111 protein-coding genes (2 of these 111 running past the window's edge) are annotated in these 115,343 nt (G+C 33.5%); 44 read left to right on the forward strand and 67 right to left on the reverse strand.

What is annotated here, in order from left to right; translation table 11 throughout:
• Positions 1-745, reverse strand: the 5' portion of a protein-coding gene (rlmD, locus tag HYN56_RS13695; RefSeq protein ID WP_109192695.1) for a 23S rRNA (uracil(1939)-C(5))-methyltransferase RlmD. 668 nt of this gene lie to the left of the window's left edge; 745 of the gene's 1,413 nt are visible here — the first part of the coding sequence; its start codon is at positions 743-745; the stop codon falls past the left edge of the window.
• Between the two features lie 161 nt (positions 746-906).
• Between rlmD and HYN56_RS13700 the strand changes: the two genes are divergently transcribed.
• On the forward strand, positions 907-1,956 hold the full coding sequence (locus HYN56_RS13700; protein ID WP_109192696.1) for a sensor histidine kinase: 1,050 nt from the start codon (positions 907-909) through the stop codon (positions 1,954-1,956).
• A gap of 46 nt (positions 1,957-2,002) precedes the next feature.
• On the opposite strand, the gene HYN56_RS13705 is transcribed toward HYN56_RS13700, so the two are convergent.
• The 4 genes from HYN56_RS13705 to epsC form a co-directional block, all read right to left on the reverse strand.
• Entirely contained in the window at positions 2,003-2,404 is a 402-nt protein-coding gene (locus HYN56_RS13705; protein ID WP_146194594.1) for a hypothetical protein, read from the reverse strand.
• Between the two features lie 89 nt (positions 2,405-2,493).
• Positions 2,494-3,480, reverse strand: a complete 987-nt coding sequence (locus HYN56_RS13710) for an aldo/keto reductase (protein WP_109192698.1) — start codon at positions 3,478-3,480, stop codon at positions 2,494-2,496.
• 141 nt (positions 3,481-3,621) lie between these two features.
• Entirely contained in the window at positions 3,622-4,509 is an 888-nt protein-coding gene (cysM, locus tag HYN56_RS13715) for a cysteine synthase CysM (RefSeq protein WP_109192699.1), read from the reverse strand.
• Position 4,510: 1 nt separating this feature from the next.
• A complete protein-coding gene (gene epsC, locus HYN56_RS13720; protein WP_109194801.1) occupies positions 4,511-5,302 on the reverse strand; it encodes a serine O-acetyltransferase EpsC in 792 nt (263 codons plus the stop codon).
• A 190-nt stretch (positions 5,303-5,492) separates the two neighbouring features.
• Between epsC and HYN56_RS13725 the strand changes: the two genes are divergently transcribed.
• Positions 5,493-6,194, forward strand: a complete 702-nt coding sequence (locus tag HYN56_RS13725) for a DUF1003 domain-containing protein (protein ID WP_109192700.1) — start codon at positions 5,493-5,495, stop codon at positions 6,192-6,194.
• Positions 6,195-6,378: 184 nt separating this feature from the next.
• Here HYN56_RS13725 and HYN56_RS13730 read toward each other — a convergent pair whose 3' ends face one another.
• Positions 6,379-6,663: a DUF2752 domain-containing protein gene (locus tag HYN56_RS13730; RefSeq protein ID WP_109192701.1), complete on the reverse strand. Its 285-nt coding sequence runs from the start codon at positions 6,661-6,663 to the stop codon at positions 6,379-6,381.
• Between the two features lie 106 nt (positions 6,664-6,769).
• On the opposite strand from HYN56_RS13730, the gene HYN56_RS25070 reads away from it, so the two are divergent.
• Both HYN56_RS25070 and HYN56_RS13740 read left to right on the forward strand, forming a co-directional pair.
• A complete protein-coding gene (locus tag HYN56_RS25070) occupies positions 6,770-6,943 on the forward strand; it encodes a hypothetical protein (protein WP_167398313.1) in 174 nt (57 codons plus the stop codon).
• 1 nt (position 6,944) lies between these two features.
• Positions 6,945-7,496, forward strand: coding sequence for a Smr/MutS family protein (locus HYN56_RS13740; protein ID WP_109192703.1), 552 nt, complete (start codon positions 6,945-6,947; stop codon positions 7,494-7,496).
• Between the two features lie 145 nt (positions 7,497-7,641).
• On the opposite strand, the gene HYN56_RS13745 is transcribed toward HYN56_RS13740, so the two are convergent.
• A complete protein-coding gene (locus tag HYN56_RS13745; protein WP_109192704.1) occupies positions 7,642-8,646 on the reverse strand; it encodes a hypothetical protein in 1,005 nt (334 codons plus the stop codon).
• 87 nt (positions 8,647-8,733) lie between these two features.
• Here HYN56_RS13745 and HYN56_RS13750 point away from each other — a divergent pair, with 87 nt between their 5' ends.
• Positions 8,734-9,858 (forward strand): cysteine desulfurase family protein, encoded by a 1,125-nt coding sequence (locus HYN56_RS13750; RefSeq protein ID WP_109192705.1) that lies wholly within the window; start codon positions 8,734-8,736, stop codon positions 9,856-9,858.
• A 235-nt stretch (positions 9,859-10,093) separates the two neighbouring features.
• Here the strand turns inward: HYN56_RS13750 and HYN56_RS13755 are convergent, their stop codons facing one another.
• Positions 10,094-10,654: an L-threonylcarbamoyladenylate synthase gene (locus tag HYN56_RS13755; protein ID WP_109192706.1), complete on the reverse strand. Its 561-nt coding sequence runs from the start codon at positions 10,652-10,654 to the stop codon at positions 10,094-10,096.
• Between the two features lie 179 nt (positions 10,655-10,833).
• Here HYN56_RS13755 and HYN56_RS13760 point away from each other — a divergent pair, with 179 nt between their 5' ends.
• Entirely contained in the window at positions 10,834-11,619 is a 786-nt protein-coding gene (locus HYN56_RS13760; protein ID WP_109192707.1) for a DUF5672 family protein, read from the forward strand.
• On the opposite strand, the gene HYN56_RS13765 is transcribed toward HYN56_RS13760, so the two are convergent.
• Positions 11,576-12,715, reverse strand: coding sequence for a glycosyltransferase family 4 protein (locus HYN56_RS13765; protein WP_109192708.1), 1,140 nt, complete (start codon positions 12,713-12,715; stop codon positions 11,576-11,578). The genes HYN56_RS13760 and HYN56_RS13765 overlap by 44 nt on opposite strands.
• A 125-nt stretch (positions 12,716-12,840) precedes the next feature.
• Here HYN56_RS13765 and HYN56_RS13770 point away from each other — a divergent pair, with 125 nt between their 5' ends.
• Entirely contained in the window at positions 12,841-13,611 is a 771-nt protein-coding gene (locus tag HYN56_RS13770) for a Kdo domain containing protein (RefSeq protein WP_109192709.1), read from the forward strand.
• A 1-nt stretch (position 13,612) separates the two neighbouring features.
• On the opposite strand, the gene HYN56_RS13775 is transcribed toward HYN56_RS13770, so the two are convergent.
• The 3 genes from HYN56_RS13775 to HYN56_RS13785 all read right to left on the reverse strand — a co-directional run bounded on the left by HYN56_RS13775 (position 13,613) and on the right by HYN56_RS13785 (position 16,395).
• Positions 13,613-14,386 carry a glycosyltransferase family 2 protein gene (locus HYN56_RS13775; protein ID WP_109192710.1) on the reverse strand — a complete coding sequence of 258 codons (774 nt, stop codon included), beginning with the start codon at positions 14,384-14,386 and terminating at the stop codon, positions 13,613-13,615.
• A 5-nt stretch (positions 14,387-14,391) separates the two neighbouring features.
• Positions 14,392-15,459: a glycosyltransferase family 9 protein gene (locus HYN56_RS13780; RefSeq protein ID WP_109192711.1), complete on the reverse strand. Its 1,068-nt coding sequence runs from the start codon at positions 15,457-15,459 to the stop codon at positions 14,392-14,394.
• Positions 15,460-15,579: 120 nt separating this feature from the next.
• Positions 15,580-16,395 carry a 2,3,4,5-tetrahydropyridine-2,6-dicarboxylate N-succinyltransferase gene (locus HYN56_RS13785; RefSeq protein WP_091491210.1) on the reverse strand — a complete coding sequence of 272 codons (816 nt, stop codon included), beginning with the start codon at positions 16,393-16,395 and terminating at the stop codon, positions 15,580-15,582.
• A 299-nt stretch (positions 16,396-16,694) separates the two neighbouring features.
• Here HYN56_RS13785 and HYN56_RS13790 point away from each other — a divergent pair, with 299 nt between their 5' ends.
• Complete coding sequence (locus HYN56_RS13790; protein WP_109192712.1) at positions 16,695-17,321, forward strand: PAS domain-containing protein; 627 nt, start codon at positions 16,695-16,697, stop codon at positions 17,319-17,321.
• A gap of 78 nt (positions 17,322-17,399) precedes the next feature.
• Here the strand turns inward: HYN56_RS13790 and HYN56_RS13795 are convergent, their stop codons facing one another.
• A complete protein-coding gene (locus HYN56_RS13795) occupies positions 17,400-19,268 on the reverse strand; it encodes an LTA synthase family protein (protein ID WP_109192713.1) in 1,869 nt (622 codons plus the stop codon).
• Between the two features lie 252 nt (positions 19,269-19,520).
• Between HYN56_RS13795 and ruvX the strand changes: the two genes are divergently transcribed.
• Positions 19,521-19,934, forward strand: a complete 414-nt coding sequence (ruvX, locus tag HYN56_RS13800) for a Holliday junction resolvase RuvX (RefSeq protein ID WP_109194802.1) — start codon at positions 19,521-19,523, stop codon at positions 19,932-19,934.
• A 125-nt stretch (positions 19,935-20,059) separates the two neighbouring features.
• Positions 20,060-21,553 (forward strand): malate:quinone oxidoreductase, encoded by a 1,494-nt coding sequence (locus HYN56_RS13805; RefSeq protein WP_109192714.1) that lies wholly within the window; start codon positions 20,060-20,062, stop codon positions 21,551-21,553.
• A 41-nt stretch (positions 21,554-21,594) separates the two neighbouring features.
• On the opposite strand, the gene HYN56_RS13810 is transcribed toward HYN56_RS13805, so the two are convergent.
• On the reverse strand, positions 21,595-23,817 hold the full coding sequence (locus tag HYN56_RS13810; RefSeq protein ID WP_109192715.1) for an FUSC family protein: 2,223 nt from the start codon (positions 23,815-23,817) through the stop codon (positions 21,595-21,597).
• A 201-nt stretch (positions 23,818-24,018) separates the two neighbouring features.
• On the opposite strand from HYN56_RS13810, the gene def reads away from it, so the two are divergent.
• From def to mazG, 3 genes are all read left to right on the forward strand, one after another.
• Positions 24,019-24,609: a peptide deformylase gene (gene def / locus HYN56_RS13815; protein WP_109192716.1), complete on the forward strand. Its 591-nt coding sequence runs from the start codon at positions 24,019-24,021 to the stop codon at positions 24,607-24,609.
• Positions 24,610-24,670: 61 nt separating this feature from the next.
• A complete protein-coding gene (locus tag HYN56_RS13820) occupies positions 24,671-25,156 on the forward strand; it encodes a DUF5606 family protein (protein WP_109192717.1) in 486 nt (161 codons plus the stop codon).
• A gap of 100 nt (positions 25,157-25,256) precedes the next feature.
• Positions 25,257-26,027: a nucleoside triphosphate pyrophosphohydrolase gene (gene mazG, locus HYN56_RS13825; protein WP_109194803.1), complete on the forward strand. Its 771-nt coding sequence runs from the start codon at positions 25,257-25,259 to the stop codon at positions 26,025-26,027.
• Here the strand turns inward: mazG and HYN56_RS13830 are convergent.
• On the reverse strand, positions 26,024-26,707 hold the full coding sequence (locus HYN56_RS13830) for a Crp/Fnr family transcriptional regulator (RefSeq protein ID WP_091491198.1): 684 nt from the start codon (positions 26,705-26,707) through the stop codon (positions 26,024-26,026). The genes mazG and HYN56_RS13830 overlap by 4 nt on opposite strands.
• Positions 26,708-26,910: 203 nt before the next feature.
• Between HYN56_RS13830 and HYN56_RS13835 the strand changes: the two genes are divergently transcribed.
• The 8 genes from HYN56_RS13835 (at position 26,911) to HYN56_RS13870 (ending at position 35,652) form a co-directional block, all read left to right on the forward strand.
• Positions 26,911-29,298, forward strand: coding sequence for a heavy metal translocating P-type ATPase (locus HYN56_RS13835; RefSeq protein ID WP_109192718.1), 2,388 nt, complete (start codon positions 26,911-26,913; stop codon positions 29,296-29,298).
• 114 nt (positions 29,299-29,412) lie between these two features.
• Positions 29,413-29,604 carry a cbb3-type cytochrome oxidase assembly protein CcoS gene (ccoS, locus tag HYN56_RS13840; RefSeq protein WP_091491194.1) on the forward strand — a complete coding sequence of 64 codons (192 nt, stop codon included), beginning with the start codon at positions 29,413-29,415 and terminating at the stop codon, positions 29,602-29,604.
• Between the two features lie 2 nt (positions 29,605-29,606).
• Positions 29,607-31,790, forward strand: coding sequence for a cytochrome-c oxidase, cbb3-type subunit I (ccoN, locus tag HYN56_RS13845; RefSeq protein WP_109192719.1), 2,184 nt, complete (start codon positions 29,607-29,609; stop codon positions 31,788-31,790).
• 7 nt (positions 31,791-31,797) lie between these two features.
• Positions 31,798-31,992, forward strand: coding sequence for a CcoQ/FixQ family Cbb3-type cytochrome c oxidase assembly chaperone (locus tag HYN56_RS13850; protein WP_091491191.1), 195 nt, complete (start codon positions 31,798-31,800; stop codon positions 31,990-31,992).
• Between the two features lie 2 nt (positions 31,993-31,994).
• A complete protein-coding gene (locus HYN56_RS13855) occupies positions 31,995-32,936 on the forward strand; it encodes a cbb3-type cytochrome c oxidase N-terminal domain-containing protein (RefSeq protein ID WP_109192720.1) in 942 nt (313 codons plus the stop codon).
• Positions 32,937-32,952: 16 nt separating this feature from the next.
• Positions 32,953-34,371, forward strand: a complete 1,419-nt coding sequence (gene ccoG, locus HYN56_RS13860) for a cytochrome c oxidase accessory protein CcoG (RefSeq protein WP_109192721.1) — start codon at positions 32,953-32,955, stop codon at positions 34,369-34,371.
• A gap of 12 nt (positions 34,372-34,383) precedes the next feature.
• Positions 34,384-34,833, forward strand: coding sequence for a FixH family protein (locus HYN56_RS13865; protein ID WP_109192722.1), 450 nt, complete (start codon positions 34,384-34,386; stop codon positions 34,831-34,833).
• A gap of 117 nt (positions 34,834-34,950) precedes the next feature.
• Positions 34,951-35,652: a sulfite exporter TauE/SafE family protein gene (locus HYN56_RS13870; protein WP_109192723.1), complete on the forward strand. Its 702-nt coding sequence runs from the start codon at positions 34,951-34,953 to the stop codon at positions 35,650-35,652.
• Positions 35,653-35,708: 56 nt separating this feature from the next.
• On the opposite strand, the gene HYN56_RS13875 is transcribed toward HYN56_RS13870, so the two are convergent.
• From HYN56_RS13875 to HYN56_RS13905, 7 genes are all read right to left on the reverse strand, one after another.
• Entirely contained in the window at positions 35,709-36,047 is a 339-nt protein-coding gene (locus HYN56_RS13875) for a HepT-like ribonuclease domain-containing protein (protein WP_109192724.1), read from the reverse strand.
• On the reverse strand, positions 36,040-36,336 hold the full coding sequence (locus HYN56_RS13880) for a nucleotidyltransferase family protein (RefSeq protein WP_109192725.1): 297 nt from the start codon (positions 36,334-36,336) through the stop codon (positions 36,040-36,042). Before HYN56_RS13880 ends, HYN56_RS13875 begins: the two co-directional genes overlap by 8 nt.
• An 85-nt stretch (positions 36,337-36,421) precedes the next feature.
• Positions 36,422-37,786: an oxygen-independent coproporphyrinogen III oxidase gene (gene hemN / locus HYN56_RS13885; RefSeq protein ID WP_109192726.1), complete on the reverse strand. Its 1,365-nt coding sequence runs from the start codon at positions 37,784-37,786 to the stop codon at positions 36,422-36,424.
• Between the two features lie 121 nt (positions 37,787-37,907).
• The gene (locus tag HYN56_RS13890) at positions 37,908-38,384 is read right to left on the reverse strand and encodes a hypothetical protein (RefSeq protein WP_109192727.1); all 477 of its coding nucleotides are present in this window, start codon (positions 38,382-38,384) and stop codon (positions 37,908-37,910) included.
• A gap of 96 nt (positions 38,385-38,480) precedes the next feature.
• On the reverse strand, positions 38,481-38,828 hold the full coding sequence (locus HYN56_RS13895; protein ID WP_109192728.1) for a hypothetical protein: 348 nt from the start codon (positions 38,826-38,828) through the stop codon (positions 38,481-38,483).
• A 109-nt stretch (positions 38,829-38,937) separates the two neighbouring features.
• The gene (locus HYN56_RS13900; RefSeq protein WP_109192729.1) at positions 38,938-39,360 is read right to left on the reverse strand and encodes a DoxX family protein; all 423 of its coding nucleotides are present in this window, start codon (positions 39,358-39,360) and stop codon (positions 38,938-38,940) included.
• A 122-nt stretch (positions 39,361-39,482) separates the two neighbouring features.
• A complete protein-coding gene (locus HYN56_RS13905) occupies positions 39,483-41,111 on the reverse strand; it encodes an acyl-CoA carboxylase subunit beta (protein ID WP_109192730.1) in 1,629 nt (542 codons plus the stop codon).
• Positions 41,112-41,298: 187 nt separating this feature from the next.
• On the opposite strand from HYN56_RS13905, the gene HYN56_RS13910 reads away from it, so the two are divergent.
• The 4 genes from HYN56_RS13910 to HYN56_RS13925 all read left to right on the forward strand — a co-directional run bounded on the left by HYN56_RS13910 (position 41,299) and on the right by HYN56_RS13925 (position 42,942).
• The gene (locus HYN56_RS13910) at positions 41,299-41,889 is read left to right on the forward strand and encodes a TetR/AcrR family transcriptional regulator (RefSeq protein WP_109192731.1); all 591 of its coding nucleotides are present in this window, start codon (positions 41,299-41,301) and stop codon (positions 41,887-41,889) included.
• Between the two features lie 69 nt (positions 41,890-41,958).
• Positions 41,959-42,417 carry a hypothetical protein gene (locus HYN56_RS13915; RefSeq protein WP_109192732.1) on the forward strand — a complete coding sequence of 153 codons (459 nt, stop codon included), beginning with the start codon at positions 41,959-41,961 and terminating at the stop codon, positions 42,415-42,417.
• 2 nt (positions 42,418-42,419) lie between these two features.
• Positions 42,420-42,728: a DUF3817 domain-containing protein gene (locus HYN56_RS13920; RefSeq protein ID WP_109192733.1), complete on the forward strand. Its 309-nt coding sequence runs from the start codon at positions 42,420-42,422 to the stop codon at positions 42,726-42,728.
• A 7-nt stretch (positions 42,729-42,735) separates the two neighbouring features.
• Positions 42,736-42,942 (forward strand): hypothetical protein, encoded by a 207-nt coding sequence (locus HYN56_RS13925; RefSeq protein WP_109192734.1) that lies wholly within the window; start codon positions 42,736-42,738, stop codon positions 42,940-42,942.
• 50 nt (positions 42,943-42,992) lie between these two features.
• On the opposite strand, the gene lpxD is transcribed toward HYN56_RS13925, so the two are convergent.
• From lpxD to prfB, 3 genes are all read right to left on the reverse strand, one after another.
• Entirely contained in the window at positions 42,993-43,991 is a 999-nt protein-coding gene (lpxD, locus tag HYN56_RS13930; protein ID WP_109192735.1) for a UDP-3-O-(3-hydroxymyristoyl)glucosamine N-acyltransferase, read from the reverse strand.
• 329 nt (positions 43,992-44,320) lie between these two features.
• A complete protein-coding gene (gene msrB / locus HYN56_RS13935) occupies positions 44,321-44,767 on the reverse strand; it encodes a peptide-methionine (R)-S-oxide reductase MsrB (RefSeq protein ID WP_109192736.1) in 447 nt (148 codons plus the stop codon).
• 63 nt (positions 44,768-44,830) lie between these two features.
• Positions 44,831-45,929 (reverse strand): peptide chain release factor 2 gene (gene prfB / locus HYN56_RS13940; RefSeq protein WP_109192737.1). Its coding sequence is split into 2 segments (ribosomal slippage): positions 44,831-45,865 and positions 45,867-45,929, totalling 1,098 coding nucleotides; the frame shifts between segments, so codons are not numbered across the junction.
• Positions 45,930-46,080: 151 nt separating this feature from the next.
• On the opposite strand from prfB, the gene HYN56_RS13945 reads away from it, so the two are divergent.
• Positions 46,081-47,100 (forward strand): threonine aldolase family protein, encoded by a 1,020-nt coding sequence (locus HYN56_RS13945; RefSeq protein ID WP_109192738.1) that lies wholly within the window; start codon positions 46,081-46,083, stop codon positions 47,098-47,100.
• Positions 47,101-47,228: 128 nt separating this feature from the next.
• Here the strand turns inward: HYN56_RS13945 and HYN56_RS13950 are convergent, their stop codons facing one another.
• Entirely contained in the window at positions 47,229-47,549 is a 321-nt protein-coding gene (locus HYN56_RS13950; RefSeq protein WP_091491161.1) for a YbaB/EbfC family nucleoid-associated protein, read from the reverse strand.
• A gap of 70 nt (positions 47,550-47,619) precedes the next feature.
• On the opposite strand from HYN56_RS13950, the gene HYN56_RS13955 reads away from it, so the two are divergent.
• From HYN56_RS13955 to HYN56_RS13965, 3 genes are all read left to right on the forward strand, one after another.
• The gene (locus tag HYN56_RS13955; RefSeq protein ID WP_109192739.1) at positions 47,620-49,755 is read left to right on the forward strand and encodes a S9 family peptidase; all 2,136 of its coding nucleotides are present in this window, start codon (positions 47,620-47,622) and stop codon (positions 49,753-49,755) included.
• 70 nt (positions 49,756-49,825) lie between these two features.
• Complete coding sequence (locus HYN56_RS13960) at positions 49,826-50,866, forward strand: PLP-dependent cysteine synthase family protein (RefSeq protein ID WP_109194804.1); 1,041 nt, start codon at positions 49,826-49,828, stop codon at positions 50,864-50,866.
• Between the two features lie 326 nt (positions 50,867-51,192).
• Positions 51,193-52,110: a LamG-like jellyroll fold domain-containing protein gene (locus tag HYN56_RS13965; RefSeq protein WP_109192740.1), complete on the forward strand. Its 918-nt coding sequence runs from the start codon at positions 51,193-51,195 to the stop codon at positions 52,108-52,110.
• Positions 52,111-52,217: 107 nt separating this feature from the next.
• On the opposite strand, the gene HYN56_RS13970 is transcribed toward HYN56_RS13965, so the two are convergent.
• On the reverse strand, positions 52,218-52,421 hold the full coding sequence (locus HYN56_RS13970; RefSeq protein ID WP_109192741.1) for a hypothetical protein: 204 nt from the start codon (positions 52,419-52,421) through the stop codon (positions 52,218-52,220).
• Between the two features lie 279 nt (positions 52,422-52,700).
• On the opposite strand from HYN56_RS13970, the gene HYN56_RS13975 reads away from it, so the two are divergent.
• Positions 52,701-53,597 (forward strand): LamG domain-containing protein, encoded by an 897-nt coding sequence (locus HYN56_RS13975; protein ID WP_167398314.1) that lies wholly within the window; start codon positions 52,701-52,703, stop codon positions 53,595-53,597.
• Positions 53,598-53,871: 274 nt separating this feature from the next.
• Here HYN56_RS13975 and HYN56_RS13980 read toward each other — a convergent pair whose 3' ends face one another.
• The 10 genes from HYN56_RS13980 to gcvT all read right to left on the reverse strand — a co-directional run bounded on the left by HYN56_RS13980 (position 53,872) and on the right by gcvT (position 63,622).
• A complete protein-coding gene (locus HYN56_RS13980; protein ID WP_109192743.1) occupies positions 53,872-54,273 on the reverse strand; it encodes a hypothetical protein in 402 nt (133 codons plus the stop codon).
• A 125-nt stretch (positions 54,274-54,398) separates the two neighbouring features.
• On the reverse strand, positions 54,399-55,103 hold the full coding sequence (locus tag HYN56_RS13985; protein WP_109192744.1) for a hypothetical protein: 705 nt from the start codon (positions 55,101-55,103) through the stop codon (positions 54,399-54,401).
• Between the two features lie 20 nt (positions 55,104-55,123).
• The gene (locus HYN56_RS13990; RefSeq protein ID WP_109192745.1) at positions 55,124-55,840 is read right to left on the reverse strand and encodes a hypothetical protein; all 717 of its coding nucleotides are present in this window, start codon (positions 55,838-55,840) and stop codon (positions 55,124-55,126) included.
• A gap of 179 nt (positions 55,841-56,019) precedes the next feature.
• The gene (locus tag HYN56_RS13995) at positions 56,020-57,093 is read right to left on the reverse strand and encodes a hypothetical protein (RefSeq protein WP_109192746.1); all 1,074 of its coding nucleotides are present in this window, start codon (positions 57,091-57,093) and stop codon (positions 56,020-56,022) included.
• 110 nt (positions 57,094-57,203) lie between these two features.
• Positions 57,204-57,899: a hypothetical protein gene (locus HYN56_RS14000; RefSeq protein ID WP_109192747.1), complete on the reverse strand. Its 696-nt coding sequence runs from the start codon at positions 57,897-57,899 to the stop codon at positions 57,204-57,206.
• A gap of 42 nt (positions 57,900-57,941) precedes the next feature.
• The gene (locus tag HYN56_RS14005; protein WP_109192748.1) at positions 57,942-58,487 is read right to left on the reverse strand and encodes a hypothetical protein; all 546 of its coding nucleotides are present in this window, start codon (positions 58,485-58,487) and stop codon (positions 57,942-57,944) included.
• A gap of 277 nt (positions 58,488-58,764) precedes the next feature.
• Positions 58,765-59,175 carry a hypothetical protein gene (locus tag HYN56_RS14010; RefSeq protein WP_109192749.1) on the reverse strand — a complete coding sequence of 137 codons (411 nt, stop codon included), beginning with the start codon at positions 59,173-59,175 and terminating at the stop codon, positions 58,765-58,767.
• A gap of 135 nt (positions 59,176-59,310) precedes the next feature.
• On the reverse strand, positions 59,311-60,024 hold the full coding sequence (locus HYN56_RS14015; RefSeq protein WP_026729302.1) for a YebC/PmpR family DNA-binding transcriptional regulator: 714 nt from the start codon (positions 60,022-60,024) through the stop codon (positions 59,311-59,313).
• 283 nt (positions 60,025-60,307) lie between these two features.
• Complete coding sequence (locus HYN56_RS14020; RefSeq protein ID WP_109194805.1) at positions 60,308-62,344, reverse strand: S41 family peptidase; 2,037 nt, start codon at positions 62,342-62,344, stop codon at positions 60,308-60,310.
• 195 nt (positions 62,345-62,539) lie between these two features.
• A complete protein-coding gene (gene gcvT / locus HYN56_RS14025; protein ID WP_109192750.1) occupies positions 62,540-63,622 on the reverse strand; it encodes a glycine cleavage system aminomethyltransferase GcvT in 1,083 nt (360 codons plus the stop codon).
• Between the two features lie 453 nt (positions 63,623-64,075).
• Between gcvT and HYN56_RS14030 the strand changes: the two genes are divergently transcribed.
• From HYN56_RS14030 to HYN56_RS14040, 3 genes are all read left to right on the forward strand, one after another.
• Complete coding sequence (locus HYN56_RS14030) at positions 64,076-64,924, forward strand: NAD(P)H-hydrate dehydratase (protein ID WP_109192751.1); 849 nt, start codon at positions 64,076-64,078, stop codon at positions 64,922-64,924.
• Between the two features lie 326 nt (positions 64,925-65,250).
• Positions 65,251-66,033: a HipA family kinase gene (locus HYN56_RS14035; RefSeq protein WP_109192752.1), complete on the forward strand. Its 783-nt coding sequence runs from the start codon at positions 65,251-65,253 to the stop codon at positions 66,031-66,033.
• Positions 66,023-66,406: a DUF3037 domain-containing protein gene (locus HYN56_RS14040; RefSeq protein WP_109192753.1), complete on the forward strand. Its 384-nt coding sequence runs from the start codon at positions 66,023-66,025 to the stop codon at positions 66,404-66,406. The genes HYN56_RS14035 and HYN56_RS14040 overlap by 11 nt, the downstream gene beginning before the upstream one ends.
• A gap of 206 nt (positions 66,407-66,612) precedes the next feature.
• Here HYN56_RS14040 and HYN56_RS14045 read toward each other — a convergent pair whose 3' ends face one another.
• Complete coding sequence (locus HYN56_RS14045; RefSeq protein WP_109192754.1) at positions 66,613-67,731, reverse strand: pectate lyase family protein; 1,119 nt, start codon at positions 67,729-67,731, stop codon at positions 66,613-66,615.
• 237 nt (positions 67,732-67,968) lie between these two features.
• Here HYN56_RS14045 and HYN56_RS14050 point away from each other — a divergent pair, with 237 nt between their 5' ends.
• Positions 67,969-68,541, forward strand: a complete 573-nt coding sequence (locus tag HYN56_RS14050) for a Crp/Fnr family transcriptional regulator (protein ID WP_109192755.1) — start codon at positions 67,969-67,971, stop codon at positions 68,539-68,541.
• Between the two features lie 445 nt (positions 68,542-68,986).
• Here HYN56_RS14050 and HYN56_RS14055 read toward each other — a convergent pair whose 3' ends face one another.
• Positions 68,987-69,493 carry a GNAT family N-acetyltransferase gene (locus HYN56_RS14055; RefSeq protein ID WP_109192756.1) on the reverse strand — a complete coding sequence of 169 codons (507 nt, stop codon included), beginning with the start codon at positions 69,491-69,493 and terminating at the stop codon, positions 68,987-68,989.
• A 515-nt stretch (positions 69,494-70,008) separates the two neighbouring features.
• Here HYN56_RS14055 and HYN56_RS14060 point away from each other — a divergent pair.
• On the forward strand, positions 70,009-70,779 hold the full coding sequence (locus HYN56_RS14060) for a hypothetical protein (protein ID WP_109192757.1): 771 nt from the start codon (positions 70,009-70,011) through the stop codon (positions 70,777-70,779).
• Positions 70,780-70,828: 49 nt separating this feature from the next.
• Here HYN56_RS14060 and HYN56_RS14065 read toward each other — a convergent pair whose 3' ends face one another.
• A complete protein-coding gene (locus HYN56_RS14065; protein WP_109192758.1) occupies positions 70,829-71,356 on the reverse strand; it encodes a hypothetical protein in 528 nt (175 codons plus the stop codon).
• 20 nt (positions 71,357-71,376) lie between these two features.
• Positions 71,377-71,856, reverse strand: a complete 480-nt coding sequence (locus HYN56_RS14070) for a hypothetical protein (RefSeq protein WP_109192759.1) — start codon at positions 71,854-71,856, stop codon at positions 71,377-71,379.
• Positions 71,857-72,281: 425 nt separating this feature from the next.
• Between HYN56_RS14070 and HYN56_RS14075 the strand changes: the two genes are divergently transcribed.
• The gene (locus tag HYN56_RS14075; protein ID WP_109192760.1) at positions 72,282-72,686 is read left to right on the forward strand and encodes a helix-turn-helix domain-containing protein; all 405 of its coding nucleotides are present in this window, start codon (positions 72,282-72,284) and stop codon (positions 72,684-72,686) included.
• A gap of 157 nt (positions 72,687-72,843) precedes the next feature.
• On the opposite strand, the gene HYN56_RS14080 is transcribed toward HYN56_RS14075, so the two are convergent.
• From HYN56_RS14080 to thrA, 5 genes are all read right to left on the reverse strand, one after another.
• The gene (locus HYN56_RS14080; RefSeq protein ID WP_109192761.1) at positions 72,844-73,734 is read right to left on the reverse strand and encodes a coiled-coil domain-containing protein; all 891 of its coding nucleotides are present in this window, start codon (positions 73,732-73,734) and stop codon (positions 72,844-72,846) included.
• Positions 73,735-74,167: 433 nt separating this feature from the next.
• Positions 74,168-74,950, reverse strand: a complete 783-nt coding sequence (locus HYN56_RS14085; protein WP_109192762.1) for an abortive infection family protein — start codon at positions 74,948-74,950, stop codon at positions 74,168-74,170.
• 173 nt (positions 74,951-75,123) lie between these two features.
• Positions 75,124-76,413, reverse strand: a complete 1,290-nt coding sequence (thrC, locus tag HYN56_RS14090; protein WP_109192763.1) for a threonine synthase — start codon at positions 76,411-76,413, stop codon at positions 75,124-75,126.
• Between the two features lie 346 nt (positions 76,414-76,759).
• A complete protein-coding gene (locus HYN56_RS14095) occupies positions 76,760-77,683 on the reverse strand; it encodes a homoserine kinase (protein ID WP_109194806.1) in 924 nt (307 codons plus the stop codon).
• A gap of 126 nt (positions 77,684-77,809) precedes the next feature.
• Entirely contained in the window at positions 77,810-80,257 is a 2,448-nt protein-coding gene (gene thrA / locus HYN56_RS14100; protein ID WP_109192764.1) for a bifunctional aspartate kinase/homoserine dehydrogenase I, read from the reverse strand.
• Between the two features lie 562 nt (positions 80,258-80,819).
• Here thrA and hutH point away from each other — a divergent pair.
• Genes hutH through HYN56_RS14115 form a run of 3 tightly spaced genes read left to right on the forward strand, consistent with a single transcriptional unit; the run spans position 80,820 to position 84,401 of the window.
• Positions 80,820-82,334 (forward strand): histidine ammonia-lyase, encoded by a 1,515-nt coding sequence (hutH, locus tag HYN56_RS14105; RefSeq protein ID WP_109192765.1) that lies wholly within the window; start codon positions 80,820-80,822, stop codon positions 82,332-82,334.
• Between the two features lie 48 nt (positions 82,335-82,382).
• Entirely contained in the window at positions 82,383-83,027 is a 645-nt protein-coding gene (locus HYN56_RS14110) for a DUF47 domain-containing protein (protein ID WP_008462731.1), read from the forward strand.
• A gap of 30 nt (positions 83,028-83,057) precedes the next feature.
• Positions 83,058-84,401 (forward strand): inorganic phosphate transporter, encoded by a 1,344-nt coding sequence (locus HYN56_RS14115; protein ID WP_109192766.1) that lies wholly within the window; start codon positions 83,058-83,060, stop codon positions 84,399-84,401.
• A gap of 95 nt (positions 84,402-84,496) precedes the next feature.
• Here HYN56_RS14115 and HYN56_RS14120 read toward each other — a convergent pair whose 3' ends face one another.
• From HYN56_RS14120 to HYN56_RS14130, 3 genes are all read right to left on the reverse strand, one after another.
• The gene (locus tag HYN56_RS14120; RefSeq protein WP_109194807.1) at positions 84,497-85,015 is read right to left on the reverse strand and encodes a DUF421 domain-containing protein; all 519 of its coding nucleotides are present in this window, start codon (positions 85,013-85,015) and stop codon (positions 84,497-84,499) included.
• Positions 85,016-85,128: 113 nt separating this feature from the next.
• The gene (rimK, locus tag HYN56_RS14125) at positions 85,129-86,496 is read right to left on the reverse strand and encodes a 30S ribosomal protein S6--L-glutamate ligase (protein WP_109192767.1); all 1,368 of its coding nucleotides are present in this window, start codon (positions 86,494-86,496) and stop codon (positions 85,129-85,131) included.
• Between the two features lie 348 nt (positions 86,497-86,844).
• Positions 86,845-89,391, reverse strand: coding sequence for an ATP-dependent Clp protease ATP-binding subunit (locus HYN56_RS14130; RefSeq protein WP_109192768.1), 2,547 nt, complete (start codon positions 89,389-89,391; stop codon positions 86,845-86,847).
• 257 nt (positions 89,392-89,648) lie between these two features.
• Here HYN56_RS14130 and gyrA point away from each other — a divergent pair, with 257 nt between their 5' ends.
• The gene (gene gyrA / locus HYN56_RS14135) at positions 89,649-92,288 is read left to right on the forward strand and encodes a DNA gyrase subunit A (protein WP_109192769.1); all 2,640 of its coding nucleotides are present in this window, start codon (positions 89,649-89,651) and stop codon (positions 92,286-92,288) included.
• 44 nt (positions 92,289-92,332) lie between these two features.
• Positions 92,333-93,601: a tetratricopeptide repeat protein gene (locus tag HYN56_RS14140; RefSeq protein WP_109192770.1), complete on the forward strand. Its 1,269-nt coding sequence runs from the start codon at positions 92,333-92,335 to the stop codon at positions 93,599-93,601.
• Positions 93,602-93,669: 68 nt separating this feature from the next.
• On the opposite strand, the gene HYN56_RS14145 is transcribed toward HYN56_RS14140, so the two are convergent.
• The 7 genes from HYN56_RS14145 to HYN56_RS14175 all read right to left on the reverse strand — a co-directional run bounded on the left by HYN56_RS14145 (position 93,670) and on the right by HYN56_RS14175 (position 102,893).
• The gene (locus HYN56_RS14145; protein ID WP_109192771.1) at positions 93,670-94,089 is read right to left on the reverse strand and encodes an OsmC family protein; all 420 of its coding nucleotides are present in this window, start codon (positions 94,087-94,089) and stop codon (positions 93,670-93,672) included.
• A 363-nt stretch (positions 94,090-94,452) separates the two neighbouring features.
• The gene (locus HYN56_RS14150) at positions 94,453-96,432 is read right to left on the reverse strand and encodes a DUF349 domain-containing protein (RefSeq protein WP_109192772.1); all 1,980 of its coding nucleotides are present in this window, start codon (positions 96,430-96,432) and stop codon (positions 94,453-94,455) included.
• Positions 96,433-96,682: 250 nt separating this feature from the next.
• Positions 96,683-97,429 carry a lipid A phosphoethanolamine transferase gene (locus HYN56_RS14155; RefSeq protein ID WP_109194808.1) on the reverse strand — a complete coding sequence of 249 codons (747 nt, stop codon included), beginning with the start codon at positions 97,427-97,429 and terminating at the stop codon, positions 96,683-96,685.
• A 66-nt stretch (positions 97,430-97,495) separates the two neighbouring features.
• Entirely contained in the window at positions 97,496-98,248 is a 753-nt protein-coding gene (locus tag HYN56_RS14160) for a shikimate dehydrogenase family protein (protein ID WP_109192773.1), read from the reverse strand.
• 2 nt (positions 98,249-98,250) lie between these two features.
• Positions 98,251-99,645 carry a tetratricopeptide repeat protein gene (locus HYN56_RS14165; RefSeq protein ID WP_091491100.1) on the reverse strand — a complete coding sequence of 465 codons (1,395 nt, stop codon included), beginning with the start codon at positions 99,643-99,645 and terminating at the stop codon, positions 98,251-98,253.
• Between the two features lie 262 nt (positions 99,646-99,907).
• The gene (locus HYN56_RS14170) at positions 99,908-101,101 is read right to left on the reverse strand and encodes an aspartate aminotransferase family protein (RefSeq protein ID WP_109192774.1); all 1,194 of its coding nucleotides are present in this window, start codon (positions 101,099-101,101) and stop codon (positions 99,908-99,910) included.
• Between the two features lie 112 nt (positions 101,102-101,213).
• The gene (locus HYN56_RS14175) at positions 101,214-102,893 is read right to left on the reverse strand and encodes an OstA-like protein (RefSeq protein WP_109192775.1); all 1,680 of its coding nucleotides are present in this window, start codon (positions 102,891-102,893) and stop codon (positions 101,214-101,216) included.
• A gap of 288 nt (positions 102,894-103,181) precedes the next feature.
• Between HYN56_RS14175 and HYN56_RS14180 the strand changes: the two genes are divergently transcribed.
• The gene (locus HYN56_RS14180; RefSeq protein ID WP_109192776.1) at positions 103,182-105,050 is read left to right on the forward strand and encodes an alpha-amylase family protein; all 1,869 of its coding nucleotides are present in this window, start codon (positions 103,182-103,184) and stop codon (positions 105,048-105,050) included.
• 63 nt (positions 105,051-105,113) lie between these two features.
• On the opposite strand, the gene HYN56_RS14185 is transcribed toward HYN56_RS14180, so the two are convergent.
• From HYN56_RS14185 to rsfS, 8 genes are all read right to left on the reverse strand, one after another.
• Positions 105,114-106,172, reverse strand: coding sequence for a glycoside hydrolase family 130 protein (locus HYN56_RS14185; RefSeq protein WP_109192777.1), 1,059 nt, complete (start codon positions 106,170-106,172; stop codon positions 105,114-105,116).
• Between the two features lie 72 nt (positions 106,173-106,244).
• Positions 106,245-107,024 carry a superoxide dismutase gene (locus HYN56_RS14190; protein ID WP_109192778.1) on the reverse strand — a complete coding sequence of 260 codons (780 nt, stop codon included), beginning with the start codon at positions 107,022-107,024 and terminating at the stop codon, positions 106,245-106,247.
• An 8-nt stretch (positions 107,025-107,032) separates the two neighbouring features.
• Positions 107,033-107,302, reverse strand: a complete 270-nt coding sequence (locus HYN56_RS14195; protein WP_109192779.1) for an acyl-CoA-binding protein — start codon at positions 107,300-107,302, stop codon at positions 107,033-107,035.
• Positions 107,303-107,956, reverse strand: a complete 654-nt coding sequence (locus HYN56_RS14200) for a phosphatidylserine decarboxylase family protein (RefSeq protein WP_109192780.1) — start codon at positions 107,954-107,956, stop codon at positions 107,303-107,305. It abuts the gene before it with no gap.
• Positions 107,946-108,836 carry a phosphatidate cytidylyltransferase gene (locus HYN56_RS14205; RefSeq protein ID WP_109192781.1) on the reverse strand — a complete coding sequence of 297 codons (891 nt, stop codon included), beginning with the start codon at positions 108,834-108,836 and terminating at the stop codon, positions 107,946-107,948. Before HYN56_RS14205 ends, HYN56_RS14200 begins: the two co-directional genes overlap by 11 nt.
• 1 nt (position 108,837) lies before the next feature.
• Entirely contained in the window at positions 108,838-109,443 is a 606-nt protein-coding gene (locus HYN56_RS14210) for a lactate utilization protein B/C (RefSeq protein WP_109192782.1), read from the reverse strand.
• A 116-nt stretch (positions 109,444-109,559) separates the two neighbouring features.
• A complete protein-coding gene (ftsH, locus tag HYN56_RS14215) occupies positions 109,560-111,485 on the reverse strand; it encodes an ATP-dependent zinc metalloprotease FtsH (protein WP_109192783.1) in 1,926 nt (641 codons plus the stop codon).
• Positions 111,486-111,500: 15 nt separating this feature from the next.
• Complete coding sequence (gene rsfS / locus HYN56_RS14220; protein ID WP_007809313.1) at positions 111,501-111,872, reverse strand: ribosome silencing factor; 372 nt, start codon at positions 111,870-111,872, stop codon at positions 111,501-111,503.
• 94 nt (positions 111,873-111,966) lie between these two features.
• Here rsfS and HYN56_RS14225 point away from each other — a divergent pair, with 94 nt between their 5' ends.
• On the forward strand, positions 111,967-112,695 hold the full coding sequence (locus tag HYN56_RS14225) for a biotin--[acetyl-CoA-carboxylase] ligase (RefSeq protein ID WP_109192784.1): 729 nt from the start codon (positions 111,967-111,969) through the stop codon (positions 112,693-112,695).
• A 273-nt stretch (positions 112,696-112,968) separates the two neighbouring features.
• On the opposite strand, the gene HYN56_RS14230 is transcribed toward HYN56_RS14225, so the two are convergent.
• Together HYN56_RS14230 and pyrE are read right to left on the reverse strand one after the other, a co-directional pair.
• Complete coding sequence (locus tag HYN56_RS14230; protein WP_109192785.1) at positions 112,969-113,361, reverse strand: orotate phosphoribosyltransferase; 393 nt, start codon at positions 113,359-113,361, stop codon at positions 112,969-112,971.
• Positions 113,362-113,535: 174 nt separating this feature from the next.
• Complete coding sequence (gene pyrE / locus HYN56_RS14235) at positions 113,536-114,180, reverse strand: orotate phosphoribosyltransferase (protein ID WP_071637185.1); 645 nt, start codon at positions 114,178-114,180, stop codon at positions 113,536-113,538.
• Between the two features lie 7 nt (positions 114,181-114,187).
• Here pyrE and HYN56_RS14240 point away from each other — a divergent pair, with 7 nt between their 5' ends.
• On the forward strand, positions 114,188-114,826 hold the full coding sequence (locus tag HYN56_RS14240; protein ID WP_109192786.1) for an NUDIX hydrolase: 639 nt from the start codon (positions 114,188-114,190) through the stop codon (positions 114,824-114,826).
• Positions 114,827-115,042: 216 nt separating this feature from the next.
• On the opposite strand, the gene HYN56_RS14245 is transcribed toward HYN56_RS14240, so the two are convergent.
• A protein-coding gene (locus HYN56_RS14245) for a DUF6882 domain-containing protein (protein ID WP_109192787.1) crosses the window boundary here: on the reverse strand, positions 115,043-115,343 show its 3' end. The gene runs 443 nt beyond the window's last position; the window shows 301 of its 744 coding nt (coding positions 444-744); its start codon lies beyond the right edge, outside the window; the stop codon is at positions 115,043-115,045.

Here is a 115,343-nt window from a genome sequence, read left to right on the forward strand (position 1 = left end):
GTAAATGATTCAGGATTAGTTCTCTGTTTTCTTTGTCGTCTTCAAAGAACTGAATTAAAACCATAATTTCTCCTGTAGAAACAGTACGAATCATTACAGTTCTTAATAATCCGGAATGTTCTCTAGGATTAAAAAAAGCTAAATTATGCTCGTTTGCAAAAGCACGTATTTCATTACGAATTGCATTTGAAGGGTCTTCCTGTAAATGACATTTGTTGATGTCAAGAATTTTGTCCCACATTTTTGGAATATGAAATCCTAAAGCATTTCTGTTTCCTAAATCTTCAGTGCTTCCAATTTCTTTTTCGGTTAGCCATCGGCTGTTTGAAAAAGAGAATTCCATTTTATTTCTATAGAAAAACTGTTTCTCAGAACCCAAAATATCTTCGAATTCAGGAAGTTCAATTTTTCCTATTCTTTGTAAATGATTTTTAACTTCGTTTTGTTTGAATGCCAGCTGCTGGCTGTATTTCATATTTTGCCATTTGCAACCACCACATACACCAAAATGTTCACAAATAGGATCTACTCTGTAATCTGATAATTCATGAAACTTTACGGCTTTACCTTCGTAATAGGCTTTTCTTTTTTTGAATGTTTGTACGTCAACCACATCTCCAGGCACTACATTCGGAATAAAGATAACTTTTCCGTCTGGTGCTTTGGCTACCGAAACTCCTTTTGCACCAGCATCAAGAACCTGAATCTGATGAAAGACAACTTTGTCTGTATTTTTTCTTCCCATAGCGCAAAAATAAGCCTTTGAAAACTTTTACAAATTTAATTTTAAAAAATTTTTAGAAATTCATCGAAAAATTAGTTTAATAGCAGATAAACATTAATTTTGTTTTGTAAGAAAACCCAATAAAATTACAAGTTTAACCTACTATTTACTGTTACCTTTTCATGAAGTTGTACCACAAGCTCTCACAGATCAGCTTTCTTAAAAAAAGTTATGCTTTTAAGTTCCTTTTTGTTGCTTTTATCGGTATTCATATTCCTTTAATTGGTATTTTATTTTTTGTATTGTATTTTAAGCACAGTATTTCACCTACCTCTATTTTGGTATTCTCGTTAATCATGACTTTGCTGGCTACAGGAATAACGCTTTTGGTTTTAAACAAATTGATTACACCTATAAAAAAAGCGTCAAAAGCATTGGATGATTATCGAAGTTCAAGAAAAATGTCTGTTCTGCCAACAGAGTATACAGACGAAGCAGGATTGCTTTTGTGCAATATTCAGGAATCCATTTATGAAGCGGAAAGTTTTATCAACGAAAAACAGGATTTGGTTTATATGCTTTCGCATGATTTGAAAAATTTTGCAGGAAATCCGCAAGGACTGGCTAAATTGATTATAAGCGAAAACCCTTCTGAATCTGTTACAAATCTGGCAGAATTAATCTGTGAATCGACTAATCTGCAGTTCAGATATATTGAGAACTTTATTAAACTGCTGAAAGAGCAGGATGAAGTAGTCAAAATAAATCCGGAAATTAAAACGGTTCTCTTTCCTAATATTCTTCCATTTATCAATGAACAGGTCGAACAGCGTTTGTTTGATAAAAATATAAAGCTGAATTTGATGCTTGAATGTGTTGAAGCGAAACTTAAAATTGACGAAGGTCTACTGATTCAGGTTTTGGTTAATTTAATCAGCAACGCTGTAAAATTCTCTTATTTCGACAGTGAAATTAAAGTCCGAATTTATTCTGAAGATTCTAAATTGATTTTAACGGTAAAAGACAACGGAATCGGTTTTGATAAACACCAAATCGAAGAATTATTTAAGAAATTCACCAAAATGAGCCGATTGGGAACCGCAAATGAAGGTTCAACCGGAATTGGTTTGTATTTGTGCAAAAAAATCATAGAACGTAACAAAGGCCGACTGACCGCATCAAGTGACGGTAAAAATAGAGGTGCCGAGTTCAGAATTGAATTTGATATTTAAGAAAAAAGGTTACTAAGATTTTAAAATCTCAGTAACCTTAATATTTTTATTGCGGTTTAGTATTGCCGTAGATTAAAGTTGGTTTTTCATCTACACACTTTATACCTGTTGGTGGAGGCATCATAACACAATCTGATGTATAATAAACTCCCCATTTTGCATCAAACTTTCCTTGAGCTTCACGGTATTGGTCAATTTTTTTTCGAAAAATATCTGCATCAACTGCTTTGTTATAGATCATATATCCTGAGCAGTTTGATGGAGAGTATTTCATAAACGACCATTCGTCTGGATTAGTACAGGATTTTGAGTTAACTTGAGAATAATCAATAATTTCCTGATACATTTTATCAAGTCTGGCTTGTTCTTCTTCACGTGTACTTTCATCTTTACTGCAAGAGATAGTCGTCATGCAGATTGCAAGCAGAAAAAAGGATAATTTTTTCATAATTTATGGTTTATTGGTTAGTATTTTATAACTAGATACAATAAACCATAAATGGTTGCGTGTTTATGAAAGAAAAAACTTAGAAATAATTACCAAAGCTGATGAACAGCAGGTTTTATAAGGTCATTATAAATTTTATTCATTTCCGAAATCTGTTCTGTAGTCAATTTAGGAGCATCATAAACCGATAAATTCGATAAAACATGATTTACTTTTGAAGCGCCCGGAATAATACAGCTTACTTCGTTAAAACTTAAAATCCACTGTAGTGCAATGGGGGCAAGATTTTCTGTCCCCGGAAACAATGCTTTTAATGCTTCAACGGCTTTTAAACCTAAATCATAATCAATTCCGGAGAAAGTTTCCCCTTTGTCAAAAGCTTCTCCATTACGATTGAAATTACGGTGATCCTGAGGGTCAAAAGTTGTTTTTTCACTAAAAGTGCCCGTTAAAAGTCCGCTTGCTAATGGAACTCTGGCAATAATTCCGATATCTTTCTTTTTAGCTTCAGAGAAAAACAACTCAGAAGGACGCTGACGGAAAAGATTGAAGATAATCTGAACCGTTGTTACATTCGAATATTCAATTGCTTTTAAAGCTTCTTCTACTTTTTCAACACTAACTCCCAGATTTTGTATTTTTCCGTGTTCTTTTAATCGGTCAAAAAGTTCAAATATTTCCGGACGATAATATACTTCTGTCGGCGGACAGTGTAGCTGAATTAAATCCAACGTTTCTAAGCCGGTTCTTTTTAAACTGTCTTCGACAAATTTCTGAAGTACTTTCGGTGTATAACCTTCATTTAGGTGCGGGTTGATCTGGCGTCCGCATTTTGTAGCAACATAAATACGTTCTGATCGGGAACGCACCACACGTCCAACAGCAGTTTCGCTTAATCCGTTTTCGTAAACATCGGCAGTATCAATAAAGTTTACGCCATTGTCTATGGCAGTATTCAAAAGCTCGTCAGCCGTTTTATCATCAAAACCTGATCCCCATTTTCCTCCAACCTGCCAGGTGCCAAGAGAGATTTCAGAGATATTAAAGTTTGTTTTTCCTAGTTTTCTGTAGTTCATTTTTTTCTTTTTAGTTACAAAGGTTCAAAGCGACAAAGTAACAAAGTGACAAAGGTTTTCTGTAAAAGCACGACAGCGCGTCTTTTATGAGGCGTTTTTTTAAACTTTGTAACTTTGTGCCTTTGTAACTTTGTACCTTTTTTAATCAAATAAATCCGAAGACAAGTAACGATCACCTCTGTCGCAGATAACAGCAACTACAACTCCTGATTCTAGTTTTTCGGCAATTTTTAGGGCTACGGCAACAGAACCTCCACTGCTCATTCCTGCAAAAACCCCTTCTTCAAGGGCTAATCTTTTAGTCATAGCGCGTGCTTCTTCTTCGCTTACATCTACAACCGTATCTACTTTAGAAGCATCAAAAATTTTCGGAAGATATTCTTGTGGCCATTTACGAATTCCCGGGATTTGTGAACCGTCGCTTGGCTGTGCGCCTACAATTTGAATATTTGGATTCTTTTCTTTTAGGTAAGTCGAAGTTCCAATAATAGTTCCTGTAGTTCCCATTGCCGATACAAAGTGAGTTACAGTTCCCTCAGTGTCATTCCATATTTCCGGGCCAGTTGTTTTGTAATGAGCTTTCCAGTTGTCATCATTAGCAAACTGATTTAGCATTAAATAACCACCTTGAGCCACTTTTTTATCCGCATAATCACGTGAGCCAATAATTCCTTCGCTGGCAGGTGTCAAAATTACCGTAGCGCCATAAGCACGCATAGTCTGAGTACGTTCTTTTGTTGAGTCTTCGGGTAAAACCAATTCGATTTCAATTCCAAATAATTGGGCAATCATGGCAAGAGCAATTCCGGTATTACCACTGGTTGCTTCAATTAATTTATCTCCTTTTTTGATTTCGCCTCTTTCTAAAGCAGCAGCAATCATATTGTATGCAGCTCTGTCTTTTACGCTTCCTCCAGGATTGTTTCCTTCAAGTTTAAGTAAAAGTTTTACATTTTTATTTTTAACCAAATTGACGGTTTCCATCAAAGGAGTATTTCCAATTAGGTTTAATAATTTCTGTGGACCCATTTTATTTTTTTTCTTTTATTTTAACTTCAGTTGTAGTGGTGTTTAAGACAATAGAGTCTTCAGGAATAGATTTAGTGACCCATGCATTTCCTCCAACAACACTATTCTTTCCAATTACAGTTTCGCCTCCCAAAATGGTGGCATTAGCATAAATACAAACATTAGCTTCAACTGTTGGGTGTCTTTTTGCATTTTTCATTTCTTTACTTACGCTTAATGCTCCCAGTGTAACACCCTGATAGATTTTTACGTGTTTTTTAATTACAGTTGTTTCGCCAATTACAATTCCTGTAGCGTGATCAATAAAGAATGGCGAAGCGATGTCGGCACCGGCATGAATATCTGTTCCTGTGATTCTGTGTGCATATTCGCTCATCAGTCGGGAGAAAAGAAGTAAGTCCAAATGGTACAATTCGTGACTTAATCTGTAAATCGCAATGGCATAAAAGCCAGGATATCCCAAATAAACTTCATCAATACTGTTTGAAGCAGGGTCATTTTCTAAAATATATTCGGCATCCTGATTCAACTTCTCCAAAACTCCGGGAAGTTTTTCCAGAAATCGATCCCAAATCGATTCGCATAGATTTTCCGGTTTTTTGCACGCCAAAACAGCAATTTCCTTAAAGCGAAACTCAAGTTCATCAATACTGTCTTCTAAGGCGGCATTAGAATCAAAAAGAGTGTAGAAAAGCTTTTCTGTAAAGTCTTCTGTCTTGGTTTTAATGCCGTAATTAATATGTGAATGGCTCTTTAAAGCCCTTATATTTTGTATGATAGTGTCTTTTGTCACAATGGTAAAAATGAATGAATAATTTTGGAACGTTAAAAGTAAGGCGTTTTTTGGAAATAAAGTCACGATTTAACCAAAGAAATTTTCTTTAGAAAGGCTCATTTGTGATAAAAAAGGAATTAGAAACAGTTCTTTTTTATGTAATTCTTAAGAAGTTAATTACGTAAATTAGCTTTCAAAACAAATTGAAATGAAAAACAGCCAGACATTTAAAAGTGCGATTTCAGGGCTTTCTTTTGCAGAGAATGAGAAGGTATGCGGTAAATCTATTCATGATCCTATTTTAGGTTTAATTAAAAAGGAATTTCCGGATTTTAATGATGACGATTGTATTGCGGTAAACGAATTAAATCTGTATCGTCAAAAATATATATCAAATTATCTTTCAACGGAAATTAGTGAACTTTCGGCAATGGAGAAAAATGTTATTTCTTCATTAAAAGAAGATAAATCCATTGTAAGTATTGTAGAAGATGAAGAAGAAACCCGAAACTTAGGACAAAGAGTGGCTGATAAAGTAGCTGATTTTGGTGGAAGCTGGACCTTTATAATTTCATTTGTCATTTTTATAACCATCTGGATTGGTTCCAATGTTTTCATCTTTTTGAATAAAGGGTTTGATCCTTATCCATTTATTCTCCTAAATTTAATTCTGTCCTGTGTGGCCGCTTTACAGGCTCCTGTAATTATGATGAGTCAAAACCGTCAGGAAGAAAAAGACCGAAATCGCGCTAAAAAAGATTATATGATTAATTTAAAATCGGAATTAGAAATCAGAATGATTCACGATAAAATTGATCATTTAATTATGCATCAGCAACAGGAATTAATCGAAATTCAGAAAGTGCAAATCGAAATGATGAATGATATTTTGGATCAGATTAAGAAATAAATGTTGTTTAAATTTTAAAATTCCAAGTCTCAAATTCCAAATTCCAACATTCCGAAAAAAAGCGTCAGCTTTTTTTTGGTTAAAATCTAAAATCTAAAATCTAAAATCTAAAATCTAAAATCTAAAATCTAAAATCTAAAATCTAAAATCTAAAATCTAAAATCTAAAATCTAAAATCTAAAATCTAAAAATAAAAGTGTTTGAAGTAATATCCGCCAATCATAAAAACAAGATTTACGAGTGCCATTTGCCAGAATAACTTTTTATATTTTTTTGATTTGTTGAAAAGATGAAATGCACCAAAAGCAAAAAGCAAAAGACAGGAATAAATTGCCGGATACATTTTGAAAGCCGCTAAAAATTCTCCCTGAAAAAGTAAGAATAATGATCGCTGAAAACCACAGCCGAGACACTCAAAACCGAAGAAGGTTTTAAAGAGACAAGGAATCATGTATTTCTCAAGAGTCATAGCAGATCTTTTTGCAATTTTACTAAAAAAATATGAGAAAGGTTTGAAGAAGAGTAGAAGTACTACTCTAAAGTTTTATATTTTTGAAATCTTAAAAATTGAATTAATGAAAGCTTTTAAAATAATAATAATGATTCTTGCGATTTCGGTGGCATTTTATGAGCAGGCTTCAGAAGAAAAAAATATCTATATCACGATTGTTGCAATTGTAGTTTTCATGATCGGAATGATGCAGCTGAGTGCCAAAACACCAAGTAAAAATAACGATAAAGAAGAGTAAGATGCTGGTAAAAGGAGATAAGGTTTCTGTACTGGATGAAGCCATAAACGGAACTGTTGTTTCGGTCAAAAATAAAGAAGTTTTAATAGAAACAGAAGACGGATTCATGATGACATTTTTAGTCAACGAGTTGCTTAAAATTCAGGAATCCAGTGATTTAATGAATTCTATTAAAAGAGTTGATTTAGATGAAGCTTCAAGAGATAAAATTGAACCTAAACCAAGAAGTTTTGTCAAAGAAAAGAAGGATAAACGTGATGTTGGTGTTCCGGAATTTGATTTGCATATTGAAAAACTGGTTCCTAATAAACGAGGAATGTCTAATTATGATATTCTGACATTACAGACAGAAACAGCAAAAAGACATATCGAATTTGCGATTCGAAATCGCATTCCAAAAATCGTTTTCATCCATGGTGTTGGTGAAGGAATTTTAAAAGCCGAACTGGATTTTTTATTAGGGCGTTATGACGGAATCGATTTTCAGGATGCCAATTATCAGAAATATGGTCTGGGAGCAACCGAAGTTTATTTTAGACAAAACAATAAATAAAGTAAAGTTACACCATCTTAAAAAGGTCATTTTTAAGCATAAAAAAACGTCTGTTTTCGAAGCTGATTTTAATACTAAATCAAATGAAAAACAGACGCTTTTTTTGTAAGAATTTAAAAGAAGCCTTTCTTATAAAAAATCTTGCTTATTGAGCAATTTCTAATCTTCCTAAATTGAAAGTTGTTGGAAGTTTAAAACTACTTTTGCCTTTAAGCATAGTTACATTTTTTAAAGTGATTTCGTGGAAATAATTACCTGCAACCAATGTAGTGGTTACTTCTATTATACCGCTAGTACCATCAACACCATCCTGTCCGGACCAGTCTTCTGCAATCGATGGATTTGTTGGGGTAGTAGCGCTGCAAAAATAGTCTGCGCTAAAAGAACCTGTATCTTTTCCTACGCTTCTGTAATATACTTTGTTTACAATTGCGTTATTTTTGGTTGCACCTATCAATCCGGTTCTGGGTTGTCCGGCAGGAGTAACTTCATTTTTTATTAAATCACTGTCAATATTGTCAATCGAAATATAAAAGGAAGCACTGTAATTGTATACTCTGTTTAAATTATTATTGGTACATCTACCAGCAATTTCAGTATTAAAAGCCAAACTGGCAGGAACGTCCATTGTGGTACTAATTGTCCCAAACGGGTAAGTCGGATAAGTCTGTGGTTTTGAATTGGAAATATCAAAAGTAATGTTTGTAAAGCTAATGTTGTGATTGTAACCGGTAAGTTTTGTACTTCCGTCAGTTGCCGGAACCTGTTCTTTTTGTGTAGTTGTAATTGTAATTTTTCCCGAAGTAGCAATCCATTCATCTACCACTTTTGGTTTGCTGGGAGGGATGATTCCGCATATGTTATCTGATACTACTGCACCGTCATAAGATCTGTATATAGCACGATAAGCTCCATTTCCTCCGGTAGGAATATCATAGTCATAAGTTCCCGGTTCGCTTTTTAAGCCGGCACCTTCTGGCATTTGAAGTAAGAAAGCTTCCTGAGACTTTAATTTATACATTAAGTTGGGGTTATCAGTACAGCTTGTAGGCTCTACAGTGCTAAAGTCAATTTCCTGAACAGTTAAGTCTCCATCATCACATCCATTCAGTAAAAAAGCAAATAATATAAGGGAAGCGTATTTTTTCATTGTAAAATTTATTTGCGTCAAAAATAGTGAAAAAAATGGCAATTGATATTTAAGATTTGACAATTCATATTTCTTAACTTTGTACCAATGAAAAAAGTATATCTAGATAATGCCTCCACTACGGCAATGCGTCCCGAAGTAATTCAGGAAATGACCAAAGTTATGTTGGAGGATTTTGGTAACCCATCGTCTACCCACAGTTTTGGACGTAATGCTAAAACAATATTAGAACTTTCAAGAAAGAGTATTGCGAAGCATTTAAATTGTAGTGCTCAGGAAATTATTTTTACTTCCGGAGGAACTGAAGCAGATAACTGGATTCTGCGTTCTGCAGTTGAAGATTTAAAAGTAGAAAGAATTATCACTTCAAAAATTGAGCATCACGCTGTTTTGCATACCGTTTGGGCGCTTAAAGAAGAATATAATATAGAGGTTGAGTATGTAAATGTAAATCCGGACGGAAGTTTGGATTTAACACATTTATCCAATTTATTGTCTGATGAGAAAAAGACATTGGTAAGTTTAATGCATGTTAATAATGAAACGGGTACTATTTTAGATTTAGACAGAGTTGGACTTATTTGTAAGCAGTATAATGCTTTATTTCATTCTGATACTGTTCAGTCTGTTGGGAAAACTGAAATTGATTTGCAAAAAACTCCTGTTGACTTTATTCTGGCTAGCGCACATAAATTTCACGGCCCAAAAGGAATTGGATTCGCTTTTGTTAGAAAAAATTTAGGTCTACAACCGTTGCTTTTTGGAGGTGAACAGGAAAAAGGACTTCGTGCAGGAACTGAAGCAGTACATCAAATCGCCGGAATGGCAAAAGCTTTGTCTATTTCGTATGAAAAATTAGAGGAAGAAAGAGCTTATATTTCGGATATAAAAAAGTATTTTATTGAGCAGTTAGAAATTCATTTTCCGGATTTTAGAATTAACGGAAAAAAAGAGGATTTCTATAATATCATCAACATTATTTTGCCTTTTTCATCAGACAAAACCTCAATGCTTTTGTTTAGTCTGGATATGAAAGGAATAGCGGTTTCAAGAGGAAGTGCTTGTCAGTCGGGAAGTATTAAACCTTCTCATGTTTTAAACGAAATGCTTTCAGAAGCCGATTTAAAACTGCCAAATCTCCGAATTTCGTTCAGTCATTATAATACCAAAGAAGATATTGACTGGCTTATTGAGAGTTTGAAAACGGTCTAAGTATCTAAGATACTAAGGTTCTAAGTTTTTTTTAACCGCAGAGTGCACAAAGAATTACGCAAAGGGCGCTAAGTTTTTTTCAGTGCCATTAAAATAAAAAAGTTCGCAAAGTTTTTTTGATAAAACTTTGCGAACTTTTTTAAAATTTATTTAAATTCTCTATAAAATCTTCTTTGCTTACTCTGCATAATTCTTTGTGTACTTTGCGGTAAAAACTATACTCAACCAAAAAAAGCTATTTACGGATTACTTTTACCTGCGAATCATTGGTTAATTTGATAATAGTAGATGATTTTCCGTTGATTTTATCCTGATTTAATTTCACTACATAATCAACTCCGTTTATAATTTCCGGACTAATATCTTTAAAGCTTTGAGGTGTTGGTTGTCCTGAAATATTAGCAGAAGTCGAAACCAAAGGCTTTTTCATTCTTTCCATCAATTTGTAACAGAAAGGTTCTTTTACCAAACGAACGCCCAAAGATCTGTCTGCCGCAATAATGTTTGATGCAACATTTCTAGCATCATCCAAAATTAAAGTCGTTGGTTTTTCAGATAAATCAATAATCTGCCAGGCAACTTCTGGTATGTTTTTAAAAACATTGTACATCATTTTCTCGCTGTTCATTAAAACAATCATACTTTGCGTTTCTGCACGTTGCTTTAATTTATAGATTTTTGCAACGGCTTCGGCATTGGTAGCATCGCATCCAATTCCCCAAACGGTATCTGTCGGGTACAGAATAATTCCGCCTTCTTTGATGACTTCGTATGCGTTTATTATTTCTTCATTCATTGTAAAAAGGAATATAATTGTTCTGCAAAAATAATCTTTATAGTTGGTAAAAAATGTAAATTTAATTTACAATAATCTGCTTTTTGTAATTTATAAGATTATTTTTGTGGCATAAGTAAACAATATAAGGAAAATACCAGAATTGTTTTTCTATAGACAGATTAATCTTAAAATACCACATGAACAAAGAAATAGTGAAAGTAATCATTCCGGTTTACAAGGAATATTTTGGAGAACTTGAAGAAAAATCGTTTTTACAATGTTGTAAAATTTTAAAAGATTATGAAATTGTAATTGTACACCCGGAAGGTTTAAACTGTTCTTATCTTTCGGATAAATGCGAGAGCTTAACTTTTAAAAGTTTTTCTAAACATTATTTCGCAACTATAAATGGGTACAATGAGTTGTTATTGTCACCGGTTTTTTACGAAAGCTTTTTAGATTCTGAATACATTTTAATTTATCAGTTAGATGCCTTTGTATTTAGAGATGATTTATTAAAATGGTGTCAAAAAGGATACGATTATATTGGCGCACCATGGATTGCTACTTCTACAGATTCTTTTGGTATGAATATATTCAATAAAGTGGCAAGATTATTTCGTTCTAAAAAGAAAAATGAGCGTGAGCAGACTTTCTTTAAAGTAGGGAATGGAGGTTTTTCACTACGTAAAATAGCTAGTCATTATACCATTTCAAAAGAGCAGCAGAGCTTTATTTCTGAGGTTTTAAATGCAAAAGAAAAGAAAATCTATGCAATAGAAGATGTGTTCTGGTCTTTGAAAGCTATTGAATTTAATCCTGATTTTAAAATTCCGGACTATAAAGAAGCTGTTTTCTTTGCTATAGACAGAAAACCAAACTTAGCAATGAAATTAACGAATAATGAACTTCCATTTGGTTGTCATGCGATTAACAAACCTAAAGTGATTGATTTTTGGAAACCAATAATTGATCAGTATTAAGAATGTTTTTATAAAAAGTATAATAGTTTTTTCGCATTATATTGAGACTATGATTTTCCTTAACTAATTTATAGGAGTTACTTTTTAGTGTTTCTTGTAAGGTTGGGTTTGAAAGTACTTCGATAGCTCTGTCAGACAACGTTTCTGAGTCTTTTAGTGATGCCAAAAATCCTGTTTTTCCATCTGTAATAACTTCCGGAATACCTCCTGCTTTGGTTGATATAACGGGAATATTACAAGCAAAAGCTTCGTAAATTGTTAAAGGTAGTCCTTCAGTTATTGAAGTTGACAGGAATAAATCAAACTCAGGTAATAAATCAATTGTATTTCTAAAACCAGTGAAAAAAAGATCTTTTTCTAATTCATTTGAAATGGCATAATTGATTAAGTCGGTCTTCAAAGGTCCGTCTCCAATGATTATGAATTTTATTGGATTTGAAGTTTTGTTTTTAGCTTTAATCTTTTTTGCAGTATCAATAAAAGTATAAATATCCTTTTGATTGGTAAGTCCGGCAATGTTACCTACTATTTTGGTTTCAGGAGAAAAATTAAATTCTTTATGTAACAGATTTTGGTTTGTCTTTTTCGAAAATTGATCTACATCGATGGCATCATATATTGTTAGTAATCGATTTTTGTCTGAGATGATTTTGTCAAAAATAGATTCAACAGCTTTAGATACACAAATAATTTTATGAATCCTTGGATGTGAATATTTGTATCTATTCAAAAATTTGTCTTTGATTTTATTATTTCTTTTTCTGCTAAGAACCAATAAAATTGATTTGTCTAAAAATTTTAAAGCGATTAAAGCAGCATTTAAAGCTGAAGAATCATGAATGTGTAATATGTTTATAGATTCTTGATTACAAATTTTGACAATAGCACGAGCAAGATTAAATAATTTAAATTTGTTCTTATTGTATGTAAATAGATTGGCTTGATCATTTTTGCAAATTGAAGCTAAAACTGCGTCTTCCGGACATAATATATATTGCTTTACATTTTTTTCATCTTTCAGAAGTTTATATACAGTATACATTTGTGCATCGCCACCTCTTAGTTCAGTGATAGATGTGACATTTAATATTTTCATTTCTTAAATTTAATTACACTGCAAAAATATAAGAAAAATACTATATCAAGAATAAATATGATGTTTTTATTATTGTATGAAAGCATTTAGTTATTTTTGAACTCTAAAAAATACAGATCTTTATTATGCCATTAAGAATTAGCGGAAAATTTGAGCAAGACCAGAATTATGTAGAGGAAATCATAAGTAATTTTAGTTCTTCAGGTGAGCTTTTTGGAAATGGAGACCGTAATAAAATTAAATTATTTGATTTGAATGGAAAAACCATTAATATCAAATCATTTAAGATTCCGAATATTGTAAATAAAATTGCTTACAAGTATTTTAGAAAATCAAAAGCAAGACGTTCTTTTGAATATGCTACAATTCTTTTAGAAAAAGGAATTGGAACACCTGAACCAATTGCATTTTTAGAAAACTTCAATTTTATTGGATTAAGAGACAGTTATTATGTGAGTGAACATTTAGTAACCGAATTGACGTATAGAGAATTAGTTGAGATTCCTGATTATCCCGATCATGATGCTATTTTGCGCCAGTTTACTGCTTTTTGTTTTGAGCTTCATGAAAAAGGTGTAGAATTCTTAGATCATTCACCTGGAAATACACTTATAAAAAAAATAGCTGAAAATAAATATGATTTCTTTTTGGTTGATCTAAACCGAATGAATTTTCATGATAATATGAGTTTTGAACAGCGAATGAATAATTTTAGCCGTTTAACGCCTAAGAAAGAAATGCTTGCTGTTATGAGTAACGAATATTCTAAATTCTATAAAGAGAAAAGTGAAACTGAAATTTTTGAAAAAATGTGGCAGGCAACTACAGATTTTCAGGAAAGTTTTGCAAAGAAAAAGAGACTCAAAAAGAAACTTAAATTCTGGAAAAAAGCCTAAATTATAGAATTCGGTTCTTGATTTTTTTTAGTTCTTTAAAACGTTCAAAAACACTCAGGGCATTAAGGTAACAAATTATTATCCCTTTTTTACCATCAAGAAAACCAAGGCGAATAACGTATTGGTGTACAAATTGATATAGAGGACGGATATAAAAATGAAAAAAGTTAGGATTAGTATCTTTTGCTAATTCTTCCTGTGCTTTTAATTTTCCGTAAAAAAACATTTTTTGTTTATAATCATCAAACGTGGAGTAGGAAAAGTGAATTAATTTATTTTTTAATTTTCCTGTTTCTCCATTTATAATTAGTTTTTCATGAACGATTTTTTCATGATTATAAAAGGCATTTTCTTTTTTAAACAGTCGAATAATTTTGTCAGTCTGCCAACCGCTAAAACGCAATCTTTTGTGGTTAAACATAAAAATACGGTTCATAAAGAAAGCTACAATTTTACTATCCTGATTGATGACCAATTCGATTTCTTTTTTCAGTTCGGGAGTCAGTCTTTCATCGGCATCAATAAAAAGAATCCATGAATTTGAAGCGAGGCTTAATGCGAAATTACGTTGAGCGGCAAAATTTTCAAAAGTATGCTGGACAGCTTTAACGTTTTTGAAAGAAGAAGCAATCTCAAAAGTCTGATCAGAACTAAAAGAATCTACAACAATAATTTCATTGGCAAATGAAAGATTTTCCAAAACAGAATGAATGTTTTGTTCCTCATTATGTGTAATGATTAAAGCCGTTAGAAGTTGTTTTTCTGATGAAATCATGCAGACTAATTAAAAGCGTTTTGTTTTAAAAATGATTTGATTCGATTTTCAAAAAACTCAGGAGAGAATTTTTGATACAAATCTAAAGACTCCTTTTTGAGCATTTTTTCTGTTTTGTTTTCAAATAGTTCCGGTTTGTAATCTTTAAGATGTACAGAAAGATGATGAATTCCGTCTTCAAATGTGGCCCATATTTTCTTTTCAATCCATGGAGAAAAAATAATAAAAGAAGGTTTGTCTAATGCTTTAGCCATGTTTATTGCCCCGCCGTCATTTCCGATAATGGCATCACATTGATTTACCAAACCGATAAAAGATCTTAAATCTCCACCTAATAAATCAAAATAAATTTTGTTTTGAGTTGAAGGTTTACAAGCGTTATAAACGGTTTTAGCTTCTTCTAGTTGTTTTGGAAAATAGTTAAATAAGATATTTACATCGGCGTTATCTGCGACGTAATCGACAACTTTAGACATAAATTCTAAAGGATATGTTTTTAGTTTTTCACTTCCCAAAAGACTGATCATGATTGTTTTTCTATCTTTTCTTACCTGATGTTTGTCAAATAAAGCTAAGGCTTCCTGATTCTCTTTTTCAGAAACAAATAATTTAGGAATTGGATTAATTTCTGTCTGAAGATGTAGTGGTTCTAATAAAGAAATTCTTCTCTCAATTGCAAGTCCGAGATTGGTTTTTGGAAAGGGTTCAAATGGAACATTATCGGTATACAAGAAAGTTCTGCCAGGTTTTTTATATGAAATTTTTCTTTTGGCATTACTCAGCAAGACCAAAACCCAGCTTTCTAATTTTGAATAAGCATCAATTAAGATATCGTAATTTTCTTTTCGAAGTTGCAGTCCCAATTTTAAAAGCTCTTTTTTACTATTTCGATGTTTTTCCTCAAATAAAATGATATTGTCAATACTTGAATTTCCTTCTAAAACCGGAGTTGTGGATGCATAAACCAAATAATCGATCTGAGCATCGGGATAAGTAGTTTTAAGGTTGTTGCAAATAATACTGCTGACTAAAACATCGCCAATCATTTTTTGCTGAATTACAAGTATCTTCATTTAAAATCGTGTGTTGTATTAATGGACTACAAATTGAAGCAAAAAAAATCCAAATTCCAATCATTTTACAGAAAGGAATTTGGATTTTTAAAAATTGAAAATTTCTATTACTAATCTCTGTTAAACTGCAACATCGTATTCGCGAAGTGCATTGTTTAAAGAAGTTTTTAAATCTGTAGAAGGTTTACGCGTACCAATGATTAAAGCACAAGGAACCTGATATTCTCCGGCAGCGAATTTTTTAGTATAACTTCCGGGAATAACTACCGAACGTGCAGGAACGAAACCTTTCATTTCTACTGGCTCATCACCTGTAACATCAATAATTTTGGTAGATGCAGTTAAACATACGTTAGCGCCAAGAACAGCTTCTTTACCAACATGAACCCCTTCAACAACGATACAACGAGATCCAATGAAAGCACCGTCTTCGATAATTACGGGAGCAGCTTGTAATGGCTCCAAAACACCACCAATACCAACACCACCACTTAAGTGAACGTTTTTACCAATTTGTGCACAGCTTCCAACAGTAGCCCAGGTATCTACCATAGTTCCTTCGTCAACATAAGCACCAATGTTTACATAACTTGGCATTAAAATAACACCACTGGAAATGTAAGCGCCATAACGAGCAACAGCATTTGGAACTACACGAATTCCTTTTGCAGCATAATCTCTTTTTAGTAACATTTTATCGTGATATTCGAAAATACCAGATTCCCATGTTTCCATTTTTTGAATTGGGAAATACATTACAACTGCTTTCTTAACCCATTCGTTTACCTGCCATTTGTCACCAACTGGTTCAGCAACACGTAATTTTCCTGCGTCTACCAATTCGATAACTTCTCTAATGGCATCTGTTGTTGTAGTTTCTTGTAATAAAGCTCTATTTTCCCAAGCTTGTTCGATTATAGTCTGTAAAGAATTCATACGTTTAAATTTTTGGCAAAGATAACGTATTTGTAGAAATGCAAAAAAGCAAAACGACTCGAAAATGTTACAGACTTAACTTTTTGTTTCTTATTTGTAAAGTCTGTAAAGTTTTAGAATTTCGATTTTGGGATTTGGAATTTGGATTTTGGAATTTGGAATTTTCTTTTAAACTACCACTAAAAGTTTTTTTTATGTCAAAATATGACAAAAATCAGATTTTCTATTTTTTCTTCTCTCTAATTTCGCATCATTGAAAAACATTCCATTCAATACATTAATCATATAAGCAGTAAAATATGAATCAAGAAAATCAACTTCAGAACAGAGTCATAATTGACAAAGAGGTAACCTGGGATAAAACTCAGGTCATTATGAGTAAAACAAACGCATTTGGTATAATAGAGTATGCCAACGAAGTATTTGTAGACGTTTGTGGTTATGAAGATTACGAATTAATGGGGCAGCCGCATAATATTATACGTCATCCGGATATGCCAAAAGTTATTTTTAAAGTGCTTTGGGAAAATCTGAAGCAGGGAAAAAATTTTCATGCGATTGTAAAAAATCTGGCGAAATCAGGAAGGTATTATTGGGTAATTACCGACTTTGAAATTGCAAGAGATGAAAATGATGTGATCGTAAATTATTTTGGTCGCAGACAGGCTGTGCCGCAAGAAGTAATTGCAATGCATATTGAACCCTTGTATAAAAAGTTATTGCAAATTGAAGCAGCAAGCGGAGTTGAATTCAGTGAAAAATACCTGATCGGATTTTTGGAAGAAAAGAAGAGAAGTTATGTTGAATATATTAAGGAGCTGATTTACGAACACGAAAAAGCGCAGTCTAAATTTGCGAATTATGTGGAGGAAGAGGATGTAGAAGAAGAGCATAGAGGCTTTTTTAGCCGATTGTTTGGAAGATAAATTTGAGTTATTTTTTAGGTTTGAATATTTGGATAAAGTCCGTTCTGATTTTTTCAGGGCGGATTTTTTTTATGGAATCTAAAGAGTAAGCTGATTATTTGTAACTCTGTCATTAAAAGACTGTATGTAAGCTTTTATAAATTTCTCGGCTTCTTTAACTTTTGCCGGATTTTGACTCATTAGATTGTTTTTTAATAAAGTATCTTTTTTCCAATTATAGAAACCAATAGTTTGGTTGTTTGCAAATACCAAATAAAAATCGTCATTGATATAATGATAAGTGCCTCCAAGATAATAGACTACAAAATTATCTTTTGATTTATAACTTTTTCCAAAACTCACCATTTCTGTTTTTATGTTCAGGTAATCCAGTATACTTGGCATAATATCAATCTGCTGGAAATTTTTATCACTAAGGCCAGTGAGTTTTGGATTTGACGGGTCAAAAAATAATATTGGAATCCTGAATTTTCCAATGTTTGTTTGATCAGATTCTCTGTCTCCTTCAGCTGAAGTGTGATCTGCTGAAATAACAAAAAGTGTATTATTATACCATTGTTGTTTTTTTGCAGTTTTAAAAAATTTCATTAGTGAATAATCGGTGTAGGCAATGCTTTCCTGTATTCGAGTGGTTCCTTTAGGAAATTTTCCAATGTACTTTTTAGGAATTGTATAAGGATTGTGAGAAGAAATAGTGAATAAAGAGCTAAAAAATGGCTGTTTGAAAGAAGAAAGTCTCGAGGAGTAAAATTGTAAAAATTCTTCATCAAAAATGCCCCATTTTCCATCAAAAGAATCAGGACCCTGATATTGGTCTTTGCCAAAATATTGGTCAAAACCGGCAACTTTTGCATATTGATCAAAATTCTGACTTCCGTTAAATGCACCATGAAAAAAAGAGGTATTATAGCCTTCTTTCTTTAGAATTTTTGGAAGCCCGTTTATTTTGTTTAAAGAATAACTTGAAGAGATAAACGAATTATTCATTAAACTTGGTATGCTGGAAAGTATAGACGGAACTGCATCTATGGAGACTTTTCCGTTGGCAAATCCGTTTTTAAAATAATATGATTTTGTAATAAGGGAGTCTAAAAAAGGAGTTTGTCCACGTCCAATGTTTTCATTTCCAAAACTCTCCAAAATTAAAACAACAACATTTTTTTTAGTTGGCATTTCAGTGGGGTTTAATGAAATGAGAGGGTTGTAAATTGATTTTAATTCTGTAGCATTATAATATTTGGTGTAATCGAGATCATTTTTTTGTGCTAAGGTTTTTAGGATTGTAAAAGGTGTGTTTAAAACCAGCCCCGTGTTTGTTAGTGCGCTATATTTTATTCCATCAACAATTCGGATTGGTTTTTTTTGAAGACCTCCACGACCTAATATTAATAAACAAGCTAAAATAATTGTAAAAAGAAGATATTTTTTCGAATAGTCTTTTGTTGTTAATTTTTTACGAAATGAATTGTTGCTGAAGTCAGGAATAATTTTCCAAAATAGAATACTAAGGATTATGAAAATAAGTGCGATATACCAAAACTCCTGTAAAAAAGAGGGAATAAGTCCCAGAATTTCATTTCTCATTCCTTTTGCGGTAATCATGGCAAAAGTGCTTCTTCTGCCTGTAAATCGGTAATAAATGATATCGATAAAATTAGTTGCAATAAATAGTAGGTTGATACTGAAAAAACTAATTTTCAGGATACGCTGATAAGTATTATTGTATTTGAAATTACCGGGGATTAAATGTGCGATTAAAAAAATAATGTTGATATAACTAACTGCAGCAAAATCGAATATCAAACCACCTATAAAAGTATCTAAGGTAAAAGAACCTAGTAATTTGGAATTTATAAAATAAAATAAAAACCGGCTCAATTGATAAATTAAAATAATGAGCAGATATCTTTTAAAAAACAGGGAAACATTTTTTTTGAAGTTATTCATCTTAATTATATACTTTTCGGCAGTCTTTTGTTTCTTAATGCGAAAAAAAGAGAGCAGTAAAAATTTGCGCAAAAGAAGCGAAGTCTAATTTTGCCAAGTCCCTCTAAAAGTTTTTTTTACAGCATAATAAGTTTTTTTTAAGAGGCCAGAAGATAAGAGGGGAATAAGATATTGCAATGTAAACAAGGTATATGTCTTCAAAATAATATGACATCTGAGTATTTTGAAGTAAATTTGCTAAAAACTCAAAACATGCCAAGAATACTCTCTATAGACTACGGACAAAAACGTACCGGAATTGCAGTAACAGACGAAATGCAAATTATAGCATCAGGTTTGACTACTATTCCGACACATACTTTGACAGACTTTTTAAAAGATTATTTTTCAAAAGAAAATGTAGAAGCAGTATTAATCGGCGAACCTAAGCAAATGAACGGACAGCCTTCAGGAAGTGCTTCTGTAATTAATGGATTTGCAAAGCATTTTTCGAATGTTTTTCCGGATATGAAAGTAATTAGGGTAGATGAGCGTTTTACATCCAAAATGGCATTTCAGACCATGATCGACAGCGGGTTAAGTAAAAAACAGCGTCAGAACAAAGGTTTGATTGACGAAATTTCGGCTACAATTTTGCTTCAGGATTATCTTTCTTCAAAAAAATAACACTCTTCGTCGTATTTTTTATTTATAATTTAATGGTTTTTAGAAAATCCTAACTTTTATCTTGTAAAAATTAGTTTTTTTTGCAATTAAAAAAGTACCTTTGCACTTTAAATAAAAATACTGTTATGCCTGACGAAACCATACGTTCAAATAGTGATGTAGTACTCATTGGAGCTGGAATTATGAGTGCCACTCTAGGAGTAATTTTGAAAGAATTACAACCTGATATAAAAATTGAAATTTACGAAAGATTAGATGTTGCAGCAGCTGAAAGTTCAGATGCCTGGAACAATGCCGGAACCGGACATTCTGCTTTTTGTGAACTCAATTATACTCCAGAAAAGGCAGACGGCAGTATCGATCCTAAAAAAGCAATAAGTATTGCTGAATCATTTGAGATTTCGCGCCAGTTTTGGTCTTACCTAGTGCAGCAAAACAAAGTGCCTTCTCCTGAAAATTTTATTAAAAGCGTACCTCATATGAGTTTTGTGTGGGGAGATAAAAACGTAAATTATTTAAAAAAGAGATTTGAAGCGCTTCAGAGCAATCCAATCTTCGCTGACATGACTTTCAGTACCGATTTTGAGCAGCTACAAAAATGGATGCCGCTGGTAATGGAAGGACGTAACGCTGATGAAAATTTAGCAGCAACACATATGGAAATTGGTACCGATGTTAATTTTGGTGCTTTAACCAGAAGTATGTTCAACTACTTAGAAAAACTTGACGGTGTTACTCTATACTTCAATCACGAAGTTAAAAAACTAAGACAACGTGAAGACAAATCATGGAGAATCAAAATTACAGATTTGTCAACAGGTCAAAAACGTAAAGCGTATACTAAATTTGTATTTATCGGTGCTGGTGGTGGTTCTTTACCTTTATTAGAAAAAGCAAATGTTCCGGAAGGAAATGGTTATGGAGGTTTTCCGGTAAGCGGGCAATGGCTGAAATGTACCAATCCGGAAGTAATTGCAAAACACCAGGCAAAAGTGTACGGAAAAGCAAGCGTTGGAGCACCTCCAATGTCTGTTCCTCATATCGATACCCGTGTAATTGATGGTGAAAAAGCATTGCTTTTTGGTCCATTTGCAGGATTTTCAACTCGTTTCTTAAAAAATGGTTCTTATTTAGATTTGCCAATGTCGATTAAGCGTAACAACTTAATTCCGATGTTAGCTGCAGGATATCATAATATTCCGTTGACTAAATATTTGATCGAACAGGTTCGTCAGTCTCCAAAGGACAGAATGAAAGCTTTACGCGAATATTTGCCAACTGCACGTTCTAAAGACTGGAAATTGGAGAAAGCAGGACAACGCGTTCAGGTAATCAAAAAAGATGAAAAAGAGGGTGGAATTTTAGAATTTGGTACAGAAGTAATCAACACACACGATGGAACTTTAGCAGTTTTATTAGGTGCTTCGCCGGGAGCTTCTACTGCGGTAGGAATTATGGTGGATTTGATTAGCAGATGTTTTACTAATCAGATTAAAACACCGGAATGGGAAGCAAAATTAAAAATAATGATTCCTTCTTACGGTCAGACTTTAAATGATAAACCAGAGCTTTTAGCAGAGCTTAGAAAACATACAGCAGAAGTTTTGAAGATAAAATAAACTTCTCTTAAATAGTGAATTAAACAACAAATCCGGATGAATTAATCCGGATTTGTTGCTTTTAGATCGGTTGTGTTTTTCAGGATTTTTTCTGCTAGATTACTCATCCAGATTAACTGCTCAATAACCATTGAAGCTTCCTGCATTTTGGCCTGACGGGTTTCTTTGTCCAATTCATCGTCTTCAGCTAATCGGGTAAAGTTTCTTCTTTTTAATTCTTCAAATTGTAGGGTCACATCTTCTTTTTCAAAAAAAGTATCAGTTAAAATGGTTTCATTTCTTAAAACAGCAATAGAATGATCCAAATTGGCCAAAATCGTTTTGATGATATAATTAAAAGAATCCGAAGCAGATGTAGTCTGATGTGACTGAATATAAGTTGATAGTGAAGCTAAAGCAGATAGTAAGGAGTGATTTAGAACCACTAATTTATTAACCAAAGGCATTGTTTTTTGTTTCGATTTTGGTTCCTGCATCATACGTTGAAAAGAAGTCATTAGATTTCCAATTTCTACAAAGGCATTTTTTCTGGCCAATCTGTAAGCTGTTGGAACTTCTCCTTTTTTATTATAAAAATCGGCAATCTCTTTTAAGTAGTTTCTATTCGCTCGAATAGAGTTTTCGATATGAATTGGCGTATTGATAAACTCCCATGCCGGCCATAAAAACTGGTTGGCAATAAAGGCTAAAATTGCTCCGGCAAGTGAATCTAAAATTCTGAATTGTATAACTTCGTTGATGTTTGGGGTTAGAATGCCATAAATAAAAACGACATACATGGTTACAAAAGTAGCGCTGATTTTATAGTTGATTTGTGTAAACGAAATCCCTAAAAGCATACAGATTATAGAGAAGATACTAAGCGCGACATGATTTTGGATTAAAGATACAATTCCGAATGCTAAAATCCCTCCCAAAACAGTTCCGAACATTCTATGATACGATCGCTCTTTTGTCAATCCGTAACCTGGACGCATGATGACCACTATCGTGAGTAGAATCCAATAAACATTCTGAAAGGGAAGTATCTGTCCAATAAAAAAACCAATTAAAATTGTGATGGTTAATCGTAACGAATGCCTGAAAATAGAAGAAGAATAAGATAAATTCTCAATTAAAGTTCGAAGCGGATAATATTGAGGAGTCAAGAATTTCTCCAGTTCTTTATCTTTGTCTTTCAGTTTATAAGATTGCATGGCCAAAGAAAGCGCACGCTGAATAATTTTGATTTTACCAACCTGATTTTTGGCATATTTCAGCATATTGGTCAGCATCAAAACACCTTCGGCAGCTTCGTCTTTTCCTAATGTTTTTTCATAATCAAAAATGGCAAATTCTAAAGCGTCCAATTCGTTTTTTAAATCTTGTTTGTCAACGTAAACACTAATATGATTTACATTTTTAGATAGTTTTTTTAATGTCGAAGCCAGTTTGTAAGCAACATTTTGATAGGTTCTTAAAACGTCAGGATGTTTAGCAAATTTCTCGTGAAGTTTACTGTGGTCAAAAGAAGTATAAAGGGCGAGTTCCTGAATTTCGACCAAAGTAATAAAAACCAAAAGCATTTTTCGGTTCTGACTTGTGGTTCCGGAAGCATTTTGGTTTCCAATGAGCATTTTTCTTAAATCCTCATGAATAAGATTTAACTCAACCTGAACAGCCAATTGTTTTTCGATAATGGCTCTTCTATTCGCTTCGGGACTCCATAAGTCACCTCTTAGTTTTAAATATTTAGCGGTAAGCTTTATACCTTCAGCAATTTGTAACTCAACATATTTATAAGGTTGTACAAAATGAAATACAAGCGAAACGATTAGATATAAAATCCCTCCAATAAATATAAATCCTGAATATTCGAATGCTTCCCAGCCTTCATGCAAATGTCCAAATGAAAGCGAAATAGATAATAAAGCTGAGAATGAAATTAAAGTTGCACGCTGTCCGTAAACCGAAATCATAGAACAGGCAAACAATAGAATTCCTAAAAAAGGATAAAATAACAGCGGATAAGGATAGGCCAGATTGACCAGAAGATTTACACCGGAAACAATAAATGAAGCAGCAATTAATCCTTTTATTTTATGAATTAAAGAACTCGGTATATCACTGGGATAGGTATAAAAAGCTCCTAAAGCGATTGTAAAACCAATTTCAAAATGACCTAAAAAATTTAAAACTAAAACAGGTACAACAGAAGCAATAGTTACTTTAGAAGCATTCAGGAAAGATGTGCTGTTTGTAAATTTTGAAATTTTATCAATCATAAAGAGCCGTTTATTAGCAAAGTTAAGAATTGTACCAGTGATTTTGGCATAATTATAGCTGAGATTTTTAGCGGTTAGGAAAAAATATGAGATAAAATTGTAATAGAATTATTCATTGACTATTTTTTACTATTTTTGCCAGCTGAAATATCAGAACTTTACTTCTGTTTTTTCAGCACCTAAAAACAAAAATAAAAACAAATGATTTTACCAATTGTAGGATACGGTGATCCTGTTTTAAGAAAAGTAGGGCAGGACATTACGCCGGAATATCCAAACCTAAAAGAAACGATCGCAAATATGTACGAGACGATGTATAATGCGTACGGAGTTGGGCTTGCGGCACCGCAGGTTGGACTGCCAATTCGTTTGTTTGTTATTGATACAACACCTTTTAGTGATGATGAGGATCTTCCTTCAGAGGAACAAAAAGATTTGAAAGGGTTTAAAAAGACTTTCATCAATGCTAAAATCGTAAAAGAAGAAGGAGAAGAGTGGGGTTTTAATGAAGGATGTTTGAGTATTCCGGATGTGCGTGAAGATGTTTACAGAAAACCAACTGTAACAATAGAATACTGTGAAGAAGATTTTGTAATGAAAACTGAAGTGTTTGATGGTTTAATTGCAAGAGTAATTCAGCACGAGTATGACCATATTGAGGGGATTTTATTTACAGATAAAATTTCGTCTCTTAAAAAACGTTTAATCCAAAAGAAACTTAAAAATATTACTGAAGGTAAAACGTTTCAGGAATATAGAATGAAGTTTTTTGCGGCCAAAAAAGGAAGATAAGTTTTCTAAAAAGATTTAGAAACAAAAAATAAATCAAATTCTTAATACAAAATTTAATAAAATGAATTTAACGAAAATTTTAGCCATTTCAGGAAAACCAGGTTTATACGAATTGAAAGTTCAAACTCGTACAGGTTTTGTGGCGGAATCATTAATTGATGGGAAGAAGATTACTGTAAATCTAAAAAGCAATGTAAGTTTATTGTCTGAAATTTCGATTTATACTTATGAAGGTGAAAAACCGTTAACTGAAGTAATGCAGCAAATTGCCGTTAAAGAGAACAAAGGACAAGCGATTTCTCATAAAGAAGATAATGCTACTTTAGCTGCTTATTTCAAAGAAATTCTTCCAACTTATGACGAAGAAAGAGTATATCCATCTGACATCAAAAAAGTATTAAGCTGGTACAACACGCTTCAGGCTAAAGGTTTGGTAACAGATTTAGCTCCGGCTGCTGAAGAGCCAAAAGAAGAAGCTCCGGTTGCTGAAGAAAAACCTAAAAAAGCTCCGGCTGCTAAAAAAGCAAAAGCGAAAAAAGAAGAATAGTATATTTTCTTTATATAATAAATGAATCCTGTTGAGATGTTTCTTGACAGGATTTTTTAATTTTACAGAATCGGGATTTAAATTCAAAAGATTTCATAAAATGAATAGAGAAAACCAGTTAAAAGCGTTTGAAAGACTACTAAACATCATGGATGAACTTCGTGAACAATGTCCGTGGGACAAAAAACAAACCCTGCAGACATTAAGACATTTAACAATCGAAGAAACTTACGAACTGGGAGATGCTATTCTGGATAATGATTTAAATGAAGTTAAAAAAGAATTAGGTGATTTACTCTTGCATATTGTTTTTTATGCTAAAATAGGCAGTGAAACAAACGATTTTGATATTGCTGATGTCTGCAATGAAATCTGTGATAAGCTCATTCATCGTCATCCTCATATTTATGGAGATGTAAAAGTAGAGAATGAAGAAGAAGTCAAACAAAACTGGGAGAAATTAAAACTAAAAGAAGGAAAGAAATCCGTTTTGGAAGGCGTTCCAAAAAGTCTTCCGGCTTTAGTAAAAGCGAGCAGAATTCAGGACAAAGTAAAGGGTGTAGGTTTTGACTGGGAAGAACCTCATCAGGTTTGGGATAAAGTACAAGAGGAATTGCAAGAACTGCAAGACGAAGTCAAATCCGGAAATCAGGATAAAATTGAAGACGAATTTGGAGACGTTTTGTTTTCTATGATTAATTATGCCCGATTTTTAAAAGTAAATCCAGAAGACGCATTAGAAAGAACCAATAAAAAATTCATTAAACGATTTCAATACTTAGAAAGTAAAGCAGGCGAATTAGGAAAATCTTTATCAGATATGACGCTTAGCGAAATGGATGTTTTTTGGAATGAAGCCAAAAAGCTTTAATTTTCGGCTAGTTTCTTTAAAGCACGAACATTTTTAAGCATAATCTTTTTACCAACCAATTCAATCAATTCTGATTTGTTAAAATCAGATAATAAACGAATGCAGCTTTCGGTTGCAGTACCAATAATTCCTGCAAGTTCTTCTCTTGTCAGTTGAACTTTCAGGGTTTTATCTGTATCTTCTCCAAAAGCTTCGTGTAATTGAAGTAAAGTTTCAGCCAGTCTTTGTTTCACAGTTTTCTGAACCAAAGCAATTTTCTCGTTTTCAGATTCTTTTAAATCTTCGCAGACAGACTGCATCATATTTAAAGAAAACTGATTGTTGCTGTTAAAGAAATTGATGATTTCGGCTTTCGGAATAAAACAAACTTCCATGTCTGCAATCGCTTTGGCTGTTAAGTTTGCCGGTTCATTGCTAATCATTGAACGTTGGCCAAGAAGTTCTCCGGATTTTACCAATTTTACAATTTGGTCTTTTCCGTTTGCACTCAATTTGGAGAGTTTACCAACACCGTCTTTCACACAAAATACTCCATTGGTTACTTCGCCTTCTTCAAAAATGGCTTCTCCTTTTTTAATTTTGTAAGTGGTTTTACTGCTGGCTAATTTTATAACTTCTTCTTTGTTAAGGGCTTTTAAAGAGCTAAGCTGGCGTACAATGCATTGATCACATTTATTCATGACAATATTTGTTTGGGACAAAATTAAAAATATTTAAGAGTTTTAGCCATTATTATATCGTAAAATTATTATAAATTAGAATTGTTGCTATTTTGAATGCTCTTAATCAGGTTTAATTAGAATTCAATTTAGGTATAACATGACAATTATCATCTTAATAATTGTGCTTTAATTGGAAATTTGTGGCAAATAAAAACAAGTTTATGAGGGAGCAAAGTTGTTTTCATTGTGGTTTAACTATTGAACAAAATGAAGAAATTGATTTTGATGATAAAAAGTTTTGTTGTGCCGGCTGTAAAACAGTGTATGAAATTTTCAGCAGCAACAATTTAACCTCTTATTATGATTTCGAAAAATCGCCTGGTGCCACACCACAGGACATTGCAGGGAAATACGATTTTTTAGATAATGAAGCCATACTTTCAAAAGTATTGGAGTTTCAGGAAGGAAACACGGCTATTGTTTCTTTAAATATTCCGCATATCCATTGCAGTTCTTGTATTTGGATTTTAGAAAACCTAAACCGATTACAGCCTGGAATTAGCATTTCTCAGGTTAATTTCCATGAAAAAAGAGTTCGAATTACGTTCAATTCAGATACTGTTTCTTTAAAAGAAATCGTGTATCTGTTGAGCTCAATTGGTTACGAACCTTACATCAGTTTAGAAAATTATGAAACTGGAAAAACAAAAGTTGACAGAAGTTTAACCTATAAATTGGGTGTTGCCTTTTTCTGTTTTGGAAATATCATGCTGCTTTCGTTTCCGGAATATTTCGAAATGAAGGAATTCTGGTTAGATAGCTACAAACCGTTTTTCAGATTATTGATATTTCTTTTAGCACTGCCAAGTTTCTTATATTCTGCAAGCGGCTATTATATTTCGGCTTATCACAGCATTCGAACAAGAATGTTAAATATCGATATTCCAATTGCGTTGGGGATTATTGTGATGTTTGTTCGAAGTACTTACGATATGCTTATGGATCACGGACCTGGTTTCTTTGACAGTTTAGCCAGTTTGGTGTTCTTTATGCTTTTAGGGAAAATGTTCCAAACTAAAACCTATAGTTTTTTGAGTTTTGAAAGAGATTTTAAATCTTATTTTCCAATTGCTGTTACCAAAATCAATAAAGATGCTTCAGAAGATAATGTTGCGATTTACGATGTTGTAAAAGGAGATCGTTTATTGATTCGTAATCAGGAATTAATCCCGGTTGATGGTATTTTAATCAGTGAAAGCGCCGATATTGATTATAGTTTCGTGACCGGAGAAGCTATTCCAATTACCAAAAAATCAGGAGATAAGGTTTTTGCTGGCGGGAAACAGATTGGAAAAGTAATCGAAATGGAAGTTTTGCATTCGGTTTCCCAAAGTTATTTAACTCAATTGTGGAGTAACGAAATCTTTCAGAAAAAAGTAGATCAAAAACACAAGACCATTACAGATGCAATAAGCCGTTATTTTACCCCTATTTTATTGCTAATTGCATTTGCTGGTTTTGGTTATTGGATTTCTATCGATGCTAATATTGCTTTTAATGTTTTTACAGCGGTTTTAATTGTGGCTTGTCCATGTGCATTGGCACTTACAGCTCCGTTTACTTTTGGTAATATTTTGAGAATTTTAGGAAAGAAGAAATTCTATCTCAAAAATGCTGTTGTTATTGAACAATTAGCCAAAGTTGACACGATTGTTTTCGATAAAACAGGAACCATTACAACCAATAAAAAATCAAATATTTTATATGAAGGAAATTTTATTTCTGATGAAAAAAGTATTTTGATTAAGAATGTTTTACGTGCGTCAAATCATCCGTTGAGCCGAATGTTGTATGATTTTCTACCCGAAACAAAAAGAGTTAACGTTTCTGAATTTCAGGAGATTACAGGGAAAGGAATTTTGGCTGTTGCCGAAAATAAAGAAATTAAAATTGGTTCTGGACAATTTGTGGATAATTTGGTTTCTGATGGTTCAGAAATTGAAAAAACAGCTTTACATATTAAAATTGATAGAGTTTATTTCGGAAAATTTGTTTTCCAAAACCAATATAGGGAAGGACTGGAAACACTTTTTTCAAAACTGAATAAAGACTACGAAATCAAAGTGCTTTCCGGAGATAATGATGGAGAAAGAGCCAATCTTGAAGCCATTCTCCCTAAAAACACTGAATTAGTATTCAATCAAAAACCAGATCAGAAACTCGAATTCATAAAAAAACTGCAGGAGAAAGGAAAGAATGTCATGATGGTTGGAGACGGTTTGAACGATGCCGGAGCTTTGGCACAAAGTAATGTCGGAATTTCGATTTCGGAGAATGTAAATGTCTTTTCACCGGCTTGCGATGCTATTTTAGACGCTTCTGAATTTTCACGTTTAGACTACTTTTTAAAGCTTTCACATAAGGCGATTTTTATCATCAAGATGAGTTTTGGTTTATCATTGCTCTACAACGTTATTGGATTGGCATTTGCGGTCACAGGAAACCTTCTTCCGCTTGTTGCTGCGATCATTATGCCGTTGAGTACAATTACCATAGTCAGTTTCGTTACTTTTATGTCTAACTATTTCAGTAATAGTAATTTAGAATAGTTTTAAATAATTCAAAAGATATTTTTTTTATTTTTATTATTCTTCTCTGAGCATGATAATTATCATATTTTAAACGCCGATTGCCTAGTAATTTTGTTAACATAAATTTACGGTATGAGTGTTATTTATCTTTTAATTTCAGTAAGTATTTTCGTAGCAATTTGTTTCTTCATTGCTTTCATTATTGCTGTCAAATCTGGCCAGTACGACGACGATTATACACCTTCAGTCAGAATTCTTTTTGACGATGAGACCAAAATTATTTCCCAAAATAATAATTCACCAATCGAAGAAAAACAAGTATAATTATGGAAATGGAACAGTTTTATTACGACAACAAAATTGTAAAAAAATTCATTTACGCCACAATACTCTTTGGAGTTGTGGGTATGTTAGTGGGGCTTACCCTTGCGGTAATGTACCTTTTTCCCAACATCACAGATGGGATCTCGTGGCTTAGCTACGGCCGTTTAAGACCATTACACACCAACGCTGTTATTTTTGCCTTTGTGGGTAATGCCTTCTTTGCCGGAATGTATTATTCTATGCAGAGATTATTAAAAGCCAGAATGTTTAGTGATTTTTTAAGTAATCTTCATTTCTGGGGCTGGCAGTTGATTATTGTGGCTGCTGCAATTACACTTCCGTTAGGTTATACTTCTTCTAAAGAATATGCAGAATTAGAATGGCCAATCGATATTGCAATTGCTTTAATCTGGGTGGTAATGGGAATCAACATGATTGGTACCATGTTACGCCGTAGAGAGCGTCACTTGTACGTAGCAATCTGGTTTTATCTGGCAACATTTGTAACAGTAGCAGTATTACACATTTTTAACAATATCGAAATTCCAGTTTCCGGTTTAAAAAGTTATTCTGTTTATGCTGGGGTTCAGGATGCATTAGTACAATGGTGGTACGGACATAACGCGGTTGCATTTTTCCTAACTACTCCGTTTTTAGGATTGATGTACTATTTTGTACCAAAGATTGCCAACAGACCTGTTTATTCTTATAGATTATCAATTATCCACTTTTGGTCTTTAATCTTTATCTATATCTGGGCGGGGCCTCACCACTTATTATATTCTGCATTGCCAAACTGGGCACAGAATTTAGGAGTAGCTTTCTCAGTAATGTTAATTGCTCCATCTTGGGGAGGTATGATTAATGGACTTTTAACGCTAAGAGGTGCTTGGGATAAAGTTCGTGAAGAACCAGTTTTAAAATTCTTTGTAGTAGCAATTACAGGATACGGAATGGCAACGTTTGAAGGGCCGATGCTTTCTCTTAAAAATGTAAATGCTATTGCACACTATACAGACTGGATCGTAGCCCACGTACACGTTGGAGCTTTAGCTTGGAATGGTTTTATGTCATTTGCGATTATATATTGGTTGATTCCACGAATGACAAAAACAGATTTGTTCTCTAAGAAATTGGCAAACTTCCATTTCTGGATTGGTACTTTAGGGATTATCGTTTATACAATTCCGTTATATGTAGCTGGTTTTCAACAAGCTTCTATGTGGAAACAATTTAATCCAGATGGAACTTTAACTTACGGTAACTTCCTTGAAACCGTAACGGCTATTATGCCAATGTATTGGATGAGAGCTATTGGTGGTACTTTGTACTTAGTAGGTATGCTGACATTGGTTTATAACATCATAATGACAGTTAGACAAGGTTCGCCAGTGGAAGACGAATTAGCTCAGGCTCCTGCTTTACAAAGAATCAGCAGCGGAAGAGTAAGAGGAGAGAAATTCCACTCTTGGTTAGAAAGAAAACCAATCCAATTGACAATTCTGGCTACAATCGCCATTTTAATTGGAGGTATCATTCAGATTGTACCAACGATTATGGTAAAATCAAATATCCCGACAATTTCAAGTGTAAAACCATATACGCCGTTAGAATTGGAAGGACGTGATTTATACATCAGAGAAGGTTGTGTGGGTTGTCACTCACAGTCAGTTCGTCCATTTAGAAGTGAAGTAGAACGTTATGGAGTGCAGTCAAAAGCTGGAGAATTTGTTTACGATCATCCATTCTTGTGGGGATCAAAACGTACAGGTCCGGATTTATTAAGAGTTGGTGGTAAATACAATGATAACTGGCACTTTAATCATATGTGGAATCCGCAAAGTACATCTGCCGGATCAATTATGCCAGGTTACAAATGGTTATTTGACAACAAACCTCTTGATATTTCTCTAACACAAAAGAAAATGCAGGCTATGATTACTTTAGGTGTACCATATACTCCTGAAGATGTTGCGAATGCTGAGAAAACTTTAAGAACTCAGGCTGTTAAAATAGAGAAGAGTTTAGAAAGCGATCCTGACTTTGTAAAAAGTTATGAAGACAGCAAGAAAAAAGCGGCTGCAAAAGGAGAGCAATTCGTTCCAATGAACGAAAGAGAAATCGTTGCTTTGATTGCCTACATTCAAAGACTTGGTACTGATATTAAAGTAAAAGAAACGAAATAACAGCATTATGTTCGAACAAATAAAACACAATATGGAAACAATATCGGGTGTAGAATTATACCCGATTATTTCCCTCTTGATTTTCTTCTTCTTCTTTGTAGGATTAGGCTTTTGGGTATTCTCTTATAGAAAAGACAAAATTCAGGAAATGAGTAGTATTCCTTTAGATGAAGGGCTTGTTGTAATTACAAAAGAGATATAAAAATGAAAAAATTTTTCCCAGTATATGTTAGAGTACCGTTGATTTTCTTCATCGTATTCGGTTTGATGGAGTATTTCGTAGACTCAGGTGACAGAGCAGCATTTATAAAATACCCAATGGTGTCGCTGTTTTTATTTGTCTTCTTGTTCATTTTAATTGCAATTGAGATTACGCTTAGTGCTGTAAATCGTGTCATGTATCAATTAATGACACCAGAAGAAAAAGCGAAAAAAGAATTTGAAGAAAGTTTAAGCTTAAAAGAAAGCACTTGGTTTAAAAACTTGATGCAAAAGCTGACCAAAACATCACCAATTGAAAAAGAAGGTGAGCTTTTAATGGATCATGATTATGACGGAATCAAAGAGCTTGACAACAATTTACCGCCTTGGTGGGTCTATTTATTCTATATCTGTATCATTTTCGGAGTTATTTATGTAGTTCGTTATGATGTTTTAGGAGCCGATAATCAGGAAATGGAACTGAAAAAAGAAATGGCTCAGGCAAAAATTGATGTGGAAGAGTATCTGAAAACTGCTCCAGATTTAATGGATGAAAAAACAGTTGTTTTGCTTACAGATGATGCAAGTTTAGCGGCAGGAAAAGAAATCTTCACCACAAACTGTGTAGCCTGCCACAGAGCAGATGCAGGAGGACAAATCGGACCAAACCTAACAGATGACCGTTGGATTTTAGGAGGAGGAATTAAAAATCTTTTCCACACGATTACAAACGGAGGCCGAGATGGTAAAGGTATGATTTCATGGAAAGGAACCTTAAAGCCAAAAGAAATTCAGAAAGTAGCAAGTTACATTCTGTCATTACAAGGAAGTAATCCAAAAGATCCAAAAGAACCGGAAGGAGAAGTTTGGGTTGATGACAGTGCTCCCAAAACAGATGCAGGAGCAGCTATACCTACTAAAGATACCACAACAGTAAAAAAATAATTAGAATACAAATATCATGTCAAATTTACCAGACGAAGCGTTTAGAGATACCATTGGAACTATAGATGAAGGTGGTAAACGGAAATTTATCTTTCCTAAAAAACCGTCTGGTAAATTTTACGATTACAGAAAAATTGTAAGTTACCTTTTACTCGCAATTCTATTTATAAATCCGTTTATTAAAGTAAACGGAAACCAATTTATGATGTTCAATATTCTGGAACGTCGTTTTAATATTTTTGGTTTTCCTTTCTGGCCACAGGATTTTTATCTCTTCGTAATTTCAATGCTTGTAGGCGTTGTATTTGTTATCCTATTTACAGTCGTTTTCGGAAGGATTTTTTGCGGCTGGATTTGCCCGCAGACTATTTTTCTGGAGTTGGTTTTCCGTCGTATCGAATATTGGATTGATGGAGATCGCGGTTCACAAAGCCGTTTGGCAAGAATGGAATGGAATGGTGAGAAAATTAGAAAAAGACTTCTTAAATGGACTATTTTCTTCCTGATTTCTTTTCTTATTGCCAATGTGTTTCTAGCTTATCTAGTTGGAAGTGATACTTTGTTTGTAATGATAAAAGAAGGTCCTGTTAAAGAAGCAAGTAACTTTATTGCGCTTCTTATTTTCACAGGTATTTTTTACTTTGTTTTTGTATGGTTTCGTGAACAGGTTTGTATTATTGCCTGTCCGTATGGAAGATTACAAGGCGTTCTTTTAGACAATAAATCGATTAATGTGGCTTATGATTTTGTGCGAGGAGAAAAAGAAGAAGGCCGTGCAAAATTCAATAAGAAAGAAGACCGTGCCTTAACAGGAAAAGGGGATTGTATTGATTGTCTTCAATGTGTTCACGTTTGCCCGATGGGAATTGATATTAGAAACGGAACGCAGTTAGAATGTACTAACTGTACCGCTTGTATCGACGAATGTGATCATATAATGGAATCGGTAGGATTGCCAAAAGGTCTTATTCGCTACGCTTCTGAAGACGAAATTGCTAAAAAAGAGCCTTTCAGATTTACGGCTAGAATGAAAGGATATACAGCAGTGCTCTTTATTTTATTAAGTATTTTTGTTGGAATGCTGTTTTTAAGAACTGATGTTCAGGCAGTTGTTCTGCGTTTACCGGGACAATTATTCCAGCATAACGGAGATAAAATCAGTAATGTTTACACTTATAAGATTGTAAACAAAACCATGAAAGATTACAATGATATTCATTTTGAGCTAATCGATCAGAAAGGTGAAATTAAGAATGTCGCAAAAAGACATTTTAAAGTTGCAAAAGAGGGAATTTCTCAAGGAACATTATTTATAGAAATTAATGAAGTTTTATTAGAAAGTGATAAAACAAAAGTAAAAATAGGAGTTTACAATGGTTCTGAACTCATAGAAACAACAACAACAAATTTCTTAGGACCACGCAGTTTTAATTAAAAATTTACCACTATGAAAATTAATTGGGGTACCGGAATCGTCATTGCATTTGGACTGTTTATGACATTTATTTTATATTTTGTTTTTGAAGTACAGTCAAATTCGAAATACGATAATGATTTGGTTGTCGAAGAATACTATAAACACGACACTCATTTTCAGGAAGAAATGGCGAGAATTCAAAACGCACACGATTTACAGCACAAACCATTAATCAAATATACAAATAGTGGAGTAGCTGTAACTTTTCCAGCCGGATTTGAAAGCGATAAAGTACAAGGGAATATTTTGTTGTATCGTCCTTCAAATAAAAAGTTTGACTTTAATACCAAAATTGCTTTAACAAACTCTTCTATCATTATTCCTCATAAAAAATTAATAAAAGGACGCTGGGATGTCAATATGGAATGGCAGTACGAAGGCAAAAAATATTTAACCAAAGAAGTGATTTACGTCAATTAATTTAGGTTCTAAAGATTTGATCCGCTAGGATCAATTCATCAGTAGAAAAAAAATATCCATAGATAAAATGTCCTGTAGGGACAAGTTATGAGGATTTGCAATTAAAAATTAATTAATATGTTGTTTTCAGCATTCATATTAGGACTTATCAGTAGTCTGCACTGTGTCGGCATGTGCGGACCAATTGCCATGATGCTTCCTGTTGACAGACAAAATGAAGCCAAAAAAGTAACACAGATTTTGACGTATCATTTGGGAAGATTGACCGCTTATGCGATAATCGGATTGATTTTTGGATTACTAGGAAGAGGTTTTTTCCTTGCGGGATTACAACAGAAAATGTCCATCATTATTGGGGTAATCATGATCATTGTGGTTTTGATTCCAGAGAAAAAATTTGCGAATTATAATTTTTCAAAACCGGTTTATAGAATTATTTCTAAAATTAAATCAAACCTCGGAGCTCAATTTAAAAACAGGAGTTATAAATCTCTTTTTACAATTGGTCTGCTAAATGGATTTCTTCCATGCGGAATGGTTTATGTAGCGCTGTTTGGAGCAATCGCTATGCAAAGTGCCAGTTTTGGTGTTTTGTATATGCTCTTATTCGGAATTGGAACTATACCGTTGATGACAATTGTAGTATATGTGGATTCATTACTAAAATTGCCTTTCAGAAATAAAATCCAAAAGGCAATTCCTTATGTTGCTGTAATTATTGGAGTTTTGTTTATTCTTAGAGGATTAGGACTTGGAATTCCATATATTTCTCCTTCTAATGTGAGTTTATTTGTACAGCAGACTCCTAACTGTCATTAGAGATTATAAGTTAAAGAACTTATGTTTTTATAAAATATGATGAATTAAATTTTGTTTTATTCTTCAGTTAAGAAATTTGAAATTAGCTTATTAATCTCAGGAATTTTATTTTTCATTACGTCCCAAACAATAGTATAATTTACTCCCATGTAGTCGTGGATAAGTCTATCTCGCATGCCAGCCATATTTTTCCATTGAATAGAATCATTATCAGCTTTAAAATCCGAAGGGATTTTTTTGGTAGCTTCTCCAATGATTTCTAAACTTCGCACGACTGCACGTTTTAGAGTTTCATCTTTAAGAAAATCTTCAAATGATAAATTTTTGCTGACAGATAAGATATACGTACATTCGTCTTGAATGTGTCTAAGATATTCTGTAGTATCTTTAGACATATTGAACTTCGTTTAAAATTTTGGAACCAATGTATGGACTTAAACCATTTTTAGTAACAACTTCGATTTTCTCATTTTTGAATAGGTTCTCAAAGAAGTCATAAACCGCCATGTAATTATCAAAGTTTTCTTTGTCAGGTTCAAAATCAATCAATAAATCTATATCACTTTCAAAAGATTGTTCATCCCGAATATAAGAACCAAACAAACCAACATTTCGAATACCGAATTTAGAAAGTTTCTGCTTATTCGATTTCAGAGTTTTTAATATGTTGTCTTTTGTTGTCATGATAACTTTTTTCAAATATACAAAAGATTGTCTATAGAAGTTAGATTTTCAAAAGTTTACCTGTTCTTTCAGGTGGCATGATTATTTAAACAGTCATCGAAAACAAGTTCGTTTCCGGTGACTTTCTTTTTAGATGTAAATCGAATGCCATACAAATATTACGCACAAAAGGCCTTCCTGCTTCTGTGATTTTAATTGAATTTTCTTCAATAACAATTAAACCATCATTTTCTATTTCTTGTAAAGCAATTAAAACTTCAGGAAGTTCTATGAAATTTAAAGATTCTTTTGTCCAGGAAGTCTGAAGTTCGCAGGTTAAATTCAGAATGTGTTTTCTAATGATTAAATCTTCTTCATTTAAAATATGACCTTTAACAACAGGTAATTTATCCCATTCCAATAATTGATAATAATCTTCCAGATTTTTAGTGTTCTGAGCAAAACTATACCAGCTGTCACTGATTGAAGAAACACCTAAACCAATCATAACTTGTGTTTTAGAAGCGCTGTATCCCATGAAATTTCGATGTAATTTACCATTGTGGGCTGCTTTGTATAAACTATCAGCTTCTAAGGCAAAATGATCCATTCCAATCTCATGATAACCGTTTTGCGAAAGCAGTTTTTTTCCAATTTCATAAAGCTGTCTTTTTTCGGCATCTTTTGGCAGGTTTTCATCATTAAAACCGCGTTGACCGTTACCCTTTATCCAGGGAACATGAGCATAGCTGTAAAAAGCCAATCGGTCTGGTTTTAAAGAGTTGGTTTTTTCAACTGTATCAATAACATCTTCAATAGTCTGAAACGGAAGCCCGAAAATAATATCATGACCTATAGAGCTGTAACCAATTTCTTTGGCCCAAAAAGTTACTTTAGCAACATTATGAAAAGGCTGAATTCGGTTAATTGCTTTCTGAACTGTAGCAGAATAATCCTGAACACCGAAACTTACTCGGCGAAAGCCTAATTCATATAATTTTTTTAATTGTTCATGGGTAGTGTTATTGGGGTGTCCTTCAAAACTAAATTCATGATTTTCTGCTTTTATAGCATAGCTGAAAATTCCATTGATTAGTAATTCCAGATTTTCTTTCGAAAAAAAAGTTGGTGTTCCGCCTCCTAAATGTATTTCTTTAATAACAGGTTTTTCAGGAAGTATTTTACAGTATAAATGCCACTCTTTTAAAAGTGCTTTAATATACGTTTCTTCAACAGAATGGTTTTTGGTAATTCGTTTGTTGCATCCGCAGAAAGTACACATGCTTTCGCAGAAAGGCAGATGAATATATAAACTAATTCCGTTTTTTGAATTGCTTTCAGAGAATGATTTTTGTAAGGAAGTGATCCATTTTTCAGTTGTGAAATCAGCTTCATTCCAATACGGAACGGTAGGATAGCTTGTGTATCTTGGACCTGGGACATTGTATTTTTGTGTCAAAGAGATTTTCATAATGACGGATTTAGTTTACCTCAAAATTAAAACTTCGTTGAACGGGATAAAATGACAAATATCATATAAAATACAAAAAAAAGAGGCTCAAAATTTGAACCTCTTTAGCTGAATTAAATAACTAACGTGATATAGAATCTTGGATGATTTTAAGCCATTTTTTCGCAAACTGATGATCTTGATACACGCTTATTTGTTTGATGCGGTCATCATCAAAATCATAGAATGGAATTATTATCTTTTTAGATGTTTCTTTGTCCAGAAATTCGAAATCAATTTTAATGATTGTATTTGAATGTGCGTCTGTTGTTGGAATTAATTTACAGGAATCAATAGTGTTTAAATCCACATAAATTGATTCTTGCTGGTTTGGATTGAAATTCATTAAAATGAACTTCTTGTTTTTCTGATCTAGAGTCAAAGTTTTATTATTAATTGATTCTGTCAGATCAAAACTTTCCGGATTAGACGGATTGAATCTCTTCTTTATATTTAAAATTCTTGATTTACTGGCAGCGCTTGAGCGAGCAGAAAAATATACCGGAATTGCGACAATAATTAAAATCACAATACCCATAATGGTTGTTGTAGTTTCCATAATGTTTTTAATGAAATAAATAAAATGATATACACCGGCTCCGTTAGAAAGCGGTTATAGATTGAAGAATAAATCTTCGGCCGAAATCAAGTTTATTTACCAGAAAAAATGGAAAGCGTAAAGTATGACTGAAACTTTTTTACTTTGAGTAGTGAAAAGCTTAGTATATGCTAAAGTAGTTGTAACAGTTTGGTGCTGTGGGATAAGAGGTAAAAACGAATCCAGACATTTTAATATCCCGGATGAAGCGGTTTTAATATTTGCTGCAAATTGATAATTGCCTTGCGGCTGAATAAATGCAGAAGAATCTCCTGTCTCTTTACAGAAATTTGAATCCGTTTTCTGTGTTTCATTTAGGTGCACAGAAGCTGTGTCTGCCTGATAAGCAAACAAACCTGCAATCAAAAGTGCAATAAAGATAACGGTTTTACGAATCCAATTCATGTCGGCGAATTTAAGTCATAAAACACAATTAATGAAATTTTATAGAATTAATTAACAAACAAAAATTATCCCCAGATTTTTTTAATTAAAAACTGGGGATTTTATAAGTTTATTGTTGCATTTTAAAGTAATAGTCTGCAGAATGTTTACCACTTCCATAAAACAGAAAGAAGATACAGACTAACAAAACCACTACAGCTAAAAGTAAGCTTTCGGAGTGCATTTTTCCCATAAAATTTACAAGAACAGCACCAAATAGGATAGGTAATTGAGCGGCAATTGCCCAACGAGTTAATAGTCCGAAAATAATCATTATACCACCAATCATATGAGCAGGAGCAATGTAATGCAGCATAAACATTCCTCCTCCAAATTTGTCAATAGGGGAAATTAAATCATGCAGGTACTGAATATTGGTGACAAACGAGACACCTTTCATAAATAAAAATCCACCCAAAACAATACGTACTAGATCAACCGGTAAATAAGTGTGCGAGTTCGCCCATTTATTCAAACTTTTTACATTTTCCATGATGTCGTGTGATTAAAAATTGTATACTAAGTTACTAATTTTTAATGAGATGTGTATTTTTAACAACTTGAAAATGAGTTTTTTGCTTTTTATTTAACGTATTATTGAGAATTTCCAAATCGTTAAACCTGAATAACGCCCAAATTAAATGGTTTTTGAATAGGAGCGTGGTTCGCAGCTTCGATTCCCATTGAGATCCAGGTTCTGGTATCTAACGGATCAATAATAGCATCTGTCCATAATCTTGAAGCAGCATAATAAGGTGAAGTCTGCTCGTCGTAACGTGCTTTTATCTTATTGAAAAGTTCAGTTTCTTTTTCTTCATCAACAACTTCACCTTTTGCTTTAAGCGAAGAAGCCTCAATTTGTGCTAAAACTTTTGCAGCCTGAGTTCCGCCCATAACAGCAAGTTCTGCGCTTGGCCAGGCAAAAATTAGTCTTGGATCATAAGCTTTTCCGCACATGGCATAGTTTCCTGCTCCATAAGAATTTCCAACAATAACGGTGAATTTTGGTACAACAGAATTACTTACAGCGTTTACCATTTTAGCACCGTCTTTAATGATTCCTCCGTGCTCAGATTTTGAACCAACCATAAATCCGGTAACATCTTGAAGAAACACAAGTGGAATTTTTTTCTGGTTGCAATTGGCAATAAATCGGGTTGCTTTATCAGCACTGTCAGAATAAATTACACCGCCAAACTGCATTTCGCCTTTTTTGGTTTTAACTACTTTACGCTGATTAGCCACGATTCCCACGGCCCAACCGTCAATTCTGGCATAACCAGTAATTAGAGATTGTCCATAACCTTCTTTGTAAGCTTCAAATTCTGAATTATCAACCAGACGTTTGATGATTTCCATCATATCATATTGTTCGGTTCTCGCTTTTGGAAGAATTCCATAAATGTCGTTGGGTTCTAAAGCTGGTTTTTCTGCTTTAATTCGGCTGTAGCCTGCTTTATCAAAATCACCAATTTTATCTACTATATTTTTGATTTTGTCCAAAGCATCTTTATCATCTTTAGCTTTGTAATCAGTAACTCCTGAAATTTCACAGTGTGTTGTAGCGCCTCCTAAAGTTTCATTATCAATAGTTTCGCCAATAGCAGCTTTTACCAAATAACTTCCGGCAAGGAAAATACTTCCTGTTTTATCTACAATCAAAGCTTCGTCGCTCATAATTGGGAGATAAGCGCCACCTGCAACACAACTTCCCATAACGGCTGCAATTTGTGTAATTCCCATACTGCTCATTTGGGCATTGTTTCTAAAGATACGTCCAAAATGTTCTTTATCAGGGAAAATTTCATCCTGCATTGGCAGATAAACTCCTGCGCTGTCTACAAGATAAATAATAGGAAGTCTGTTTTCTATGGCAATTTCCTGCGCACGAAGATTTTTCTTTCCGGTAATCGGAAACCACGCACCGGCTTTTACAGTGGCATCGTTGGCAACTACGATGCATTGTTTTCCTTTGATATAACCAATTTTTACCACAACTCCTCCTGAGGGACAGCCGCCATGTTCCGGATACATTCCTTCGCCTGCAAAACCACCAATTTCAATACTTTTAGAATTTTCATCCAATAAATAAGCGATTCTTTCACGCGCCGTCATTTTGCCTTCGGCGTGCAGTTTTTCGATACGTTTTTCGCCTCCGCCTAATTTTACTCTAGCAAATTTTTGTTTTAATTCAGAAAGGAGCAGTTTATTGTGATCTTCGTTTTTATTGAAGTTTAAATCCATGATATAGTATTGATTTTACAAAATAGTGTTGGCTAATTTACAAAATCAATTGAAATAAATGAGTGACTTTAGGAATTAAGAAATACTTTGTAAATGTTTATCTGATGTATTTTTCAAAATAGGTAGTAAAAGCATAAATCAATTATTTTTTCTTTATTTTGCTATTTCATACTAATCAGTATTTTTTATGTCAAAAGCGGCAAATACAAGACTTACAATTCTGCATAAAGCATTTGAATTGATTTATACGAAAGGTTACCAAACTACAAGTATTGATGAAATCATTGCGACTACACAAGTAACAAAAGGTGCTTTTTATTACCATTTTAAAACTAAAGATGAAATGGGAGTTGCTATAATTGAAGAAATTCTAAAGCCAACCATGCAGGAACATTTTATACAACCAACAGACGCTTCTCAAAATCCAATTGAGGATTTTTACAATATGATTTCGTATTTATTGCTGGAAGATCCTTTTCTACAAGTAAAATATGGTTGTCCGGTTGGAAATCTTACTCAGGAAATGACGCCATGGAATAACAAGTTTAGTGAAGCTTTAGCAGAATTAGTCGATTTATGGAAAAGGACCATTATAAATTCAATTGAAAAAGGAAAAGAATCAGGTTTAATTCGTAAAGACGTTGTGGGCGAACAAGTAGCATTTTTTATCTTATCGGGCTATTGGGGAATACGAAATTTCGGAAAACTCCAAAATGATAATTCGTCTTATCTGGTTTATTTAAAAGAACTTAAGAGTTATTTAAATGGCTTGAGATAAAATTATTTTTCAAAAACATACTACTTAGTATGTTTTTGAATATATTTGCATTGTCTAAATCAAAAAACAATGTATCAAACACTTTTAACTGGTCATTCTTTTATGCGATGGCTCGTATTGGTAAGCTTATTTTATTCTATTTTTATTGCTTATCGTGGTTATTCTCAAAAACTTTCTTTTACCAGGAAAGATAATTTGTTACGTCACTGGACAGCTACAATTGCCCATATCCAGCTTCTTTTTGGAATATTGGTTTATCTGCAAAGTCCGATTGTGAAATATTTTTGGAGAAATTATAAAGATGGATTTCAAAATCTGGATGCTTCATTTTTTGGACTAATTCACATTTTTTTGATGTTAGTTGCTATAATCATCATCACAATTGGTTCCGCTTTAGCGAAAAGAAAACTTTCAGATCAACAGAAATTCAAAGCGATGTTAGTTTGGTTTTCTATTGCCTTAATCATCATTTTTATTGCCATTCCATGGCCATTTTCACCTCTTGCCAACAGACCTTATTTTAGATAATTATGAAAAATTTACTTCAAACAAATACTGGACGTTTAAGAATTATTGGATTTCTTGAAGGCACATCACTTTTGATTTTACTTTTTATAGCAATGCCAATGAAATATATTTTTGAAATACCGTTTCTGACAAGGCCAGTTGGAACGATTCACGGAGCCTTATTTTTACTTTTTATTTTCAATACGTTAAGCGTAGGAGTTGAGCAGAACTGGAAGTTCAGACATACCACATGGAAAGTGCTTTTGGCGTGTGTAATTCCTTTTGGAACTTTTTATATTGATTCCAGGATTTTAAGTAAAATTCAAAATTAGTAAAACTATGATTTTTGTATTCAGAACAAACGTGGACAGCGTTTCTAAAGTGAAGAAAGTTGCACCAAAACTAAATCGATTATTTCCAAATTCAAAGTGGAATTTTGATCTTGAAGACTGCGATAATATTCTAAGATTTGAATGTAAAGACGATATTATCGAAAAGGTTATTTTTTTGATGAAAGTAATTGGCTTTGAATGTGAAGCATTATAAAAAAAACATCCGAAGAAACGGATGTTTTTTTTATATAAATTAGAGTTGAATTATTTTTTAGTAGCGCAAACCATTCGTTTTAGAATCGCCCATTGTTTTAAGGCGTCACGAGCTTCAACAGCAGGATAACCCAGCATTGTTTTTCCGGCAGGAACGTCTCCGGTTACACCAGATCCCGCACCAATTACAACGCCGTCGCCAATAGTAGTATGATCTTTTATTGAGGCACTTCCGCCAATAATAACACCATTTCCTAAAGTAACAGAACCTGCTAACCCGCTATTTCCTGCCATAATACAGAACTTTCCGAGTTTACTGTTATGTCCAATCTGAACCAAATTATCAATTTTACAGCCATCTCCAAGAATTGTAGAACTGAATTTTCCACGATCAACACAGGAATTTGCTCCAATTTCAACTCCATTACCAATAATTACATTCCCAATTTGTGGAATTTTCACCAATCCTTTTTCAGTACAAGGTCGAAACCCGAAACCATCTGCGCCAATAGTTGCATTTGGATGGATAATACAGTCATTTCCAATATGGCAACGTTCACGGATAACTGTTCCAGACCAAATAATAGTATTTATTCCGACAGTTGATTCGTCTAAAATAGTAACGTTAGGATAAATTACCGCATAAGCACCAATTTCGGCTTTTGGGCCAATATAACAGCCGGCACCAATTTTAGCGCCTTCGCCAATAATCGCAGTTTCATCTATAATGGCGGTTTTATGAATGTCATTACGAAAGATTGGAGTTGGCTGGGCAAAAAGGGCAAGAATCTGTGACATTGCCAAATCGGCATTTTTTACTTTTATAAAAGCGCGATTTTCTCCAGGTTCAATTGAAATATCTTCGTTTACGATAGCAATGGAAGCATTTGATGCCGACCAATATTTTTCGTATTTTTTATTTCCAATAAATGAAATTTCTGAAGTTGTTGCTTTTTCTAATTGTTCTGTTGCCGTAATGCTTTGTGAAGTACTGCCATAAATTACGCCATTAATAACTTCATTAATTTCTTGAATTGAATAGGATCTCATTGACAAATTTTATCGACTAGGGTTATTTTTTGTCAAATAAAATGAATTACATTTTAATTACCTAATTAAATTTTTGAGTTTCTTAATAAAAAAATAAAATAATGATATAATTTTTGAAAAATTAACATTTAAAATATTAATTTAATGAGAGTTTTTGATAAATTGACTGGCTGTAACTTAGGTTTTGAGTAAAATCAGTTCAAAATTTAGAAGAAAAAATAAATCATTTAATTGTTAAGTGATGGCTTACATTTGTTTTGTTAAATCGCTTAATTTTTGATAGTTATAAAAAAAAGCGATTCGCTTTTTAACGAATCGCTTTCTGTAAATTATTCTTTAATTTTTGATAAAGAAACTGCGTTGATGCAGTAACGTAAACCGCTTGGCGGAGGTCCATCAGGGAAAATGTGTCCTAAATGTGCATCGCATACATTGCAAACAACCTCAACCCGAACCATTCCGTAGGATCTGTCAGCATGATAAGCGATAGCGTTTTCTTTAATCGGTTGTGTAAAAGAGGGCCAGCCTGTTCCTGATTCGAATTTTTCACTCGCGTCAAAAAGAACTGTTCCGCAGCATTTGCACTCATAAATTCCAGGATCAAATAAACTACACAATTCAGAACTAAAGGATCTTTCTGTTCCTTTTAAACGTGTTACCTGAAATTCCTCGGGAGTTAAGATTTGTTTCCATTCTTCCTCCGTTTTTTCGACTCTCTTTTCAGGAGCCGGATTTCCTTTATTTGTAAAATGAATTACATCTGCCCATTTTATCATAACTTTTGTTTTTTTGTTTCAAGTTTCAGGTTGACTGAACACTAAAAAACTGACCACTGAATACTATTCTTCCTCTTTTTGTCCCATCATCATCAGATAGGCTTTTAAGAAAGGATCGATATTTCCGTTCATTACACCGTCAACATCGCTGGTTTCATATCCTGTACGAACGTCTTTTACTAATTTATAAGGCTGCATTACATAATTACGAATCTGCGAGCCCCATTCGATTTTCATTTTTCCGGCTTCAATATCGGCGCGTTGTGCTTGTTGTTTCTTTAACTCAATTTCATACAATTGAGAACGAAGCATTTGCATAGCACGTTGTCTGTTATCCTGTTGAGAACGTGTTTCAGAACACTGAATCTGGATTCCGGTTGGTTTGTGAACCAATTGAACCTTAGTTTCAACCTTGTTTACGTTTTGTCCTCCCGCACCACTCGAACGAGAAGTGGTAATCTCAATATCAGCAGGATTAATGTCGATTTCGATACTGTCATCAACAAGCGGATAAACATAAACGGAAACGAAAGATGTATGACGTTTCGCATTGCTGTCAAAAGGAGAGATTCTTACTAAACGGTGAACACCATTTTCTCCTTTTAAATAACCAAAAGAATAATCACCTTCAAATTCTAAAGTTACCGTTTTGATTCCGGCAACATCACCTTCCTGAAAGTTAAGTTCTTTTATTTTGTAGCCATAACTTTCGCCCCACATCATATACATACGCATAAGCATTCCTGCCCAGTCGCAGCTTTCCGTTCCACCGGCTCCTGCAGTAATTTGTACTACGGCACTTAAACTGTCACCTTCATCAGAAAGCATATTTTTGAACTCAATGTTTTCAATATGCGATTGCGCCGCGTTATATTGTTCATCCAGTTCATCAACGGTAAGTTCGCCTTCTTTGTAGAAATCATAAGCCAGCTGTAATTCTTCTGTAAGAGAAACGGCTTTGTCATAATCTTCAATCCATTTTTTCTTGTTTCGAAGATTTTTTACAATGTTTTCGGCTTCTTTCGGATTGTTCCAAAAATCAGGTGCAAAAGTTTTTTCTTCTTCGTTGGCAATTTCGATTAGCTTGGCATCAACGTCAAAGATACCTCCTCAACGCACCAAGGCGCTCCACAATACCTTTTACTTGTTCGGCTGTTGTCATAAATTAATTAATAGGATTTATATGTTTTTTATCAAAATTACGTTAATTTGGTCTATAGAAACAAGTGAGTTAAATTTTACTAAAACTTGCTGAGAATAACTATAAGTAATACGTAATTTTGCATACAAAAATAAGATATAGTTTTTAGAATATGGAAATAAATTTAATCAGCGATACCATAACAAAGCCTACTTATGAAATGCTGCAGTATATGTTTAACGCTCATGTTGGCGATGATGTATACAAACAGGACCCTACGGTGATTGAATTGGAGAACAGAACAGCAGAGTTTTTTGGTATGGAAGCTGGGCTTTTTTTTCCGTCTGGAACTATGGCAAATCAGACTGCGATTAAATTGCATACACAGCCAGGTGAGCAGTTAATTGCAGATAAATATGCCCATGTTTATCATTATGAAGGAGGAGGTGTTTCTTTCAACAGCGGTGTTTCCTGCTGTTTAGTAGATGGAAACCGAGGCATGATAACAGCAGCGCAAGTTAAAGCAGCGATAAACGACCCTGAATTTTATCATAGTCCCTTAACCAGTTTGGTTTGTGTTGAAAATACAACCAATAAAGGTGGTGGTGCTTGTTATGAATTAGATGATTTAAGAGAAATAAAAAAAGTTTGTGACGCCAATAATTTGAAATTTCATCTTGACGGTGCCAGAATCTGGAATGCTTTAGTGGCAAAAAGACAAAATCCGAAAGAATTTGGAGCTATTTTCGATACTATTTCCGTTTGCCTGTCTAAAGGCCTTGGAGCTCCAATTGGTTCTGTATTGCTTGGGAGTAAAGATGATATTCGCAGAGCGTTGAGAATCAGGAAGATATTAGGTGGAGGGATGCGTCAGGTAGGATATTTGGCGGCTGCAGGATTGTATGCTTTAGCTCATAATATTGAAAGACTGGCAGAAGATCATCGCAGAGCAAAAGAGATTGCTAAAATATTAAGTACAAAGCAATGGATTGCATCTATTGAACCTGTTGAAACCAATATTTTAATTTTTTCATTGGCTGAAGGTTATAGTGACCAATTATTGATTGAAAAATTAAAACAGAAAAATATACTTATAAGTTCTTTAGGACATAATAAGCTTAGAATTGTAACGCATTTGGATTACAAAGAAGTAATGCATACTTATGTGTTAGAAACACTTTCGAAGTTTTAGAGAAAGTGACAAAGTTACAAAGGTTCAGAGTAACAAAGCTTGAAAAAAGACGCATATTGCGTCTTTTTTTGTTTTTTGAGTAAGAGAGAAGAAACCTTTGTCTCTTTGTAACTCTGTATCTTTGCCTCTTATTTAAACAAATTATCCATTCCAGGAATAGATGGCATATCCATTCTCGCAACGGCATCTAATTCTCTTTCGTTAACGTTGGTTGCTTTTTCGATTGCTTTATTTAGAGTCACGATCAAATAGTCTTCCAACTGTTCTTTATCTTCCATTAAAGAATCGTCGATAGAGATTGATTTTATTTTTCTGCTGGCAGTAATAGTCACTTTCAGTAATCCGTCTGCGCTTTGTTCATCAATCAAAACAGTATCTAAGCGCTTTTTAGTATCTTCAATTTTTTGTTGGGTTTCTTTAAGTTTACCCATCATTCCCATTAAATCCATTTTTGTTGATTTTTTAAATTATTTTCAGACAAAATTAGTATATTGCTGTGTTAATTCAATAGAATATTTTATGAAAAAATTAATTTGGTTCTATTGCGTTTGTGCTATTTTTGCGTCTTTATTTTTAAAAATTAATGCTCAGTCAATGCAAAATGATATATCGGCTCCAAAGGCCAAAATAATTCCAAAAACATTAAAAAAACACAAAGAATCCAGAATTGACAACTATTTCTGGCTGAACGACAGAGAAAATTCAGAAGTAATTGATTATCTCAATCAGGAAAATGCTTACTATGAAGATATGACTTCTCATACAAAATCTTTAAAAGATAATTTGTTTGAAGAAATGAAAGGAAGGATTAAAGAAGATGATTCTTCGGTTCCATATTTTTATAATGGATATTTCTATATTACCCGTTTTGAAACAGGACAGGATTATCCCATTTTTGCCAGAAAAAAAGGTAGTCTTTCTGCAGAAGAAGAAATTCTTTTTAATTGTAACGAAATGGCAAAAGGACATGCTTATTTTAAATTAGGAGGATTAAGTATTAGTCCCGATAATAAATTTGCAAGCTTTGGAGTGGATATCGTTGGAAGAAGAATTTATACCATTCAGGTTAAAAATTTAGAAACCGGCGAAATTTTAGCAGATAAAATAGAGAATGTTACAGGAGCTTCAGTTTGGGCAAATGATAACAATACTATTTTTTATGTGAGACAGGATCAGGTAACTCTCAGAGCTGATAAAGTTTTTAGACATAAACTAAATACAGCGTCTGAAAAAGATGTTTTGGTTTTTGATGAGGTGGATGATACTTTTAATGTATCGATCAGCAAAGAAAAATCAAGAAAATATATTGTTATTGGTTCTGGAAGTACTTTGACAACTGAATACAGAATTTTAAATTCGAATAATCCGGATGGAGAATTTGTTGTTTTTCAGCCTCGTGTTCGCGGATTAGAATATAGTATTTCGCATTACGAAGATTCGTTTTATATTTTAACGAATAAAGATAAGGCGACCAATTTTAAATTAATGAAAACGCCTGAAGATAAAACAGGAAAGAAAAACTGGGTAGATCTTATTCCGCACAGAGAAGATGTTTTATTGGAAGATATTGAAATATTTAAAAATTATTTAGTTGTAGAAGAACGTTCCAACGGATTGAATCATATTCGCATTATGCCATGGAATGAGGAACCGGATTATTATCTTCCATTTGGCAGTGAAACGTATAATGCTTACACGACAACAAATGTTGATTTTGATACCGATATCCTACGTTACAGTTATCAGTCATTGGCAACGCCATCTTCTATAATTGATTTTAATATGAAAACTAAAACCAAAGAAATCCTGAAAGAGCAGGAAGTTTTGGGTGGAAAGTTTGATAAAAATAATTACATAGAAGAAAGAGTATGGGCAACAGCCAGAGATGGTATAAAAGTGCCTATTTCAATGGTTTATAAAAAAGGATTGGAGAAAAACGGTAAAAATCCATTATTACTTTATGCATATGGTTCGTACGGAATAACTATGGATACGTATTTCTCTTCCACAAGATTATCGCTTTTGGATCGCGGATTTGTTTATGCTATTGCGCATATTCGCGGAGGAGAAGATTTAGGAAGACAATGGTATGAAGACGGAAAACTGTTAAAAAAGAAAAATACCTTTACAGATTTCATTGATTGCTCTAAATTTGTAATAGACCAAAAGTACACTTCTTCGGAACATTTATATGCAGAAGGAGGATCGGCAGGAGGTCTTTTAATGGGAGTAATTGTAAATGAAGCTCCGGAATTATATAATGGAGTCATAGCTCAGGTGCCTTTTGTAGACGTAATTACCACAATGCTGGATGACAGCATTCCGCTTACAACTGGAGAGTATGATGAATGGGGGAACCCAAACAAAAAAGAATATTATGATTATATGTTATCCTATTCACCTTATGATAATGTAAAAGCACAGGAATATCCTAACATGTACGTATCTACGGGATTACACGATTCGCAGGTACAGTATTGGGAGCCAGCTAAATGGGTTGCAAAATTGAGAGATCTAAAAACAAATGATAAACTTTTATTTTTAGATACCAACATGGATGCAGGTCATGGCGGGGCTTCGGGACGTTTTGAGGCTTTGAAAGACTTAGCAAAAGAATTTAGTTTTTTGTTAGATTTAGAAAAAATTAAAAGCTAATTAGATTTTTTTTGTTAAATTTGCAACCTATCAAGGTTAATTAAAAATGCCCTTGATTAACTATTTTTTTATGAAAGAAGAAATAACCGCTTATAATAATGTTTTAGAGTTAATAGGTAACACCCCGCTTATTAAACTAAATAAAATCACCGAAGAGTTAGAAGGAAATTTCTACGCAAAGGTAGAAGCTTTCAATCCAGGTCATTCCTCAAAAGATAGAATCGCATTATATATTATTGAAGAAGCCGAGAAAAGAGGAATTCTATCACCGGGAGATACCATTATAGAAACCACATCCGGAAATACGGGATTTAGTTTAGCAATGGTAAGCATTATTAAAGGTTACAATTGTATTTTAGCAGTAAGTTCAAAATCATCCAAAGATAAAATTGACATGCTGCGTAGTTTAGGAGCTAAAGTATATGTCTGTCCGGCTCACGTTTCTGCAGATGATGAAAGATCATACTATAATGTAGCAAAACGTTTACACGAAGAAACAAAAGGATCAGTTTACATTAATCAATATTTTAACCAATTGAATATTGATGCTCACTACAACACTACAGGTCCGGAGATTTGGGAACAAACAAAAGGACAAATCACACACTTAATTGCTTGCAGCGGAACAGGAGGAACTATCTCAGGAACTGCAAAATTCTTAAAAGAAAAAAATCCAAATATTAGAATCCTCGGAGTTGATGCTTTTGGATCTGTATTGAAAAAATACCACGAAACAAAAGAATTTGACAGCAAAGAAATTTATCCATACCGTATAGAAGGTTTAGGTAAAAATTTAATTCCGTCTGCTACAGATTTTGATATTATTGATAAATTCATGAAAGTAACTGACGAAGAAAGTGCACACTCAGCAAGGGAAATCACTCGTAAAGAAGGTTTATTTGTTGGATATACTTCCGGGGCAGTAATGCAGGCTATTAAACAATACGCTGAAGAAGGCGAATTTACAAAAGACAGTAATATTATCGCTATTTTCCCGGATCACGGTTCTCGTTACATGAGTAAAGTATTCAGCGATGACTGGATGAACGAGCAAGGTTTCTTTGACAGCGTTAATGAAGAAGAAGCTCAAAAAATTGAATTCGTAAAGTAATTAAGTTACTTTTTTAAATATCAAACTCCATTCGTATTTGCGAATGGAGTTTTTTTATGGTCTAAATTTAAAATAAGACACTAGGTGTTTTATTAAAATAACGTATTTATACGTAAGAAATTAGTAAGTTGATTAAATTTTGACTTGTATTTTAGTAATATCGTTAAAAGTGTAAAAATGTATTTTGAAGATAGAAAATGTCCGAAATTGTTTATTTTAACGAGTATTTCTGTAGGTTGTCGGAAATATTTCCGCTCCAATTCATAATAATCTAGTTTAGCAGTGTTAAAATAACCTTAGTTGTTTAATCCCTAAAATCTATTATTATGAAAAAATTACTACTCACAGTTTTGTTTGTAAGTTATTTGAATGTTAGTGCTCAAACACCGATTCAGGAATTTAACTTTAATGGTACTTTAAATAATACCGCCAATACCACTTCATTTATGGGAATCGATAATTTCGTTGCTGACAGGGCAGGGGAAGCAAGAGGTGCCCAACGATTAAATAATAAAGCTCTGGAGGCTGTGATAGACAATCTGCCTCAGGGTAAGAACGCCAGAACAGTTAGTATCTGGGTTAAATTTAATGATATTGCTACGGCTAACTATATTTGGGGTTATGGAAATGCCTATAATGCGCAATATTGCGGTTTATTACAGCAAGGAACTTCTTCTTCTAACTCCGATTTGAGTTTAGCTGCATGGGGTGCTTCAAATGATGTGATTGTATCTACTCCGTTAGAAAAATATGTTTGGTATAATTACACGATTACTTATGAAGGAGCAACTTCTAAAATTTATCGTGACGGAAAGTTATTGAAATACCTTGAAGGTATGACAAGAGCTACAAATGGAAATATTTTCAGATTAGGTGAAATTAATACTACTATTGGAATTAATGCAGATATTGATGATCTGAAAATCTATAATGTAGCTTTGACAGCAGAGCAGGTAAATGATCTTTATGAAAAAGGAAAACCTGTTGTGGCTATGGCAAGTGCACCAACAATGGAATTAAAGACTTCTAAAACTGTTGTTGCAAACGGGAAAACAGCTACTAAAACAACCAGTAGTAAAATAATAACTTCAAGTGATGTTACTGGTTCAGTAAAAAATATTGAAGTGTATTCGCAAGGACAAAAAATAGAAGGGAGTAATGCATTAAATATTAATGACTTACCAGAGGGAACTTATCTTTTAAAAGTTACCAGTTCTCCGGCTAAAAAAATTACTTCAAAATAAGAGCTTTTACTTAGTTTTTAATATTTGTTAGTTTTCAACATTGCGCAAGCAATAAATTTTTTGAAATAGTAAAAAAGCCTTCTGGAATACAGAAGGCTTTTTATTGATTATCTTTTTTTCTGCTGGCCGGGAGCATATTCTCTTGCGCTTTTGCTTCCAGAAGCTTTTTTTGCCTGTCCTGGTGGGATTTTCTTGGTTGTAGTTGCTGGTCTGGTAGTATGCGTGTGCGTACTACAGCTGATAACGCTTAATACTAAAAATAAAAGTACTAAAGCAATAACCGCAATTTTAGTGAATTTTGATGTCTGCATTTGGGGTAATTGTTAATTAAATTTACAAGTCAAAAATATAATTTTTAGTACACAATACCTTAAATAATAGTCTGAAAAGCTGGTTTTTGAAAATTTGTGAGAATTATGTATTTATGTGTAGGAATTTCTTGGTAATGCTGAATTAAAATTATAGATTTAACAAAATTTATAAAAATACAATTAGGATTTTAATAAGCTGAAGTATTGTGGTTTAAATTGTTCCAAAAAGAGGAATTTCATTCTGATACATTAAAAATATACTTTTAATATCTTTTATACATGAAAAAATTATTACTCTCTTTAATGTTTGTAAGTTTTTTGAATACTAATGCGCAAAATCCGGTGCAGGAATTTACTTTTAACGGGAACATGAATAGTACAGATAATACTATTTCATTTTTAGGAACTCCAGTTTTTGTAAATGACAGAATGGGAAGTCCTAAAAGTGCTTTACGTCTTACTAATAAAGCGTATCAGGCAGTAGTAGGAGATCTTCCTCAAGACAATAAACCAAAGACTTTTTCTGTCTGGGTTAAATTCAATGCGGTTACTACGGCAAATTATATTTTTGGATATGGTACGGCGGTCAACGGACAATATTTTGGATTGATCCAACAACCAGCTGTTTCAGGTAATTCCGATTTAAGTTTGGTAGGCTGGGGAGATGCAAACAATGTAGTAGTGTCTGTGCCTCTTGTAAAAGAGACTTGGTATTTTTATAGTGTTACTTACGATGGAAATGTATCAAAAATATATCGTAATGGAGAACTGCTAAAATCTGTAGAAGGCATGCAGCGTTCTGCAAAAGGATATATTTTAAATATTGGAAAACTAAATACGGCAACCAGTATTAATGCCGATATTGACGATCTTAGATTATACAGTGTAGCGATGACAGATGAGCAGGTTAAAGAGGCTTATAACAGTTCAAAACCGGCCACACCGGAACCACAAGTTTCTGCACCAGTAAAAAAGACAGCAGCGCCTGTAAAAACTCTGGTTCAAGCTCCGGCATCCGTTGCTGTTTCTTCAAATGAAGTTAATAAAACAAACGGAAAGAACATCGAGGTTTTTTCACAAGGTAAAAAACTAATCGGTACCGATGCATCTAATATCAATGATTTGCCCGAAGGAACTTATTTGATTAAAGTGACTAATGGTACTCCTCAAAAATAGCTAGTGATTTCTATACTGAAAAGCCTTCTGGATTAATTCAGAAGGCTTTTTTTTAGATTGATCGCTGAATTGCTATAAAAAGAACTACTAGTCCTAATTATAGCGCATCTTGTGATTTTTGAGGTTTACATGAAACTATTTATTGTTTAATCTTAATTTTAATTTTAATTTTTCAAAGTAAGGTAAGTATTCATTAGTCATTGAAGTAAGAAGAGATTCTACATATGAAAGTTTTTTTGTCATAATCTGTATCATTGCATAATTTTAGGAACTTTTAGATTACCCAATATTTAACTTCTTTAGGAATAAGTTCTAGAAAATTATCTTGATTTTCTATAAAAGAACCTTTCCATTCTTTCATAATTCTATTTTCTATTGCCTGATCAAAATAATTGCTATAAAGCTCTTTGTTGTCAAAGTCGATGTATAAACTCGGAAGATAATTATTGTAAGTGGTTTTAACTAAATTGGAGAACTCAGTTTCATATGCTGCATTTACATTTTCAAATTCAATCTTTAGTGGTTCTATTTCTTGTAAATAAGTATTGTTTAAAATATCATTTTCCCAATCATCTAAAAGCCACCAGCAATTTTCTCCGAAATAAATCGATGCTTTATTATCTAATTTGATAATTACGAATATTCCACCCTGAAATTTATTAAAATAAGAACTCATCTGTTTTGTAATTTTAGTATATCAATGTTGGCTAGTCTGGTTTAATTTAAATAGTATTATGAGGTTGATTGTAATCAGCTATTTGAGATTGAATTTATTTAAGAAATTAGTTTGCTTTTAGTTGATTACAGATTTTCTAATTTTTCAGTTAATTCATTAAATAAGTTAGCGTATGGTTTATACTTTACAGGATCTACTATTACTGCATTTTCAGCTACAGTTACAAGATAATTTTTATAATCATTGTAATTTGAATTAGAGCATAGCTTCATTATGATTAATTTTTTGAAATTTCCCATACCCGGAAAATAATTATTTACCTCTTCCTCGGGAACTATATCAATAATTTCATCATTAATGTATTGTATATTACTATATATATCCCAGAATGGAATAAAATGCTGATTGATTATTTCTTTGTAATGGTTGCATAATTTATCCAGTATTTCTTTGTTTGTGGATAAATCATAATCCTTAAACTGTTTAAATGAATCCCATATTGAGCTAAAATTTGAAATTGTAAATTCATTAAACCAAATTGTAGGATGTAATTGATTTAAATGTAAATCATGTTTTGAAATTAATTCTATTAACAAATTTTCTACAAAATTTACTCCAACCCAACAGTGAAACCCACCATTTACAATTTTATGATCAGGATAGGTGAGTTCTCCCAGACCTACAAATATTTCATGTTTATATCCATTTGTATTATTATGAAAATATAAAGCATCTTCATTTATTTTTATCTTAAATCTTGAAAATTCGGGAAAGTTATGAGTTATAAAAGCAGTTATATAATCATTTACAAAATTTAATTTTTCATTCATTTATCTGTATTTTTAGACTTTTAGTATTGTGTCTCCAAAATTTCTATTAACTCCTTAAATAAATTATATTCAGAGTTCCATTCCTTACTATTTTTCATTTCTTTTTCCTCTTTTGCATAAGTATTTAATAACCATTCTTTATAAGATTCGTAATTCTGATTTTTACAGATTCGCATAATAATAAGCTTTTTAAAATGTAAATCTCCTACCCCAAAGTAATCACCTAATTTCATTTGATCTACTTTATTGATAATTTCATCATTAATGTATTGGATATTACTATACTTCCCCCAGAATGGAATAAAATGCTGATTGATTATTTCTTTGTAATGGTCACATAATTTATCCAGTATTTCTTTGTTTGTAGCTAAATCATAATCCTTAAACTGTTTAAATGAATCCCATATTGGGCTAAAATTTGGAATTGTAAATTCATTAAACCAAATTGTAGGATGTAATTGATTTAAATGTAAATCATGTTTTGAAATTAATTCCATTAACAAATTTTCTACAAAATTTACTCCAACCCAACAGTGAAACCCACCATTTACAATTTTATGATCAGGATAGGTGAGTTCTCCCAGACCTACAAATATTTCATGTTTATATCCATTTGTATTATTATGAAAATATAAAGCATCTTCGTTCATTTTGATCTTAAATCTTGAAAATTCGGGAAAGTTGCTTGACATAAAATCAGCTATATAATCATTTACAAAATTTAATTTTTCACTCATTTATTTGTTTTTTTATCTACTCAATACTCTTACTGGTTTTGAGTTGATGATTTTTGAAGTTTGGTTTTTTCTTATGTTAGCAAGATTGGGTTTTAGTTATTACTGTTTTTGTAATCTCAAGCTGGCATGAGAATTTCACTCATAAAAACTGGAGTTCAAATATAAAATCCGGACATTTTCTATTTTTCATAAACTCCATAAATAAAAAAGCTTTCCGGAGCATAACTGCCACGAGTACAGTAAATGACAATTAGATCGTCGTTTTCTGAAATTTGAAAATGTTCTGTGTTGTAAGTTTCCGTACCGGAATAATAAATTCCGTCTACTTCTCTTATTTGAAGATTATATTTTGAAGATAACGATTCAAGTTCTTCCTTGCTGTAGAATCTGAAAGTAGATAACACTTTTACATTTTCTTTAATAATATAAATTCTTTTGTTGTTTAATTCTACATACGAATTACTCCAGATCGCATAATCTTCAGAAGACAGCCAATCATGATATTGATGAGTTACTTTGTGTAGTTTTAAGCCGTCAAAAAAAATATAATTATGAGATTCTAAATTGCTTTTTAAATCCTGTTTATCTAATGCTAAGTGTGCATGATCATCTAAATAAATTTTTAGTTTTTTAATTGCGTCATAAATTTCTTCAGTCGAAACTTCACCAATACATTTCCACTGATCATAAGTGTCAATAATCAGAGATGTTTCCTTTTTAGATTCAATAATATAGACCTCAAAGCCAAAATCATATTCTGCTAACTCTCCTGATCTTACTTTTTTTAGGCTTTTTATGATTTCTATTAAATATTCAGAACTGCAGGATCCTAGCTCATTCAGTTCTTCAAATTCTCCTTTAAAAGCAAACAAATGCTTTCCTGTTTCACTTTTATAAAATTCGTATTCAAGCATTTTTATTGTTTTTTTTGGAGGAATAGGATTTGTTACATTATCTTCTGTTATCTGGTATTTTATTGTTTTCTCAAAACTAATTGGGTCTTCATCTGACTCAAAAGTTTTTATTAGAAATCCCATTTTTTCCAGTTTATCAAGATCATCAACACCGTAACCGTTCCAGCCAGTTGGAATATCATATTTGTGGGGAAGAGATTCTCCATTTATTTCAAGTGATTGACCTGGCAGTAAATAAGTCCATTCAGAAAAAAACACTAATTCTTTTGATCCCAGTTCTTCACTTGCTTTTTTAAGCGTCTGTTTAAATTTTTCGAATTCAATATTATCTAGTGCCATTGTAGTTCTGTGTTTTTGGAATACCAATCTTTGATTGTATCTGAGTATTTAACTAATTTTTTTGATTTTTTTACTCAAATAGTAACCATCTCAACTATGAATGTAAAAAATCATTTTATTTTAAAATAAGTACTTCTAAATTCTCCTTCTTTTTTTTGAAGTAATTCCATTTGCAATTCATTTGTTTGATACTGTTGTCCTCTGTAAATCCACCGAAAGATATCAGGATAAATTGATTCGTTAATCATTTTACTTTTCTTAATCATTTTCTGCACTTCTAAGTCATAAACAAAGCAGTTGTTTGAAAAAGCCTGAATAACTTGTATTTGTTTTGAATTAATAAAAAAGGCCCATTCAATATCAATCTCTTTTTCAAACTTTACTCTTGTTTTTTGTAAAGTTGTAAGATTCGTAACGGTTAAGCTTCTTTGATTAATTAAAAGATGATTTTCTTCATAAAAAAAGCTTCCGACCAATCTGTCCCGAATTGTGTTGCCGTTTTCTCTAAAATAAATTGCTAAACTTGTTTTATTAAAGTTTAAAATATCTACTAAAATAAGACCCGAATAAGGAATAAATACAAAGTTTTTCTCCGGATGTTCCGTTTCAATTTTTTCATTGATAAATAGTTGGATTTTTTCTTCTGAAAAGAATTCCAGCGTTTTATCAACTCCATTTATCAAAACACCATAATATACAATTTCCTGACCTCTGTTAGGTTCTTCCCAGCCTTTGTAAACAAATTCTATTTTTTTGTTTTCTGTTTTGAAGCCGTTTGGTTTATCAATCTTTGTCAGTTGTATCATTATCTGGTTTTGGAAAGTTTAATTGAAGTTTTAATTAAAAAGTTATTCGTGTTTTTGTGCTTCCCATCGGCCCAATTGTTTTCTTTTTTCAATTTGATGCAATGCTAATGCTTTTATTTCTTCATCTTCAGATTGGGAAATAGTTTCTAAAGCGTCAAAATTGTAGGGTTCGGGTTGTGCACCAATAGCGTAGATGATTTTACGAATATAAGGATATTTAAGATCTTCATCATACTTATAAAACTCAGGAAGAGAAGAAAACGCCTGCATTAGATATTTTATGTTTTCTTTATCCTGATTAAACCAATCCTGGAAAGATCTAATTATCGATTCGTGATCATGATGCCAATTCTCTACTAAAAAGAATTGCAGTAATTTCATAAATTCATTATCCGACATGGAAATTGGAAATCTCCATAATATTGCATTAAATCTATTATTGAATACAGAATCAGTTTTTGATTCCAGAAGTAACTGTTTCAACTCTTCAAAATTTGCTCTGTAAGGGAAAATAGGAAACAATTCTTCTCTGCTAATTCTGAAGTTTTTATGCAAAATTTCCCAGTCTTTTTCTGAAACCTCTATCATTTTTTAATTTATTATTTGCTACTGATTTTTATAAAAAAAAGAAAACCCTCTGAAATTTCAGAAGGCTTTCCCGTTTTTTTAGCTTAATACACTAATTACTACGAATAAAACAACTAATAATATTATCGCGTATCTTGTGATTTTTGAAGTTTGCATGTGTTTTTAATTTTAGTTTTTCAAAGATATAGTATTCCTTGTTTTATCAAAACTTAAAGTCTAATTTCTCAATCCAATACACTTTTATTTTAAATTGTGCTTCAACTGATAAATAGTTTTGTTATGAATTTTTATATTCTCCATAGTATAAATTTTCACCTCTTTCATCTGTCATTTTGTAGAAATAATCTTTCTCGCTTAAATAATAGTAATATTTGTCCCAAGGTGTTTCGATATTCTTGTTTTTTTCGAAATAGAAGTTAATTAATTCTAATATTGCTTTTCTGTCAAAGTCTTCGTCTTGATAGTTTTTCAGCAGTTCATGTTCCTCATGATTATTAATAATGTTGTGAAGGATGAGCAGTTGTTCTTTAAAGTTATTTTCTCCAAAAAGAACAATCGAGTTTTCTAAATTTGAACCTAGTGCTTCAGGAAAGGAAAATATTGGAGTATAAATTACATAATATTCGGTTCTTGGAGTTTCATCTTCTTCAATTTTGCAATGAGGTAATGTTTGAGTATCTATATGCATAAAGCTTTTGTATTTTTATTTTAAAAATTATTTCTTTTGTCAATAAAAGGATTTTTCATATCACTAATAAAAGCTTAAAAACAAAAAAAGCTCCGAAAAAATCCAGAGCTTTTATATTATATCATAAATAAGAAATTATTCTTCTTTCATCGTATGATAAACGTTCATAACGTCATCATCTTCTTCGATTTTCTCGATTAATTTTTCAACGTCTGCGATTTGAGCTTCAGTCAATTCTTTTGTGATTTGCGGAATACGTTCGAAACCAGAAGATAAAATTTCAAGACCTCTGTTTTCTAATTCTTTCTGTAAAGCACCAAAACTTCCAAAAGGAGCGTAGATTAAGATTCCGTCTTCGTCCTCAAAAACCTCTTCAGCACCAAAATCGATTAATTCTAACTCTAATTCTTCAGCATCAAGACCATTATTAGCAATTCTGAAGTTACAAGTATGATCAAACATAAATTCAACAGAACCCTGAGTTCCCATTGTTCCGTTGCATTTGTTGAAGTAGCTTCTAATGTTGGCAACCGTTCTGTTATTGTTGTCAGAAGCAGTTTCAATTAAGATTGCAATTCCGTGAGGAGCGTAACCTTCAAACAAAATTTCTTTATAGTTGGCAGTATCTTTATTACTTGCGTTTTTAATTGCGCGCTCCACATTGTCTTTCGGCATGTTGGCCGCTTTCGCATTTTGTATAACAGCTCTTAATCTGGAATTAGCGTCTGGGTTTGGACCACCTTCTTTAACAGCCATTACGATATCTTTACCAATTCTGGTAAATGTTTTGGCCATTGCTGACCAACGTTTCATTTTTCTTCCTTTTCTAAATTCGAATGCTCTTCCCATTTCTAATTTTTAGTTTTGTGATGCAAAAATACGGTTATTCCTTATTTTTTCCAAAAACAAAATGGCTCTTTTTTTTGATTCATGTTTCATGTTTCAAGCTGAATGGCTTGTGTTGAATTTAACCGCAAAGTACGCTAAGATTTACGCAAAGCACACAAAGAAATTTTTAAATTAAGCTTTATAAAATCCAAAAGTTCGCAAAGCTATATGAATAAAGCTTTGCGAACCTTGCGTAAATCTTAGCGTACTTTGCGGTTAAACCTGAAACATGGAAACAAACCCTTTACTTACTCATTCCATTAAATTCGTTAATAATGTTTACAGCTTCATTAAGATACGGATTTGTTTTGAGATTGTCCATTTGGTATTGATTGATGGTTTTGTCATTGGGATAAGCACCCAGTAAAAGCTGATTTACACTAGAGTTGTAAACATCCAGCGGATTATTTTCATCATTAAAAGTATTGATTTCTGTCCAAAGTGCATTCAGAGTCTTTTTTTGTTTAAAAACGGCATCTAAAGTCATTGGAACTTCAGCTTTAGGTGTATTCACTAAATGGTCAATTTTAAGATTGATTTTTTTAATGTTCTTAAAAAAATAATTGTCAGAAAGTCTTGCAGAACTATTTTTAGCGATTTTATCAATCAGGTTTCGTTTAACATAGGTTTTGTATTTCAGGAAAGGCTGAAGACTGTCATTTTTAATCGCAGTCGGAAAATCACTTTCTTTCTGGTAAATGTCCTCATAAAATTCCGGCAGTACAACATCAGGTGTCACACCAACATATTGATGGCTTTTCCCGGTAATTCTGTAGAATTTATTGATAGTGATTTTTAAGAAATCGGAATTTTTTTCTTCGTCAAGCGGAAGAATAGTTTGCATAGTTGCTTTTCCAAGCGTACTGCTTCCTAATAATAAGGCACGGTTATAATCCTGCATAATAGAAGAGAAAAACTCACTTGCAGATGCCGTGTTACTATTAATTAAAACCACAATTGGACCTCTGTAAATAACGCCTTTAAAAGGATCTGTAATTACAGATTTCTCCTGACGATTATCCACCACAATCGAAAGTGGACCGTAATCAACAAACATTCCCGCAAGTTTGATGGCTTCTTCCATAGAACCGCCACCGTTATCAATTAAATCAATAACGAGTCCTTTTATGTTGTCTCTTTCCAGTTTTATCACTTCTCTCGCAACATCATCAGCACAACCTTTTCGTCCTTTACCATCTAAATCGGCATAAAAACTTGGAATTTTGATATAACCAATTTTACTGTCTTTCCCGATTATAAAACTAAAAACAGAATTCTCTTCGTCTTTCATCACTTGTTTTTCGATGTACACATCGAAACTTTTTCCCGAATTTCGTTTCAGAGTAAGTGTGATATGTTTGTTGGCTTCAGACAAAATCATAGTTGAGATAGACTCCAAAGACGCACACGAAACCTGAAGTGTCTCTTTTTGGTTGGAAATAGAAATAATCTGATCGCCTTTTTTTACTTGTCCCGTTTGATAAGCAGGGCCATTTGGATCAACCTCATCAATAATAATTTCGTTTTTATCATTTAAATTCACCGTCATTCCCAGTGATAAATGTTCCTTAGATAAAGAAGCCATAAAGCTGTTTTTACCATCATCACTAAAATAAGCTGTGTGAGGATCAAAATACGTACAAAAGAAATTGTACAGTTTCTCTTCCTGTTTAGTGTCAGTATCCAGTAAAGTGGTAAAACGACATATTTCGTTGTTTAGAATTTTATTCTTAGAAATTTGTTCAATTGATTTGAAATTTGCCTTAATAGAATCCAAATTATCACTCATTTCAGCAATATCATCCAAAATTTGATAACGCAGTTTTTTAACCCATACTTTTTCCAAATCCTCTTTCTTCAGATAAAAAGCAAAAGATTTTTTATAAAAACGAATCGTATCTTTTTTGGCATAATCAATTGGGAGCGTCTGAATTTTTTCCAGAACTTTTTTGGTTCGCAAAAGACCGTTAACATAAACCGCTTTAATATCAGTCAGAAAATTGCAGTCATTCTTTAAGATTAAATCATCTAGGTTATAACGGTATTTCTGTGCCAGTTCATCGTATTCGCTTTTATAAAAGATATTACGAGAAGGATCCAGTTCGTTGATGAGGTTGTCAAAAACAAACACAGAGAGACTGTCGTCAACAGGTTTGGGTCTAAGATGTTCAGCTTGAATAAGCGCATTTATTTTGTTTACTATTTCACAAGTTTCTGCGCTGTTCTGACCAAAAGATAGCGTTGATGCCAGCAAAAAAAGGAGTAGTGAAATCTTTTTCATAAACGGAAATTCAGTGTTCATGATTAAAGTTACACTAATTTTTTTAGAATTAATAGTATTTTATTGAAATATCGACGACCAATGGTTTTTCTCTTTGAAATGCATATATCACTGGTTTCATCAGTATATTTTGAGTATAGGGCAAAAAAAAATGCATTACAAACGTAATGCATTCTTATTGTATGTTTTAAAAAATTATTTCTTGTAAAAAGGTAGTTTTACCACTTTAGCTGGAACATCATTTTTCCTGATTCTAATAAAAATATCACTGTCAACAGCACTGTTAGCAACCGTTACATATCCTAAACCGATCCCTTTGTTCATAGAAGGCGACATCGTTCCGGAAGTTACAATTCCGATTACTTCGCCAGAAGCGTCCACAATTTCGTAATCGTGTCTTGGCACTGCGCGTTCCTGCATTTCAAAAGCAACTAACTTTCTTGTAACTCCCGCTTCTTTTTGTTTTTTAAGCGCTTCAGAATTAGTAAAATCTTTAGTGAATTTTGTAATCCATCCTAAACCTGCCTCAAGCGGAGAAGTAGTATCGTTAATATCATTTCCGTATAAACAGAATCCCATTTCCAAACGTAAAGTATCACGGGCAGCAAGACCAATTGGTTTAATTCCGAATGCCTCACCAGCTTCAAAAACTTTATTCCAAACCTGTTCTACCTCATCATTTTTGCAGTAAATTTCAAATCCGCCAGAACCTGTATAACCGGTAGCCGAAATAATTACATGCTCAATTCCGGCAAAATCCCCTACTTCAAAATGGTAATAAGGAATTGCAGCTAAATTTACAGAACTTAAAGCCTGCATAGCCTCAACTGCTTTTGGTCCCTGAATTGCCAGTAATGAATAATCATCAGAAAGGTTTTTCATTTCAACACCCAAATCGTTATGAGACGAAATCCAGTTCCAGTCTTTTTCAATGTTAGAAGCATTTACAACCAGTAAATATTGCTCCTCTTTCATTTTATAAATAATCAAATCATCCACAATGCCACCTTCGTTATTAGGAAGACAAGAATATTGCGCTCTTCCAATAGTCAAAGTCGAAGCATCATTTGAAGTCACTTTCTGAATCAAAGCCAAAGCATTTGGACCTGTTAACAAAAATTCACCCATATGCGAAACGTCAAAAACGCCCACACTATTACGAACCGTTTCATGTTCAGCATTAACCCCTTCATAAGTAATAGGCATGTTATAACCAGCAAAAGGAAGCATTTTTGCTCCTAAACCTTCATGTATGTGCGTAAGCGCAGTATTTTTCATTGTGTTGTTTTATAAAATTGTTCTGCAAATCTATTCAAAAAATATCGATTTCGAATACCTTAAATTATAAATTTCGCAATAATTAGGAGCTATTCCAGCTTTTCGTTACAAGTCCTCATAAAAAAAGCAAAGTTTCTAATGTTCTAAAAAGAGCTTCCGTTGGTCGCTTTTTTAGAACAAGAAACTTTTGCTTTTTTTACTCCGGGCTTTCCACTGCAAACGAAGTTCACTGAACTCCTATTAAAAATAAAAACATAGTGAAGTAATCTGGGCTAGAAACTCACCGTTCAAAAGATAGATTCATGATTTCAATTTTTTATGTAATTTTAGTCTAAAATCATGCTTTTTGAAGTTTAGCTATGTTTATTGAAACAAGTGAAACGCCTTTATACGCAAAATAAAACTATGATTCTATGTGTTTAAAAATTAACAGCAACAACTAAAAGAAGCTAAATGAAGTCTCCGTATTTAATCACAAAAGAAGAAATCTTAAAAATTTACAAACCTGTAAATCCACACGCACATAAAGGAACACAAGGCCACGCCGTGATTATCGCCGGAAGCTACGGAAAAGTAGGAGCAGCCATTTTGGCATCAAAATCTTGCCTAAAATCGGGCTGCGGACTCGTAACAACTTTTATACCTAAATGTGGTTATCAAATCCTTCAGATTTCGATTCCTGAAGTAATGACCGTTACAGACGAAAACACCAATTTCATTACCAATATCCATTTACCATTAATTCCCCAAGCCATAGGAATAGGGCCGGGATTAGGAAAAGAACTCGGAACACAAAAAGCTTTATTTGAATTTTTAAGAGTAAATAAATCACCTTTAGTTCTCGATGCCGATGCCTTAAACATTATTTCAGAAAATTTATCATGGCTGGAATTAGTTCCCGAAGACACCATTTTAACACCTCATCCAAAAGAATTAGAACGCTTAATAGGCAAATGGAATTCAGAATCCGAAAAATTCCAAAAAACAATCTCTTTTTCAGAAAAATACAAAGTAATCATGGTCATGAAAGGCGCACCAACATTCATTATCAACAGAAATTCAGTTTACGAAAACACCACAGGAAACGCAGCACTTGCAACAGCAGGAAGCGGCGACACTTTAACCGGAATTCTGACAAGTCTTTTAGCACAAGGTTACGAACCCAAATACGCCTCAAAATTCGGAGTTTATCTCCACGGTTTAACAGCAGATCTTGCTTTGCCCAAAACGGGTTATGAGTCTTTTACAGCTGCTACGATTATTAAGTACTTAGGAAAAGCGTTTTTGGAATTAGATAATTAGAAAATGTGATAATTAGATAATTGCATACAGTTTGTCGTTTGTCATCCTGAGTAACGAAGGATCACACGAGTAATTCCGCACAGTGGTCATAAAATAATTCGCCAATCTTTGTCGAGCTTCTAGTTTGATCCTTCGTTCCTCAGGATGACAAAAAAGAGAATGAATCTGAAAAAAACTTTGAGACTCTGCGACTTTGCGAGATTAAAAAACTCTGCGAACCTTGCGTAAACCTTTGCGTGCTTTGCGGTTAAAATCATTAAGTTTGTAACATCAAAGATTAGAAACTTAGCAACTCAGTTTCTTAGCATCTTAGAATCTTTAAAAAAATGAAAAACAACTTCGATCTTAGAACAGTAAATGTCATGCGTTACATAACGCCACTGCGTGAAGGTGGATCTTTACCCGCTTTGGCAGAAGCTGATGACGACTTTAAATACGTATTAAAATTCAGGGGAGCCGGACACGGCGTAAAAGCCCTTATAGCCGAATTAGTTGGCGGACAAATTGCAAAAGCCTTAAAATTACAATTGCCGGAATTGGTTTTCGCCAATCTCGATGAAGCTTTCGGAAGAACAGAAGCCGACGAGGAAATTCAGGATTTATTACAAGGAAGCCAGGGATTAAATCTGGCGCTTCATTTTTTATCAGGCGCTATTACTTTTGATCCTGCGGTAACCACTGTAGATGCTAAACTGGCTTCTCAGATTGTTTGGCTGGACGCTTATATTACCAATGTTGACCGAACTTTCAAAAATACCAATATGCTGATCTGGCATAAAGAATTATGGCTGATTGATCACGGAGCTTGTTTGTATTTTCATCATTCCTGGAACAACTGGGAACAGCATGCCAAAAGTCCGTTTGCGTTGATAAAAGATCACGTTTTACTGCCTCAGGCTTCACTTTTAAAAGAAGTCGATGCTGAGTTTAAAGCCATTTTAACGCCAGAAATTTTAGAAGAAATTGTAAATACAATTCCAGTTGATTGGCTTGAATGGGAAGACGCAGACGAAACTCCTGAAGCATTGCGAAATGTGTACCTGCAGTTTTTAAAAACAAGATTAGAGAATTCAGAAATATTTGTAAATCAGGCTCAAAATGCAAGATAACCACTTATACGAATATGCTGTGATTCGTGTTGTGCCAAGGGTAGAACGCGAAGAATTCCTGAATATCGGAATCATTTTGTTTTGCAAAAAAGCCAAATTTATAAAAGTACTTTTTCATCTCAATAAAGAAAAAATCCAAGCCCTTTCTACCGATTTTGATATCGAACAATTAGAATGCAACCTTACGTCATTAGTTAAAATAGCAAATGGAGCCAAAGACGGCGGTCCAATTGCGGAGTTTGAGATTCCAGAACGTTTTCGCTGGTTAACCGCAATTAGAAGTTCTGCGATCCAAACCTCAAGACCTCATCCAGGCTTGAGTCAGGACTTGGAGAAAACCATTCAGCGTTTGTTTGAGGAATTGGTACTTTAAGAAAGGTTCAGTGTTTTTTAACCGCAAAGTTCGCTAAGAATTACGCTAAGGTTCGCAAAGATGTTATGCTATGCTTTGCGAACTTTTGCGTTTTATTAAAATTAAAATCATTGCGTTCTTTGCGGTTAAATAAAAACCACGAACTACATCGAAATGCAATCCGTGGTTCTAACTAAAAACTAACTTACTTTTTATTCTAATTCAATTTAAAAAGAGCCACAAACATTCCCACCTAAAGTAGGTCCTGCATTTGCAGAAATATCAGCTTTAACAGCAGTTTTGTTCAATTTTATAATAGAATAAGGCGGCGTAAAAGCAGTACCGCTTCCGGCCTGAGTTCCTGTTACACTTGTAAATACATTATCAGTGGATGTAACGGCTGTAAAACCTGTCATTAAATCAATTGGATTTTTTACCCCTTCAAAAACGTTGCTTTCTACACGGATGTCGGCTTCAAAACCTGCCGCAATACATTTATTGCTTACGGTGCTGTTAAAGAAACTGTTTACAATGTGTACTTTTCCAAAACGCACTCTAGGCATTCTTTCTTTACAACCCGGAGCCCACCAGCATCTTGCAAAAGTGATTCTTAATTTTCCGCGGTCAGCAGTTGCACCGTCACTTGAACCAATCAAGTTAGAAAACCTATGATCGTCCGTTCCGCCGGAACCTCCTGCTTTTGGTGGTTTTAGATAATGAAACTTAGAATAGGTAACTGAAATATAATCTGATTTGTTTTTGATGTCAAAGTTCCCGTCAACACCATCTCTGAATTCGCAGTGATCCACCCAAACATTGGTACATTCGTCCAAAATAGCATTGTCCCAACCATCAGTGTCATAAGCGCCCGGACCTTCAAAAATCAAATTTCGGATAATGATGTTTTTACATCTTTTGATATTGATGATTCCCGAAGCATCTTTCGTCTGATTTGTTGAAACCAATTTGGCTCCGTTTGCACCGTAAATGGTTTTACCAGTCTGATCCTGAAAAGATAATCTTGTAGTAACAGTAATCGTTCCGGAAACTTTGATGACTTTTACAGCAGTGTTCTCAATAGCCGATTTCAATTGCGCATAAGTCGTAACAGTAGTTTCGGCTGAAGAACCTCCTCCGGTTGTTCCCCCGTTTTGCGAAGCCCAGCCTGGAACCTCTGCGCAGTTTCCAATTTTAGCAGTTGAATTGGTTGAAGCAGTTTCGGCAATGACTTCATTTGTGGTTTCGATTTTAGCTTCTGTCTTGGAAGCAATTTCTTCAGAGTTACATGCCGTAAATCCGAAAGCCAATGTTAGTATTAACATTGAAAGTTTTGATTTTAAGTTCATAATTAAAGTTTGGTTATTTAAAAAGTTAACAACGCAAAACTCAGAATTATCTGTAGGAAAAAAATTGAACAAGTTCAAACTTTTGTAAAAAAATCTATTAAATGTATTTTTTTAACAGTTGTAAATTTACAAAAATGCATAAATAGTGTATTTTTACGTAATCGATTACATTATTTAAGCCCTTAATTAATAATGGATTGAGTAACCACTTTTATTCCTTAAACAAAAAACCACAAAATGTACGACCTACTACGAAAAAACATTGAAAGGAAAGTTCCGCTCACCGATGAAGAGTGGAACATCATTGCTTCTAAAGCAGAACTTGTAAAACTAAAGAAAAATCAGTTTCTGCAGATCCAGGATTCACATAACAGTTATGAGGGATTTATTTTGAAAGGATCATTTAAGACCTACATCGTAAACGAAAACGGAACAGAAACCGTAATTTTCTTTTCGTTTGAAGACGAATGGATGTGTGACCTGGAAAGTTTTTATCATCAAAAACCAACGACTTACAACATCAAAGCCATTGAAGACAGCGAAATTTTGGTTATCAGTAAAATGAGAAAAGCGCAATTGTTTGCAGAAATCCCAAAGATTATGCAGTTTCATGTGCTCATGATTGAACGCGCAAATGTCGCCATTCAGCAAAGACTTTTAGACGTTTTAAACAAAACCTCAAAACAGCGTTATCTGGATTTTATAGAACGATATCCTCAAAAAGTAAGTTCGATAAATAACAAGAATCTGTCATCATATTTGGGCGTTTCTCATGAGTTTTTATCGAAAATTAAAAGAGCGGTTTCTTGATTATTTAGAGGTTCAAAGGTTCAGAGAGACAAAGAGACAAAGGTTTTTTCACGCAGATTTTTCATAAATCTGCTTAGATCTGCAAAATCTGCGTGAAACAAAATATCTTAACACATTAATGGCAAAAAAAAGTTTACATTCTTTTTAGATAAAGTTCCATCTAATATGTCATTTCGAGGAACGAGAAATCTCCGTAAGTAACTCCGCAAAGTATATCGCCAATCTTTGTCGAGCTTCTCGCGGAGATTTGCTTCACCTGTTCGCTATCGCTCGGGTCTCCTTCGTCGAAATGACATACTGTGTGGTTACTTCGTTAAAAAACTTTGAGACTTTGCCGAGATTAAAAAAACTTAGTGTCTTAGCGTCTTCGTGGCAAAATAACTTTAAGACTTTGCGAGATTAAAAAAAACTTAGTGCCTTAGCGTCTTCGTGGCAAAACGAAACCTTAGAGCCTTTTTTCTAAATAGATAAACTCCAAAGGCTCTTCAGAAACCGTAATATGAATACCGCTTTCAGGAAAAGCTTCTCTTTTGCCTGTATCCACATAACCATGGCGTTTGTACCAGGCAATAAGTTCTTCCCGAACCGAAATAACGGTCATAATAATACTCGATAACCCTAAAGATTTCGCATGATTTTCGGCTTCAGCCAAAAGTTTTTTTCCGATTCCGCTGTTTTGAAGTTCCGGTGAAACCGTCAGCATTCCTAAATACAATCGGTTTTCTTTTTCAACCAATAAAACCGAACCAATTATGGTATTGTTTTCGGTAAATTTCAAAATGGTATTTTTCGGATCCAGAAAAATTTGGGTCATTTCCTGTTCGTCAGTTCTTTTTCCTTCCAGTAAATGAGCTTCAGTTGTCCAGCCTTTTTTAGAAGATTCTCCTCTGTAGGCTGAGTTGATTAAGATTGTTAATGCCGGAATGTCTTCAAGTGATGCTTTTGTAATCATGGTAAGCGTTCTGTGAATATAAGATGTGTTTTAACCTAATTATTTCCAGTTTTAATTGGAGAAACAAAATTACATTAGAAAAATGGCTTTCAGCAGAATTATCGTTTAATATTCTTTGGTTTTCGATTTAGCAAATAACAGTAGGTAAGATGAGAGGATAAAACTAATGCCAAGCCAATGTTCCAATAAATCTCAAAGTAGGCAAAAGCATTATACAAACAAAAAATAGAATTTTTGACTTCATCTACAATTTGAAAATGCAGAGGAAAAACAAATAAAAAAAGCATTAGAAAAATAGATAGAACAGTAAGTCGCCCATATTTTATTTTATAAAAGTCAACTACTGCATAAGATAGTATTTGCATGACTAATATAATTAGAAAAAATCCTTCCATGATTCTCTTTTAGTTTTAAGGTACGATTAGATTTTTTGTACATTCAAAAATTTATTAAATGTAAGGAAATATTTAAATGAAAAATATTGAAATTTGTATAGAACACAAAATCAATAAAGTATGAGCAGAATACACTTATTTGAATTTGAAGATCAACAATGGCTTCCAGAGTTTATTAGAAATTATATGACCGATTTTCTACAGTTTCTTTCGAATAAAACTGCCATGTATAAAGGCATTGTTCCGATAATTGAAAAAGGATTAAAAGAAAGCCGGACGAATCTAATTGTAGATTTAGCTTCAGGTGGAGGAGGCGGATTGATTTGGCTCAATAACGAATTACGAAAAAACAAGCCCGATTTAAAAATCCTGCTGACAGATTATTTTCCCAATATTCCTGCATTCGAACACACTCAAAAACAAGCCGATAATTTCGAATTTATCAAAACGCCTGTCGATGCCAGAAATGTTCCCGAAAACCTAAAAGGATTACGAACACAATTTTTATCTTTTCACCATTTTAAACCGAAAGATGCACAGCAGATTTTGCAAAATGCAATCGATACAAATAGTTCAATAGCGATTTTTGAAGGGCAGGAGAGAAGTGTTCCGAGTATCGTTGCTATGATCCTTTCGCCATTTAGTGTTTTGCTGACAACGCCTTTTATTCGTCCGTTTAAAATGGGTAGAATTATTTTTACGTATCTAATTCCAATTGTGCCGATTTTGGTTTTTTGGGATGGTGTGGTTTCTTCATTAAGAACCTATTCTGTGGAAGAAATGAACGAATTGATTTCTAAATTAGAAAACAAAGAAAGTTTTAATTGGGAAGTTGGGAAAGTAAAGTCCGGGCCTGCAAAGATTTTGTATTTGTTGGGGACTAAAAAATGAATTGCCTCCAGCTTTAGCTGGGGGAACAAAATTATGTTAGAAAATGGCTTTAACCTAATCTAGTTTCATTAGAATTATTTTTACTTAAGTCTTCGAAAAATTGTATAGGATCATTTAAAAATCTTGTAGCATTTGAGGCTTTAATACTTTTGAAAATATCCTCTAAATTTGGTTGAAAAATTTCTCCTTTTAAGTCAATTAAAATGAAATGATTTTTTTTACAAAGACTTAAAATAGATTGCAAAACGTCAGTAATGTTGGAAGCTTTTCTAAGATCAATTCGAAATTGAAAACTTTCAATTTTCGATTTATCATCACTTAAACAAATACAGGCGTCATTATCTTCATCATTATTTCCATTTCCTTTCCAGTTTAAACAAGTTTCATTACCCCAATTTGCTTTAGGAATAATTTGATCAAATTCAGAAATTATAGAAGGAATGTTGCCATTAAAATTGTTCCAAAAAGAATCAGTCTCTGGCAAATATTCTGTTTTGTTATTTTTAAAAATACATTCGTAATTACTATCAATTGAATCTTCTGGAACTACGAGTAAAAGATATTGCCAAATTGCCATTTTTGTTTTGAGATTAATTATTATTCAAATATTCCCCAAATACGTTTGTCGTCAACAATCGCATTTGGATTCTCTTTTATTCTTTCTGAAAAAAGATCAAAGCTTCCATAATTGCTTCTCATTTTATAAACAATTAATTTGCCGGCATCATTTATAATTATTTTCCAAACTCTTCTTTCGTTTATTTTAACAGCTGTTCTTCTGACTTCAGTAATCTTAGACAACGAATGTTTTACTACAGGATCTTTTCTCGTTATTTTATACAAATAGTTTTCGTCAAAATAAAAAACAGAACGGTTTAGGAAAAAATATTCTAAACCATATAAAATCATAACTGGACGAGCCGATATTCTTGTTAATGTACTAAGATCCAGATTTGTTCTTTTCTTAAATTCATTTGCTCTTTTTTCTTGGATGTAATCTTTAAAAGACAGGATTCTTTTATAATTTAAAATTGCCAAAACAAGCAGAGCTAAAACAACAATAATTTTAATGTTCATGTAAACGGTAAATTGAAGATTGAAATATTCGAATCAAACATAATGAAACTATTTAGTTTTATAAAGGCAAAACACAAATTCCGACTAAAAAATTGAAACACAGTTTTGTAAAGATGTTGTATTTGTTGGGAACTAAAAAATGAATTGCCTACGGCTTTAGCTGTAGGAGTAAAGTTGTATTAGAAAATGGCTTTAGCCAAAACTATTGCGGTCTTTGGCTAAAGCCTAATTTAGCATGAGAATAACAAAACTCCAGCTAAAGCTGGAGGCAACTTATTTTAATATTGTAAATAAATATTGGTTTGTTTAATTGTAAGTTTGACAAACAATAGTTTATAAAGATTATGAAAAGCGTATCTTACAAAAACAGTTCTGTTTTTTACAGAAATTAATTTTCGTTTAAGAATTTTAAATATCTTTGAATTATGAGTACAGCAATAAAACCAAAACATATCGGCAGAAATATAAGCCGTATCAGAGAGCTTAAAGATATGAAACAAGAAGCACTCGCACAGGCCATAGGAACAAATCAGCAGGCAATTTCGGCTATTGAAAACAGCGAAACGGTTGACGAACAAAAACTAATTGAGATAGCAAAAGCTCTTGGGGTTTCTGTAGAAGCAATTAAAAACTTTTCGGAAGAAGCGGTTTTTAATTATTTTAATACTTTTAATGATACTGTTTCAAATAGTAGTTTTGGACAAGCAGCAAATAATAATTATGAATGTACTTTTAATCCTTTAGATAAAGTTGTTGAACTTTACGAACGTTTAGTGCAAGCTGAAAAAGATAAAGTAGAGTATTTGGAGAAGTTGTTGAATGGGAAATAATCGTTTTTTGAAGATATATTAAATTGAAAAGAGACCTTTGATGAGGTCTCTTTTTTTTGTTCTATTGCTAGCGCGAGCGTCTCGCTCGTGCCCGTTTCAATTGGGTTTTTAAATTTCTTTGTGTTCATGAGCGAGACGCTCGCGCTAGCGGGGGAATCTAATCTGTTTTTAAAATATTGTAAATAATATATCCGTTATCTGTAAGAGTAACCCTGAAACTGTTTTCAGTTTTTTCTCTATTTATAAGCTTTTTTGATACTAAAGAACTTAATGTCTTGGTGGGTAGATTTGTATATCTAATAACCTGCCCCGATTCGCTGATAGTTAGGCCTTCTAAAGAACTTATTTCATCTCTAGTCAAATTTTCTACAATATTTAAAATCTCCTTACGACTTTTGGTTGACAAATTCTTTATTCTATTATTGAACTTATTCATTAGTTCCTGTTTTTCTAAAAACTTGGAGTACTCTATTAGATTCAGTTGATCTGTATCGCTTTCGCTTAGATCTATCTTTACATTTGAATTTGCAAGTTTAAGCGAATTATTAAGTTCATCAATAGTCCTTTTGTTCGAATCATTTATTTGTTTAATACTTTCCTGAAGGCTTTCATTTTGTTGTTTTAACGACTCGATCTGGTTCAGTAATTCTTGAATTTCCTTATTTCCTGATTCTGCATTTTTTAATAAAAACTCTTCCCTGGCAACATTAGTTTTTTGTTTCACTAGATGTTTTTCTGATTCGTAACGTTTTGTTACTCTTTTATCTTGTGTTGGTGCTAGATCATTTTCAATTTGCAACATTATTTTAGGAATTAACACGGTATAAAATGTTGCTAATACTAAAGGCCAAAATATAGCCCAAAAGTTACAGTACTCATGGTTAATTACTATTATTTTATTTTCAATAGACGCATTAGAAAAAACTAATAGTAAAATAGGGCGCCAGTTATAAATTATAAACGACCATAAAAATGCTCCTGATATTGGTGTTTTTAATCTTTCTTTAGCGGTGTCTATTAAATCCTTTATTAGGTCTGTTAATGCCATTGGTTTGTTTTAGTTAAAACAAACATACTAAAAATAAGGAATTATTCATACAACTGTAATGTCAATTATAATCCTAAAACTTCTTAGTGAATAGATATTGAATAAATCAATATAATTATAAAAGGAATTGAAATTGTATGTAAAAACTATAAAAATTATATATTATAGTTTAATAGGATTTTTTGAACTGAAAAAAAGTGCGATGGGATTCCTTTTGATGTGAATCGAAGCTTTGTTTCAGTGCTCTTATTTTTCAAATATAGGTTTTTTAAATTATATTTATAAACTTATTATAACGAGTTTTTTTATTTTGATGAAGAAATCAATCTAGAGATTTTTGAATGACTTTGTCAAAAAAAAAGACCTTAAATTAATTTCCTCCGTTAGCAATAGCGAAGTAGAACTTGAGCTATTATCGGAGAAGTATTAGATATTAAAACGGTAAGTCATCATCTTCATTTTCTAAATTTTCTATTTTCTTTTTAGCAAATTTTTTCTCATGATATGAATTTAGAAAAAGTCCGATTGTAGAAAAAGAATTGATAATTAAATAAACATAAATAGAATCTTCTATTAATAAATCATCTTTTGTTTTTCCATGAAAAATAGTTTTTTCACTCCTTAATTTTTCTATTGATTGGCTTATGGAAAGTAGTGAAGTGCAAATTGTTTTTGCTTCAACAGGAAAATTATCGTCATTAAGTCTAAACTCTTTTATTATTATTTGTACAAGTTTATAAAGAGTTTCTGAACCCGTAGTTTTTGTGCTTAATCTTTCATCCTTTAGTATTTCTTTTATTAAACTTTCAAAAGCTGAATTAATTAATCCAATTGCTAAACCAGGATCTGATTCTGTATTTTTTATTGCCTTTAAAAATGTCTCGTAAACATTTTCATATTTCTCTTTTATTTCATTTTTAAAAGTTGGAATAATAGGAATAAAGTCAGGTGTGTCGACTCCCAAATCAATTGCAATTTTTAATAAATCACTGCCATTCATTGAATGTAAAGTTGATAGTAAATCGATATTGCCGTTTACTTCAGTATTAATAGTGAAATTTTCCCACCTATCGTTAAAATTATATCCTTCGGAACTTTGATGCCATTTTTTTATATAAAATAAAACATTTTTGTAGCTCTTAAATTCTTCCCATATCTTTTCTTGAACTGAATTTATCAGTTTCATTTGATATTTTGGAGATATTAATTCGTTCATTTAATTTCAGTTTCTTATTCTCAAATATATGTATTTTTTCTTGCCAATTTTTAAAATTTCTGTCGAGTAATAAAAATGATATTATTCTTTAAAATGATTAAGAATATAAATATTCATAAAAAAAACGACTGAAATAAATCTCAGTCGTTTTGTAATATGATAATAATAGATGGTTATCCCAAAAAAGCCTTTAACTCCTCATAACTCCCAATCTTTACACTCACTTTCTCCTCATTAATTACACTCTCAATTTGAGCAGGAATAGGAAGTGTAATTCCTAATGCAGGCTCCACAACATCTAAAAATTTAATAGGATGCGCTGTTTCTAAGAAAATACCAATGGCATTTGGGTGTTTTTCTAGTTCTTTTTTCAAACCTAAATAACCAACAGCACCGTGTGGTTCTGCGATATAACCATCTGTGTTGTAGATTTTCTTTAGCGCTTCAAGAGTTTCTTCATCCGTATAACTATAAGAAGAAAAGTCTTTTTCGAAAGCTTTTAAATCGTTGTTGTACAATTCCTGAATCCTGATAAAGTTGCTTGGGTTTCCAACGTCCATGGCGTTAGAAATTGTTGCTTTAGAAGGTTTCGGGTCGTATTTTCCGTTTTCTAAGAATCTTGGCACGGTGTCGTTTACGTTTGTAGACGCTACAAAATGCTCAATTGGCAAACCTAATTTCTTAGCCATAATTCCGGCGCAGATATTACCGAAGTTTCCGCTTGGGCAAGAGAAAACTAAAGGTTTGTTTTGGCTTTTCAACGCTTTGTAAGCAAAGAAGAAATAAAACATTTGCGGTAACCAGCGCGCAATATTAATAGAGTTTGCCGAAGTCAGGTTTTTATGCGCTAAAGTTTCATCTAAAAATGCTTTTTTCACCATATCCTGACAATCGTCAAAAACACCGTCAACTTCCAATGCTTTAATGTTTTGCCCTAAAGTAGTCAATTGTTTTTCCTGAATATCGCTCACTTTTCCTGAAGGATATAAAATCACAACATCAACACCGTCAACGCCTAAAAATCCGCTGGCAACGGCTCCGCCTGTATCTCCGGAAGTCGCTACTAAAACCGTGTTTTTAGCGTCTTTTTTATCTTTATTAAAATAACCCAAACAACGCGACATAAAACGCGCTCCAACGTCTTTAAATGCCATTGTTGGTCCGTGGAATAATTCTAACGAATAGATTCCGTTTTCGACTTTCACAACCGGAAAATCAAAAACTAAAGTTTCGGCAATGATTTCTTTTAATTTATCTGCAGGTATTTCATCGCCAACGAATTGTTTGATCGCTTCAAAAGCGATTTCTTCGTGGCTTAAACTTTCGATTTTATCAAAAAAAGAAGGATCAAGCGGTGTAATACTTTCCGGGAAATATAATCCTTTGTCAGTGGCTAATCCTTGTATAACAGCTTCCTGAAAAGAAACTTTTGGGGCATTATGGTTTAAACTGTAGTATTTCATTTCTAAATTTTAGATTTTAGATTTTAGATTTTAGATTTTTTGGAGGGTAGATTCCAAATGCTAAAATTCCAAATTCCAATGGTTTGTGTTTATTTAACCGCAAAGAGCGCAAGGAATTGGTTTCTTTTGAAAACGCAGAGTTCGCAAAGCTTTGTGGTTATTTAAATATTGTTTTTTATTCTAATAGTTAATTAAGCGTATTTTTTGTCATTTCGAGGAACGAGAAATCGCACTCGGAAATCCGCATAGAAATTCGCCAATCTTAGTCGACAAACTAGTGTGATTCCTCGTTCCTCGGAATGACAAACTTTATCTGATATTCTTTTTACTTAATACATTTCACATTTTACAAAATGCGAACACCATCTGGATTAATTTTCGAGACGTGAATTTCATACGGTAAATTCATTTTTTCGTAAACGTCGCTCATGGCTTTTGCAATTTTTTCGGCGGTTTCTTTTCCTTTACTTAAAGCGAAAATCGACGGGCCGGAACCTGAAATTCCGGAACCTAAAGCACCGTTTTCATAAGCCGTTTGTTTGATTTGATCGAATCCTGGAATTAAAACGCTTCTTACCGGTTCAACGATTTCGTCGTGAAGCGATCTTCCAATTAAATCATAATCTTTGGTATAAAGACCTGCAACCAATCCGCCTACATTTCCCCATTGCATGATGGCGCTTTTTAGGGAAACGTTTTGTTTTAAAACCGAACGGGCATCAGATGTTTTTAACTCAATTTGAGGATGAACAACCGTTGCGTATAATTCCTCCGGACTGTCAATTCTGATAATATCCAAAGGCGAATAACTTCTAACCAACGTAAAAGCACCTAAAAGGGCAGGAGCAACGTTGTCGGCATGCGCGTTTCCGCTGGCTAATTTTTCGCCCTGCATCGCAAACTGAACCAAATCTTTACGGGAATATGGTCTTCCCAATAATTCATTAATTCCGAAAACCGCTCCGGCAGAACTTGCTGCACTGCTTCCGATTCCGCTTCCGGCTTTGATATGTTTATAAATTTCGATTTCGAATCCGAAGTCCAGTTCATCTAAGGTTTCCAGCATCGCCAAAGCCGCAACTCCGGAAACGTTTTTTTCGGTTTCCAAAGGCAAATCAGCACCGACAATTTTAGTGATTCGAACTCCTTTTTGATCGACTTTTCGAACAATCATTTCATCGCCCGCATTGTCTAAGCAAAGTCCGAGTACGTCAAATCCGCAGGAGAGATTGGCAATTGTAGCGGGACAGAATAATTTTATTTCTTTCATTTTTTTGGTTTTTGCCACGAAGGCACAAAGTCACAAAGTTTATTTTTATAGTTTCTGAGATACTAAGTTTCTAAGATGCTAAGTATAAAAAAAACTTAGAAACTTAGCGTCTTAGTGTCTTAGCGGCTAAACATTACCTATACGAATAACGTCTGCAAAAATTCCTGACGCTGTTACTGCTGCTCCGGCACCGGCTCCTTTGATCAATAAAGGCTGATCTACGTAACGATCTGTGTAGAACAATACGATATTGTCTTTTCCTTCTAGATTGTAGAAAGGATGATCTTTTGGAATGAATTGCAGACCAACACTTGCTTTTCCGTTTTCGAATTGCGCTACGTATTTCAATCTCGAATCTTTGGCTAAAGCTTCGTTATAAATGCCTTCAAAATGAGAAGCGTGTTTGATTAACGAAGCAAAAAAGTCTTCATTGTTTGTTGTTGCTAGACATTCTGCAGGTAAAAACGATTCGTTTGCAATGGCGTCAATATCCATTTCGTAACCGCTTTCGCGAATTAGGATTAAGATTTTACGTGCTACGTCGATTCCGCTTAAGTCAATTTTTGGATCTGGTTCTGTGAATCCCTGCACTCCGGCTTCTTTTACCACATCGTGGAAAGAATTGTCTTTATCAAAATTGTTGAAAATAAAGTTCAAACTTCCTGATAAAACCGCCTGAATTTTATGCACTTTATCTCCGGATGCAATCAGATTTTTTACCGTATCTATAATTGGCAATCCCGCACCAACATTCGTTTCAAATAAAAACGGAGCATTATATTGACGAGATAAGCTTTTTAGTTTTTTATAATTGTCGTAAGCAGATGAACAAGCAATTTTATTACAAGTTACAACGGCAATACTTTCTTTTAAGAATTTTTCGTAAGCTTCAGAAACCGTTGCGTTTGCTGTAATATCAATAAAAATACTGTTACGTAAATTCAGTTCTTTTGCTTTTTTGATGAATTCTTCAATACTTGCTGTTTCACCTTCTGCTAAAGCCGAATCCCAATTTTTTAAAGAAATTCCGTCTTCGTCAAAAAGCATTTTTCTTGAATTAGATAAAGCAATTACGCGAACATTAATCTTCAAATTATCCTTTAAGAATTTCTTTTGGCTGTGAATCTGTTCGATGAATTTTTCTCCCACATTTCCAACACCCATTACGAATAAATTCAGCTGTTTTGTGTTTTCTTCGAAGAAGTTTTCGTGCAATGTATTCAGTGCTTTTTTAACATCTCTTTCGTTGATTACAGTTGAAATGTTTCTTTCAGAAGCACCTTGTGCAATCGCACGAATGTTTACGTTATTTTTTCCTAAAGTACTGAACATTCTTCCACTTAAACCTTGGTGGTTTTTCATGTTTTCGCCAACCAAAGCAATAATGCAAAGATCTTTTTCTACATAACAAGGATCGATTTTATTCTGAGAAATTTCGATTTCAAAAGCGCTATTGATCGCAGCTTCGGCATTATCGGCATCCGAATTTAAAATTCCGATACAAATGGAATGCTCAGAAGAAGCCTGAGTAATAAAAATGACGTTGATTTTTTCCTGAGACAATACTTCAAACAAACGTCTTGATGAACCTGCAACTCCAATCATTCCAGGACCTTCAAGAGTCAAAAGCGAAATATTATCGATATGACTGATTCCTTTTACAACAGTATCTTTGGAAAGAACAGTATCAGAAATTAAAGTTCCTGCCGCTTCAGGTTCAAAAGTGTTTTTGATTAAAATTGGAATGTTTTTTCTTAAAACCGGCTGAATTGTCGGCGGATACAAAACTTTAGCACCAAAATGTGACAACTCCATCGCTTCCTGATACGAAATGTTCGCAATTGGTTGTGCCTGTTTTACAATTTTTGGGTTGGCAGTAAACATTCCGTTTACGTCAGTCCAGATTTCCAATTGTGCTGCATCTAAAGCTCCGGCAATAATTGCAGCAGTGTAATCAGATCCGCCACGTCCTAAAGTTGAGGTAATTCCGTCTAAAGTCTGAGCAATAAATCCGGGTAAAATATTGATTCTGGATTTGTTTTCAGCAAAATATTCCTGAATTAGTTTATTCGAAACTTCAAAATTAACAGTTGCTTTTCCGAAGTTATTATCAGTTTTGATCAATTCACGGCTGTCTTTGTAAACAGCATCTTTGTCAATTTGCTGATATGCCTGAGCAATAATAAATGAAGAAAGCAATTCTCCAAAACTTAAAATAGTATCAGCAGTTCTTGGAGATAATTCCCCTAAAAGGAAGCAGCCGTCTAATAAAGTTTCTAAATGATTAATGATTCTTTTTACATGACTTAATAAACTGCTTTGCTCGCTTACCGGAATCAGTTCTTTAAGTGTGTCAAGGTGTTTTTTCTCGATTTCGGCAACAACTTCTCTAAAGCTTTCGTCGTTTGCTGCTGCTTTCGCTGCTGCAGACTGCAATAAATCGGTTACTTTACTTAAAGCTGAAACAACTACAACTAATTGATCTTGTTTTGCTTTTTGATTAACAATGTCAAGAACGAGTTTTATATTTTGAGCATTGGCCACCGAAGTTCCGCCAAATTTTAATACTTTCATTTTGTGATATTTTTTCTTTTTATGCAAATATTTTTATGTATCCAATACCTTTCTTCTTTTTAGAAAAAAGTATAGATAACCCGGATTATATGTAAAAATGTATACCCCTAAGGGGTAGTAATTGTTGTAGTAGAAATAATGGTAGCAGCAATTGCAACTCTGGTTGGAGTTGTCATTGTAGATTGATATTTTGCGCTGTTACTTTTCATTTTTGATTTTTCAAAAGTACTGATTTTTATAAAAGTTAAAAACCTAAAAAGCCTTTTTGCGAATATTTTAATAATTTAAATCCCAATAATTCAATATTGAGCATTTGTTAATATTCAATATCCTAAATTGAGGTTTTGACATATTTGACCTATTGTTTTTGGTAAATTAAATATTGGTAAAGAGTTGAATTTTAATCAAAAGATATTAAAAAGCATTCAAAACCGAGAGTTTTGATGAGAAAGATAAATTGAAAGCGATCCATAGGATTTAATGAATTTTTAATTATTGTGATAAATTGTTGCTTTTTAATGTGGATTTGTTGAATTTTGACGTCTCAAAATTAAAAAACATCATGAGAGATATCCATTATATTAGTACTGACACCATAACTTTAGAAACCTTACAAGAGATTTTAGCCAATAATAAAATGTTGGAATTATCGGAAGAAGCTAAGGTAAACGTACAGAAATGCCGTGATTATTTAGATAAAAAAATGGAGTCGCATACGGCGCCAATTTATGGTATCAATACTGGTTTTGGTTCACTTTACAGTGTGAAAATCTCAAATGAGAATTTGTCTAAGCTACAGGAAAACTTAGTAAAATCTCACGCTTGCGGAACTGGAGAAGAAGTTCCGTCAGAAATTGTAAAGATGATGCTTTTGCTTAAAATTCAGTCTTTAAGTTACGGACATTCCGGAGTTCAATTGAAGACTTTAGAGCGTTTAGTTGATTTTTATAATAATGATATCCTTCCGATAATTTATACTCAGGGTTCGCTTGGAGCTTCAGGAGATTTAGCGCCTTTAGCTCATATGTCATTGCCTTTAATTGGAGAAGGAGTGGTGCTTTTTGAAGGAAAAAAAACAGCGTCAGCCGAAGTTTTAAAACACTTTAACTGGGACCCCATTGTTTTACAGTCAAAAGAAGGTTTGGCTTTACTAAACGGAACACAATTTATGAGTGCTTATGGAGCTCATATTTTAATTAAAGCCTATAAATATTCGTATTTGGCAGATTTAATCGGAACTATTTCCTTGGAAGGTTTTGATGGAAGAATTGAGCCATTTAATGAATTGATTCATTATATACGTCCACACAAAGGGCAAATCGTGACGGCACAACGAATTACTGAGTTCTTAGAAGGAAGCGAAATTATCGCTCAGGAAAAGAAACATGTTCAGGATCCCTATTCTTTCCGTTGCATGCCTCAGGTTCACGGAGCTTCAAAAGATGCCATTGATTATGTTCGAAAAGTATTCAAAACAGAAATCAATTCGGTTACAGATAATCCGAATATATTTATAGAAGCTGATCAGATTATTTCTGGAGGGAATTTCCACGGACAGCCTTTAGCTTTAGCTTTAGATTTTATGGCAATTGCTTTAGCAGAATTGGGAAGCATTTCTGAAAGAAGAACCTATCAGTTAATTTCAGGATTGCGCAATCTTCCAGCCTTTTTGGTTGATAATCCAGGATTGAATTCCGGATTTATGATTCCGCAGTACACAGCCGCTAGTATTGCAAGTCAGAACAAGCAATTAGCTACTCCGGCGAGTATTGACAGTATTGTTTCGAGTAACGGACAAGAAGATCATGTGAGCATGGGAGCCAACGGAGCGACAAAAGCCTTACGGATTTTAGATAATTTAGAGCGTATTCTGGCCATCGAATTACTAAATGCTTCTCAGGCAATTGCGTATCGCGAGCCACTAAAATCAAGCGATTTTATCGAAATGTTCTTAAGCAGTTACAGAGAAGTTGTGCCTTTGGTAAAAGAAGACCGAATCTTACATAATGACATAGAAAACACGGTGTTATTCCTTGAGAGTTTCCAAATAGAAAACGATTTGTTAACAATGGCTTAACATTGCAAAATATTATTGAAGTAATTTTGCACTATCAAAAATAAAACAATGTCAATAAACAGTATTTTCCAATTTTTAGTGCCGAAAGACAAAAAATTCTTTCCACTTTTTGAAGAGGCTTCAAGTAATTTAATTGAATTAGCTTCTAACTTACACGAAGCTGTAAATTTACCATTAAAAGAAAGAGAAATTCTTTTTCAAAAGATTGACGAATTAGAACAAAAGGGAGAAGACATTACCCGTCAGACTAACCTTGAGTTAAGCAGAAACTTTATTACTCCATTTGATAGAGAAGATATTCACACGTTAATTACTTCAATTGACAACGTTGCAGATTATCTTCACGGTGCATCTAGCCGTATGAGATTGTATCAGGTTGATAAGATTACAAAATCGATCAGAAAGATGACAGAAATCAACCTTGAGGCTTGTCAAAACATTGACAGCGCTGTAAAAGAGTTGAGAAACTTACAGAATTTTAAAGTTATTAAAGATGCGTGTGCCAGAATTAACAAACTGGAAAACAAATCGGATAACGTTTATAACAAAGCAGTTTTTGAAATTTTTGAAAACGAAACAGACGCTAAAAATATTATTAAGTATAAAGAGGTGTTATCTGTTTTAGAATCAGCAACAGACAAATGTAAGAGTGTTGCGAACATACTAGAATCTATTTCTGTAAAACATTCTTAATTCAATTTTTCATTCTGAAGTTATAATTTTATGACGCTACTTATATTAATTATAGTACTTGCCTTAATTTTTGATTACATCAATGGTTTTCATGATGCGGCAAATGCTATAGCGACTGTTGTTGCAACAAAGGTTTTGACACCTTTTCAGGCGGTTGTCTGGGCAGCATTTTTTAACTTTCTGGCGTATTGGGTTTTTGGATTTGGTGTTGCGGATACTGTTGCTAAAACAGCGCATACTATGGAAATTAACCTTGTGGTAATTTTAGCCGGAGTTATTGCGGCAATTTGCTGGAACTTATTAACCTGGTGGTTAGGAATCCCTTCAAGTTCTTCACATACCTTAATTGGAGGTTTTGCCGGAGCAGCTGTAGCACATGCCATTGCGGTTCACGGTTTTTCTGGTTATGTTGGAGAAGACGGAGCAACTCATTACTGGTACGAAATTGTAAGCTGGTATAAGGCTGGTAAAGACGGTGGAATGCCCTCGGGGGTTCTTATCATTATTGCTTTTATCGTTTTAGCGCCCCTTTTAGGAGTTATTGCATCTTATTTGATTTCGATCTGGTTGCTTAATGCTTCACGCAAAAGTATTGGACCAAAAATCTTTACTGTAGCTTTGATGCTTGCGACTATTTGGTTCGTTTATGCTCAGATGGTTTCTTATGAAGAAATTGTAGAGCATGGAAAACCTCGTTTTGAATCTCATTTTTGGAGTGTAGTATTTGATTCTCATAATATTAAATGGTTCTTAGTTGCTTTTATTGTTTTAACTGTTAGTGCATTCTGCTTGATATTCAGTAGTTTGAATTTACATCAGGCTGATGCGGCTTTAAAGAAAATGCAGTTATTATCTTCTGCAGCTTTTAGTTTAGGTCACGGAGGTAACGATTCTCAAAAAGTAATGGGGATTATTGCAGCGGCTGTTGCAGTATATATTAATACAAATCCTGGTGTTCACATGGATGCCTGGTTAGATGTTGTTTTGCCAAATGATGATGCAGGTATTAAAGGTGTAATGCCAAGTTGGATTCCGTTGGCATGTTATTCTGCAATTGCTGCAGGAACTTTAAGTGGAGGATGGAAGATTGTAAAAACAATGGGTTCTAAAATTACTAAAGTAAGTTCGTTTGAAGGTGTTGCAGCTGAAACAGCTGGAGCTCTGACACTTTACTTTACAGAACACTTAAAAATTCCGGTAAGTACAACGCATACTATTACAGGATCTATCATTGGTGTTGGATTAACAAAGCGTGTTTCTGCTGTAAGATGGGGAGTAACAGTAAGTTTAATCTGGGCTTGGATTTTAACTATTCCAATTTCAGCTATATTAGCGGGTATCGTTTACTTTATTCTAAGTGTATTTATTTCGTAATGTGATTATTGAAAAATGTGAGATAAAATCACATTTTGATTAAATAATAAAAAAGCCGATTTCTTGAAATCGGCTTTTTTGTGCTCTTTTGAAAATCATAAATTCTGTAAGTTTTTACGATTGTGTTTTCGTTTGTAATGCGTCTGTTTAAGATGTTTTTGATCTGCAGAAATGATACTGATTGTTCCATCAATTTCTAACATAGCAAGCTTAATGTCTGTAAGATGTTCTAAACCATGTTCACGCGCAGCTTCTTTTAATTCGTCGTGTGAAATATCTAATCTGCTTAAAGTTTTAAAATCAAGTTTTCCGTCGTGAATTAGGACTTCAGGTTTATCAAGTAATAAATTGCTTAAAGTTTTAGAGTTGCGGGTTAATTTTTTAATGGCAAAGTTGATTACAAATAAAACCAATGCCGCGACTAATCCGCCAAGAAGACTGGTGTCCGGACCAACCATTGCATTTTGAACAGAATTGCTAATTAATAAAATCAGAATAATATCGGCAGTGTTTAATTGTGAAAGTTCTTTTTTGCCGAATACTCGTAAAGCTATTGTCATGAAAAAATAGACTGCAACGCTTCTGATAATTATGTCTAAGTAAGGAAAATGCATCGTTTTATTCTTTTTTTGTTTTATTAAAGTTAAATAAAAAAGCTTTGCCAAAGTTTTAAACTTCGACAAAGCTTCTGAATTATGAATAAGGAATTAAGTTTAAATGAATTTAATTACAGTTTAAAATTCTTTTCAATCGCTCTAATCATTTCTCCGGCAACATCTTTGTTGGTTGCGCCTTCGATGCCTTCAAGACCTGGGGAAGAGTTTACTTCTAATAATAACGGACCTTTTGAAGAACGAATAATATCAACACCGGCCACTTTTAAATCCATTGCTTTTGCGGCTTTAATAGCGATCTTTTTTTCTTCAGCAGTCACTTTGATTACAGATGCAGTTCCGCCAAGATGAATATTAGCTCTGAATTCGCCTGGCATGGCTTCACGCTGAATTGCGGCAACCACTTTTCCGTCAATCACAAAACAACGAATATCTTTTCCGTTAGCCTCTTTGATGAATTCCTGAACTAAGATATTAGCATTTAAACTTTTAAAAGCATTGATAACACTTTCTGCAGCTTTTTTGGTTTCGGCTAAAACGACACCTTTTCCTTGTGTTCCTTCTAATAATTTTACAATTAAAGGTGAACCGCCTACCATTTTAATTAGATTGTCTGTATCGAGCGGAGAATTGGCAAATCCGGTCGTTGGAATATCAATTCCGCTATTCAATAATAATTGCAGTGAATACAATTTATCACGAGATTGTGTAATTGCTGTCGCCGAATTCAAAACAAAAACCTTCAAAGCTTCAAACTGACGCGTTAAAGCACAGCCATAAAAAGTAATGCTCGGTCTGATTCTTGGAATAATAGCATCAAATTCGTTAAGGATTTTTCCGCCTCTGTAATGAATTTCAGGTTTTTTTGCGTCCAGTTTCATGTAGCATTCCTTTATGTTCAGGAAATGCATTTCGTGTCCGCGCATTTCGCCGGCTTCCATGATTCTTTTGTTGCTGTATAGTTCAGGATTACTGGCTAAAAGACCAATTCGTAAACCTGTTTTTGCTTTTTCTGAATTTTGATATAATTCTTTAAGAGATTCCGGAGTAGGTTGGCCTAAGAGATATTTTTGTTCCGGATCAACCAAAACCCTTCCGCTCATCGCTTCACGCCCTAAAAGCATTCTAAATCCCATAGAATCGCGATTAGTTAAAGTCATTTCGATTGGCCATTTAGTGTCGCCAATTTTTAAGCTGGTCTGAATTACATAACGATGTTCTCTAAAACCGCTTGAACTTTTTACGATTCGTTTGTCAACCAAAGGTGCTTCACAATGAATAATGGTTTTAATATTATTCTGAATTGGATTAATATCAAATTTAACCCAATTGGCATCATTTTTTATAAAAGGAGCTATGTTTAGAGCGTGCATTGCCGAAGTTTTAGCGCCGGAATCAACACGAGCCTTGATTGTCGGGATTCCAAGTTCTGGAAATGAGCACCATTCTTCACTGCCTAAAATGACTTTGTTTTGAAGCATATGTTTTTATTTAGTTTTATGATCTGTTGGTTGTAATTATTTTAAACACATAGAAACATAGTATTTGAAACTGGATAAAAGGCGTTTCACTTGCATAAATTCACATAGTTTGTTATGTGTTAGAAACTAGTTTCTTTTGATTTTCCTTTCTTTAGTAAAGTAAAAATCTATGTTTCTATGTGTTTAAATGTTTTTTTTAATTTCACTACCCAACAGGTTTTGTTTTAGAATTTAAATTCAAAAATAGCTATTTGCTTTTACTAAAGATAGTGATTTCTTTAAAAAAAATACCCGTTATGTTATGAAAACGTAACGGGTAAGTTATTTCTGTTATAAATTTTAACTAATTTACTGATTTGTCGGCTCTTCGGCTTTGTGAATTTCTACTGATAATTCTTGTGAATCATCTTTTAAGTCCATTAAGATTTCATCTCCGGAATGAATTTTCGAAGTGATGATTTCTTCTGCTAACAAATCTTCAACGTATTTCTGAATTGCTCTTTTTAATGGTCTCGCTCCAAATTGTTTATCAAAACCTTTTTCAGCAATAAATGCTTTGGCTTTGTCTGTTAAGCTTAATTTGTAACCTAACTCTGCAATACGAGAATATAGTTTTTTCAATTCGATTTCGATAATCAAGTCGATATCAGCTTTTTCTAAAGCATTAAATACAATTACGTCATCAATTCTGTTTAAGAACTCAGGAGCAAAAGTTTTCTTCAATGCATTTTCGATAATACTTTTTGAATTTTCATCAGCCTGAGCTGTTCTTGCAGCAGTACCAAATCCAACTCCTTGTCCAAAATCTTTCAATTGGCGTGCACCAACGTTAGATGTCATAATAATGATGGTATTTTTAAAGTCAATTTTACGACCTAAACTATCAGTTAAATATCCATCATCTAAAACCTGAAGCATCATATTGAATACATCCGGGTGTGCTTTTTCAATCTCGTCTAAAAGAACTACACAGTAAGGTTTTCTGCGAACTTTTTCAGTCAATTGACCGCCTTCTTCGTACCCGACATATCCCGGAGGCGCTCCAACTAAACGAGAAATCGCAAATTTCTCCATGTATTCACTCATATCGATACGAACTAAAGCATCTTCAGAGTCAAATAATTCTTTTGCTAATACTTTTGCTAATTGCGTTTTACCAACACCAGTCTGACCTAAGAAAATGAATGAACCAATTGGTTTGTTCGGATCTTTAAGTCCGGCTCTGTTACGTTGAATAGAACGTGCAATTTTAAGAACGGCATCATTTTGACCAATTACTTTGTTCTGAATTAATTCAGGCAATTGAGCCAATTTGTTGCTTTCTGTTTGTGCAATTCTGTTTACAGGAATTCCAGTCATCATCGAAACAACATCGGCTACGTTATCTTCTGTAACTTCAATTCTGTTGTTTTTAGAATCTTCTTCCCATTGTTCTTGTGCTAGAGCAAGGTCTTTTTCGATACGTTTTTCATCATCACGAAGTTTTGCTGCCTCTTCATATTTTTGTTTTTTAACAACCATATTTTTAAGCTCACGAACTTCTTCTAACTGACGCTCTAAATCCAGAATTTGTTTTGGAACATCAATATTGGTAATGTGTACGCGTGATCCTGCTTCATCCATTGCATCAATAGCTTTGTCCGGTAAGAAACGCTCAGACATATATCTGTTGGTTAACTTAACACAAGCTTCAATAGCTTCCGGAGTATAAGTCACATTGTGGTGATCTTCGTATTTATCTTTTACGTTGTTCAAAATAGCGATTGTTTCTTCAACAGAAGTTGGTTCTACAATTACTTTTTGGAAACGTCTTTCTAAAGCACCATCTTTTTCAATATACTGTCTATACTCATCAAGAGTAGTAGCACCAATACATTGAATTTCTCCTCTTGCTAAAGCAGGTTTGAACATATTGGAAGCATCAAGTGAACCTGTTGCTCCGCCGGCACCTACAATAGTGTGGATCTCATCAATAAAAAGAATAATATCATCGTTTTTTTCAAGCTCGTTCATCACGGCTTTCATTCTTTCTTCAAACTGTCCTCTGTATTTAGTTCCGGCAACTAAACTGGCTAAATCTAAAGTAACAACACGTTTGTGGAAAAGGATACGGGATACTTTCTTTTGAATAATACGTAAGGCAAGTCCTTCTGCGATAGCAGATTTACCAACCCCAGGTTCTCCAATAAGAAGTGGATTATTCTTTTTTCTACGGCTTAGAATTTGCGAAACACGTTCAATTTCTTTTTCGCGTCCCACAACTGGATCTAGTTTCCCTTCTTCAGCCATTTCTGTTAAATCTCTCCCAAAATTATCCAATACCGGAGTCTTGGATTTTTTGTTTGACTTATTGGCGGGATTATTAAAACTACTTTCTTTTAGACTGTCATCTTGTCCTGAATCGTCATTGTACGATTCGTTTCTTGGCAAGTTTTCTAAGAATTCTTCTTCGTTTGGAGTCATATTTAAATACTGTTCTTTAGCTACGTCATAATCAATTTTTAGTTTATTCAGCAGCTTGGTTGTTGGATCGTTTTCGTTGCGCAAGATACATAATAGCAGGTGTGCCGTGCTTATTGATGAACTTTGAAATACTTTTGCTTCAAGAAAAGTGGTCTTCAGGGCTCTTTCGGCCTGTCGGGTAAGATGAAGGTTTTTCTTTTCTGCATTTACTTCAACGCTCAGGTTGGCAGGGCTAAGTATTTCTACTTTCCTACGTAAATGATCTAAATCGACAGCCAGGTTATTAAGTATATGAATAGCTTTTCCGTTACCATCTCTTAAAATACCCAGCATGAGATGTTCTGTACCAATAAAGTCGTGGCCTAAACGTAATGCCTCTTCTTTACTGTACGTAATAACATCTTTTACTCTTGGTGAAAAATTATCATCCATAATATATAATTGGTATTGTAAATTTAGTGAATTACTGTTTTAAAAACAAAAACCGTACCTGTCAAGATCTCCTGACAGCTAATAGACGAAAAAAAAGAGAATAAAAGCGTTAAAAAACGCTTAATTTATTAACTAAAAGCCAAAATAAAGTTGTTAATAAATCATTTAAATAAGTGTAAGGAAATAGCTGAAAAAATTTTAAAAAAACGTATCTTGGCACGCTTTGAAACTATTATAATTATTTAATATAACAACTTATGTCTGAAGGAGAAAAGTTAATTCCTATTAACATTGAAGATGAAATGAAATCAGCTTACATCGATTATTCGATGTCAGTAATTGTATCAAGAGCACTTCCTGATGTTAGAGATGGCTTGAAACCAGTGCATCGAAGAGTTCTTTATGGAATGTATGATTTGGGAGTAACTTCAAGATCTGCCCATAAAAAATCTGCAAGAATCGTGGGAGAGGTTCTGGGTAAGTACCACCCGCACGGAGATACCTCTGTTTATGACGCAATGGTTCGTATGGCTCAGGAGTGGAGTATGCGATATTTATTAGTTGATGGTCAAGGTAACTTTGGATCTGTCGATGGAGATAGTCCGGCAGCAATGCGTTATACTGAGGCCAGAATGCGCAAAATTTCTGAGGAAATTATGGCAGATATCGAAAAAGAAACTGTTGATTTTCAGCTAAACTTTGACGATACTTTATATGAACCAAAAGTAATGCCTACAAAAGTTCCGACTTTATTAGTAAATGGAGCAACAGGTATTGCAGTTGGTATGGCAACCAATATGCCACCACACAATTTAACTGAAGTTATCAATGGTACTTTAGCGTACTTAGATAATAACGATATTGAAGTTGACGAATTAATGACACATATTAAAGCGCCAGATTTTCCAACTGGTGGTGTAATATATGGTTATGAAGGTGTTCGTGAAGCTTTTAAAACGGGTAGAGGCCGTATTGTAATGCGTGCGAAAGTTGGTTTTGAAGAGGTTGATGGAAGAGAATGTATCATTGTAACTGAAATTCCTTATCAGGTTAACAAAGCCGAGATGATCAAACGTACGGCTGATCTAGTTAACGAGAAAAAAATAGAAGGTATTGCTAATATCCGTGATGAATCGGATAGGACAGGTATGCGTATCGTTTATATTTTAAAACGTGATGCTACGCCAAACGTGGTTTTAAATACTTTATATAAGTATACTCAATTGCAATCTTCTTTTAGTGTAAATAATATTGCATTAGTAAAAGGACGTCCTCAATTATTGAATCTGAAAGATATGATTCATTATTTCATTGAGCACCGTCACGATGTAGTAGTAAGAAGAACGCAGTTTGAATTGCGTAAAGCAGAAGAAAGAGCGCATATTTTAGAAGGTTTAATTATTGCTTCTGATAATATTGATGAAGTAATTGCGTTAATTAGAGGATCTAAAAATACTGATGAGGCAAGAGAGAAATTAATCGAAAGATTTAAATTGTCAGATATTCAGGCTCGTGCGATTGTTGAGATGCGTTTACGTCAGTTAACAGGTCTGGAGCAGGATAAATTAAGAGCTGAATTTGACGAATTAATGAAGTTAATTGAGCATTTGAAAGCTTTATTAGCAGATGTTAATTTAAGAACTGACTTAATTAAAGAAGAACTTACTGAAATCCGTGATAAATATGGAGATGATCGTCGTTCTCAAATCGAATATTCTGGTGGTGATGTAAGTATTGAGGATTTAATTGCTGACGAAAGTGTGGTTATTACAATTTCACATGCAGGTTATATCAAACGTACAAACTTATCAGAATATAAAACTCAAAATAGAGGTGGGGTTGGGCAGAAGAGTGCCGGAACAAGAGATCAGGATTTCTTGGAGCACATGTTCGTAGCTACAAACCACCAATATATGATGTTCTTTACACAGAAAGGAAAATGTTTCTGGATGCGTGTTTATGAAATTCCTGAAGGTAGTAAAACAGCAAAAGGTAGAGCAATTCAGAATCTTGTAAATATTGAAAGCGATGATAAAGTAAAAGCTTTTATTTGCACACAAGACTTAAAAGATAAAGATTACATCAATACACATAACCTTGTAATGGTTACTAAAAAAGGCCAGGTGAAGAAAACTTCTTTAGAGAAATATTCTAAACCGAGAGCAAATGGTGTAGCAGCTATTACTATTAAAGAAGGAGATGAATTAATCGGAGCACAGTTAACGAACGGAGAAAGCCAAATTATTATGGCTGTGAAGTCTGGTAAATTGGTTCGTTTTGAGGAAACTAAAACGCGTCCGATGGGAAGAACGGCTTCAGGAGTTCGTGGTATTACTTTAAAAGATGATTCGGATGAAGTAATCGGAATGGTAACTGTTGATAAAAATGATATTACGGAATCTCAGATTTTAGTAGTAACTGAAAACGGATACGGAAAACGTACCAAATTAGTTGACGAAGACGGAGAAGATGTATATAGAATTACAAACCGTGGAGGTAAAGGGGTTAAAACGCTTAACATTACTGAAAAAACAGGTAAATTGATTTCTATCAATGCTGTAACTGACGCGGATGATTTAATGATTATCAATAAATCCGGATTGACAATTAGAATGGCAATTGATGATTTACGTGTTATGGGACGTGCAACTCAGGGTGTCAGATTGATTAATCTTAAAGGGAAAGATTCTATCGCCGCCGTTACAAAAGTAATGAAAGATGATGCTGAAGAAGTAGTTGTGGATGAAGATGGAAACGTGATTGAGTCCGGAATTGAAAGAGTTAAACCGGATTTGGAAGTTTTGGAAGATGATGGACCTGTAGAAGACGATGATGATTCTGATGATGAAGTAATTGATGATGAAGAGGATGCCGAAGAAGAGGAGTCTGAAGAATAATTAAAATAGAATAAAAAGAAATTTAAATACAAATAAATATCACTATGAAAAGTAAATATGTAATACTTGCTTCAGCATTATTGATCTCTATGGCTTCTTTTGCACAAAAAGATCAGATTAAAGGTGCTGAAAAAGCTTTAAAAGGAGGAGATGCTCAGGGAGCAATTACAATTTTAAATGATGCTGAAAATATGGTTGCAAATGCTAAAGATACAGAGCAGGCGCAATTTTATTTTGTAAAAGGAAATGCTTATTTAGAGCTTGCTGATAAAAAAGTAGAAGAAAGCAAAAACTTAACTGCTGCAGCTGAAAGTTACAAGAAATTAATTGAGATTGAAAAAACTTCAGGAAAACAGAAGTATTCAACTCAGGCAGCGACTTCTATTAGCAGTATCAAAGCAAAATTGATTAACTCTGCTATTGCAGATACTCAGTCAAACAAAAATGTTGAAGGAGCAAAAAAATTATATGATGCTTATGCTTTAGACAGAAATGATACAATTAACTTGTATTATGCGGCTTCAACAGCGGTAAATGCACAAGATTTTGATCTTGCTTTGCCAATGTATGAGGAATTGAAAAAACTGAACTACTCTGGAAAAGGGACTTTGTTTTTAGCTTCAAATAAAGCGAGTGGTAACGAAGATAACTTTGCTAATGCTAAAGAAAGAGATATGGCTGTAAAATTAGGTACTCACGAAAAACCTAAAACAGAAGCTATTCCTTCAAAAAGAGGTGAAATCTACAAAAACTTAGCTTTGATCTTAGTTCAAAAAGGACGTACTGAAGAGGCTAAAAAAGCAATCGCAGATGCAAGAAAAGCAAATCCGGAAGATACTTCTTTAATCTTAACTGAAGCTAATTTATATCTTGAGACTAAAGATTTTGATATGTACAAAAAATTAGTTGGTGAGGCTTTAGAGAAAGATCCAAACAATGCTGATTTAGTATTCAACTTAGGAGTAATTAGTTCAGGTGCAAAAAACAATGCAGACGCTGAGAAATATTACTTAAAAGCGATTGAAATTAATCCTAACTATACAAATGCTTATTTAAATCTTGCTGCATTAAAATTAGAAGCAGAAAAACCGATCATTGATGAAATGAATAAATTAGGTACTTCTGCGAAAGATATGAAACGTTACGATGTTTTAAAAGCACAAAGAGAAAATGTTTTTAAAGGTGTAATTCCTTACCTTAAAAAAGCAAATGAGTTAGATCCTAAAAACGAAGATGTTTCTAAAACATTATTAGGGGTTTACAGTGCTCTTGAAATGACAGCTGAAGCTAAAGCATTAAAAGCTAAAATGTAATAGGCTTTCGTTATAAATAGAAAAAACCATTCGCTGCGGCGAATGGTTTTTTTTATGCTTAATTTTTTTTAGCTAATTAATTCAGCTGATAATGTAATTGTGGTATTTAATAATTTAGAAATCGGACAGATTTCTTTTGCTTTATTGGCTGTAGCTGTAAATTCCTCTGCAGAAATTGATGGAACTTTTCCTTTTAGGTCTAAATGGATTAAAGTTATAGAACCATCTTCAAAGGTTACTGTCGCTTCTGTAGTTAAATCATCTGCAGTGAATCCTGCTTCGTTTAATAAAAAGCTTAATTGCATGGTAAAACAGCCGGAATGAGCTGCTGCAACTAATTCTTCCGGGTTTGTACCAACACCGTCAGCGAATCTTGTTTTAAAAGAGAGTTGAGCATTATCTAAAGTGGTACTTTGAGTACTAATAGTTCCTGTTCCTTCCATACCGGTTCCTTTCCAGTTGGCGTGTGCTTTTCTTGTAAATTTCATTTGTGTGGTATTAAAATTAATAAAATGTTGTTATTGGTTTGATTATCAAATGATAATGTGGTAAATCAAATATAATCAATATTTTACAGAATTGTTTTATAGAGTTTAACCAGAATGTTAAGTTTTTTCGATTGGTATGAATTTTATACCCAAAGCACGCAAGGTTTTTTTTATTACATTGTTCAGGTCAATAAAAAGTTCGCAAAGCTTTGTGCAGATCAAGCTTTGCGAACTTTACTTTTTCTATAAGGTGCAAATGAAAAAATCTTGCGTGCTTTGCGATATAGAAAAAGCATTCAAACAAAAAAAAGGTGTAATGAATATCTCTCACTACACCTTTATATAATTTGTTTTAACTCAGATCTATTCCTGACCTAAATTTCTTAATTGTTTCAGTTTGTCTTTCCAAACCTCAAGACTTTCTTTGTGAATTGCAATGTTTTTGCGTACTTCTGTGACAATAGAATTCTCTTTTTTAGCGTTTTTCGTATTAGCAAAAAACTGAATATTGTTCTCTAATTGGAAAATTTCATTTTGAACCTCTTCAATTTTACGCATAATAAAGATTTTTTCGTTATCTAATTTACGAGTATCATTGCTATCTGATAAAGAATCAATACGATTTGCAAAACGCATCATTTCAGATTCTTTTTTGCTTAGGCTTAATTTTTCAAAAAGAGCATCCAGGATTTTATTGAATTTTCCTTCGATATGACGTCTTGAAAAAGGCACTTTTCCAAATCCTTTCCAGGTTTCTATATGTGCTTTTATGCCATCCAAATCTGTTTTGTGATCTCCTGTTAACTGAAAAGCTCTTAGAACTTCCAAATATGCTTTTTTGTTGTCAAAAGCAGCTACTTCTTCGCTGTTTTCTTCAGATTTGTGTTCTTTTAATTTATCAAAATAATGATTGCAGGCATCTTTAAACTCTTTCCAGATTTTGTCTGAATATTTTTTAGGAACGTGCCCGATTTGTTTCCATTCTTCCTGAATTTGTTTCATTACAGGAGTTGTCGCCTGAAAATCGGTGCTTTCCTGTAATTCTTTTGCTTTAGCTACAAGAGCAAGTTTTTTATTTAAATTGTCATTTTGATCTTTCTTGATATCCTTATAGAAAGAATTTTTAAATGCATTGAAATTTCTAACGGCAGTTTTAAATGCAGCCCAGGTTTCCTCGTTAACCTCAGACGGGACTTTTCCTGCTGCAAAAAACTCATTTCTTAAGTCTTCTACTTTTTGAATTTGCACCAGCCATTGAGAGTGAGAGTTTACTTTTTCAGTACCTAAAACAGCTATTTTAGAAATGATTTCTTTTTTAATTTCAAGATTCTGCTGTTCGTTTGCTCTTTGGTTTTCGAACAATACTTCTCTTTTGTCGTGTATTTTTTTTGTTAATTCACTAAATTGATTCCAGATTGTATCACGGTGTTCTTTAGAAACCGGTCCAATATCTTCTTTCCAGATTCGGTGTAAATCCTGTAATTCACGGAACGCCTTATTTACGTCAGCATCATTTGCAAGCTCTTCAACACGTGCGATTATTTTTTGTTTTAACTCTAAGTTGTGTTTAAAATCTAAATCTCTTGCCTCGCGGTCTAAATGAAGATAATCGTAGAAATTTTCTACATGAAAATGATAATTATTCCAAACGTGATTGTATTTGTCTTTTGGAATTGCACCTGCATTTTTCCATCTTTCTCTTAATTCATTGAAATGTTTAAGAGTGTCTTTTATATTTTCCTGAGGATTAATCAGTTCTTTTAATTCTTCAACAATAGCCAGACGGGTATCTAAATTCGTTTTTAAATTAGTCTGTAAATGTTTAAAATGAGTATTTTTTTTATCTCTAAAAACATTATAATATTCGTCGAATTTTAATTTTAAAGGCAGGTGATATTCAAATTCTTCATTTGGATCCGTGTTAGAAGCCAGAAATTCTTCTTTCTTTTCCTCCAAAAGATGATGATATTGCAGCAAGAAAGCTTTTTTGATTTCTTCAATATGGTCTTTTACCGACATTACTTTGTCTGTATTGACCAATTTCTTTAATTCATCTACAAGAGCATCCAGAGAGAATGTATTGTAGTCCTGCATTGGAATATCATGACGTTCTTTTAAAGTCTCGTCTTCACTTTCTGCAGCATTAGAATTTGTGATAACATCTAATGCTTCCTGATGAGCATTTTCGGTGTCATCTGATAAGTTTTCAGTTTCTAAGGCTGAATTTTCAACTAAAGTTTCAGGATTAGATGTTTCAATTGCATCATTTGCTGTAGAATCATTGATCTCGATTCCTGATTTTCCGTCTGCATCATGCAGGTTATCATTCTTTTCTTCTAACATCTTTAAAATGTATAAGGTTTTTATTTTAAACAGAGCGAAAGATAGTAAAGGTGTTTCTAAATACAAAATAAATCGCTTGATTATGCTGTATTTTAAGACGAAATTCCTATTCTTTAAGCTTATTCACTATTATGTTGAATGGCTTTTGATTGAATAACTGAGGTATCCATAAATTCAAAATCTGCATTCTTTTTTTGATTATTACTGTAAAAATATAAATTAGTAAGGTTCTATTGATTTTTTTCTTTGACTAGAAAAGAATCAAAACCCCCATTTCAATTCCGAAATTGTAGGTTCTGTTTGCGCCAAATCCTGCGCTTGGATGTATGTAAACTAAATTTGTCGGGGTAATTTTTCGTCCAAATTCTACGAAAGCATTGTTTTGAAAACCTTCGATCATAGAATTATATCTAAAAGCGACATCTCCTGCGACCCAATTTTTTCCAAAAAAGTGAAGTACTACATTTTCAAAAACAGTCACACTGATGTCGTTTCGATCATTTTGACCAGCAAAACTTCCTTGATATTCTAGAGTTGACAGCCATAGGAATTTTTTTTCAAATAAATATTTTCCATAAATTACTGCGGGCATTGCAACCCATTTTCCAGTTCCAAAATTTGGATCTGCTGCAGTATTGGCATACACTCTTGCTCTTACTGCAATTCCGTTTGTATTTTTCATATAAGGAATATAACTTATTCCCATACCGACGTCTCCAATTGCTGTTTTGTTAATGGAGCTGGTATTTGCTGAAATTAATGGAAGATCAAAGCGTAAATTCCAGGCTTTGTTTCCAATTGGAAGCAGAACACGTAATTGAGTAGTGTTAAATGATCCATTATCGGTATCTAAATACTCATCAAAAAATATAATTGTCTTAAGAAAATAGTGATAACGAGGCTCAGAGAAAGGACTTTGTAGGGTATCATTTTCCTGAGCTGAAAGTAGATTGTTAAATAAAAAAAATAAAATGCTAAGTAATTGTATTTTTCTCATAACCATCTGTTAATAAGTGATTTAAAAATACAAAAAATACATTAACATTTTATTTTTTACTTCTTTTTATTTGTTCCAGATTTTCCACGCTTTTTCTGCCTGATAAATCAGCATGTCGTGACCGTTTTTTATCACAGCACCTCTTTCTTTTGCTAATTTTAGAAAAGTAGTTTCGGCCGGATTGTAAATTAAGTCGTAAGCAATATGTTTTTCTGTAAAAAACTCATACGGCAGGTTTGGACAGGCGTCAATGTTCGGACTTGTTCCAACTGGCGTACAATTGATTATGATTTGAAAATTGTCAAAAGTTGTAGCGTTGATCAAATCGTAATCGATAATATTTTCTTTGGCTTCTCTGGAAACAAAAGTATAGGGAATGCCTAATTCATCAAGAGCAAAAGCAACACCTTTAGAAGCGCCTCCAGTTCCCAAGATTAGGGCTTTTTTATGATGGGGCTCTAAAAGTGGTTCTAATGACTTTTTGAATCCGTAATAATCAGTATTGTAACCTTTTAATTTACCATTTTTAGTAAATTTTATAGTATTAACAGCACCAATTAAAGTAGCTTTTCGCGATAGTTTATCTAAGAAAGGAATAACTTGTTCTTTATACGGAATAGTAACATTTAAACCCTTTAAATCCGGGTTGTTTTTAATTAATTCGGTGAAATAATTAATTTCCGAAATGTCAAAATTCTCGTAGCTGTTACCAGCAAAGACTTCATTGTTAAATTTTTCTGTAAAATAACCTTTTGAAAAAGAGTAGCTAATGTTGCGCCCCAATAATCCAAAACGTCTTCTTAATAAAATATCAACCATTATTATTTACGATGTTTTTCTATATAATTTTTAACTGTTTTCTTTGACCATACAACCGGAAATAAATCTTCAATTAAGATGTAATTATCAAAATTAAGACGTAATCCATTGCTTAAGTGGAACTTCGCTTTTGTGGTGTCTTGAATCATAAAGTACAATCCAGCCAAACGATATTCGATTTCGTTTTCTTCAGGAAAATATTCTGACGCTTGTAACAAAGTCTGAATAGCACTTTCGAATTCTCCTAAAAACTGTAGAATATCAACCCAGTACAACCAGGTATCTAACGCATAATCTCCAAACTCAACCGCTTTTCTAAAACCGAATTCGGCTTCTTCAAAGAAATTCATGTGTTTGTTGATTGTCGCATATCTTTTCCAGTACAAACGATTTTGATTGTCGATTGCCAAAGCTTTATTGACAAAAAACAATGCTTTTTGATAGTTTTTCTGGCGAAGATGAAAATCGGTTATGGCAATCCAGCCTTTGTCTAAAAGTGGATCTTCATGAACAGTCTGGTTATAATATTGAATCGCTTTCGCTAAATTCCCTAGTTTCTCATAACATTTACCAATTCGAAGCAAGGCATAAGATGTTGCATCGTCTAATTCGATGGTTCTGTTATAGCTTTCAATCGCTTCATTATATTTTTTCAGACGTTCATAAGCTTTTGCTTTTTCCATAAAAGCGCCTAAGAATTCGTCATCAATCAACGTTGCATAATCAAATGCACGAATAGCATTTTCATATTCTTTTACGCCATAATGAAGACGTCCAAGCTGATGCCATGCAATTTCGCTGTACGGATTTCGGTTAATATATTCGTTAAGATATACAATAGCTTCCTGATTTTGATCTAAAAATTCAAAACAGTATACCACGTTATAAAGAGCAGATTGATCTTCTAAATCTTCTTCAAGACATTTAATAAAATTCTCTTTTGCCAGCTCGAGATTATCCATAAAAAGATATTCCATTCCAATCAAATTATACACATCAGCATAATCATCAGTGTATTGCAACGCGATTTTTAACAGTTCAACTGCTTTTTCGTGTTGATCTCTTTTAGAACAGATATTGGCTTTTTGGATGTAGATTTCCTCGTTGTTAGGTTCAATTGCGTACAACTCATTCAGAAGCTTTTCAGCCAGATCGAGTTTATCATCATAAACCAGCATTTCTACTTGTACTAATTTTAAGCCTGTAGATTTTGGATGCTGATCTAATGCAAGTTTTAAGGCCTTTTTTGCTAAATTAGCCTTACCTATGTCTAAATAATGAAGAATGATTTCTTCGAATTCTTCAGAATCAAAAAAGAGTACTTTGTTCGTTTTTAACATCGACTCAAATTTGGATAGGGATAGGTTATAATCTTCTTCTTCGTTGCTTAATTGCATACTTCGTGTATTTGAAATTAGCCTGATATAAATTTAGGCAACCATATAATTGTTGTAAGGATAAGAAATTAATTGTTTTGAACAATTTAATTAACAATATATAGCGTTTTTTATTCTGTTTTGGGAAGAAATCTCTTTTATTATCAAGAGATTAGCTTCAGTTTTGTCTTTTTTCTGTTAATGCTGAAAAGTTTCATCAAAATATAGAGCAAGTTGAAACCAATGTCATGTTAATTAGAGTGTATGAAAATTAGGATGGTTTTTATTTCGTATTCTTTTTCATTATTTCATCCATAACCTCTAAAATAATCGCGCAGCCTTCTCTAATTTCCTCTTCTGAAATAGTTAAAGGAGGTGTAATTCGTATAGCACATCCTTCAAATAAAAGCCAAAATAAGATCAATCCTTTGTCCTGACAACTTAAAATGACTTCGTTGGTAATTTCAGCAGATTCTGTCATTGCTGCGAGCATTAATCCTTTTCCTCTAACTTCTGTTATCAAAGGATGTACCAAAAGCGATCTGAAGAGTTTTTCCTTCTCCAGCGTTTCTGCCATTAAATTTGTTTCAGTTAATTCCTGCAAAGTAGCTAAACAGGCTGACGCAATGACAGGGTGACCTCCAAAAGTAGTAATATGACCTAATTTTGGGTTTTCGGTTAAAAGATCCATTCTTTCTGCAGATGCTGTAAAAGCTCCAACAGGCATTCCACCGCCCATTCCTTTACCCATTACGACAATGTCGGGAACGACATCGTAATTCTGAAAACCAAAGAGTTTTCCTGTTCTTCCAAAACCTGGCTGGATTTCGTCTACAATCATTAAAGCGCCAACTTCTTCACAGCGTTTTTTTACCTTTTGTAAAAAATTGTTTTCCGGCTGAATAAAACCGGCACCGCCCTGAATAGTTTCTAAAAGAATGGCTGCTGTTCGGGTTGTTATCTTTTGTAAATCTTCTTCGTTATTGAAAGTAATAAAATCGACATCCGGAAGCAATGGTCTAAAGGCTTGTTTGCGTTCTTCAAATCCCATAACACTCATCGATCCCATCGTGTTTCCGTGATAAGCATTATGACATGAAATGAGCTGACTTCTCCCAGTAGTTCTTTTGGCCAATTTTAAAGCGCCTTCAATAGCTTCCGTACCCGAATTAACTAAATACGTTTTGTTAAGTGATTCAGGCAGGAGCGAAGCCATCATTTTACAATATTGAACAGCTGGACTCTGCGAATATTCTCCATAAACCATTACGTGAGAATATTTATCCAGTTGGTCTTTTATTGCCTGATTTACTCTTGGATGCTGATGCCCAAGTGTACAAGCTGAAACTCCGGCAACGAAATCTAAATATTTTTTATCGTTTGTGTCGTATATGTATGAACCAATGGCGTGCGAAACTTCCATTCCTAAAGGATAAGGAGAAGTTTGTGCCTGGTATTTTATAAAATCTGGATTCATTTTTTTTAAGCTTCTAAGTTGCTGAGATGCTGAGATACTAAGATTTTTAGGTTAATCGTAATCACACTTTTCAGTCTTAAGAATAACTGAAAACTGTTACTGTGACTGAAAACTATTTTTTCTTAGGTGTTATTGCAGGTTTAACAGCGGGTTTCTTTTTGTCGTAATCTAAAGTTTCCTTTCTGACTTTCATTGGGACATTTTTCCCTTTTTCCTCTTCTTCTTTCCCTTGCTGAATTAGTTTTTCGTTCATTTCATTTTCTTCTGCGGTGAAAATATCGTCTTTGGATTTGATACGTTCGTCACCGCGCCAGACCATTCCTCGAAGTTTACGGGCATTTTCGGGAAGTTCATCTTCCGGAAACATATCGCCATCAACATTGTTGAAAAGGGTAAGAGTCTCAATTTTATTGTCTTCCAGAATCAAATTGATTTTACTGCTTACGCTTTTATCAATTCCTACGAGTTCGTTCTGATCATTCCGACTGTAATAAATGACTTCGGTGTTTTTGATTATGTCAACATAATGGAGTTTACCGTCCCGAAATTTTCCAAATAGATTGAGTCCCTTGACTTGATTATATCCAGTTCCAAGTGTATCTTTTGAGATGAGGAAAGTGTTATTTAAAACTTTTAACGAATCTATCTTTCGTGTGGTTTTATCGCCAATCAGATGCATGATATCGCCGGTAATCTGGCTTTCTCCATTCCAAATAATCGGGTTTCCAATTAATTTGGTTAAGGCAATTTTAGAATCAGAATGTATAGAATCACATTTACCGCTCATGTCAATTTTAAAGAAACGTACATTTTTATACGCTCTCAAAATTCTTTCGCCTTCTTTTCCGGTAACCATTAATTTCTGTCCGTGAATGTAAACCGAGTCATTTTCAACTAAATTGATTGCAACGGCTCTTTTGGTTACAAACATGGAATCTTTTAGTTTGAAAAGTTCTGCATAATGCCCTTTTACAATTCCTTTATTAATAGAATCTGTAATCTTGACATTTCGCGTCGCCGATGCAAATTCGGTATTTCGGTTGTAAAACAAACTATCGCCTTCTATACGCCGATCATCATATTTTATATACGATTTTCTCAGAAAATGGGCTAAGTTTTTCTTTGTGTCGTAAAAACCTTTTTCGGTATAAATATAATTTTCTTTACTTGTAATAGTAGAAGGTCCAAGAAGATAAGTATGACCTGAATTGCTGTAATAATCCAAATGATTGGATTTGATTACATATTTAGGATTTGTAATAACTACTTCAGTCAGGAACTGGAATTTCTTTTGTTCGGCATAATATCTTCCAGATTTACTCACTAGAGTATTGTCCTTGTTTACAATAGTTCCTTTAGTGTTGTAGAAAGCTTCCTGAACATTTCGGTCAAAGTTAATCGTATCAGTTCGCAATGTAGCATCTGGCGAGGTTAAAACAGCATCTCCTGTTGCAAAAGCCTTTTTCGCATTCCCGCTATATTCTGCATATTTACTGTTTAAGAATAAAGTGTCTCCCTGTACTAATTGTACATTTCCAAATGCTTTTAAATAATTCTCTTTTTGAAAAAAGTAAGCTTTATTACACGTAAGCACAACTCCGTCATGGTTTATTTTTACATTTCCGGTTAGCAAAAGAGCATCCGGAGCATTAACCTGATCTACATCAGAATAATCAGCATTCTCAATGATGATTGTTTTCGGAGTTTGAGCAGTTTTTTTTGCTTGCGCGAAAGTGAATTTGACGCTTAAAAAAGACAGACAAGTAAATATGAAAAAGAGTGATTTCTTCAACTGATTAAATTTTTGTCAAATTTATAAAAAAGGTTAGAACCTCTGGCGGATATTAGCATTAATTTATAATAAGTCTTCAACACGCAAATTGGGAAAATCGAGAGTATTTATTTTTTCAACAAAACAACGAACTCTCACGTTGTAGTTGGCTTATTTCGATTTTAAAACGGTATAAAGCCTATTAATCTTGTTCGGAGTTTTAAAAAATGAGCTACATTTAGAAAATTGTTTTTTGAGCCTTTAGAGGTTTTTAGAAAATTATAAGCTATATTTAGATTAACCCATTATATGATTAGCAAAAGATTAATTACAGCCGGAATTACATTAACTGTACTGTTTTCGGCATGTAAAACACAAGATTTAAAAATGAGTACAGCAAAAGAAGATACTACAACAGAAAAGAAAGTTGTAGTTTATCAAGTTTTTACACGCCTGTTTGGAAATAAAAATAAAACAAATAAACCCTGGGGAACCATAGAAGAGAATGGAGTTGGAAAGTTTAATGATTTTACAGATAAAGCACTTCACGAAATAAAAGATTTAGGAGTTACCTATATTTGGTATACTGGTGTACCTCATCATGCTTTGGTGCGTGATTATACAGCGTATGGAATTTCAAATGATGATCCCGAAGTAGTAAAAGGAAGAGCAGGTTCTCCTTATGCGGTAAAAGATTATTATAACGTAAATCCAGATCTGGCTGTTGATCCAGCCAAACGCCTTGAAGAATTTGAAGCTTTGATAAAGCGTACTCATAACGCAGGTTTAAAAGTACTTATTGATATTGTTCCAAATCATATTGCGAGAAAATATGAAGGAAAATCAAATCCAGCTGGTGTAAAAGATTTTGGTGCAGATGATGATGCTTCTTTAGAATATAAACGAGATAATAATTTCTATTATATTCCAAAGGAACATTTTGAAATTCCGGATGGCGATATTCCGTTAAACGGAGAAAAAAATCCGCTTGTTGATGGGAAATTTGATGAAAATCCTGCAAAATGGACAGGAAATGGTTCGCGTAAAGTAAAACCGGATCAAAATGACTGGTACGAAACAGTTAAAGTGAATTATGGTGTTCGTCCTGACGGAAGCAAAGATTTTCCTGAACTTCCATCTGGATTTGATCAGAAATCATATCAAGAACATTTTGCTTTCTGGCAGGATAAAGACCTACCGGATTCCTGGAAGAAGTTCAGAGATATTGCTTTGTACTGGACAGCAAAAGGAGTGGACGGATTTCGTTATGATATGGCCGAAATGGTGCCGTATGAATTTTGGAGTTATATGAACTCTTCAATTAAAATGAAGAATCCAGATGCATTTTTACTGGCAGAAGTCTATAATCCGAATGAGTATCGCAATTACATTCGTTTAGGAAAAATGGATTATTTGTATGATAAAGTGGAAACTTACGATAAACTGAAAGATATTATTCGTGGAAAATCGTCTCCTGATGAATTAAATGATATACAAAATCGAATGACGGATATTGAGCATCATATGCTTCATTTTTTAGATAATCATGACGAACAACGTTTGGCAAGTTCTGAGTTTGCAGGAACTCCCGAACGAGGAAAACCACTAATGGTAGTTTCGGCAACAATAAGTACATCGCCAACAATGGTTTATTTTGGACAAGAAGTAGGAGAGGCCGGAAATGAAGATGCGGGTTTTGGAAAACCTACTCGAACTTCAATTTTTGATTATATCGGAGTTCCAAATCATCAACGTTGGATGAATGAAGGTAAGTTTGATGGAGGACAATTATCTGATTCAGAAAAAAATCTGCGTGATTTTTACAAACGATTACTGAGTTTTACAATAAACAGCAGTGCTTTAATGGGAAGTTTTGAAGAAATTCAAGCTATAAATCGTCAAAATTCGAATTATGATGCATTGTTGTATTCTTATGTTCGTTGGTCAGAAAAACAAAAACTGATTGTAATTGCTAATTTCTCTTCAGAAAAAGAAAGTGAATTTGAATTAAAAATTCCGTCAACTCTTATTTCAAAATGGAATCTTAAGGATGGTTCTTACGTACTTATAGATAAATTATATTCAGTCAGTAAAACTTATCTTACCGTTAAAAATGGTGAAGGTTCTGCAAGAGTAAAAATCAAACCTTCTGAATCATTTATTTATGAAGTAAACTAAAATGAAGTAAAATAAAAGAAAACTTGCTTAGAACTAATTAAGGTTTAAGCAAGTTTTTTGTTTTTAAACTTCTTTTAAAAGCGAAAGGATTTCTTTGATTGAAAATTGAGCACCACAAACAAATTCGTCAGACGCTCCATAATAAACAGTCAGCGTATCGCCGTCAGGTTCTATAACATGACCATTTGTAAATACCACATTTCCAAAAAAGCCACTTAATTCGTAATCCGTTGTCGGAAACATAATAGGAGTTTCAGTTCTTGAAATGACTTTTGCAGGATTTTCTACATCTAATAGAAAAGCCCCCAGACAATATTGATGCGCTTCATTTGCTCCATGATAAATTTCGAGCCAGCCTTTTTCTGTTTTAATGGGTGCTGCACCGGCACCAACTCTTTTACTGTCCCAATTTCCTTTTCTGGTTTTGATGATACATTTATGATTTCCCCAATGAATGCCATCAGGAGATGAAGCAATCCAAATATAATTTCCGCCAATATCTACACTGCTTGGTCGGTGCAAAGCATAAAATAAACCATTTATTTTTTCTTCAAAAATGGCACAATCCTTATTGTGAGGAGGAAATATCATTCCGTGTTTTTCAAAAGTTTTCCAGTCGGTTGTGGTTCGCAAACCAACTCCGACACCATTATTGGAAACGGAAGTAAAAGTCAGATAATATTTTCCTTCAATTAAAGAAACACGGCAATCTTCTATTCCGAAGGTTTCTAGTATGCCTTCGCCAACTAAAAGAGGGTGATTTTTAGGCTCGTAGAAATGTTTTCCATCTTCGCTGCAGAGTAAACGAATATGAGATAAGGTTGTTAAATAATCAATCCCCTGATAATTGATAACACGTGCATCTGTTGCGATTAGTTCTGGATGATCTTTTAGAATTTCTATAATTTCAATTAAACCATTTTCTGTTAGTATTGGAAAAGAAATACTATTTTCAGCTTGTTTTGGTCTCTCAGCAACTCTTACGGCCAGCCAGATTTTATTTTCAAATCGAAAAACTCCCGGATTTAAAAGACAGGTGATTTCTAATCCTTCTCTGCTTGCGGATAAATCTGATGGAGACAATAATGGGTTTTCTAAAAAACGATTGGCAATATCTTTCATGTTATTCGTGTTTAGAGTTACCCTTAAGGTATAAAAAAAAGCTGATACTTTATTTGGTATCAGCTTTTTGTTTTATACTTTTTTGACCTTTTTAAGTGCTTCGACATAATATTCGTTCACTTTTTCCCAATTAATATGGTCGTAAAAAGCGTCAATATAACTTCCTTTTCTGTTTTGATAATCCAGATAATAGGCATGTTCCCAAAGATCGATTCCTAAAATTGGTGTTCCTGGAATCAGAGCATTTTTCATTAAAGGATTGTCCTGATCTTCTGTTGTGGTAATTTGTAATTTCCCATAACGATCCACAACCAGCCAAACCCATCCAGAACCAAATTGTTTTTCGGATTGTGCTTTAAACTGATTCGTTAAATTATTAAAAGAGCCAAATTCTTTACTAATAGAGCCGGCAAGAGTATCTTTTGGAGTTTGCTCTTTTGGAGTTAAGACATTAAAGTAAAGCGTATGATTGTAATATCCTCCCGCGTTTTGACGAAGTTTAGCATTATTTAAATCCATCTTTTTCAAAATATCCTCAATCGGCATATTTTCGAACTCTGTCGATACAATCTCTTTATTAAAATTGTTGGTGTAAGAAAGATAGTGTTTGGAATAATGCGTTTCCATAGTCAAAGATCTTATCGCTGGCGAAAGACCATCGTACGCAAATGGTAATTTTGTCATTTCAAAAGAACCCGGATCGGCTTTGACATCATTAGGCGAACCTATAGTGATTTTCTCTTCTTTTGTTGGAAGAGGAACCTCAACTACTTCAGTAAGCTTATCTTCTTTACAGGAAAATAATAGTAAAAATGAAGCTAAAGCAGTACATAAAACAACGTTTTTCTTCATAATGTTATTTATTTTGATGTTAACGAATTAATGATCTCGATGTAATTTTCTTTTGCTTCATCAACAGACATATGACTAATCTGCATCCAGGCATTGGTTTTGAAAGCGTCTCTCAAATCAAAATTTTCAGATTGATTATAGACAGCTGTACCAAAGGTAGCTTGTTTGTAAAAAGCATAAAGTCTTAGCTGCACATCTTGCGGCAGTGAAGCCTGAGTCATTGTCATGGCAATTTCTACGGCTTCCGCAAAGCGAATATCTAAATCTTTTTCAGTCATTTATGCTTTTGTAGCAATAATTGTTTTTCCGCCAATTGCTTTCTGATTCAATTCAACGTTGATTGGTGTACCTAAAGGTAAAAATAAATCTACTCTTGATCCAAATTTAATAAAACCGGCATCAGTTCCCTGAACAACCTGCATTCCTTCTTTGGCGTAGTTTACGATTCTACGAGCTAAAGCTCCTGCAATTTGTCTGTATAAAACAGCACCAAAAGTTTCATTTTCAATTACTACGGTAGTTCTTTCGTTTTCTTCACTTGCTTTTGGATGCCAGGCAACAAGGAATTTACCAGGGTGATATTTACTGAACTTAATGATGCCATCCATTGCATAACGTGTTACATGCACATTGATTGGTGACATAAAAATCGAAACCTGTAAACGTTTATCTTTAAAGTATTCTCCTTCATAAACTTCTTCAATAACCACAACTTTTCCATCAACAGGAGCCAGAATGTGATCACTGTTTCTTACTGCAATTCTTTTAGGATTTCTAAAGAATTGTAAAATAATGATCAAAATCAAAACCGCCGCAAATTGAACAAGCATTCTAAGCCATGCAATATCAATGAATTTATCAGCAATTAAAAGTACAGCTACAGTAAATACAGTACCTAGTAAAATGGACGGGCCTCCCTCTTTATGAAACATAATATAAAATTTGATAAAATAAAAATATAATTGGTGCTACAAATATAACACTATCTAATCGATCTAGAATACCTCCGTGGCCCGGCATGATGGAACCACTGTCTTTTACACCCGCAATTCTTTTAAATTTGGATTCAATCAGATCCCCGATAGTACCAAAAATACTAACGATTAAAGCAATTATTGTCCAGATTAAAATAGACATATTGCTGAATTCAGGTTTTGGCTGAATGTAAAATTTAGAGATCAAAAAACCGGCGAATGCAGCAAAAACAACACCACCCAGAAACCCCTCGACTGTTTTTTTGGGAGAAACACGTTCAAATAATTTATGTTTTCCCATTGATTTTCCGACCAAATACGCAAAAGTATCGTTGGTCCATATTAAAACAAATAACCCAATTATAATTTTTGGATTATAATCGTTTGTTCCAAATGAAATTTTAACGATAAAGATAAACGGAAGTGTGATGTATCCTAATAAATAAAGATATTTAGAAGAAGTGCTTATTTTTTGAACAGAGTCATAAAATAAAAAAATGATGCATTTAATGGAGACAACAATAGTAATAGCCAGAAGAATTAAATCCAGCTGTTTAATATTGGTTTCTAAACTTATGTTCGAATTAAAAGAATCATTAATATACTTGCTAGTTTGTTTGTTGTAATGACTAATGAGAATTGTTATGGTGTAAATTAATAGACCAAAGAGAATAGAAAATACCTTATTGAGATTTACAATATTCGAAAATTCATAAATCGTGATGATTAGGAAAACTCCAAAAAGGATAATAAAGCTTTCAGTAGAAAACAGTATCGAACTTAATAATAGAGCGATATAAACAGCACCAGAAATGGTTCTCTTCAGCGTTTCGTTCATCTTAAAGGTCTTCTAAAAGCAATAAATAAAGGTTCTTGGCAACACTTCCGTATTGGGTAAAGTCTTCTTCTTTTGCTTTTTCGAAATATTTTATTGTAGTAATATTTGTAGGTATATCTCTGTCGTACTTGCGTTTTATAGCACTCAACCCATCGCTCTTCATTGGAAGAATCTGGCTTGTTGTGGCAATGATAACAATATTTGCTGGTAATTCGTTTGGTTTATTTTGTCGAATTTGTTTAGATGAAAATAAAATTGAACCTTCGTCGGCGATAAGATTTTCGCAGCTGGCTAATAAGAATCTTGGATTTGAAGGTGCAATATAGAATAATTTGTTTTCTTCTAATAAGCCAAAAAGAGACGGTTCATAGCATAAAGCCTCTTTTTCAAACCAGTCATTTTCCTCTAATATGTTTTCAAACTGTTCTGTAACTTCACTTTTGTTTTCACAATACAGGAATTTACCTCCATTTTTTTTGAAATTGAAAATAAATTGCTCATCTAAAGATAAATGACTGTTCTGCGCAGAGCTACCTGCATATTCGCTTTCGTTCTCTTCATCAGAAGGGGCTTCACTCGAGCCAAATATTTTTTTGAAAAAATTCATTTTTTATATGAAATACTTTACATGTTAATTGAAAACGTTCAAAGATAAAAAAATCTTAATTCAAAAGGGTGTTTTGAATTAAGATTTTGAAAAATTATTACGTATTTCGTAATTATTTATGAAACTACTTCCTCAAGATTTTTGTCAAAAGTTCGTTTTCCAAATATATTTTCTAAGTCATCTTTAAAGATTACTTCTTTTTCAATCAGAATATCAGCAAGTTGATTTAACTTGTCTTTGTTTTCTTCTAATATCTGAATTGCTCTCTGGTATTGACCTTCGATTAATTCTGAAATTTCAGCATCAATAATTTTTGCTGTTTCATCAGAATACGGTTTAGAGAAATTGTATTCGCTTTGTCCCGTTGAATCGTAATACGTAACGTTTCCGATTTTATCGTTTAATCCGTAGATCGTTACCATTGCACGCGCCTGACGGGTTACTTTTTCCAAATCGCTTAATGCTCCGGTAGAAATTCTGTCAAAAGTTACTTTTTCAGCAGCTCTACCACCCATTGTAGCACACATTTCGTCTAACATCTGATCTGTTCTCACGATTTGTCTTTCTTCGGGTAAGTACCATGCAGCTCCTAAGCTTTGACCACGAGGAACAATTGTTACTTTAATAAGCGGTGCAGCATGCTCTAACATCCAGCTAACAGTAGCGTGACCAGCTTCGTGAATTGCAATTGCTCTTTTCTCTTCTGGAGTGATGATTTTGTTTTTCTTTTCTAAACCACCGATAATTCTATCTACAGCATCAAGGAAATCTTGTCTGTCAACTGCTGGTTTGTTATTACGTGCAGCAATAAGCGCAGCTTCGTTACAAACGTTAGCGATATCAGCTCCGGAGAAACCAGGTGTTTGTTTTGCTAAGAAATCTAAGTCAAGACCTTCTACTTTTTTGATAGGAGCCAAGTGTACTTTAAAGATTTCAGCTCTTTCTCTAATGTCTGGTAAGTCAACAAAAATTTGTCTGTCAAAACGTCCGGCACGCATTAAAGCTTTGTCTAAAACATCAGCTCTGTTGGTTGCAGCTAATACAATTACGTTAGAATTTGTACCAAAACCATCCATTTCTGTTAGTAATTGGTTCAAAGTGTTTTCTCTTTCGTCATTTCCGCCAGACATATTGCTTTTTCCTCTCGCTCTACCAACAGCATCGATTTCATCGATGAAAATGATAGCAGGAGATTTCTCTTTTGCTTGTTTGAATAAATCACGAACACGTGAAGCACCAACTCCAACAAACATTTCAACGAAATCAGAACCTGACAAAGAGAAGAATGGTACCTGAGCTTCACCAGCAACAGCTTTTGCTAATAAGGTTTTACCAGTTCCCGGAGGGCCTACCAATAAAGCTCCTTTTGGAATTTTACCTCCAAGATTAGTGTATTTTTCCGGATTTTTAAGAAATTCAACAATTTCCTGAATTTCTTCTTTAGCACCTTCCAGACCTGCAACATCTTTAAATGTTGTTTTGATGTCTGTTTTTTCATCGAATAATTTAGCTTTTGATTTTCCGATATTGAAAATCTGTCCGCCTCCGCCAGCACCTCCGCCAGACATTTTACGCATAATGAAAATCCATACACCCACAATGATGATGATAGGTAGTAAGCTGATTAAAATATCGCTCCAGTTATTTTTTTGAAGGAAGTTGAAATCTTTTAATTTTCCTTCGCTAACTGCTTTCTCTAATTTAGTCTGAAAAATTTGATCATTACCAATTTCCAAAGTATAATGTGGGCCTTTGTTTGGTTGTTTGAAAATATCTTCAGCTACTTTTTTATTAGCCGGGTCTTTAAGAGCCGCAGCATTTAAATATACTTCAGCCTCAGCTTTGTTGAATACAATAACTTTGTCAATCTGGCCTTTTTCTAAAAGTGTATTGAATTTAGAAGAAGTTAATTGAGCTGGTTCGCTTAAGCTCGATCCTCCTGTGGCAAAACTTATGAATAAAAAAACTAAAAGTATTGCGGTGTATATTAACCAAGGACTTATTTTAAATTTATTCGGATTTGGATTATTATCTTTAGCCATTTAGTGAAAGTTTCTTTAGTATTTGTTTTCGATTGTAGTGATCTTGGCATCGCCCCAAAGGCTTTCGATGTTGTAATACTCGCGAATATGTTTCTGGAAAACGTGTACCACAATGTGTACATAATCCATTAAAACCCATTCTGCATTATCTGTACCTTCTACGTGCCAAGGTTTATCTTTTAAGTCTTTTGATACTGTTTTTTGAATTGAGTTTACGATGGCGTTAACTTGGGTGTTGGAACTACCGTTGCAAATTACAAAATAGTCGCATACAGCTGTATCTATTTCTCTTAAGTCAAGAATATCGATATCATTTCCTTTTACTTCCTCAATCCCTTTGATTATGTTCGCCAGTAGAACATCATTATTAATCGTCTTTTTCGCCATGAATTATTTTATATGTGAATTTGTAAAGTTACCAAATTTTGTGATTATTTTTGAACCTTAACAAAATATTAAATTAAGATATTTAAATTATTTAATGAGACTAATCAAACTCGATGCCATAGATTCGACAAATGACTTCTTAAAAGCCTTATCAAGTCAGGATGAACTGGAGAATTTTACAACGGTAACAGCTGAAAATCAGACAAAAGGCAAGGGACAAGTTGGAGGTGTATGGAAGTCTGAAGCCGGTAAGAACTTAACTATGAGCGTTTTGGTTAAAGATTTTCTGTTTAATAACGATGACGTTTTTAATTTGAGTATTGCTGTTTCTCTGGCTGTTTCAGAGGTTTTAAAAATGTTAAATATTCCTGATATTTGTATTAAATGGCCAAACGACATTCTGTCATACAATAAGAAAATAGTTGGCATACTTATCGAAAACACTATCAAAAGTGATGGCAGAATAGTGTCAGTTGTCGGAATCGGAATTAATGTCAATCAAACTGATTTTAACGAATTGCCAACAGCTTCTTCTATGTCAGTAATTTCAGGTCAATCTTTCGATAAAGAAGAGTTGACAGTTTTAATCGTAGAAAAGTTAAAAGAGAAAATTCAATTGTGGAATACCTCAGAAAAAACTTTTTGGGACGATTATTTTAATTTTCTATTTAAAAAAGGAATTCCAACAGCGTTTAGAGATAATAGTAACCGGGATTTTATGGGAATTATTCAGGGCGTTTCTCCAATAGGAAAACTACAGGTTTTGCTAGAAAATGATTCGATTGCCGAATTTGAGATTAAGGAAGTTAAAATGCTTTACTAAGATGCTAAGGTTCTGAGGTGCTAAGATGCTAAGCTTTTTTTTGCCACAAAGGCGCTAAGACGCAAAGTTTATGATAAAATTAATCTGCTTAAATCTTTTTAAATCTGCGTGAAAAAATCTGCGAGTTTACGGAAAAAAATCTGCTCAATCAGCCAAATCTGCGTGAGATATAAAAAAACTTTGTGCCATAGTGCCTTCGTGGCAAAAACAAAAAAAAGCCTGATCGTTAAATCAGACTTTCATTTATAATTCACCATTAATAATTCACCATTATTAAAGTTTGTTCATATTGTTTGCTAAAGTTTCAATAAACTTACTGATAGGACCTTTAACCATCATGGCCATCATAGCATTGAATTCTCCTTCAAAGAACAACTGAACCGCACTTTCTGACTCAGAAACAGTATCAATATTTGAAGTTAGTGTAAACGGAAGTTTATCACTTGCAGCACCCAAAACGATTTTGTTTGGAGCCACTTTATCTTTCATTTTCAATTTGATTTCCGGCATGCCTTTTAATCCAAAAATAAAAGCATCTTCGCCAGTCACTTCAAATTTAGCGATGTTATCCGGCATTAGTTTTTCGAAATTCTTAACATCAGTCAGTTGGTCGAATAAATCCTGAGCTGATTTCTGAACAGTAACTTTTGGACTTTCTAAGTTCATATTGTTTTTTGTTTTTTTATTTTTTACCGCAAATGTTTTACCGCAAATGTTTTTTTACCGCAAAGGACGCAAGGTCTTTTTTTGTTTTACTTTGACTTTATTTAAGTTCGCAAAGCTGAAACTTTGAAATAAATTCCAAAATAAGAGCAGTGCTACTTTTAGAAAATCTAAAATCTATTCCTGTCCCCACGTTGATGGACTTTCGTTCCATTCCAGTAAAGTCGATTGCTGATCTTCTGTAATGTATTGTTTTTGAACTGCTAAGTCTAATAAGTTTTCGTAGTTGCTTAAAGTAAATAAATCAATATTCGCTTCTTTAAAATTTTCTTCAGCAACACCAAAACCGTAAGTAAAGATTGCTGCCATTCCTTTAATATTTGCACCTTCACTTCTTAAAGCTTCAACAGCCATCAAACTGCTTTTTCCAGTACTAATTAAATCTTCAACAACAACAACATTTTGTCCTTTTTGTAAAAAACCTTCTACTTGGTTTTGTCTACCATGTTTTTTTGGCTCTGGACGTACATATACGAACGGAAGACCTAAACTTTCGGCAACCAAAATTCCAACTCCAATGGCTCCGGTAGCAACGCCGGCGATTACATCAGGTTTTCCAAATTGTTTTTCGATGTTTTTGGCAAATTCATCACGAACATAGTTTCTGATGCTCGGAAATGAAAGAATTAACCTATTATCACAGTAAATAGGAGATTTCCAACCAGAAGCCCATGTAAAAGGATTTTCGGGATTCAATTTAATTGCATTTATTTGCAAAAGCAATTCGGCTGTTTTTTCGGCAGTATCTTTATTAAAAATCATAGTACAAATGTATAAAGTTTTTGTAAACGACAAACCACTTTTTTTGACAAATGAAATCTCAAAGGAAACAGATTTTCAATTGTTCTTGTTGGAGAGTATTGATATCGAACAGCTTATCATAAAAATTTTTCAGAATAAAATTCAAAAAGCGATTCTATATCATCCAGATGAAAGTGAAATAATGAAAACCCTAAAAGCCAAAATTCCTGTGAATAAAGCGGGCGGAGGCTTTGTCTATAATAAGAAAGGTGAGGTTCTGTTTATCTTTAGAAACGGAAAATGGGACTTACCTAAAGGCGGAATAGAGAAGGGAGAAGACATTGAAACGACCGCTATGCGCGAAGTCGAAGAAGAAACCGGAGTTAATCAGTTAAGGATAACCAATAAACTTCAGAAAACCTATCATATCTTTAAACGTAACGGAAAATACAAACTCAAAATCACGCATTGGTTCGAAATGTTCTCAGATTTTGAAGGAACACCACACGGACAATTAGAAGAAGGAATCGAAAAAGTAGCCTGGTTAAACCCGGAACAAATCAAAGAAGCACTTAAAAACTCCTACGAAAACATCAAATTATTATTCGAAGAAGATAAAAGCGTTCCGGTAGATTTCAAGACCAAAAAAGAAAACTTAGAATCTTAAAAAAAACTTAGAACCTTAGCATCTCAGAATCTCAGTATCTCAGTATCTTAGATTAGGGCGTGCCACCAATAAAAAAAAGACCCAATCAACTTTGCGTTCATTGGGTCTTTTTTTTATTGCTGTCGGGCTTTCGCCGCTACTTCGGTAGCTTGGCTCTATCCCTCACGCGGGCAATCGGTTTCAAAAGAACTTTTTAGATTATTTAGTCATTCTAATTTAAGAGTTATTACCACTTAGATTTGTCAAAAGATTATCTTCATTAAAAACGGCATTAATAATATTTCCGTTTTTTTCTGCTTTAACTTCATTTCCGTTTGAAGTCAGTTCGTAACCTTTTTGAGATAAATAATTGGTAAAAGCATTTTTGTGATTCTGAATCTCAAATGTTGAAATCAGTTCCGGAAAAACCGTTAAAATTCTGGAGAATTCTTCGCTTTCAACTTTATCAATTATATCAGATTTAATGGTAACGACCATCGTTCCCTGACCGTAATTGCCGAGATAATAACCGCTTCCG

It is taken from the genome of Flavobacterium crocinum (genome assembly GCF_003122385.1).
GTDB lineage: Bacteria > Bacteroidota > Bacteroidia > Flavobacteriales > Flavobacteriaceae > Flavobacterium > Flavobacterium crocinum.

Excerpts from the sequence above, each read along its gene's own strand:
- HYN56_RS14130 (WP_109192768.1), bottom strand. The coding sequence starts at position 89,391 with ATGGATGATAATTTTTCACCAAGAGTAAAAGATGTTATTACGTACAGT.
- HYN56_RS14225 (WP_109192784.1), top strand. The coding sequence starts at position 111,967 with ATGAGACTAATCAAACTCGATGCCATAGATTCGACAAATGACTTCTTA.
- HYN56_RS14010 (WP_109192749.1), bottom strand. The coding sequence starts at position 59,175 with ATGCATATAGATACTCAAACATTACCTCATTGCAAAATTGAAGAAGAT.
- mazG (WP_109194803.1), top strand. The coding sequence starts at position 25,257 with ATGAATAGAGAAAACCAGTTAAAAGCGTTTGAAAGACTACTAAACATC.
- gcvT (WP_109192750.1), bottom strand. The coding sequence starts at position 63,622 with ATGAAAAATACTGCGCTTACGCACATACATGAAGGTTTAGGAGCAAAA.
- HYN56_RS14185 (WP_109192777.1), bottom strand. The coding sequence starts at position 106,172 with ATGAAAGATATTGCCAATCGTTTTTTAGAAAACCCATTATTGTCTCCA.
- HYN56_RS13850 (WP_091491191.1), top strand. The coding sequence starts at position 31,798 with ATGTTCGAACAAATAAAACACAATATGGAAACAATATCGGGTGTAGAA.
- HYN56_RS14205 (WP_109192781.1), bottom strand. The coding sequence starts at position 108,836 with ATGAACGAAACGCTGAAGAGAACCATTTCTGGTGCTGTTTATATCGCT.
- HYN56_RS14230 (WP_109192785.1), bottom strand. The coding sequence starts at position 113,361 with ATGAACTTAGAAAGTCCAAAAGTTACTGTTCAGAAATCAGCTCAGGAT.
- HYN56_RS13700 (WP_109192696.1), top strand. The coding sequence starts at position 907 with ATGAAGTTGTACCACAAGCTCTCACAGATCAGCTTTCTTAAAAAAAGT.
- HYN56_RS13785 (WP_091491210.1), bottom strand. The coding sequence starts at position 16,395 with ATGAATTCTTTACAGACTATAATCGAACAAGCTTGGGAAAATAGAGCT.
- HYN56_RS13970 (WP_109192741.1), bottom strand. The coding sequence starts at position 52,421 with ATGCAGACATCAAAATTCACTAAAATTGCGGTTATTGCTTTAGTACTT.
- HYN56_RS14240 (WP_109192786.1), top strand. The coding sequence starts at position 114,188 with ATGTATAAAGTTTTTGTAAACGACAAACCACTTTTTTTGACAAATGAA.
- HYN56_RS13765 (WP_109192708.1), bottom strand. The coding sequence starts at position 12,715 with ATGAAAATATTAAATGTCACATCTATCACTGAACTAAGAGGTGGCGAT.
- HYN56_RS14210 (WP_109192782.1), bottom strand. The coding sequence starts at position 109,443 with ATGAATTTTTTCAAAAAAATATTTGGCTCGAGTGAAGCCCCTTCTGAT.
- HYN56_RS13865 (WP_109192722.1), top strand. The coding sequence starts at position 34,384 with ATGAAAATTAATTGGGGTACCGGAATCGTCATTGCATTTGGACTGTTT.
- HYN56_RS13710 (WP_109192698.1), bottom strand. The coding sequence starts at position 3,480 with ATGAACTACAGAAAACTAGGAAAAACAAACTTTAATATCTCTGAAATC.
- HYN56_RS13895 (WP_109192728.1), bottom strand. The coding sequence starts at position 38,828 with ATGAATTGGATTCGTAAAACCGTTATCTTTATTGCACTTTTGATTGCA.
- HYN56_RS13805 (WP_109192714.1), top strand. The coding sequence starts at position 20,060 with ATGCCTGACGAAACCATACGTTCAAATAGTGATGTAGTACTCATTGGA.
- HYN56_RS13945 (WP_109192738.1), top strand. The coding sequence starts at position 46,081 with ATGGAAATAAATTTAATCAGCGATACCATAACAAAGCCTACTTATGAA.
- HYN56_RS13810 (WP_109192715.1), bottom strand. The coding sequence starts at position 23,817 with ATGATTGATAAAATTTCAAAATTTACAAACAGCACATCTTTCCTGAAT.
- HYN56_RS14115 (WP_109192766.1), top strand. The coding sequence starts at position 83,058 with ATGACGCTACTTATATTAATTATAGTACTTGCCTTAATTTTTGATTAC.
- HYN56_RS13795 (WP_109192713.1), bottom strand. The coding sequence starts at position 19,268 with ATGAATAACTTCAAAAAAAATGTTTCCCTGTTTTTTAAAAGATATCTG.
- pyrE (WP_071637185.1), bottom strand. The coding sequence starts at position 114,180 with ATGATTTTTAATAAAGATACTGCCGAAAAAACAGCCGAATTGCTTTTG.
- HYN56_RS14120 (WP_109194807.1), bottom strand. The coding sequence starts at position 85,015 with ATGCATTTTCCTTACTTAGACATAATTATCAGAAGCGTTGCAGTCTAT.
- rsfS (WP_007809313.1), bottom strand. The coding sequence starts at position 111,872 with ATGGCGAAAAAGACGATTAATAATGATGTTCTACTGGCGAACATAATC.
- HYN56_RS13975 (WP_167398314.1), top strand. The coding sequence starts at position 52,701 with ATGAAAAAATTATTACTCTCTTTAATGTTTGTAAGTTTTTTGAATACT.
- HYN56_RS14030 (WP_109192751.1), top strand. The coding sequence starts at position 64,076 with ATGAAGTCTCCGTATTTAATCACAAAAGAAGAAATCTTAAAAATTTAC.
- HYN56_RS13745 (WP_109192704.1), bottom strand. The coding sequence starts at position 8,646 with ATGAAAAAATACGCTTCCCTTATATTATTTGCTTTTTTACTGAATGGA.
- HYN56_RS14000 (WP_109192747.1), bottom strand. The coding sequence starts at position 57,899 with ATGATACAACTGACAAAGATTGATAAACCAAACGGCTTCAAAACAGAA.
- ccoN (WP_109192719.1), top strand. The coding sequence starts at position 29,607 with ATGGAAATGGAACAGTTTTATTACGACAACAAAATTGTAAAAAAATTC.
- HYN56_RS13890 (WP_109192727.1), bottom strand. The coding sequence starts at position 38,384 with ATGGAAACTACAACAACCATTATGGGTATTGTGATTTTAATTATTGTC.
- HYN56_RS13985 (WP_109192744.1), bottom strand. The coding sequence starts at position 55,103 with ATGAATGAAAAATTAAATTTTGTAAATGATTATATAACTGCTTTTATA.
- HYN56_RS14200 (WP_109192780.1), bottom strand. The coding sequence starts at position 107,956 with ATGTTTCATAAAGAGGGAGGCCCGTCCATTTTACTAGGTACTGTATTT.
- HYN56_RS14150 (WP_109192772.1), bottom strand. The coding sequence starts at position 96,432 with ATGTTAGAAGAAAAGAATGATAACCTGCATGATGCAGACGGAAAATCA.
- HYN56_RS14055 (WP_109192756.1), bottom strand. The coding sequence starts at position 69,493 with ATGATTACAAAAGCATCACTTGAAGACATTCCGGCATTAACAATCTTA.
- HYN56_RS13820 (WP_109192717.1), top strand. The coding sequence starts at position 24,671 with ATGAATTTAACGAAAATTTTAGCCATTTCAGGAAAACCAGGTTTATAC.
- hemN (WP_109192726.1), bottom strand. The coding sequence starts at position 37,786 with ATGAAAATCTCTTTGACACAAAAATACAATGTCCCAGGTCCAAGATAC.
- HYN56_RS13790 (WP_109192712.1), top strand. The coding sequence starts at position 16,695 with ATGAATCAAGAAAATCAACTTCAGAACAGAGTCATAATTGACAAAGAG.
- hutH (WP_109192765.1), top strand. The coding sequence starts at position 80,820 with ATGAGAGATATCCATTATATTAGTACTGACACCATAACTTTAGAAACC.
- HYN56_RS13830 (WP_091491198.1), bottom strand. The coding sequence starts at position 26,707 with ATGAATAAATGTGATCAATGCATTGTACGCCAGCTTAGCTCTTTAAAA.
- HYN56_RS14035 (WP_109192752.1), top strand. The coding sequence starts at position 65,251 with ATGAAAAACAACTTCGATCTTAGAACAGTAAATGTCATGCGTTACATA.
- HYN56_RS13910 (WP_109192731.1), top strand. The coding sequence starts at position 41,299 with ATGTCAAAAGCGGCAAATACAAGACTTACAATTCTGCATAAAGCATTT.
- HYN56_RS13755 (WP_109192706.1), bottom strand. The coding sequence starts at position 10,654 with ATGAATGAAGAAATAATAAACGCATACGAAGTCATCAAAGAAGGCGGA.
- HYN56_RS14145 (WP_109192771.1), bottom strand. The coding sequence starts at position 94,089 with ATGAAATTTACAAGAAAAGCACACGCCAACTGGAAAGGAACCGGTATG.
- HYN56_RS13725 (WP_109192700.1), top strand. The coding sequence starts at position 5,493 with ATGAAAAACAGCCAGACATTTAAAAGTGCGATTTCAGGGCTTTCTTTT.
- HYN56_RS14190 (WP_109192778.1), bottom strand. The coding sequence starts at position 107,024 with ATGAAGAAAAACGTTGTTTTATGTACTGCTTTAGCTTCATTTTTACTA.
- HYN56_RS14075 (WP_109192760.1), top strand. The coding sequence starts at position 72,282 with ATGAGTACAGCAATAAAACCAAAACATATCGGCAGAAATATAAGCCGT.
- HYN56_RS13965 (WP_109192740.1), top strand. The coding sequence starts at position 51,193 with ATGAAAAAATTACTACTCACAGTTTTGTTTGTAAGTTATTTGAATGTT.
- gyrA (WP_109192769.1), top strand. The coding sequence starts at position 89,649 with ATGTCTGAAGGAGAAAAGTTAATTCCTATTAACATTGAAGATGAAATG.
- HYN56_RS13980 (WP_109192743.1), bottom strand. The coding sequence starts at position 54,273 with ATGAGTTCTTATTTTAATAAATTTCAGGGTGGAATATTCGTAATTATC.
- HYN56_RS14050 (WP_109192755.1), top strand. The coding sequence starts at position 67,969 with ATGTACGACCTACTACGAAAAAACATTGAAAGGAAAGTTCCGCTCACC.
- HYN56_RS14160 (WP_109192773.1), bottom strand. The coding sequence starts at position 98,248 with ATGGTTGATATTTTATTAAGAAGACGTTTTGGATTATTGGGGCGCAAC.
- HYN56_RS14060 (WP_109192757.1), top strand. The coding sequence starts at position 70,009 with ATGAGCAGAATACACTTATTTGAATTTGAAGATCAACAATGGCTTCCA.
- HYN56_RS14195 (WP_109192779.1), bottom strand. The coding sequence starts at position 107,302 with ATGACTGAAAAAGATTTAGATATTCGCTTTGCGGAAGCCGTAGAAATT.
- HYN56_RS13955 (WP_109192739.1), top strand. The coding sequence starts at position 47,620 with ATGAAAAAATTAATTTGGTTCTATTGCGTTTGTGCTATTTTTGCGTCT.
- HYN56_RS13730 (WP_109192701.1), bottom strand. The coding sequence starts at position 6,663 with ATGACTCTTGAGAAATACATGATTCCTTGTCTCTTTAAAACCTTCTTC.
- HYN56_RS13995 (WP_109192746.1), bottom strand. The coding sequence starts at position 57,093 with ATGGCACTAGATAATATTGAATTCGAAAAATTTAAACAGACGCTTAAA.
- HYN56_RS13950 (WP_091491161.1), bottom strand. The coding sequence starts at position 47,549 with ATGGATTTAATGGGAATGATGGGTAAACTTAAAGAAACCCAACAAAAA.
- HYN56_RS14040 (WP_109192753.1), top strand. The coding sequence starts at position 66,023 with ATGCAAGATAACCACTTATACGAATATGCTGTGATTCGTGTTGTGCCA.
- HYN56_RS13880 (WP_109192725.1), bottom strand. The coding sequence starts at position 36,336 with ATGACAACAAAAGACAACATATTAAAAACTCTGAAATCGAATAAGCAG.
- HYN56_RS13770 (WP_109192709.1), top strand. The coding sequence starts at position 12,841 with ATGCCATTAAGAATTAGCGGAAAATTTGAGCAAGACCAGAATTATGTA.
- HYN56_RS14080 (WP_109192761.1), bottom strand. The coding sequence starts at position 73,734 with ATGGCATTAACAGACCTAATAAAGGATTTAATAGACACCGCTAAAGAA.
- HYN56_RS14140 (WP_109192770.1), top strand. The coding sequence starts at position 92,333 with ATGAAAAGTAAATATGTAATACTTGCTTCAGCATTATTGATCTCTATG.
- HYN56_RS14110 (WP_008462731.1), top strand. The coding sequence starts at position 82,383 with ATGTCAATAAACAGTATTTTCCAATTTTTAGTGCCGAAAGACAAAAAA.
- HYN56_RS14095 (WP_109194806.1), bottom strand. The coding sequence starts at position 77,683 with ATGAAAGAAATAAAATTATTCTGTCCCGCTACAATTGCCAATCTCTCC.
- def (WP_109192716.1), top strand. The coding sequence starts at position 24,019 with ATGATTTTACCAATTGTAGGATACGGTGATCCTGTTTTAAGAAAAGTA.
- HYN56_RS13740 (WP_109192703.1), top strand. The coding sequence starts at position 6,945 with ATGCTGGTAAAAGGAGATAAGGTTTCTGTACTGGATGAAGCCATAAAC.
- HYN56_RS13835 (WP_109192718.1), top strand. The coding sequence starts at position 26,911 with ATGAGGGAGCAAAGTTGTTTTCATTGTGGTTTAACTATTGAACAAAAT.
- msrB (WP_109192736.1), bottom strand. The coding sequence starts at position 44,767 with ATGATAAAATGGGCAGATGTAATTCATTTTACAAATAAAGGAAATCCG.
- HYN56_RS13780 (WP_109192711.1), bottom strand. The coding sequence starts at position 15,459 with ATGAAGATACTTGTAATTCAGCAAAAAATGATTGGCGATGTTTTAGTC.
- HYN56_RS14070 (WP_109192759.1), bottom strand. The coding sequence starts at position 71,856 with ATGAACATTAAAATTATTGTTGTTTTAGCTCTGCTTGTTTTGGCAATT.
- HYN56_RS13875 (WP_109192724.1), bottom strand. The coding sequence starts at position 36,047 with ATGTCTAAAGATACTACAGAATATCTTAGACACATTCAAGACGAATGT.
- lpxD (WP_109192735.1), bottom strand. The coding sequence starts at position 43,991 with ATGAGATCCTATTCAATTCAAGAAATTAATGAAGTTATTAATGGCGTA.
- HYN56_RS13900 (WP_109192729.1), bottom strand. The coding sequence starts at position 39,360 with ATGGAAAATGTAAAAAGTTTGAATAAATGGGCGAACTCGCACACTTAT.
- ruvX (WP_109194802.1), top strand. The coding sequence starts at position 19,521 with ATGCCAAGAATACTCTCTATAGACTACGGACAAAAACGTACCGGAATT.
- cysM (WP_109192699.1), bottom strand. The coding sequence starts at position 4,509 with ATGGGTCCACAGAAATTATTAAACCTAATTGGAAATACTCCTTTGATG.
- ccoG (WP_109192721.1), top strand. The coding sequence starts at position 32,953 with ATGTCAAATTTACCAGACGAAGCGTTTAGAGATACCATTGGAACTATA.
- HYN56_RS14020 (WP_109194805.1), bottom strand. The coding sequence starts at position 62,344 with ATGAAAAAGATTTCACTACTCCTTTTTTTGCTGGCATCAACGCTATCT.
- HYN56_RS14045 (WP_109192754.1), bottom strand. The coding sequence starts at position 67,731 with ATGAACTTAAAATCAAAACTTTCAATGTTAATACTAACATTGGCTTTC.
- HYN56_RS14165 (WP_091491100.1), bottom strand. The coding sequence starts at position 99,645 with ATGCAATTAAGCAACGAAGAAGAAGATTATAACCTATCCCTATCCAAA.
- HYN56_RS14155 (WP_109194808.1), bottom strand. The coding sequence starts at position 97,429 with ATGAGAAAAATACAATTACTTAGCATTTTATTTTTTTTATTTAACAAT.
- HYN56_RS13905 (WP_109192730.1), bottom strand. The coding sequence starts at position 41,111 with ATGGATTTAAACTTCAATAAAAACGAAGATCACAATAAACTGCTCCTT.
- ccoS (WP_091491194.1), top strand. The coding sequence starts at position 29,413 with ATGAGTGTTATTTATCTTTTAATTTCAGTAAGTATTTTCGTAGCAATT.
- HYN56_RS13960 (WP_109194804.1), top strand. The coding sequence starts at position 49,826 with ATGAAAGAAGAAATAACCGCTTATAATAATGTTTTAGAGTTAATAGGT.
- HYN56_RS14180 (WP_109192776.1), top strand. The coding sequence starts at position 103,182 with ATGATTAGCAAAAGATTAATTACAGCCGGAATTACATTAACTGTACTG.
- HYN56_RS13870 (WP_109192723.1), top strand. The coding sequence starts at position 34,951 with ATGTTGTTTTCAGCATTCATATTAGGACTTATCAGTAGTCTGCACTGT.
- HYN56_RS13915 (WP_109192732.1), top strand. The coding sequence starts at position 41,959 with ATGTATCAAACACTTTTAACTGGTCATTCTTTTATGCGATGGCTCGTA.
- HYN56_RS14170 (WP_109192774.1), bottom strand. The coding sequence starts at position 101,101 with ATGAATCCAGATTTTATAAAATACCAGGCACAAACTTCTCCTTATCCT.
- HYN56_RS13760 (WP_109192707.1), top strand. The coding sequence starts at position 10,834 with ATGAACAAAGAAATAGTGAAAGTAATCATTCCGGTTTACAAGGAATAT.
- HYN56_RS13925 (WP_109192734.1), top strand. The coding sequence starts at position 42,736 with ATGATTTTTGTATTCAGAACAAACGTGGACAGCGTTTCTAAAGTGAAG.
- HYN56_RS13750 (WP_109192705.1), top strand. The coding sequence starts at position 8,734 with ATGAAAAAAGTATATCTAGATAATGCCTCCACTACGGCAATGCGTCCC.
- HYN56_RS14065 (WP_109192758.1), bottom strand. The coding sequence starts at position 71,356 with ATGGCAATTTGGCAATATCTTTTACTCGTAGTTCCAGAAGATTCAATT.
- HYN56_RS14005 (WP_109192748.1), bottom strand. The coding sequence starts at position 58,487 with ATGATAGAGGTTTCAGAAAAAGACTGGGAAATTTTGCATAAAAACTTC.
- rimK (WP_109192767.1), bottom strand. The coding sequence starts at position 86,496 with ATGCTTCAAAACAAAGTCATTTTAGGCAGTGAAGAATGGTGCTCATTT.
- HYN56_RS13775 (WP_109192710.1), bottom strand. The coding sequence starts at position 14,386 with ATGATTTCATCAGAAAAACAACTTCTAACGGCTTTAATCATTACACAT.
- HYN56_RS14015 (WP_026729302.1), bottom strand. The coding sequence starts at position 60,024 with ATGGGAAGAGCATTCGAATTTAGAAAAGGAAGAAAAATGAAACGTTGG.
- HYN56_RS25070 (WP_167398313.1), top strand. The coding sequence starts at position 6,770 with ATGAAAGCTTTTAAAATAATAATAATGATTCTTGCGATTTCGGTGGCA.
- thrA (WP_109192764.1), bottom strand. The coding sequence starts at position 80,257 with ATGAAAGTATTAAAATTTGGCGGAACTTCGGTGGCCAATGCTCAAAAT.
- HYN56_RS13855 (WP_109192720.1), top strand. The coding sequence starts at position 31,995 with ATGAAAAAATTTTTCCCAGTATATGTTAGAGTACCGTTGATTTTCTTC.
- HYN56_RS13920 (WP_109192733.1), top strand. The coding sequence starts at position 42,420 with ATGAAAAATTTACTTCAAACAAATACTGGACGTTTAAGAATTATTGGA.
- HYN56_RS13990 (WP_109192745.1), bottom strand. The coding sequence starts at position 55,840 with ATGAGTGAAAAATTAAATTTTGTAAATGATTATATAGCTGATTTTATG.
- ftsH (WP_109192783.1), bottom strand. The coding sequence starts at position 111,485 with ATGGCTAAAGATAATAATCCAAATCCGAATAAATTTAAAATAAGTCCT.
- thrC (WP_109192763.1), bottom strand. The coding sequence starts at position 76,413 with ATGAAATACTACAGTTTAAACCATAATGCCCCAAAAGTTTCTTTTCAG.
- HYN56_RS13705 (WP_146194594.1), bottom strand. The coding sequence starts at position 2,404 with ATGAAAAAATTATCCTTTTTTCTGCTTGCAATCTGCATGACGACTATC.
- HYN56_RS14085 (WP_109192762.1), bottom strand. The coding sequence starts at position 74,950 with ATGAACGAATTAATATCTCCAAAATATCAAATGAAACTGATAAATTCA.